103 protein-coding genes and 3 tRNA genes (1 of these 106 only partly in view) are annotated in these 112,897 nt (G+C 70.2%); 61 read left to right on the top strand and 45 right to left on the bottom strand.

The window, feature by feature from the left end; genetic code table 11:
• A protein-coding gene (locus tag DY262_RS06555; RefSeq protein ID WP_116958155.1) for an acetate--CoA ligase crosses the window boundary here: on the top strand, positions 1–1,422 show its 3' portion. 315 nt of this gene lie to the left of the window's left edge; only the last 1,422 of its 1,737 coding nucleotides appear in the window; its start codon lies beyond the left edge, outside the window; its stop codon occupies positions 1,420–1,422.
• Between the two features lie 65 nt (positions 1,423–1,487).
• Here DY262_RS06555 and DY262_RS06550 read toward each other — a convergent pair whose 3' ends face one another.
• Positions 1,488–2,171, bottom strand: coding sequence for a YiaD family glycine zipper/OmpA-like lipoprotein (locus DY262_RS06550; protein WP_181936433.1), 684 nt, complete (start codon positions 2,169–2,171; stop codon positions 1,488–1,490).
• 135 nt (positions 2,172–2,306) lie between these two features.
• On the opposite strand from DY262_RS06550, the gene DY262_RS06545 reads away from it, so the two are divergent.
• The 4 genes from DY262_RS06545 to DY262_RS06530 all read left to right on the top strand — a co-directional run bounded on the left by DY262_RS06545 (position 2,307) and on the right by DY262_RS06530 (position 4,984).
• On the top strand, positions 2,307–3,359 hold the full coding sequence (locus DY262_RS06545) for an aldo/keto reductase (protein ID WP_116958154.1): 1,053 nt from the start codon (positions 2,307–2,309) through the stop codon (positions 3,357–3,359).
• A gap of 100 nt (positions 3,360–3,459) precedes the next feature.
• Positions 3,460–3,951, top strand: coding sequence for an aminoacyl-tRNA deacylase (locus DY262_RS06540; RefSeq protein ID WP_116958153.1), 492 nt, complete (start codon positions 3,460–3,462; stop codon positions 3,949–3,951).
• A 47-nt stretch (positions 3,952–3,998) separates the two neighbouring features.
• A complete protein-coding gene (gene plsY / locus DY262_RS06535) occupies positions 3,999–4,628 on the top strand; it encodes a glycerol-3-phosphate 1-O-acyltransferase PlsY (RefSeq protein ID WP_116958516.1) in 630 nt (209 codons plus the stop codon).
• Entirely contained in the window at positions 4,625–4,984 is a 360-nt protein-coding gene (locus DY262_RS06530) for a RidA family protein (protein ID WP_116958152.1), read from the top strand. Before plsY ends, DY262_RS06530 begins: the two co-directional genes overlap by 4 nt.
• A gap of 1 nt (position 4,985) precedes the next feature.
• Here the strand turns inward: DY262_RS06530 and DY262_RS06525 are convergent, their stop codons facing one another.
• The gene (locus DY262_RS06525; RefSeq protein ID WP_245980846.1) at positions 4,986–5,567 is read right to left on the bottom strand and encodes a retropepsin-like aspartic protease family protein; all 582 of its coding nucleotides are present in this window, start codon (positions 5,565–5,567) and stop codon (positions 4,986–4,988) included.
• 155 nt (positions 5,568–5,722) lie between these two features.
• Positions 5,723–6,208, bottom strand: coding sequence for a YajQ family cyclic di-GMP-binding protein (locus DY262_RS06520; RefSeq protein ID WP_070398916.1), 486 nt, complete (start codon positions 6,206–6,208; stop codon positions 5,723–5,725).
• A gap of 33 nt (positions 6,209–6,241) precedes the next feature.
• Between DY262_RS06520 and murB the strand changes: the two genes are divergently transcribed.
• Genes murB through DY262_RS06505 form a run of 3 tightly spaced genes read left to right on the top strand, consistent with a single transcriptional unit; the run spans position 6,242 to position 8,264 of the window.
• Entirely contained in the window at positions 6,242–7,294 is a 1,053-nt protein-coding gene (gene murB, locus DY262_RS06515; protein ID WP_116958151.1) for a UDP-N-acetylmuramate dehydrogenase, read from the top strand.
• A gap of 16 nt (positions 7,295–7,310) precedes the next feature.
• Complete coding sequence (locus tag DY262_RS06510) at positions 7,311–7,661, top strand: DUF2200 domain-containing protein (protein ID WP_116958150.1); 351 nt, start codon at positions 7,311–7,313, stop codon at positions 7,659–7,661.
• A 57-nt stretch (positions 7,662–7,718) separates the two neighbouring features.
• Positions 7,719–8,264 (top strand): DUF4256 domain-containing protein, encoded by a 546-nt coding sequence (locus tag DY262_RS06505; protein WP_116958149.1) that lies wholly within the window; start codon positions 7,719–7,721, stop codon positions 8,262–8,264.
• Positions 8,265–8,343: 79 nt separating this feature from the next.
• Here DY262_RS06505 and argG read toward each other — a convergent pair whose 3' ends face one another.
• From argG to DY262_RS06490, 3 genes are all read right to left on the bottom strand, one after another.
• Positions 8,344–9,675: an argininosuccinate synthase gene (gene argG, locus DY262_RS06500; protein ID WP_116958148.1), complete on the bottom strand. Its 1,332-nt coding sequence runs from the start codon at positions 9,673–9,675 to the stop codon at positions 8,344–8,346.
• A 19-nt stretch (positions 9,676–9,694) separates the two neighbouring features.
• A complete protein-coding gene (ppnP, locus tag DY262_RS06495; protein ID WP_116958147.1) occupies positions 9,695–10,012 on the bottom strand; it encodes a pyrimidine/purine nucleoside phosphorylase in 318 nt (105 codons plus the stop codon).
• Between the two features lie 82 nt (positions 10,013–10,094).
• Positions 10,095–10,442, bottom strand: coding sequence for an arsenate reductase (locus DY262_RS06490; RefSeq protein ID WP_116958146.1), 348 nt, complete (start codon positions 10,440–10,442; stop codon positions 10,095–10,097).
• A gap of 56 nt (positions 10,443–10,498) precedes the next feature.
• On the opposite strand from DY262_RS06490, the gene folC reads away from it, so the two are divergent.
• From folC to DY262_RS21570, 10 genes are all read left to right on the top strand, one after another.
• Entirely contained in the window at positions 10,499–11,845 is a 1,347-nt protein-coding gene (gene folC / locus DY262_RS06485) for a bifunctional tetrahydrofolate synthase/dihydrofolate synthase (RefSeq protein ID WP_116958145.1), read from the top strand.
• A gap of 29 nt (positions 11,846–11,874) precedes the next feature.
• Positions 11,875–12,576 carry an SPOR domain-containing protein gene (locus DY262_RS06480; protein WP_116958144.1) on the top strand — a complete coding sequence of 234 codons (702 nt, stop codon included), beginning with the start codon at positions 11,875–11,877 and terminating at the stop codon, positions 12,574–12,576.
• Between the two features lie 13 nt (positions 12,577–12,589).
• Positions 12,590–13,075: a CvpA family protein gene (locus DY262_RS06475; protein WP_116958143.1), complete on the top strand. Its 486-nt coding sequence runs from the start codon at positions 12,590–12,592 to the stop codon at positions 13,073–13,075.
• A gap of 24 nt (positions 13,076–13,099) precedes the next feature.
• Entirely contained in the window at positions 13,100–14,602 is a 1,503-nt protein-coding gene (gene purF / locus DY262_RS06470; RefSeq protein ID WP_116958142.1) for an amidophosphoribosyltransferase, read from the top strand.
• A gap of 1 nt (position 14,603) precedes the next feature.
• On the top strand, positions 14,604–15,815 hold the full coding sequence (locus DY262_RS06465) for an O-succinylhomoserine sulfhydrylase (RefSeq protein ID WP_116958141.1): 1,212 nt from the start codon (positions 14,604–14,606) through the stop codon (positions 15,813–15,815).
• The gene (gene gltX, locus DY262_RS06460) at positions 15,812–17,197 is read left to right on the top strand and encodes a glutamate--tRNA ligase (protein WP_116958140.1); all 1,386 of its coding nucleotides are present in this window, start codon (positions 15,812–15,814) and stop codon (positions 17,195–17,197) included. Before DY262_RS06465 ends, gltX begins: the two co-directional genes overlap by 4 nt.
• Before the next feature lie 74 nt (positions 17,198–17,271).
• Positions 17,272–17,347, top strand: a tRNA-Ala gene (locus DY262_RS06455).
• Positions 17,348–17,430: 83 nt separating this feature from the next.
• Positions 17,431–17,506: transfer RNA gene (locus DY262_RS06450), tRNA-Glu, on the top strand.
• Between the two features lie 67 nt (positions 17,507–17,573).
• Positions 17,574–17,650: transfer RNA gene (locus tag DY262_RS06445), tRNA-Asp, on the top strand.
• A 1,862-nt stretch (positions 17,651–19,512) separates the two neighbouring features.
• A complete protein-coding gene (locus DY262_RS21570; protein ID WP_147326186.1) occupies positions 19,513–20,187 on the top strand; it encodes a hypothetical protein in 675 nt (224 codons plus the stop codon).
• Between the two features lie 290 nt (positions 20,188–20,477).
• On the opposite strand, the gene DY262_RS06440 is transcribed toward DY262_RS21570, so the two are convergent.
• Together DY262_RS06440 and DY262_RS06435 are read right to left on the bottom strand one after the other, a co-directional pair.
• Positions 20,478–20,948: a cyanophycin metabolism-associated DUF1854 family protein gene (locus tag DY262_RS06440; protein WP_116958139.1), complete on the bottom strand. Its 471-nt coding sequence runs from the start codon at positions 20,946–20,948 to the stop codon at positions 20,478–20,480.
• A gap of 14 nt (positions 20,949–20,962) precedes the next feature.
• Entirely contained in the window at positions 20,963–23,308 is a 2,346-nt protein-coding gene (locus DY262_RS06435) for a cyanophycin metabolism-associated ABC transporter (protein ID WP_116958138.1), read from the bottom strand.
• A 119-nt stretch (positions 23,309–23,427) separates the two neighbouring features.
• On the opposite strand from DY262_RS06435, the gene DY262_RS06430 reads away from it, so the two are divergent.
• From DY262_RS06430 to DY262_RS06405, 6 genes are all read left to right on the top strand, one after another.
• The gene (locus tag DY262_RS06430; RefSeq protein WP_116958137.1) at positions 23,428–25,665 is read left to right on the top strand and encodes a cyanophycin synthetase; all 2,238 of its coding nucleotides are present in this window, start codon (positions 23,428–23,430) and stop codon (positions 25,663–25,665) included.
• Entirely contained in the window at positions 25,665–28,241 is a 2,577-nt protein-coding gene (cphA, locus tag DY262_RS06425) for a cyanophycin synthetase (protein WP_116958136.1), read from the top strand. Before DY262_RS06430 ends, cphA begins: the two co-directional genes overlap by 1 nt.
• Before the next feature lie 211 nt (positions 28,242–28,452).
• Positions 28,453–28,731 (top strand): hypothetical protein, encoded by a 279-nt coding sequence (locus DY262_RS06420; RefSeq protein WP_116958135.1) that lies wholly within the window; start codon positions 28,453–28,455, stop codon positions 28,729–28,731.
• The gene (locus tag DY262_RS06415) at positions 28,728–29,252 is read left to right on the top strand and encodes a tetratricopeptide repeat protein (RefSeq protein ID WP_116958134.1); all 525 of its coding nucleotides are present in this window, start codon (positions 28,728–28,730) and stop codon (positions 29,250–29,252) included. The genes DY262_RS06420 and DY262_RS06415 overlap by 4 nt, the downstream gene beginning before the upstream one ends.
• Positions 29,253–29,354: 102 nt before the next feature.
• Entirely contained in the window at positions 29,355–29,867 is a 513-nt protein-coding gene (locus tag DY262_RS06410) for a hypothetical protein (RefSeq protein WP_147326185.1), read from the top strand.
• 55 nt (positions 29,868–29,922) lie between these two features.
• Entirely contained in the window at positions 29,923–30,390 is a 468-nt protein-coding gene (locus DY262_RS06405; protein WP_147326184.1) for a hypothetical protein, read from the top strand.
• 6 nt (positions 30,391–30,396) lie between these two features.
• On the opposite strand, the gene DY262_RS06400 is transcribed toward DY262_RS06405, so the two are convergent.
• Genes DY262_RS06400 through DY262_RS06390 form a run of 3 tightly spaced genes read right to left on the bottom strand, consistent with a single transcriptional unit; the run spans position 30,397 to position 33,364 of the window.
• Positions 30,397–31,311, bottom strand: coding sequence for a DMT family transporter (locus tag DY262_RS06400; RefSeq protein WP_116958131.1), 915 nt, complete (start codon positions 31,309–31,311; stop codon positions 30,397–30,399).
• Entirely contained in the window at positions 31,308–31,844 is a 537-nt protein-coding gene (locus tag DY262_RS06395; RefSeq protein WP_116958130.1) for a methylated-DNA--[protein]-cysteine S-methyltransferase, read from the bottom strand. The genes DY262_RS06400 and DY262_RS06395 overlap by 4 nt, the downstream gene beginning before the upstream one ends.
• Complete coding sequence (locus DY262_RS06390) at positions 31,841–33,364, bottom strand: Ada metal-binding domain-containing protein (RefSeq protein ID WP_116958514.1); 1,524 nt, start codon at positions 33,362–33,364, stop codon at positions 31,841–31,843. Before DY262_RS06390 ends, DY262_RS06395 begins: the two co-directional genes overlap by 4 nt.
• Before the next feature lie 124 nt (positions 33,365–33,488).
• Here DY262_RS06390 and DY262_RS06385 point away from each other — a divergent pair, with 124 nt between their 5' ends.
• Complete coding sequence (locus tag DY262_RS06385; RefSeq protein ID WP_116958129.1) at positions 33,489–34,871, top strand: phosphomannomutase/phosphoglucomutase; 1,383 nt, start codon at positions 33,489–33,491, stop codon at positions 34,869–34,871.
• 102 nt (positions 34,872–34,973) lie between these two features.
• Positions 34,974–35,831, top strand: coding sequence for a glycosyltransferase family 2 protein (locus tag DY262_RS06380; RefSeq protein WP_116958128.1), 858 nt, complete (start codon positions 34,974–34,976; stop codon positions 35,829–35,831).
• Between the two features lie 16 nt (positions 35,832–35,847).
• On the opposite strand, the gene DY262_RS06375 is transcribed toward DY262_RS06380, so the two are convergent.
• The 13 genes from DY262_RS06375 to DY262_RS06315 form a co-directional block, all read right to left on the bottom strand.
• Positions 35,848–36,786, bottom strand: coding sequence for a glycosyltransferase family 17 protein (locus DY262_RS06375; RefSeq protein WP_116958127.1), 939 nt, complete (start codon positions 36,784–36,786; stop codon positions 35,848–35,850).
• A gap of 22 nt (positions 36,787–36,808) precedes the next feature.
• Positions 36,809–37,888, bottom strand: a complete 1,080-nt coding sequence (locus tag DY262_RS06370) for a hypothetical protein (RefSeq protein ID WP_116958126.1) — start codon at positions 37,886–37,888, stop codon at positions 36,809–36,811.
• On the bottom strand, positions 37,885–39,132 hold the full coding sequence (locus DY262_RS06365) for an O-antigen ligase family protein (RefSeq protein WP_116958125.1): 1,248 nt from the start codon (positions 39,130–39,132) through the stop codon (positions 37,885–37,887). Before DY262_RS06365 ends, DY262_RS06370 begins: the two co-directional genes overlap by 4 nt.
• Positions 39,129–41,162 (bottom strand): 3-deoxy-D-manno-octulosonic acid kinase, encoded by a 2,034-nt coding sequence (locus DY262_RS06360; protein ID WP_116958124.1) that lies wholly within the window; start codon positions 41,160–41,162, stop codon positions 39,129–39,131. The genes DY262_RS06365 and DY262_RS06360 overlap by 4 nt, the downstream gene beginning before the upstream one ends.
• Positions 41,138–41,878, bottom strand: a complete 741-nt coding sequence (locus DY262_RS06355) for a glycosyltransferase (protein ID WP_116958123.1) — start codon at positions 41,876–41,878, stop codon at positions 41,138–41,140. The genes DY262_RS06360 and DY262_RS06355 overlap by 25 nt, the downstream gene beginning before the upstream one ends.
• A gap of 124 nt (positions 41,879–42,002) precedes the next feature.
• Positions 42,003–43,334, bottom strand: coding sequence for a TolC family outer membrane protein (locus DY262_RS06350; RefSeq protein WP_116958122.1), 1,332 nt, complete (start codon positions 43,332–43,334; stop codon positions 42,003–42,005).
• A 128-nt stretch (positions 43,335–43,462) separates the two neighbouring features.
• Positions 43,463–43,810, bottom strand: coding sequence for a rhodanese-like domain-containing protein (locus DY262_RS06345; protein WP_116958121.1), 348 nt, complete (start codon positions 43,808–43,810; stop codon positions 43,463–43,465).
• A gap of 14 nt (positions 43,811–43,824) precedes the next feature.
• Positions 43,825–44,514 carry a protein-L-isoaspartate O-methyltransferase family protein gene (locus tag DY262_RS06340; protein ID WP_070398886.1) on the bottom strand — a complete coding sequence of 230 codons (690 nt, stop codon included), beginning with the start codon at positions 44,512–44,514 and terminating at the stop codon, positions 43,825–43,827.
• A 49-nt stretch (positions 44,515–44,563) separates the two neighbouring features.
• Positions 44,564–47,740 (bottom strand): efflux RND transporter permease subunit, encoded by a 3,177-nt coding sequence (locus tag DY262_RS06335; protein WP_116958120.1) that lies wholly within the window; start codon positions 47,738–47,740, stop codon positions 44,564–44,566.
• Between the two features lie 21 nt (positions 47,741–47,761).
• Entirely contained in the window at positions 47,762–48,913 is a 1,152-nt protein-coding gene (locus DY262_RS06330) for an efflux RND transporter periplasmic adaptor subunit (protein ID WP_116958119.1), read from the bottom strand.
• A 58-nt stretch (positions 48,914–48,971) separates the two neighbouring features.
• Positions 48,972–49,631 (bottom strand): TetR/AcrR family transcriptional regulator, encoded by a 660-nt coding sequence (locus DY262_RS06325; protein ID WP_116958118.1) that lies wholly within the window; start codon positions 49,629–49,631, stop codon positions 48,972–48,974.
• A gap of 109 nt (positions 49,632–49,740) precedes the next feature.
• Positions 49,741–51,219, bottom strand: a complete 1,479-nt coding sequence (locus DY262_RS06320; RefSeq protein WP_116958117.1) for a potassium/proton antiporter — start codon at positions 51,217–51,219, stop codon at positions 49,741–49,743.
• 77 nt (positions 51,220–51,296) lie between these two features.
• Positions 51,297–52,490 (bottom strand): acyl-CoA dehydrogenase, encoded by a 1,194-nt coding sequence (locus DY262_RS06315; protein WP_116958116.1) that lies wholly within the window; start codon positions 52,488–52,490, stop codon positions 51,297–51,299.
• Positions 52,491–52,603: 113 nt separating this feature from the next.
• On the opposite strand from DY262_RS06315, the gene DY262_RS06310 reads away from it, so the two are divergent.
• Entirely contained in the window at positions 52,604–53,476 is an 873-nt protein-coding gene (locus DY262_RS06310; RefSeq protein WP_116958513.1) for a LysR family transcriptional regulator, read from the top strand.
• Between the two features lie 268 nt (positions 53,477–53,744).
• Complete coding sequence (gene msrA, locus DY262_RS06305) at positions 53,745–54,281, top strand: peptide-methionine (S)-S-oxide reductase MsrA (RefSeq protein WP_116958115.1); 537 nt, start codon at positions 53,745–53,747, stop codon at positions 54,279–54,281.
• 12 nt (positions 54,282–54,293) lie between these two features.
• On the opposite strand, the gene DY262_RS06300 is transcribed toward msrA, so the two are convergent.
• Together DY262_RS06300 and DY262_RS06295 are read right to left on the bottom strand one after the other, a co-directional pair.
• Positions 54,294–55,250 (bottom strand): diiron oxygenase, encoded by a 957-nt coding sequence (locus DY262_RS06300; RefSeq protein ID WP_116958114.1) that lies wholly within the window; start codon positions 55,248–55,250, stop codon positions 54,294–54,296.
• Between the two features lie 16 nt (positions 55,251–55,266).
• Positions 55,267–56,142 carry an EamA family transporter gene (locus DY262_RS06295; protein WP_116958113.1) on the bottom strand — a complete coding sequence of 292 codons (876 nt, stop codon included), beginning with the start codon at positions 56,140–56,142 and terminating at the stop codon, positions 55,267–55,269.
• A gap of 114 nt (positions 56,143–56,256) precedes the next feature.
• Here DY262_RS06295 and DY262_RS06290 point away from each other — a divergent pair, with 114 nt between their 5' ends.
• From DY262_RS06290 to DY262_RS06280, 3 genes are read left to right on the top strand one after another with little or no spacing between them, the layout of a single operon-like run.
• Entirely contained in the window at positions 56,257–56,781 is a 525-nt protein-coding gene (locus DY262_RS06290; protein WP_116958112.1) for a Fur family transcriptional regulator, read from the top strand.
• Positions 56,778–57,023: a hypothetical protein gene (locus tag DY262_RS06285; RefSeq protein WP_116958111.1), complete on the top strand. Its 246-nt coding sequence runs from the start codon at positions 56,778–56,780 to the stop codon at positions 57,021–57,023. Before DY262_RS06290 ends, DY262_RS06285 begins: the two co-directional genes overlap by 4 nt.
• A gap of 60 nt (positions 57,024–57,083) precedes the next feature.
• A complete protein-coding gene (locus DY262_RS06280; RefSeq protein ID WP_116958110.1) occupies positions 57,084–58,052 on the top strand; it encodes an AEC family transporter in 969 nt (322 codons plus the stop codon).
• A gap of 10 nt (positions 58,053–58,062) precedes the next feature.
• On the opposite strand, the gene DY262_RS06275 is transcribed toward DY262_RS06280, so the two are convergent.
• A complete protein-coding gene (locus tag DY262_RS06275) occupies positions 58,063–58,515 on the bottom strand; it encodes a TM2 domain-containing protein (protein ID WP_116958109.1) in 453 nt (150 codons plus the stop codon).
• Positions 58,516–58,517: 2 nt separating this feature from the next.
• Positions 58,518–59,045, bottom strand: coding sequence for a GNAT family N-acetyltransferase (locus DY262_RS06270; protein ID WP_116958108.1), 528 nt, complete (start codon positions 59,043–59,045; stop codon positions 58,518–58,520).
• Between the two features lie 194 nt (positions 59,046–59,239).
• On the opposite strand from DY262_RS06270, the gene rpsP reads away from it, so the two are divergent.
• From rpsP to DY262_RS06240, 6 genes are all read left to right on the top strand, one after another.
• Complete coding sequence (rpsP, locus tag DY262_RS06265; RefSeq protein ID WP_070398861.1) at positions 59,240–59,497, top strand: 30S ribosomal protein S16; 258 nt, start codon at positions 59,240–59,242, stop codon at positions 59,495–59,497.
• A gap of 7 nt (positions 59,498–59,504) precedes the next feature.
• A complete protein-coding gene (gene rimM / locus DY262_RS06260) occupies positions 59,505–60,092 on the top strand; it encodes a ribosome maturation factor RimM (protein ID WP_116958107.1) in 588 nt (195 codons plus the stop codon).
• A 15-nt stretch (positions 60,093–60,107) separates the two neighbouring features.
• Entirely contained in the window at positions 60,108–60,881 is a 774-nt protein-coding gene (gene trmD, locus DY262_RS06255; protein ID WP_116958106.1) for a tRNA (guanosine(37)-N1)-methyltransferase TrmD, read from the top strand.
• Between the two features lie 154 nt (positions 60,882–61,035).
• The gene (rplS, locus tag DY262_RS06250; protein ID WP_009518047.1) at positions 61,036–61,392 is read left to right on the top strand and encodes a 50S ribosomal protein L19; all 357 of its coding nucleotides are present in this window, start codon (positions 61,036–61,038) and stop codon (positions 61,390–61,392) included.
• Between the two features lie 47 nt (positions 61,393–61,439).
• The gene (locus DY262_RS06245; protein WP_116958105.1) at positions 61,440–62,132 is read left to right on the top strand and encodes a CoA pyrophosphatase; all 693 of its coding nucleotides are present in this window, start codon (positions 61,440–61,442) and stop codon (positions 62,130–62,132) included.
• Between the two features lie 71 nt (positions 62,133–62,203).
• Positions 62,204–63,133 carry a CobD/CbiB family protein gene (locus DY262_RS06240; protein ID WP_116958104.1) on the top strand — a complete coding sequence of 310 codons (930 nt, stop codon included), beginning with the start codon at positions 62,204–62,206 and terminating at the stop codon, positions 63,131–63,133.
• A 23-nt stretch (positions 63,134–63,156) separates the two neighbouring features.
• Here the strand turns inward: DY262_RS06240 and rsgA are convergent, their stop codons facing one another.
• From rsgA to DY262_RS06225, 3 genes are read right to left on the bottom strand one after another with little or no spacing between them, the layout of a single operon-like run.
• Positions 63,157–64,071 carry a ribosome small subunit-dependent GTPase A gene (gene rsgA, locus DY262_RS06235; RefSeq protein WP_116958103.1) on the bottom strand — a complete coding sequence of 305 codons (915 nt, stop codon included), beginning with the start codon at positions 64,069–64,071 and terminating at the stop codon, positions 63,157–63,159.
• Positions 64,071–64,391: a 4a-hydroxytetrahydrobiopterin dehydratase gene (locus tag DY262_RS06230; RefSeq protein WP_116958102.1), complete on the bottom strand. Its 321-nt coding sequence runs from the start codon at positions 64,389–64,391 to the stop codon at positions 64,071–64,073. The genes rsgA and DY262_RS06230 overlap by 1 nt, the downstream gene beginning before the upstream one ends.
• A gap of 12 nt (positions 64,392–64,403) precedes the next feature.
• Positions 64,404–65,666: a M48 family metallopeptidase gene (locus DY262_RS06225; RefSeq protein WP_116958101.1), complete on the bottom strand. Its 1,263-nt coding sequence runs from the start codon at positions 65,664–65,666 to the stop codon at positions 64,404–64,406.
• 66 nt (positions 65,667–65,732) lie between these two features.
• Here DY262_RS06225 and orn point away from each other — a divergent pair, with 66 nt between their 5' ends.
• From orn to DY262_RS06210, 3 genes are all read left to right on the top strand, one after another.
• The gene (gene orn / locus DY262_RS06220) at positions 65,733–66,320 is read left to right on the top strand and encodes an oligoribonuclease (protein ID WP_116958100.1); all 588 of its coding nucleotides are present in this window, start codon (positions 65,733–65,735) and stop codon (positions 66,318–66,320) included.
• 127 nt (positions 66,321–66,447) lie between these two features.
• Complete coding sequence (locus DY262_RS06215) at positions 66,448–68,028, top strand: inorganic phosphate transporter (protein ID WP_116958099.1); 1,581 nt, start codon at positions 66,448–66,450, stop codon at positions 68,026–68,028.
• A 275-nt stretch (positions 68,029–68,303) separates the two neighbouring features.
• The gene (locus DY262_RS06210; RefSeq protein WP_116958098.1) at positions 68,304–70,106 is read left to right on the top strand and encodes a DEAD/DEAH box helicase; all 1,803 of its coding nucleotides are present in this window, start codon (positions 68,304–68,306) and stop codon (positions 70,104–70,106) included.
• A 36-nt stretch (positions 70,107–70,142) separates the two neighbouring features.
• On the opposite strand, the gene DY262_RS06205 is transcribed toward DY262_RS06210, so the two are convergent.
• Positions 70,143–70,658 carry a MarR family winged helix-turn-helix transcriptional regulator gene (locus DY262_RS06205; RefSeq protein WP_116958097.1) on the bottom strand — a complete coding sequence of 172 codons (516 nt, stop codon included), beginning with the start codon at positions 70,656–70,658 and terminating at the stop codon, positions 70,143–70,145.
• 89 nt (positions 70,659–70,747) lie between these two features.
• Between DY262_RS06205 and DY262_RS06200 the strand changes: the two genes are divergently transcribed.
• Positions 70,748–71,716 carry a tripartite tricarboxylate transporter substrate binding protein gene (locus DY262_RS06200; protein ID WP_116958096.1) on the top strand — a complete coding sequence of 323 codons (969 nt, stop codon included), beginning with the start codon at positions 70,748–70,750 and terminating at the stop codon, positions 71,714–71,716.
• A 79-nt stretch (positions 71,717–71,795) separates the two neighbouring features.
• A complete protein-coding gene (locus DY262_RS06195; protein ID WP_116958095.1) occupies positions 71,796–73,004 on the top strand; it encodes a flavin-dependent oxidoreductase in 1,209 nt (402 codons plus the stop codon).
• 9 nt (positions 73,005–73,013) lie between these two features.
• Here the strand turns inward: DY262_RS06195 and DY262_RS06190 are convergent, their stop codons facing one another.
• Complete coding sequence (locus DY262_RS06190) at positions 73,014–73,751, bottom strand: response regulator (RefSeq protein WP_116958094.1); 738 nt, start codon at positions 73,749–73,751, stop codon at positions 73,014–73,016.
• A gap of 145 nt (positions 73,752–73,896) precedes the next feature.
• Positions 73,897–75,201 carry an NnrS family protein gene (locus DY262_RS06185; protein WP_245980845.1) on the bottom strand — a complete coding sequence of 435 codons (1,305 nt, stop codon included), beginning with the start codon at positions 75,199–75,201 and terminating at the stop codon, positions 73,897–73,899.
• Between the two features lie 216 nt (positions 75,202–75,417).
• Here DY262_RS06185 and DY262_RS06180 point away from each other — a divergent pair, with 216 nt between their 5' ends.
• Together DY262_RS06180 and DY262_RS06175 are read left to right on the top strand one after the other, a co-directional pair.
• Positions 75,418–77,325 carry a type IV pili methyl-accepting chemotaxis transducer N-terminal domain-containing protein gene (locus DY262_RS06180; RefSeq protein ID WP_116958511.1) on the top strand — a complete coding sequence of 636 codons (1,908 nt, stop codon included), beginning with the start codon at positions 75,418–75,420 and terminating at the stop codon, positions 77,323–77,325.
• On the top strand, positions 77,322–78,014 hold the full coding sequence (locus DY262_RS06175) for a response regulator (protein WP_116958093.1): 693 nt from the start codon (positions 77,322–77,324) through the stop codon (positions 78,012–78,014). The genes DY262_RS06180 and DY262_RS06175 overlap by 4 nt, the downstream gene beginning before the upstream one ends.
• Positions 78,015–78,020: 6 nt before the next feature.
• On the opposite strand, the gene DY262_RS06170 is transcribed toward DY262_RS06175, so the two are convergent.
• Complete coding sequence (locus tag DY262_RS06170) at positions 78,021–78,575, bottom strand: hemerythrin domain-containing protein (RefSeq protein ID WP_116958092.1); 555 nt, start codon at positions 78,573–78,575, stop codon at positions 78,021–78,023.
• 157 nt (positions 78,576–78,732) lie between these two features.
• Here DY262_RS06170 and DY262_RS06165 point away from each other — a divergent pair, with 157 nt between their 5' ends.
• From DY262_RS06165 to DY262_RS06120, 10 genes are all read left to right on the top strand, one after another.
• Positions 78,733–80,004, top strand: a complete 1,272-nt coding sequence (locus DY262_RS06165) for an MFS transporter (RefSeq protein WP_116958091.1) — start codon at positions 78,733–78,735, stop codon at positions 80,002–80,004.
• Between the two features lie 21 nt (positions 80,005–80,025).
• Complete coding sequence (locus DY262_RS06160; protein ID WP_116958090.1) at positions 80,026–81,438, top strand: NarK family nitrate/nitrite MFS transporter; 1,413 nt, start codon at positions 80,026–80,028, stop codon at positions 81,436–81,438.
• A 25-nt stretch (positions 81,439–81,463) separates the two neighbouring features.
• The gene (locus DY262_RS06155) at positions 81,464–85,279 is read left to right on the top strand and encodes a nitrate reductase subunit alpha (protein WP_116958089.1); all 3,816 of its coding nucleotides are present in this window, start codon (positions 81,464–81,466) and stop codon (positions 85,277–85,279) included.
• Between the two features lie 18 nt (positions 85,280–85,297).
• On the top strand, positions 85,298–85,660 hold the full coding sequence (locus DY262_RS06150; RefSeq protein ID WP_116958088.1) for a cupin domain-containing protein: 363 nt from the start codon (positions 85,298–85,300) through the stop codon (positions 85,658–85,660).
• The gene (narH, locus tag DY262_RS06145) at positions 85,657–87,189 is read left to right on the top strand and encodes a nitrate reductase subunit beta (RefSeq protein ID WP_116958087.1); all 1,533 of its coding nucleotides are present in this window, start codon (positions 85,657–85,659) and stop codon (positions 87,187–87,189) included. The genes DY262_RS06150 and narH overlap by 4 nt, the downstream gene beginning before the upstream one ends.
• Before the next feature lies 1 nt (position 87,190).
• Entirely contained in the window at positions 87,191–87,883 is a 693-nt protein-coding gene (narJ, locus tag DY262_RS06140; RefSeq protein ID WP_116958086.1) for a nitrate reductase molybdenum cofactor assembly chaperone, read from the top strand.
• Positions 87,880–88,587: a respiratory nitrate reductase subunit gamma gene (gene narI, locus DY262_RS06135; RefSeq protein ID WP_116958085.1), complete on the top strand. Its 708-nt coding sequence runs from the start codon at positions 87,880–87,882 to the stop codon at positions 88,585–88,587. Before narJ ends, narI begins: the two co-directional genes overlap by 4 nt.
• A gap of 3 nt (positions 88,588–88,590) precedes the next feature.
• Positions 88,591–89,442, top strand: a complete 852-nt coding sequence (locus DY262_RS06130; protein ID WP_116958084.1) for a peptidylprolyl isomerase — start codon at positions 88,591–88,593, stop codon at positions 89,440–89,442.
• Between the two features lie 145 nt (positions 89,443–89,587).
• Positions 89,588–92,026: an adenosylcobalamin-dependent ribonucleoside-diphosphate reductase gene (locus DY262_RS06125; RefSeq protein ID WP_116958510.1), complete on the top strand. Its 2,439-nt coding sequence runs from the start codon at positions 89,588–89,590 to the stop codon at positions 92,024–92,026.
• On the top strand, positions 92,019–93,314 hold the full coding sequence (locus tag DY262_RS06120) for an NAD(P)/FAD-dependent oxidoreductase (RefSeq protein WP_116958083.1): 1,296 nt from the start codon (positions 92,019–92,021) through the stop codon (positions 93,312–93,314). Before DY262_RS06125 ends, DY262_RS06120 begins: the two co-directional genes overlap by 8 nt.
• A gap of 7 nt (positions 93,315–93,321) precedes the next feature.
• Here the strand turns inward: DY262_RS06120 and DY262_RS06115 are convergent, their stop codons facing one another.
• The 4 genes from DY262_RS06115 to gcl all read right to left on the bottom strand — a co-directional run bounded on the left by DY262_RS06115 (position 93,322) and on the right by gcl (position 98,586).
• Positions 93,322–94,815: a nucleobase:cation symporter-2 family protein gene (locus DY262_RS06115; RefSeq protein WP_116958082.1), complete on the bottom strand. Its 1,494-nt coding sequence runs from the start codon at positions 94,813–94,815 to the stop codon at positions 93,322–93,324.
• A gap of 210 nt (positions 94,816–95,025) precedes the next feature.
• The gene (locus tag DY262_RS06110; protein WP_116958081.1) at positions 95,026–95,949 is read right to left on the bottom strand and encodes a 2-hydroxy-3-oxopropionate reductase; all 924 of its coding nucleotides are present in this window, start codon (positions 95,947–95,949) and stop codon (positions 95,026–95,028) included.
• A gap of 10 nt (positions 95,950–95,959) precedes the next feature.
• Positions 95,960–96,754 carry a hydroxypyruvate isomerase gene (gene hyi / locus DY262_RS06105; RefSeq protein WP_116958080.1) on the bottom strand — a complete coding sequence of 265 codons (795 nt, stop codon included), beginning with the start codon at positions 96,752–96,754 and terminating at the stop codon, positions 95,960–95,962.
• Positions 96,755–96,789: 35 nt separating this feature from the next.
• On the bottom strand, positions 96,790–98,586 hold the full coding sequence (gene gcl / locus DY262_RS06100) for a glyoxylate carboligase (protein WP_116958079.1): 1,797 nt from the start codon (positions 98,584–98,586) through the stop codon (positions 96,790–96,792).
• A 122-nt stretch (positions 98,587–98,708) separates the two neighbouring features.
• Here gcl and DY262_RS06095 point away from each other — a divergent pair, with 122 nt between their 5' ends.
• The 6 genes from DY262_RS06095 (at position 98,709) to DY262_RS06070 (ending at position 105,052) form a co-directional block, all read left to right on the top strand.
• Entirely contained in the window at positions 98,709–99,617 is a 909-nt protein-coding gene (locus DY262_RS06095) for a LysR family transcriptional regulator (RefSeq protein ID WP_116958078.1), read from the top strand.
• Between the two features lie 56 nt (positions 99,618–99,673).
• Entirely contained in the window at positions 99,674–100,399 is a 726-nt protein-coding gene (locus DY262_RS06090; protein WP_116958077.1) for a GntR family transcriptional regulator, read from the top strand.
• A 103-nt stretch (positions 100,400–100,502) separates the two neighbouring features.
• Complete coding sequence (locus DY262_RS06085) at positions 100,503–101,477, top strand: Bug family tripartite tricarboxylate transporter substrate binding protein (RefSeq protein ID WP_116958076.1); 975 nt, start codon at positions 100,503–100,505, stop codon at positions 101,475–101,477.
• A gap of 10 nt (positions 101,478–101,487) precedes the next feature.
• Positions 101,488–103,557, top strand: a complete 2,070-nt coding sequence (locus DY262_RS06080) for a metallophosphoesterase (protein WP_116958075.1) — start codon at positions 101,488–101,490, stop codon at positions 103,555–103,557.
• 44 nt (positions 103,558–103,601) lie between these two features.
• Entirely contained in the window at positions 103,602–104,546 is a 945-nt protein-coding gene (locus tag DY262_RS06075) for a LysR family transcriptional regulator (RefSeq protein WP_116958074.1), read from the top strand.
• A gap of 2 nt (positions 104,547–104,548) precedes the next feature.
• Positions 104,549–105,052, top strand: coding sequence for a TlpA disulfide reductase family protein (locus DY262_RS06070; protein ID WP_116958073.1), 504 nt, complete (start codon positions 104,549–104,551; stop codon positions 105,050–105,052).
• Here the strand turns inward: DY262_RS06070 and phnE are convergent, their stop codons facing one another.
• The 5 genes from phnE to DY262_RS06045 all read right to left on the bottom strand — a co-directional run bounded on the left by phnE (position 105,053) and on the right by DY262_RS06045 (position 111,145).
• On the bottom strand, positions 105,053–105,871 hold the full coding sequence (gene phnE / locus DY262_RS06065) for a phosphonate ABC transporter, permease protein PhnE (RefSeq protein ID WP_425459287.1): 819 nt from the start codon (positions 105,869–105,871) through the stop codon (positions 105,053–105,055).
• Positions 105,872–105,873: 2 nt separating this feature from the next.
• Complete coding sequence (gene phnD / locus DY262_RS06060) at positions 105,874–106,830, bottom strand: phosphonate ABC transporter substrate-binding protein (protein WP_116958072.1); 957 nt, start codon at positions 106,828–106,830, stop codon at positions 105,874–105,876.
• 48 nt (positions 106,831–106,878) lie between these two features.
• Positions 106,879–107,712: a phosphonate ABC transporter ATP-binding protein gene (phnC, locus tag DY262_RS06055; protein WP_116958071.1), complete on the bottom strand. Its 834-nt coding sequence runs from the start codon at positions 107,710–107,712 to the stop codon at positions 106,879–106,881.
• A gap of 146 nt (positions 107,713–107,858) precedes the next feature.
• A complete protein-coding gene (locus tag DY262_RS06050) occupies positions 107,859–109,151 on the bottom strand; it encodes an aspartate aminotransferase family protein (RefSeq protein ID WP_116958070.1) in 1,293 nt (430 codons plus the stop codon).
• Positions 109,148–111,145 (bottom strand): acetoacetate--CoA ligase, encoded by a 1,998-nt coding sequence (locus DY262_RS06045; protein ID WP_116958069.1) that lies wholly within the window; start codon positions 111,143–111,145, stop codon positions 109,148–109,150. Before DY262_RS06045 ends, DY262_RS06050 begins: the two co-directional genes overlap by 4 nt.
• Before the next feature lie 75 nt (positions 111,146–111,220).
• Here DY262_RS06045 and DY262_RS06040 point away from each other — a divergent pair, with 75 nt between their 5' ends.
• A complete protein-coding gene (locus DY262_RS06040; RefSeq protein WP_116958508.1) occupies positions 111,221–111,916 on the top strand; it encodes a Crp/Fnr family transcriptional regulator in 696 nt (231 codons plus the stop codon).
• 22 nt (positions 111,917–111,938) lie between these two features.
• Here DY262_RS06040 and DY262_RS06035 read toward each other — a convergent pair whose 3' ends face one another.
• Positions 111,939–112,856, bottom strand: coding sequence for a LysR family transcriptional regulator (locus tag DY262_RS06035; RefSeq protein ID WP_116958068.1), 918 nt, complete (start codon positions 112,854–112,856; stop codon positions 111,939–111,941).
• Positions 112,857–112,897 lie beyond the last annotated feature (41 nt).

The raw sequence follows: 112,897 nt of genomic DNA, 5'->3' as shown, positions 1-112,897 counted from the left end.
GCCTACATGGCCGTGCTGCAGATGGGCGCGGTGGCCATGCCGCTGTCGCAGCTCTTCGGTCCAGAGGCGCTGGAGTTTCGCCTGCGCGACAGCGAGGCCGTGCTCGCCATCTGCGACGCCAGCACCCTGGCCGCTGTGCAGGGCGTGGGCGCCGCCTGCCCGCTGTTGAACGAACTGATCGCCGTCGACGCGCCCGAAGGGCCCGCGCGTGGCGGCGCGCTCGACTGGGCGCAACTGCTGGCGCAGGAAGAGGAAGCCTTCGAACCCGCGCACACGCGCGCCGACGAAGCCGCGGTGCTGATCTACACCAGCGGCACCACCGGCAACCCCAAGGGCGCGCTCATTCCGCACCGCGCGCTCATCGGCAACCTCACGGGCTTCGTGTGCAGCCAGAACTGGTTCGGCTTCGACCCCTTCGACACCAGCCGCCCCAGCGAGGCGGTGTTCTGGTCCCCCGCCGACTGGGCCTGGACCGGCGGCCTGATGGATGCGCTGCTGCCCACGCTCTACTTCGGCCGGCCCATCGTGGCGCACAACGGCCGCTTCAGCCCGCAGACCGCCTTTGAACTCATCGAGCGCCACGGCGTGACGCACAGCTTCCTGTTTCCCACCGCGCTCAAAGCCATGATGAAGGCGTACCCGCGCCCCAAGCGGCAGTTTCGCTTCGTGCTGCAGGGGCTGATGAGCGCCGGCGAGGCCGTGGGCGACGCCGTGTTCAGCTGGTGCCGGGACGAGCTGGGCATCACGGTGAATGAAATGTTCGGCCAGACCGAGATCAACTACATCGTGGGCAACTGCGCGCGCCTGTGGCCGGCGCGGCCCGGCAGCATGGGCAAGGGCTACCCAGGCCACCGGGTGGCGGTGATCGACGACGACGGCAAGGAATGTCCCGTGGGTGTGCCCGGCGACGTGGCCGTGCACCGGCTGGACGTGCACGGCGAGCCCGACCCGATCTTCTTTTTGGGCTACTGGAAAAACGAGGCGGCCACGCGCGGCAAGTTCACCGGCGATCCCGCCAGCAGCTGGTGCCGCACGGGCGACCTGGCCGTGCGCGACACAGACGGCTACCTCTGGTACCAGGGCCGCGCCGACGACGTGTTCAAAGCCGCGGGTTACCGCATCGGGCCGAGCGAGATCGAAAACTGCCTGGTCAAGCACCCGGCGGTGGCGAACGCGGCGGTGGTGCCCAAGCCGGACCGGGAGCGGGGGGCGGTGGTGAAGGCCTACGTGGTGCTGTCGCCGGGACATGTCGGCAATGCCTCGCTGGTCGCCGAGCTGCAGTCGCACGTGAAAGGGCGGCTGGCGCCCTATGAGTACCCGAAGGAGATCGAGTTCATTGACGCGCTGCCCATGACCACCACGGGGAAGGTGCAGCGCCGCGTGCTGCGCGTGCAGGAAGAGGAGCGCGCGCGCCTCGCCTGACGCGCCGGGCGCAAAAAAAGCCCGGCGGTTGCCGGGCTTGAGAGAGCGGTGACAGCAGTGATGGGTCAGCGCTGCGCGGTACTGGCCGGCTCGGCCACATAGATTTCCACGCGGCGGTTCATGGCGCGGCCCTGGGCCGTGCCGTTGTCGGCGATGGGCTCGCGCGAGCCGCGGCCGTCGGTGCTGATGCGCGTCGCCGCGACGCCCCGGCCCACCAGGTAGTCGCGCGTGGCATTGGCGCGGTCGAAGGACAGCGGGTTGTTGATGGCGTCGCTGCCCGAGCTGTCGGTGTGGCCGATGATGGTCACATGCGTGGCCTGGTTCTGCTGCAGCGTGGTGGCGAACTGGCCCAGCACGCGCACCAGCGTCGGGCTCAGCGTGGAGCGGCCCGACGCGAAGCCCGCATCGGCCGGCACGTCCAGCTTCAGCCGGTTGTCGGCCGTCTGGCTCACGCCGATGCCGGTGCCCGCGGTGGCCGCTTCCATCTGTTTCTTCTGCTCTTGCATGCGCGTGGACCAGATGTAGCCCCCCAGCGCGCCCGCGCCGGCGCCCAGCACGGCGCCCTGGGCGGCGCCCTTGGAGCCACCGGTGAGGCCGCCCAACACAAGGCCCGCCGCCGCGCCGATGCCAGCGCCCTTGGCGCTGTCGCTCTGCGTCTCGCTCATGTTCGCGCAGCCGCTGATGGCCAGAGCCGCCGCCACGGTGAGAACGGTCAGGCCACGCGTGGTGTGGGAAACGGTGTGGGACATGGTGGAACTCCTCGTTGTTGATGGGGAAAACAGACCCCGCCTGGCGCAGCCGGCGGTGGACAACTCAGCGCCTAAACTTATACCCCTACGGGGATATTGACCCCGTAGGAATTCTCTGACGTTACAAATCCTTGCATGAACCCCGTCGCACTTGGCCAGAGCCCCCTTCAAGTCACCCCGATCTGCCTCGGCACCATGACCTTCGGCGAGCAGGTCGATGAGCCGACCGCGCACCGCATCCTGGACCGCGCCGTCGAGCGCGGCGTGGACTTCATCGACACGGCCGAGATGTACTCCGTGCCCGCGCGCGCCGAAACCTTCAGCGCCACCGAGACCATCATCGGCAACTGGTTCGCCCGCCACCCCGGCCAGCGCCAGAAGCTGGTGCTCGCTACCAAGGTGGCCGGGCCGTCGCGCGGCATGCCCTGGATCCGCGGCGACAACGCAGGCCTGAGCAAGGCCGAAATCGTGAAAGCCTGCGAAGGCAGTCTGCGCCGCCTCCAGACCGAGGTGATTGACCTCTATCAAATTCACTGGCCGGCGCGCAACCTGCCGGCCTTCGGCGCGCTCAGCTTCGACCCCGCCAAGGACAAACCCTGCGCCTCGATGCTCGAACAGCTCGAGGCCATGGCCGAGCTGGTGAAAGCGGGCAAGGTGCGCGCCATCGGCCTGTCCAACGAAACGCCCTATGGCGTGCACGAGTTCGTGCGCCTGGCCGAGCAGCACGGCCTGCCGCGCGTGGCCACGGTGCAGAACCCCTACTGCCTGATCAACCGCAGTTATGAGAACGGCCTGGACGAGACCAGCCACCGCCTGGGCGTGTCGCTGCTGGCCTACTCGCCGCTGGGCTTTGGCCTGCTCACCGGCAAGTACGACGGCACCGGCCTGGTGGGCGGGCACGGCCGCCTGGCCATCTTCGAGAGCATGCGCAAGCAGCGCTGGGGCCGGCCCGAGGCCCTGGCCACGGCCCAGCGCTACAACGCGCTGGCCCGCGAGCACGGCCTCACGCCCGCGCAGCTGGCGCTGGCCTTTTGCTACAACAACTGGCGCGTGGCTTCCACCATCATCGGCGTGACCACCGTGGCCCAGCTGGATGAGTGCCTGGACGCCTGGGGCACGCCGTTCACGCCCGAGCTGCAGGCGGCGGTGGACAAGATCCGCTGGGACAGCCGCGACCCCGCGCAGTAAAAAGCAACACCCCTGCCGCGCTTCGCGCGACCCCCTCATGGGGGCGATGCCTGCGGCCCGGCAGAGCCGGTTCCGCGGCATCTCTGGACAAAGCCCTGGTATGCCCAAGCCCCGACATGTTTCCGAGACACCCGCCACGGCCTGGCTCAAGGCGAACGGCGTGGCGTACACCGAGCATCCCTACGAATACCTGGAGCACGGCGGGGCGCAGCACAGCGCCCAGGTGCTGGGCCTGGACCCGTTCGCGGTGGTGAAGACGCTGATCATGCAGGACGAGGCCGCCAAGCCGCTGGCCGTGCTCATGCATGGCAACCGCACGGTGTCCACCAAGAACCTGGCGCGCCAGATCGGCGCGAAGTCGGTGGAGCCCTGCAAGCCCGAAGTGGCGAACCGCCACAGCGGCTACCTGGTGGGCGGTACCTCGCCCTTCGGGCTCAAGCGCGCCATGCCGGTGTTCGTGGAAGCTACCGTGCTGGAACTGCCGCGCCTCTGGATCAATGGCGGGCGGCGCGGCTTCCTGGTCGGCATCGAGCCGGCCGTGCTGAGCGGTCCGCTGGGCGCGCAGGCGGTGCGGTGCGCGCTGGCAGAATGACGCGCGCTCCATTCCGACCATAAGAACCCTTGACCGAGGAGATGCCCTTGCAAGCGCTCTATCCCGCGCTGGCCACCCTGGCCGCCTACCTGATCGGGTCCCTGTCCTTCGCGGTGATCGTCAGCCGCCTGATGGGTCTGTCCGACCCGCGCACCTACGGCAGCAAGAACCCCGGCGCCACCAACGTGCTGCGTTCGGGCAGCAAGGCGGCGGCCATCGTCACCCTGCTGCTCGACGCGGTGAAGGGCTGGCTGCCGGTGTTCGTGGTGGCGCACTGGGGCGAGCCTTTCGGCCTGGGCGCGGGCACGGTGGCGCTGGTGGGCCTGGCGGCCTTCCTGGGCCACCTGTTCCCCGTGTTCTTCAAGTTCCAGGGGGGCAAGGGCGTGGCCACGGCGGCCGGCGTCATCCTGGGCTTCAACCCCTGGCTGGGCCTGGCCTCGCTGCTCACCTGGCTGATCATCGCCATCTTCTTCCGCTATTCCTCGCTGGCGTCCATCGTCACGGCGGTGTTCGCGCCGGCCTACTACCTGCTGGGCGGCGGCGTGGCCTGGGAGGCGCCGGGCGTGATGGTGCTGAGCCTGGCGGTGATGGCGGTGCTGCTTGTGTGGCGCCACGCCGAGAACATCAACCGCTTGCTGGCCGGCAAGGAAAGCCAGCTCGGAGCCAAGAAAAAATGAACCAGCAAGGCATCCAGCGCGTGGGCATGGCCGCGCGCTACAGCGAAGCCGCCGTGTTCAACGGCATCGTGTTCCTGGCGGGCATGGTGCCCGAGCGCGGCGACACCGACATCCGCGGCCAGACCGCGGACGTGCTGCAACAGGTGGAGCAGCGCCTGAAGGAATGCGGCAGCGACAAGTCGCGCATCCTGCGCACCGAGATCTTCCTCACCGACATCCGCGACATCGCGGCCATGAACGAGGTCTGGGACGCCTGGGTGGTGCCCGGCGCCGCGCCGCCGCGCGCCACCGTGCAGGCCGCGCTGGCCAACCCGGCGTACCGCATCGAGATCGTGGTGACGGCCGCGCAGGCCTGAGTCAGTAGCGCCGCTCCAGCGTCAGCTGGTCGTTGTTGCGCTGCATCTGGAAGCGCGTGAGGAAGCTGTTGCCCAGCAGCACGAAGGGCATGGGCTGTGGCAGCACGATGGCGGCCACGGCATGCACCTGGGCGTCGCCCACGCGCACCGAGTCGAGCGTGACGCGGTAGCCCGGCGCGGTGCCGTTGGCCGTCTGCACCGTCACGCGCTGGCCGCGCTGGTAGTCCAGGTTGATGCGCTTGGCCTCGGACTCGCCCATGATGATTTGTGTGGCGCCGGTGTCCACCATGAACTGCACCGCGCGGCCGTTGATCTGGCCTTGGGGCATGAAGTGGCCGCTGCCGTCGGCCGTGAGCACCACGCGCTGGGCGCCGCCCGCCTCGGCCCCGCCGCCGCCCAGGCTCACCGGGGCTTCGCCCAGTCGCAGGGTCTGGCGCTGGCCGCCGATCTCGACGACGGCCGATTCGCCTTGCACCGACACCAGGCGAACGCCCTGGTGCGCCTGGCCAGCCGCCAGAAAACGCGGCGCGGCGCCGTCGATGACGACCAGGGCCTTGCTGCCGGAGATGCCCGACAGCGACACCGACTGGGCATAAGAAAAGCCGGTGGAGCCCGCCCAGAGGCCAACCAGCAGCGCTCGTGACCACCGCCACCCAGAGGCGCCGCGGAACCGGCTGTGCCGGGCCGCAGGCGCCGCCTCCTTGAGGGGGGCGCGCGAAGCGCGGCGGGGGTGGTCCACTAGTCTCTGAAGTTGTTGAACGAGAGCGGCAGGTCCTTCATCTCGTTCTTGATGATGGCCATGGTGGCCTGCAGGTCGTCGCGCTTGGCGCCGGTCACGCGCACGGCGTCGCCCTGGATGGCGGCCTGCACCTTGAGCTTGCTGGCCTTGATGGCCTGCTGGATCTTCTTGCCGTCTTCGGTGGCGATGCCGTTGCGCACCTTGGCCACCTGCTTGACCTTGTCGCCGCCCATTTTTTCGACCTTGCCCATGTCGAGGAAGCGCACGTCCACGTTGCGCTTGGCGAGCTTGTTGCGCAGCACGTCCTCGATCTGCTGGAGCTGGAAGTCGGCGTCACCGGTGAGGGTGATCTCCTTGTCCTTCAGCTCGATGGCGGCGCTCGTGCCCTTGAAGTCGAAGCGCGTGCCGATCTCGCGCGCGACCTGATCGACGGCATTCTTGACTTCAACGAGATCGGCTTCTAGGACGGTGTCGAACGAGGGCATGGCGAGGCGGCGGTGGGTGAGAAAATCGCGGCCATGATAGTCGAGAAGCAGGTGCCTCTACAGGCCTACAACAGCTTTGGCATCGTGGCCAAGGCGCACCGCCTCGCGCGCATCCGCGCCGAGGCCGACCTGGCCGCGCTGCGGGCCTCGGACGACTGGCCGGAACTCACCCGCGAGGCCCCGCCTTTCGTGCTGGGCGGGGGCAGCAACCTGGTGATCACGGGCGATGTGAGGCCTTTGGTGCTCAAGGTGGAGATCGCGGGCCGGCGCCTGGTGGAAGAAACGCCCAAGGGCTGGCTGGTGGAGGCCGGCGCGGGCGAGAACTGGCACGCCTTCGTGCAGTGGACGCTGGAGCGGGGCTGGCCCGGGCTGGAGAACCTGGCGCTCATCCCCGGCACCGTGGGCGCCTCGCCGGTGCAGAACATCGGCGCCTATGGCGTGGAACTGCAAGACCGCTTCCATTCGCTGGACGCCATCGACCTGCGTTCGGGTGAGGGGTTCACGCTGGACGCCGCGCAGTGCGGCTTCGGCTACCGCGACTCGGTGTTCAAGCACCCACCCACGGATGCGCGCGACTTCGGCCTGGCGGGCCGCGCGCTCATCGCTCGGGTGCGTTTCTGGCTGCCCAAGGCCTGGAAGCCGGTGCTGGGCTATGCCGACCTGGAGCGCAAGATCGCCGAAACCGGCAACACCACGCCTGACGCGCGGACGATCTTCGACTGGATCTGCGCCATCCGGCGCGCCAAGCTGCCGGACCCGGCGGTGATCGGCAACGCGGGCAGCTTCTTCAAGAACCCCACGGTCACGCTGGACCAGTGCGCCGACATCATCGCGCGCGAGCCCAAGGTGGTGCACTACCCCATGCCCGATGGCACGGTGAAGCTGGCCGCGGGCTGGCTGATCGACGCCTGCGGCTGGAAGGGGCGCGGCGTGGGCAACGCGGGCGTGTACGACAAGCAGGCCCTGGTGCTGGTGAACCGGGGCGGGGCCACCGGGGGCGAGGTGGTCACGCTGGCGAAGGCGATCCAGACCAGCGTCTATGAGCGCTTCGGCATCCGGCTGGAGCCGGAGCCGGTGGTGATCTGAACCCAGGAGGCATGCCATGGCTGGCCACCCCGTTTTCTCGATGAAGTTCGCCCAGCTGTACCCGCTGTACGTGCAGAAGGCCGAGCGCAAGCAGCGCACCCGCGAGGAGGTGGACCAGGTCATCGGCTGGCTGACGGGCTACGACGCGGCGGGACTGCGCCGCCAGATCGAGCAGGGCAGCGACGTCGAGACCTTCTTTGCCCAGGCGCCCGCGTTTCACCCGAACAGCGCACGGATCACGGGCCTGGTGTGCGGTGTGCGCGTCGAAGAGGTGGACGACCCGCTGATGCGCAAGATCCGCCAGCTGGACAAATTGGTCGACGAACTGGCCAAAGGCAAGGCGATGGACAAGATCCTGAGGCAGTGAGCGGGCCCGGGCCCCGAACACTTGGCCATTTCCCAACCCGGAGGTCCCACGGAAGCCATGAAACCCACCGAACGTGAACAGCTGCTGCAAACACTGAAGACCCGGTTCGAGAAGCACCCCAAGCGCCACAAGGGCATGGCCTGGGACGAGGTGCTGGCGCGGCTGGGGTCGAACCCCGGCGCCCTGTCGTCCCTGCACCGGATGGAGGCCTCGGGCGGCGAGCCCGACGTGATCGGGCGCGACAAGGCCTCGGGCGTGATCCTTTTCTGCGATTGCGCGGCCGAGACGCCCACGGGCCGGCGCAGCCTGTGCTTCGACCGCGAGGCGCTGGACGCGCGCAAGGAGAACAAGCCGCAAGGCAGCGCCATGGAGATGGCCGCCGAGATGGGCGTCGAGATGCTCGACGAGGCGATGTACCGCCGGCTGCAGGAGTTGGGCGAGTTCGACCTGAAGACCTCCAGCTGGATCGCCACCCCGAAAGCCGTGCGCGCGCTCGGCGGGGCCCTGTTCTGCGACCGCCGCTATGGCCAGGTGTTCTCGTACCACAACGGCGTGCAGTCCTACTACGCGTCGCGCGGCTTTCGGGGGCTGCTGCGGGTCTGATCGCGGCGAAGGCCGACGGTGATCAAAAAAAAGGGCCCGCCAGATGGCGAGCCCTTCGAGCGCAAGCGGTGGACCTGCTTCAGTCCTTGCCGAGCTTGAGCATGTCGGTGCCGTCGCCGCTCGTCAGCAGGCCGGTGCGGCTGTAGACGCCCAGTTTGCCGCGCGTGTCGGTGATGTCGAGGTTGCGCATGGTCAGCTGGCCAATGCGGTCCAGCGGCGTGAAGGGCGCGTCCTCCACCTTCTCCATCGACAGCCGCTCGGGCGCGTAGGTGAGGTTGGGGCTCTCGGTGTTGAGGATGGAGTAGTCGTTGCCGCGGCGCAGCTCGACCGTCACCTCGCCCGTGACCGCGCGCGCCACCCAGCGCTGGGCCGATTCGCGCAGCATGATGGCCTGCGGATCGAACCAGCGGCCCTGGTAGAGCAGGCGGCCCAGCTTGAGGCCGTTGATGCGGTACTGCTCGATGGTGTCTTCGTTGTGGATGCCGGTGACCAGGCGCTCGTAGGCGATGAACAGCAGCGCCAGGCCGGGGGCCTCGTAGATGCCGCGGCTCTTGGCCTCGATGATGCGGTTCTCGATCTGGTCGCTCATGCCCAGGCCGTGGCGTCCGCCGATCTCATTGGCCTTCATGATGAGATCGACCGGGCTGGCGAAGCTCTGGCCGTTGAGGGCGACCGGTTGGCCGTCCTCGAAACGCACCGTCACCTCTTCGGGCTTGACCACGGTGTCTTCGCGCCAGAAGGGCACGCCCATGATGGGGTTGACGATGCGGATGCCCGAGTTCAGGTGCTCCAGGTCCTTGGCCTCGTGCGTGGCACCGAGCATGTTGCTGTCGGTGCTGTAGGCCTTCTCCACGCTCATCTTGTAGTCGAAACCGTTGGCGATGAGGAACTCGCTCATCTCCTTGCGGCCGCCGAGCTCGTCGATGAAGCGCTGGTCCAGCCAGGGCTTGTAGATCTTGAGGCTGGGGTTGGTGAGCAGGCCGTAGCGGTAGAAGCGCTCGATGTCGTTGCCCTTGAAGGTGGAGCCGTCGCCCCAGATGTGGACGTCGTCTTCCTTCATGGCGGCCACCAGCATGGTGCCGGTGACGGCGCGGCCCAGCGGCGTGGTATTGAAGTAGGTGATGCCGGCGGTGCTGATGTGGAAGGCGCCGCACTGCAGCGCGGCGATGCCCTCGTGCGCCAGCTGCAGGCGGCAGTCGATCAGGCGGGCCTTCTCGGCGCCATAGGCCATGGCCTTGCGCGGGATGGCCTCGTAGTCGTCTTCGTCGGGCTGGCCCAGGTTGGCCGTGTAGGCGTAGGGCAGGGCGCCCTTCTTCTTCATCCACAGCAGGGCGGCGCTGGTGTCCAGGCCGCCGGAGAAGGCGATGCCGACTTTCTGTTGCGTGGGCAGGTGTTGCAGGATGGTGGCCATGTCGGTGTCCTGTGGTGGCTCAGCCGAAACGGCAGATGTAGTGGTAGGCCTCGCTCACGCGGATCTGGAAGCTGCTGTTGCCGGGCACGCTGAACTGGTCGCCCGGGCCGTTTTTCACCCAGGTGCTGCTGCCGGCCAGCAGGTATTCGCAGCCACCGGCCACGCATTCCATGACCTCGGGCGCGCCGGTGTTGAAGGTCAGCGTGGCGGGCAGGATCACGCCCACCGATTGTTTCGTGCCGTCGGCCAGGGTGAGGCTGTGGCTCACGCATTTGCCGTCGAAGTAGACGTTGGCCTGGGTGGCGACGGTGACGCCGCTGATCTGGGTGGTGGTCATGGTGCTGGAGGGCGTGGAGAAGGCAAAGCCGCGATTTTAGGTCGCGGCCCTGGGAGGGCGGTCGGGGGGGGCGGGCAGCGGCTCAGCGCCGGGCGGCCCAGTCGGCCGCATCGAAGCCCACGGTGATGGCGCCATCGCTCCACCGCACCACGGGCCGCTTGATCAGGCTGGGCCGCTCGAGCAGCAGGCGGCGCGCGCTGGCGCTGTCCACCACGGCGGCGCGGCTGGCCTCGTCGAGCTGGCGCCAGGTGGTGCCCTTGCGGTTCACCAGGGTCTGCCAGCCCGCGCTGGCCAGCCAGGCGTCCAGCCCGGCCTCGGGCACGCCGAGCTTCTTGAAATCGTGGAAATGGTGTTCGCGGCCGTTGGCGTCCAGCCAGGCGCGCGCCTTTTTCACCGTGTCGCAGTTCGGGATGCCATGCAGCGTGATCATGGGCGGGATTGTCCGCCAGCCGCGTCGGGCCAGGGGGCGGGTGGGACAATCGCGGGATGCTTGAGATCCCCGTTCCCGATCACCCCGTGACGCTGGCCGACTGGCTGGCCCACGCCGAGCGCCTGCACCCGCAGGCCATAGACATGGGCCTGGAGCGCGTGATGACCGTGGCGCGGCGCATGGGCCTGCAACTGAGCTGCCCGGTGATCACCGTGGCCGGCACCAACGGCAAGGGCAGCACCTGCGCCATGCTGGAGTCCATCTACACCCAGTCGGGCTACCGCACGGGCGTCTACAGCTCGCCGCATCTGGTGCATTTCGAGGAGCGCTGCCGCATCGCGGGCGAGGTGGTGTCGGCCGACACGCTGGTGCCCGCCATGGCCGAGGTGGACGTGGCGCGGCGCGGGCAGGGCGGCGAGCCCGAGGTGAGCCTGACCTATTTCGAGTTCACCACCCTGGCCATCCTGCGCACCATCGCGCGCGAGGCGGTGGACGTGGCCATCCTGGAGGTCGGCCTGGGCGGCCGGCTCGACGCGGTCAACATCCTCGACGCCGACTGCGCGGTCATCACCAGCATCGACCTGGACCACATGGCCCTGCTGGGCCCCGACCGCGAGAGCATCGGCCGCGAGAAGGCCGGCATCATGCGCACCGGCCGCCCCGTGGTGGTGAGCGACCCGGCGCCGCCGCAGAGCCTGATCGACCACGCGCGTGAGATCGACGCCGAGCTCTGGCGCGTGGGCGTCGACTTCCACGTCGCGGGCGACCAGCAGCAGTGGGGCTGGGCCATGCACCCCTCACACGGCGGGCGCCGCTACAGCGGCCTGGCCTACCCGGCGCTGCGCGGCGCCAACCAACTGCTCAACGCGGCCGGCGCGCTGGCCGCCATCGAGGCCCTTCGCGGGCGCCTGCCGGTCACGGCCCAGGCCGTGCGCACCGGCTTCGTGCTGGTCGAGCTGCCGGGGCGCTTCCAGATCGTGCCCGGCCGGCCCGCGCTGGTGCTGGACGTGGCGCACAACCCGCATTCGGTGGCCGCGCTGGCCGCCAACCTCGACGCCATGGGCTTCTACCCGCGCACGCACGCCGTGTTCGGCGCCATGGCCGACAAGGACCTCGGCACCATGCTGGCGCGCATCGCGCCGCTGATCGACCGCTGGTACCTGACCGACCTGCCGCTGCCGCGCGCCAGCCGGGCCGCCGACCTCAAGCCCCTGGTGGAGGGACTGAAGGGACCCGGGGGGCGCGACGCCAGCCTGCACCGCGACCCGCGCGAGGCTTTGACCGCAGCCCTGAGCGCGGCGGACCCCGCTGATAGAATCCTCGTCTTTGGCTCGTTCTACACCGTCGGTGGTGTGCTGCAGGACGGATTGCCGAAGCTCGCGGCACCGCATCTCGCCGCCTGAACCGTGCCGACCAAGGCCCTCGCGACCCCATGATCAGCTCACGCTCCGGCTCCCAGGGCGGCGCCAACGCATCGCCTCCCACCATCGAAGCGGTGCGTCGCCGGGCGCGCCACCGGCTCATCGGCGCCAGCATCCTGGTGGCCGCTGGCGTCATCGGTTTTCCGCTGCTGTTCGACAGCCAGCCGCGCCCGATCGCGGTGGATATCCCGATCGACATTCCGGGCCGCGACGCCGCGCCGCCCCTGGCCAGCACGGCCCGGCCCGCCCCGGCGCCCAGCCCTTCGCCGGCCCCGGCCCCCTCGCCCGCGCCTGCTCCCTCGCCAGCACCGGTGCCCACGCCGGCCCCCAGTCCGGCCCCCGCGCCGAGCCCGGCACCGGCGCCAGCGCCCGCTCCAGCACCCGCACCCGCGCCCGAGCCGCCCAAGCGCGACCCCGCCGAGGCCGCGCGCGCCCAGGCCATCTTGCGCGGCCAGGCGCCGCCCGCCGCCGCCTCCACCGCGAACGAGCGCGTGGTGGTGCAGGTGGGCGCCTTCGCCGACGAGGCCCGCGCCCGCGAGACGCGCCAGAAGCTCGAGCGCGCCGGCCTCAAGACCTACGTGAACGTGGCCCAGACGGCGGAGGGCAAGCGCGTGCGCGTGCGGGTGGGCCCCTTCGACAGCCGCGCCGAGGCCGAGAAGGCCGCCGCGCGCGTCAAGTCCCTGGGCCTGCCGGCCGCCATCCTGACCCTCTGAAAGGAGGGCCGCCATGCTGCTGACCGACTGGGTGCTGCTCACCTTGCTGCTGCTGTCGGTGCTGCTGGGCCTGTGGCGCGGGCTCATGTTCGAGGTGCTGTCGGTGCTGGGCTGGGTGGCCGCCTTCCTGTTCGCCCAGGCCTTCGCTGACGACGTCGTGCCCTGGCTGCCGATCGACAAGGTCGCGCCGCCGCTGCAACTGGCCATCGGCTTCGCGCTGGTCTTCATCGCCGTCGCTTTTCTCGGCGGCGTGCTGGCCTGGCTGGTGCAGAAATTCGTCAACACCGTGGGCCTGCGCCCGGTCGACCGCGTCCTGGGCGGCGCCTTCGGCCTGCTGCGGGGCCTGGTCATCCTGCTCGCCGTCGCGTTGGTCATTGCCATGACGCAGATGCAATCGGCCGCCTGGTGGCAGGACTCGCCCACCGCCAACGCACTGAGCGGCGCGCTGCGCCAGGCCAAACCCCTGCTGCCCGACCCGCTCGCGCGCTACATCCCCTGAACTTCTGAACCCAAGGACACCATCATGTGTGGAATCGTCGGCGTCGTCAGCCAGACCCCGGTGAACCAGCTCATCTACGACGCGCTGCTGCTCCTGCAGCACCGCGGTCAGGACGCCGCGGGCATCGTCACCCAGCAGGGCCGCAAGTTCTTCATGCACAAGGCCAAGGGCATGGTGCGCGACATCTTCCGCACCCGCAACATGCGTGCCCTGCCGGGCAATTGCGGCCTGGGTCAGGCGCGCTACCCCACGGCCGGCAACGCCTACAGCGAGGAAGAGGCCCAGCCCTTCTACGTGAACGCGCCCTTTGGCCTGGTGCTGGTGCACAACGGCAACCTAACGAACGCCCAGGCGCTCAAGCAGGAGCTGTTCCAGACCGACCACCGCCACATCAACACCGAGAGCGACTCCGAGGTGCTGCTCAACGTGCTGGCGCACGAGCTGGAGAAGTGCACGCGCGGTGAACCGCTCAAGCCGGCCGACGTGTTCGCCGCCGTGCGCGGCGTGCACGCGCGCGTGAAAGGCTCCTACGCGGTGGTGGCCCTGATCGCGGGTCACGGCCTGCTGGCCTTCCGCGACCCCTACGGCATCCGCCCGCTGTGCATCGGTCGCCAGGACGGCAGCGTGATGGTGGCCAGCGAATCGGTGACCCTCGAAGGCACGGGCTTCCACTTCGAGCGCGACGTGCTGCCGGGCGAGGCGGTCTACGTCAGCCTCGACGGTGAGATGCACGCCGAGCGCTGCGCGCCCGACGCCGTGCTCAAACCCTGCATCTTCGAGTACGTCTACCTGGCGCGGCCCGACTCCGTCATGAACGGCATCTCGGTCTACCAGGCGCGCCTGAACCTGGGGACCACGCTGGCCAAGCGCGTCATCTCCACCGTGCCGCCGAACGAGATCGACGTGGTGATCCCCATCCCCGAGTCCTCGCGCCCGAGCGCGATGGAGCTGGCGCGCCTGCTGGGCCTGCCTTACCGCGAAGGCTTCGTGAAGAACCGCTACGTGGGCCGCACCTTCATCATGCCGGGCCAGGCCGTGCGCAAGAAGTCGGTGCGCCAGAAACTCAATGTCATCGGCAGCGAGTTCAAGGGCCGCAACGTGCTGCTGGTGGACGACTCCATCGTGCGCGGCACCACCAGCCGCGAGATCGTGCAGATGGCGCGCGACGCCGGCGCGCGCAAGGTCTACCTGGCCAGCGCCGCGCCGCCGGTGCGCTTCCCCAACGTCTATGGCATCGACATGCCCACGCCCGGCGAACTCGTGGCGCACGGCCGGTCGGTGGAGGAGGTGCGCGAGATCATCGGCTGCGACGCGCTGATCTACCAGGACGTGGACGGCATGAAACAGGCCGTGGGCTCGCTCAACGCCCAGCTCGACGGCTTCGACGCCTCCTGCTTCGACGGCGTCTACGTCACCGGCGACATCACGCCGCAAGACATCGAACGGCTCAACCAGGGCCGCCCGCAAAGCGAGGAGGGCGAAGAAGACACCTCCCGCCTGGCACTGCCGAACGCCCAGGAGGCCTGAGTTGGACGACGCGCTGAGAAAAACCCTGCACCGCGACACCCTGGCGGTGCGCGAGGCCGTCGATCGAAGCCCCTATGGCGAGAACTCCGAGGCGCTGTACCTCACGAGCGGCTACGTGCAGTCCTCTGCCGAATCTTCGGCTCGCCGTTTCGCGGGCGATGAGGAGGGCTTCACCTACGGCCGCTACGGCAACCCCACGGTCACCAGCTTCGAGCGCCGCCTCGCCGCGCTGGAAGGCAGCGAGGCCGCCATGGGCACGGCCTCGGGCATGTCGGCCATCCTGCTCATGTGCCTGGGCCTGCTCAAGGCGGGCGACCACGTGGTGTGTTCGCAGTCCATGTTCGGCTCGACCATCAAGCTCATCGGCAGCGACCTGGCGAAGTTCGGCGTCGAGTCGAGCTTCGTCCCGCAGACCGACGTGGGCGCCTGGAAGGCCGCGCTGCGCCCGACCACCAGGCTGCTGTTCGCCGAGACGCCCACCAACCCGCTCACCGAGGTCTGCGACATCCAGGCCCTGGCCGATCTGGCGCACAACGCCGGCGCGTTGCTGTGCGTGGACAACTGCTTCGCCACGCCCGCGCTGCAGCGCCCCATGGATTTCGGCGCCGACATCGTCATGCACTCGGGCACCAAGTACCTCGACGGGCAGGGCCGCGTCATGGCCGGCGCGCTGTGCGCCAGCCAGGCCCTGGTCACCGAGAAGTTCCTGCCCATCATGAAGAGCGCGGGCATGACGCTCGCGCCCTTCAATGCCTGGGTCATGCTCAAGGGCCTGGAGACGCTGGACATTCGCCTGCGCGCGCAAAGCGCCAACGCGCTCGCGCTGGGCCGCTGGCTGGAGGCGCACCCCGCGGTGGCGCGCGTGCACAACCCCGGCCTGCCCAGCCACCCGCAGCACGCGCTGGCCATGAAGCAGCAGAGCGGCATCGGTGGCGCGGTGCTGTCCTTCGACGTGAAGGCCTCCAACCCCGAGCAGGCCCGCCAGCGCGCCTTCCACGTGCTCGATTCGCTGCGCGTGCTCTCGCTGTCCACCAACCTGGGCGACACCAAGACCCTGTGCGCGCACCCCGCGAGCACCTCGCACGGCCGCCTCACCGAAGCGCAGCGCCAGGCGGCCGGCATCGGCCAGGGCCTGATCCGCGTGGCCGTAGGCCTCGAACACATCAACGACATGCAGGCCGACCTCTCGCGCGGCCTCGACACCCTCCCGTGAAAGTCCGCACCCGTTTCGCGCCGTCGCCGACCGGCTTCATCCACCTCGGCAACATCCGCTCGGCCCTGTACCCCTGGGCTTTCGCGCGCTCGCAGCAGGGCGACTTCATCCTGCGAATCGAGGACACCGACCTGGAGCGCTCCTCGCAGGCCGCGGTCGACGTGATCCTGGAAGGCATGGCCTGGCTGGGCCTCGACCCCGACGAGGGGCCCTTCTACCAAATGCAGCGCATGGACCGCTACAAGCAGGTGCTGGCGCAGATGCAGGCCCAGGGGCTGGTCTACCCCTGCTACATGAGCGTGGCGGAGCTCGACGCCCTGCGCGAGCGCCAGATGGCCGCCAAGGAAAAGCCGCGCTACGACGGCACCTGGCGCCCCGAGCCTGGCAAGACCCTGCCGCCGGTGCCCGAGGGCGTGAAGCCCGTGCTGCGCTTCAAGAACCCGCAGGGCGGCGTGGTGGCCTGGGACGACAAGGTCAAGGGCCGCATCGAGATCCGCAACGACGAACTCGACGACCTCGTGATCGCACGCCCCGATGGCACGCCCACCTACAACTTCTGCGTCGTGGTGGACGACATCGACATGGCCATCACCCACGTGATCCGCGGCGACGACCACGTGAACAACACGCCGCGCCAGATCAACATCTTCCGCGCCCTCGGCCAGGAACCCCCGGTGTATGCGCACCTGCCCACCGTGCTCAACGAGCAGGGCGAGAAGATGAGCAAGCGCAACGGCGCCAAGCCCGTCACCCAGTACCGCGACGAGGGATACCTGCCCGACGCGATGGTGAACTACCTGGCGCGCCTGGGCTGGAGCCACGGCGACGACGAAATCTTCAGCCGCGCGCAGTTCCTCGAGTGGTTCGACCTCGACCACCTCGGCCGCAGCGCCGCGCAGTTCGACGAGGCCAAGCTGCGCTGGGTCAACGCCCAGCACCTCAAGGCCATGGCCGACGAAGCGCTCGCACCGCTGGTGGCCGAGCAGTTGAAGAAACGCGGCCTGGTGGCCGACGAGCGCCTGCCGCGCATCTGCGCGCTGTTCAAGGACCGCTGCGACACCACCGTGGCGCTGGCCGACTGGGCCGCGGCCTTCTATGCCGACGTGAACCCGAGCGCACAAGAAACCGCGCAGCACGTCACCGAGGCCGTGAAGCCTGCCGTGGCCGCGCTGGCTTCGGCCCTGGCCGCACTGCCCGCGTGGGACAAGCCCGCGATCTCGGGCGCGCTCAAGCAGGTGCTCGCTGCACACGGCTTGAAGATGCCGCAACTGGCCATGCCGGTGCGTGTGCTGGTGATGGGCACGGCCCAGACGCCGTCGCTCGATGCGGTGCTCGAACTGCAGTCGCGAGAACTTGTGATCGAGCGACTTCAGAAAGCCTGAATTTCTGGCATATAATGCGAGGCTCGCTAGGACGCAACGCTGAGTGATCAGCGAAACGGAACAGCGAACCCTGTGGGGGTATAGCTCAGCTGGGAGAGCGCTTGCATGGCATGCAAGAGGTCAGCGGTTCGATCCCGCTTACCTCCACCACAGTTTCGAAGTCGCGCATGGTAGCGACGGCAGGAAAAGCAGACACTGCCGCTGATACAATGCGAGGCTTCCGTCCAGGTTATGACCCTATCGTCTAGAGGCCTAGGACATCACCCTTTCACGGTGAGTACCGGGGTTCGAATCCCCGTAGGGTCGCCAAACAAGCCGCAAGGCAAGTAGGCACAAGTCGTGGCACTTGGTTCGAAAGAACGAAAGCCGCCTGCCAGGAGTGGTAGTTCAGTTGGTTAGAATACCGGCCTGTCACGCCGGGGGTCGCGGGTTCGAGCCCCGTCCACTCCGCCAGACACATCAACGGGTTACGTGAGAAATCGCGTAGCCCGTTTTCATTTTCATGGCCCATCAGCGCGCCTGGCGCCGGTCGATCGATCGGCTCGCCCCGGCGCACTCACGCATCAGAACGGCGGGCACGGCCTCGCGGCCACTCTCGGCGCAGCCTAGCCCCCACGGGGCTGGGCAAGATGGTGAATGCTGGGCCTGCACGCCGCTCGTGACATCCGGGAACCGGATTCTCGGGTGCGCAGCCTGCGTCGCAGTCTTCACCGCGTTGTCACCATTGATCCACCTGTGAGGGGTCAGATTCGACCGTTCAAGCGGAATCATCCCACTGGCCGAATTGAGTGTTTTACGTGTCTGGATTACTGTTTCTTCCAGACGAACTCTTTGGGCAGTCCGCTCAGTTGGTTGGCGGGGATCCCACGGTATCAGGGAGTAGCTGGGAACGTGTCGACCATTTTCAATGGGTGTTGCCATTGGATGGCCAGATGCACTCTTTCTTTTCTAAAGGTGCTGTTATGAATATCCGTCAATCAAGCTTTTTTAAGCTGCTGCTAAGTGGTGTTTTGACGCTCTTCGCGTTGTTCGGTGCGAGTTCGGCAATGGCGTACACCGGTATCTGGACGTCGGCCGCGATCGAGGGTGGGTCCTTTGTCGCTCAGCCGGGTGATTTCATCCGTTATGGCGTGACTGATATCCCGGATTGTTCAACTCAAGCGTGTACGGGTAATTGGTCCTTCAAGGGATTCACCAGTGCGACGACGGTGTACTGCAACAATACTTGGTGGGGGGGGATCCCTATCCCAATAGGGCAAAGAACTGTGAAAGACTGTCCCTGTTTGGCGTCTCGGGACAGACGGGGGTTAGTTATCAGCTGAAATATGTTGCTCCGGAAGGTAATACCAACCTTTCTTCCACGGTGTCCAACAGTAACTCGGGCTGTGCGGCGTTGGCCATGGCCGGCGTGCCATGTGATACTGCATACTTCATAGGATGGACGAGCAATTCGAGTGCATTTTCGAAGACTGCAACTCTTAATGGTTCGATGACCTGTTCAATTGCATCTTTTGGGGGTGACCCAGTGTGGGGTACCGCGAAAAATTGCTTCTTCCCGAAATAGAGAAATGGGCTAAACGAAGTCTCATGAATTCGGTTGGGGGAGGCTGAAAATTTGGGCCGGTCGTGCCTCAGGGCTATCGACCGGCCGACTCCATGTTTGCGCAAAAAATGCGCCTGCCGACCTATCGGAAAGGTCTGTCATTGTCCGCCGCTGAATTGCGGGGACGTCCTCTTCTTCCTCTCTGGAATAGAAAATAAGGGCAGGAATAGCTCACCTGCCCAGATTCTCAGCGGATCGAATTGCACGTCTCCCTGGCTGGCAGGCTATTTCTCATGGCGGTTCCCAAGGAAGCGCAGCTCGATAAGCGGAAACCTGCTGTGGCAGGGAGGGCCGCTGCGAACGTGTCGACGGGGCCCATGAGCGTCTCCCAAACTATGCAGAGAGCCGCGAGAGGCCGGCGACTATGGCTCATACGTGGGGTCGGCGTATTAGGTGCCTTGCGCTGGCCCCTACGGGGCGTTCATCATGCCGGGCTTCTCTGTAACAGAACGATTCGAAATCCGGGGATAGGGTCAGTTGCATCGACGTGGATGCGGTGGTTGGCGATGGCGACCAGCGTCGCAGTCTTCACCGCCTTGCCACCATTGGTCCACCTATGAGGGGGCGAAATTCGACCGTTCAGGCGGAATCAGCCAACTGGCCGAATGAATTGTCTGGACGGTTGTATTAACGTCTCTCCCAGGCTGGTACATGGGGATGCCTTCCGTAATAGGTCGGCAATCTGCCGCAGGAGGGAGGGGTTACTGGGAACGTGTCGACCATTTCAATCGGTCTTGCCGGTGGATGGCCAGATGCACTCTTTTATTCTCTGTTTAAAGGTGCTCACATGGATATCTGTCAATCAAGGTTGCTTAAGCTCATTTTCAGTTGCTTTCTGACGCTCTCTGCGTTGTGGGGGGCTGGTTCTGCCATGGCATACAGCGGAAGCTGGGCTTCGGTTGCGATCGAAGGCGGGTCGTTCAGCTATTCCCCAGGGGATTTTATTCGTTATGGGGTAACCGATATACCGGATTGTGGAGACACTTCCTGCGGCGGCAAGTGGACCTTCAAGGCATTCACCACGTCGGGATCGTCGGGTTGCAATAACACGGCGTTTGGGGGTGATCCTTACCCCAATCGCGCAAAAAACTGTGAGAAGTTGACATGGCTCTCTGGTTTTGGGCACGGGAGTGTGGGGGCGCCATTGAAGGTTGTGGCCGTGGAGAACAGTTCGACTCTGCTTAAAGACACGGTTGTGAATAGCAATTCTGGCTGCAGCACGGCTGGCTATCTTGCATGCAATACCGTGTTTTATATGGGCTGGTCGGACGGAGGTATTATGATTGGCGACACGTACCAGACTCTCAACAATACGCAAAAGTGCAACAACTCGACTTTTGGGGATCCAGCAGGTGGCTATCTCAAGTGGTGTTTCTTCCCTAAATGAAGGCATGCGCGCCAAGGGGTGGCTGGATGTTCGGCCGCCCCTTGGTCCCGTCTCAATCCTTGACCCAGTTCGGCTCATCAGTTCCCACGCGGCCGATGAGCCGATGTCGCCTTTTCTGATGCAGGAAGACGGCGATGCCTACCCGAGGCCATTCATTCGACGTCTTTTCATCTGGGCCTGTGGCGGGGCGCATTGGCCGCACCGATCGTCATTGACCCGTCTCGGCGTTGCCGGTCGTGGGGCGGCCGCCCAATTCCCCATCCCCGCTCCCTGGCGGAGCGGGTTGGTTGTCATAAAAAGCGATTGAGGATGCGTCGGGACAATCGGTCCAGCGCGAAGCGGTCGGCGACGAGGAACTGCAGGCCATTGCCGTCCTGGATCAACAGACGCTTCCCGTCGAGCCGGCGGATGTCGTCCTCGGCCTTGAGCACCAGTTGCGCGGGGCCGCGCTCGGTTTCCACCGTCCAGGTGCTGGGCGTGGCGTAGCCCGAGACGCCCAGGATGCGCTGGATGCGGGGCATGAACTCGCGCGGCGCCAGTTCTTCCTCGATCAGCGCGCGCGTCGCGGCGTCGAGTGCCGACAGGCGCTGAATCCACACCCGTTCGTGCCCGTCGCTGCCCACCAGCGACAGGCCCTCGTCGGGCGCGGCCAGGGGGAAGGCGCGCACGGGCATTACGCCGGTGTGCACCTGCCCATCGGCGGTGGTGAGCTGCAGCGGGCCTTGCGGGTCTCGGCGCAGTGTCCAGTCGATCGTCGTCATGCTGATCTCCGCGTTCAGTCGGTGCCTGCCGTGGCGCCATGCGCCGTGGGGTTGGCGTTGGGTGGCGCGAGGCTCGGCCCGTCTTCCGCGTCCACGTTGCGCAACTGCGCCATGTAGAGCCGCCAGTAGGCGCCCTCGCGCGCCATCAGCTCGTCGTGAGGGCCCACCTCCACCACCTCACCGCGGTCCATCACCACCAGCCGGTCGGCGCGGCGCAATGTGGACAGGCGGTGGGCGATGGCGATGGTGGTGCGCCCCGCCACGAGGTTGTCGAGCGCTTTCTGGATCTCCTTCTCGGTCTCGGTGTCCACGCTGGAGGTGGCCTCGTCGAGGATGAGGATGCGCGGGTCGATCAGCAGCGCGCGCGCGATGGAGATGCGCTGGCGCTCGCCGCCCGACAGGCCCTGGCCGCGCTCGCCCACCAGCGAGTCGTAGCCGTGCGGCAGGCGCAGGATGAACTCGTGCGCGTGCGCGGCGCGCGCGGCGGCCACGATCTCGGCGCGTGTGGCGTCCGGTTTGCCGTAGGCGATGTTCTCGGCGATGGTGCCGAAGAACAGAAAGGGTTCCTGGAGCACCAGGCCGATGTGGCGTCGGTAGTCGGCCACGGCGAACTGGCGCACGTCGGTGCCGTCGACGCGGATGCTGCCGCCGCTGACGTCGTAGAAGCGGCAGATGAGGTTGACCAGCGTGCTCTTGCCCGAGCCGCTGTGGCCCACCAGGCCGATCATCTCGCCGGGCCGGATGTCCAGGTTCATGCCGCGGATGACCGAGCGGTTGCCGTAGCGGAAGTGCACGTCGTTCAGTGAGATGCCGCCCTCGATGCGCGGGCGGCTCACGGGCTGCGCGGGCTCCGGCACGTTGGAGACGTGGTCGAGGATGTCGAAGATGCGCTTGGCGCCGGCGGCGGCCTTCTGCGTGACCGAGACGATGCGGCTCATGGAGTCGAGCCGGCTGTAGAAGCGGCCGATGTAGGCCAGGAAGGCGGTGAGCACGCCCACCGTGATGTCGCCGCGCGAGACCTGCCAGATGCCGAAGGCCCAGACCACCAGCAGGCCGAGTTCGGTGAGCAGCGTGACCGTGGGCGTGAACAGCGACCAGGTCTTGTTCAGCTTGTCGTTGACCTCCAGGTTGTGGCGGTTGGCCTCGCGAAAGCGGACGGCTTCGCGCTTTTCCTGCGCGAAGGCCTTCACCACGCGGATGCCGGGGATGGTGTCGGCCAAGACGTTGGTCACGTCCGACCAGACGCGGTCGATCTTCTCGAAGCCGGTGCGCAGGCGGTCGCGCACGAGGTGGATCATCCAGGCAATGAAAGGCAGGGGCAGCAGCGTCACCAGCGCCAGCCAGGGGTTGATGCTGAAGAGGATGACCGCGGTCATCAGGATCATCAGCACGTCGGTGGCGAAGTCCAGGGCGTGCAAGGAGAGGAACACGCAGATGCGGTCGGTTTCCGAGCCGATGCGGGCCATGAGGTCTCCGGTGCGTTTGCCGCCGAAGTACTCGAGCGAGAGCGCCAGCAGGTGTTCGAAGGTGGTGGTGCGCAGGTCGGCGCCGATGCGCTCGGACACCAGCGAGAGCACATAGGTGCGCGCCCAGCCGAGGCCCCAGGCCGTCAGCGCCGCCAGCAGCAGGCCGCCGAGCAGCATGGCCACCTGCCAGGGATCGATGCGCTGGCCGTTCTGAAAGGGGATCAGCACCTCGTCCATGAGCGGCATGGTCAGGTAGGGCGGCACCAGCGTGGCGGCCGTGGCGGCCAGCGTCAGGCCAAAACCCAGGGCCAATTGCGCGCGGTACGGTTTGGCGAATCGTCCGAGCCGCAATAGCACCCAGGTGGACGGCGGCCGGTGCAATTCCGGGGTGTCGATTAATTCGTCGCCAATCGGCGACAACTCGCTTTCGTGATTTGGCGACAGCGGTATTGCGTTGGTCGATGATGGGGCGGGTTTTTGCACCGCATCATTTAATCCAGCGCGGTTGCGAAGGGCTTGCAGGCGGTCGAATTCTGCAATGAACCGCAGCGCGCGTGTGTTGTGCGTCGCAGTAAAACGCCAAATAGCCAGCCGCTGTTGGGCGCCGTGCACACTGAGCTGCGCGAGGCCTGCATGGTCGTTGTGCTTCAAGCACAATACGCCACCCAGGGACCACTCACGCCAGCCGGCATCGGCCCCGCCGGGCTCCCAGCTCAACAGCCGTTGGGTGGTCAGCACCAGCAAGCCGGCAGAAAAATTCAATTGCGAATCGAGGTCAAGCTGCAGCCAACTTGAAACCTGCTCGTTGTCCAGCAAGCGCGCCTGCAGACCGTCTTGAAACGGTGGCGGCAAGGCACTGAACGGCGACGTAAGTTCGGGTAAAGGTGAATTCATTAGAAGTGGACCCATCCGGAAAATGACCGGCGCCCGCGGGCGTATCCGATATTGTCCTAGATGAAACGCCGAGTAAGTCCACGGAGCCGCCATCGCGTTATGCCGTTGAATCGACAACCATGAAACAACCCATTCGTTTTCTGCGCGTCAGCTACCTCGGCGGACCGAACATCTGGACCTACCGCCCGGTCCTCGAGAGCTGGATCGACATCGGTGAGCTGGAGGACTACCCCTCGCACCTGCTGCCCGGCCTGTACGAGCGCCTGACGGCCTGGCTGCCTGGCCTGGTCGAGCACCAGTGCGGCGTGGGCGAGCGCGGGGGCTTCCTGCAGCGCCTGCAGGAAGGCACCTGGGCCGGCCACATCCTCGAACACGTGGTGATCGAGCTGCAGAACCTGGCGGGCCTGCAGACCGGCTTCGGCCAGACACGCAGCACGCCGGTGCGCGCCGTCTACAAGATGGTGTTTCGCGCCCGCGACGAGCGGGTGGCGCGGCGCGCGCTCACGCTGGGGCACGAACTGCTGATGGCCGCCATCAACGACAGCCCCTTCGACGTGGCCGCCGCGGTGCACGAGCTGCGCGAGCTGGTCGACGACCACTGCCTGGGTCCCAGCACGGCGAGCATCGTCGACGCCGCGACCGGCCGCCGCATCCCGCACATCCGCCTGAACGACGGCAACCTGGTGCAGCTCGGCTACGGCGCGCGCCAGCGCCGCATCTGGACGGCCGAGACCGACCGCACCAGCGCCATCGCCGAGAGCATCGCCAGCGACAAAGACCTGTCCAAGCGCATGCTCGCCGCCTGCGGCGTGCCGGTGCCCGAGGGCCAGGTGGTCGAGAGCCCGCAGGCTGCCTGGGAGGCCGCGCGCGACATCGGTCTTCCGGTGGTGGTCAAGCCCACCGACGCGAACCACGGCCGGGGGGTGTCGCTGGAGCTGATGCGCCAGGAAGACGTGGAGGCGGCGTTCGCCGTGGCCGACGCCGAAGGCAGCGGCGTCATGGTCGAGCGCTTCGTGCGCGGCCTGGAGCACCGCCTGCTGGTGGTGGGTGGGCGCGTGGTGGCCGCCACGCGCGGCGACGAGGCCTGGGTGACGGGCGACGGCCGCAGCAGCGTGCGGCAGCTCATCGACAGCCAGATCAACAGCGACCCGCGCCGCGGCCTGAACGAGGAATTCCCGCTCAACGCCATCCACCTCGACGAGTACCCCGCCATGGCCGTCGAGCTGCAGCGCCAGGGCCACACCATCGACAGCGTGCCGGCCGCCGGCCAGCGCGTGCTGATCATGCGCAATGGCAACCTCTCGGTGGACTGCACCGACGAGGTCCATCCGGACGTTGCCCGCGTGGTGGCGCTGGCCGCGCGTGTCATCGGGCTGGACATCGCCGGCGTCGACCTGGTCGCGCAGGACATCTCGCGCCCGCTGGCCGATCAGGGCGGCGCCATCGTCGAGGTCAACGCCGGCCCCGGCCTGCTGATGCACCTCAAGCCCGCCGTGGGCCAGCCGCGGCCGGTGGGGCGCGCCATCGTCGACCACCTCTTCGTGCCCGGCGATTCGGGCCGCGTGCCGGTGGTGGGCGTGGCGGGCAGCCGCGGCACCACTGGCATCGCGCGCCTGGTGGCCTGGCTGGCCTCGCTGAGCGGTCCGCAGGTGGGCCTGGCGTGCAAGGCGGGCCTGTTCCTGGGCCGCCGGGCGCTGCAGCACGGCGATTTTTCCAAGGCCGGTGCGGCGCGCCGCCTGCTGATGAACCGCGGCGTGCAGACGGCGGTGTTCGAGAACGACCCGCTGACCATCGTCAACGAAGGCCTGGCCTACGACCGCTGCCAGGTGGGCGTGGTGACCGACGCCTCGGGCAGCCCCGCGCTGGCGGCCTGCCACATCCGTGAGGTCGAGCAGCTCTTCAAGGTCATGCGCACCCAGGTGGACGTGGTGCTGCCCGATGGCGCGGCCGTGCTCAACGCCGCCGACCCGGTGGTGGCCGAGATGGCGCCGCTGTGCGACGGCGATGTCATCTTCTACGCCGAGGACCCCGAGCTGCCGGTGCTGGTGGAGCACCTGGCGCAGTACCGCCGCGCGGTCTTCCTGCGCCAGGGCGACATCGTGCTCAGCGACGGCCAGCAGGAGCATGTGGTGGCGTCGCTGGCCCAGGTGTCGCTGGGCGAGGGCGTGGCCCCCGAAGACAAGACGGCGGTGCTGCTCGCCTCGCTGGCGGCGGCCTGGGCCCTGGACATTTCGCCCGCGCTCATGGCCGCCGGCCTGCGCACCTTCGCCCGCGAAGCCCCGATCGCCCACGCCCCCGTTCGGCGCGAACCCGCGGCGCAGCCGTCCCCCGAATCCCTTGCCGAGAAGAGCCTCTGATGGAACTCACCCGCATCCGGGCCCTGCGCGGCCCCAACCTCTGGACCCGCCACACCGCGATCGAAACCGTGGTGCACTGCGGCGACAACGAACGCGCCCTGGCCAGCCTGCCGGGCTTCGAGGCGCGCCTGCGCGAGCAGTTTCCGCACCCGGGCGCGCTGCACAGCGCCGGCGGCTCGCTCTCGCTGGCCCACGTGCTGGAAGTGGCCACGCTGTCGCTGCAGGCGCAGGCGGGCTGCCCGGTCACCTTCAGCCGCACCTCGGCCACCCTCGAATCGGGCGTCTACCAGGTGGTGGTGCAGTACAGCGAGGAGGCCGTGGGCCGACGCGCGCTGGCGCTGGCGCATGGGTTGATCGAGGCGGTGCTGCGCGGCGAATCCTTCGATCTGACCGCCGCCGTGGCCGAACTGCGTGAACTCGACGAGGACGAGCGCCTGGGGCCGAGCACGGGCTCCATCGTCCATGCGGCGGTGGCGCGCGGCATTCCCTACCGGCGCCTGACCACCGGCAGCCTGGTGCAGTTCGGCTGGGGCAGCCGCGCGCGGCGCATCCAGGCGGCCGAGGTGGACCGCACCAGCGCCGTGTCCGAATCCATCGCCCAGGACAAGGAGCTCACCAAGCGGCTGCTGCAAGCCGCTGGCGTGCCCGTGCCGCAGGGCCGGCCCGTGAGCGACGCCAACGACGCCTGGGCCGCCGCGCTCGAGATCGGTCTGCCGGTGGTGCTCAAGCCGCGCGACGGCAACCAGGGCAAGGGTGTCACCGTGAACGTGACGGCGCGCGAGCAGCTCGACGCCGCGTTCCAGACGGCGGCCGACTATGGCGAAGTGCTGGTCGAGCGCTACCTGCCGGGCAGCGACTACCGCCTGCTGGTGGTGGGTGATCGCCTGGTGGCGGCCGCGCGCCGCGATCCGCCGCAGGTGGCCGGCGACGGCGTGCACACGGTGCGCGAACTGGTGAACATCGTCAACGCCGACCCGCGCCGCGGCGAGGGCCACGCCACCGCGCTCACCAAGATCCGCTTCGACGACATCGCCCTGGGCTGCCTGGCCGTGCAGGGCCTGCAGGCCGACAGCGTGCCGGCCAAGGGCCGCCGCGTGGTGCTGCGCAACAACGCCAACCTGAGCACCGGCGGCACCGCCACCGACGTCACCGACGACGTGCACCCCGAGATCGCCGCGCGCGCCGTGGCGGCGGCGCAGATGATCGGCCTGGACATCTGCGGCGTGGACGTGGTCTGCGAGACCATGCTCAAGCCGCTGGAAGACCAGGCCGGCGGCATCGTCGAGGTGAACGCGGCGCCCGGCCTGCGCATGCACCTCTCGCCCTCCTACGGCCATGCGCGCGACGTCGGCAAGGCGGTGATCGAGGACATGTACCCCGATGGCGGCGACGGCCGCATCCCCGTCGTGGCCGTCACCGGCACCAACGGCAAGACCACCACCGTGCGCCTGATCGCCCACCTGTTCGCGTCCAGCGGCCTGCGCGTGGGCATGACCAACACCGACGGCGTCTACGTCAACGGCCACCAGACCGACAGCGGCGACTGCGCCGGCCCGCGCAGCGCGCGCAACGTGCTGGCCCACCCCGACGTCGACGCCGCCGTGTTCGAGACCGCGCGGGGCGGCGTGCTGCGCGAAGGCCTGGGCTTCGACCGCTGCCAGGTGGCCGTGGTCACCAACGTGGGCGCGGGCGACCACCTGGGCCTGAACTACATCACCACGGTCGAGGACCTGGCGGTGCTCAAGCGCGTCATCGTGCAGAACGTGGCCGAGACCGGCTACGCCGTGCTCAACGCGGCCGACCCCATCGTGGCCGACATGATCCACAACTGCCCCGGCGAGGTGATCTACTTCGCGCAGGACCGCCAGCAGCCCGTCATGGCCACGCACCGCGCCCAGGGCCGCCGCGTGGTCTACGTGGACAGCGGCGCGGTGGTGGTCGAGCAGGGCGGGTTCAGCGAGCGCTTCGAGCTCTCGGGCATTCCCATCACGCGCAACGGCCAGATCGGCTTTCAGGTCGAGAACGCCATGGCCGCCATCGCGGCCGCCTGGGGCGCGGGCCTGGCCTGGGACACGGTGCGCCGCGGCCTGGCCAGCTTCCACAACGACGCGCACAACGCGCCCGGCCGTTTCAACGTGATGGAGTACCGCGGCGCCACCGTGATCGCCGACTATGGCCACAACCCGGACGCCATGCGCGCGCTGGTGCAGGCGGTGGAGGCGCTGCCGGCGCAGCGCCGCTCGGTGGTCATCAGCGGTGCCGGCGACCGGCGCGACCAGGACATCCGCGAGCAGACGCAGATCCTGGGCAAGGCCTTCGACGAGGTCGTGCTGTACCAGGACGCCTGCCAGCGCGGCCGCGCCGACGGCGAGGTGATCGGCCTGCTGCGCGAAGGCCTGGCGGGCGCCCCGCGCGTGCGCGAGGTGCTGGAAATCCGGGGCGAGTTCAACGCCATCGATGCCGCGCTGGAGCGACTGCAGCCCGGCGACCTGTGCCTGGTGCTGGTGGACCAGGTGGAGGCGGCGCTGGCCCACCTGCAGATGCGCACGCGGCAGGAAGCGGTCGTGCCGGCCTGAAACCGAGGGTTCTGACCAGATCGCGCGCCCGAGCGGTGCCGCACGCAAGGCCTCCACACCGTGGAGGCCTTTTTTATGTTTGCCTGATGGGGGTGCCGTGCCCCGAACCTCGGTCGGCGCGGCGCCACTCAGACGCCGTTCGCCCGGCTGCCGGCGAGCGCGCCGTGGCACCGTGCTTCGGCGATGGCTGTCACACCTTCAGGAGGGTTTCATGCAGGCATTCACCCACGCGGTCAAGGGGGCCTTCGGGCATGGCCCGGTCTTCACCGATACACCGACCACGGCGCGGGCCGTGGCTGGCGCCGACAGCCACCCACCACCCCGCCATGCTCCGGGCACCGAACCCCAGGCGGGTGGAGTGCAGGCGGTGGACGCCGTGCTGCGGACCCAGTCCGGGTTGGGCGCCGTGCGCTTCGGGCGGGACGGGCTGAGCCTGGACATGGCCTACACGGCGTCCACGACCGACGGCTCGGTGGGGCAACAACCATGATCCATTCGCTTCCCGCCCACCCCGATCCCGTCATCGAAGGCGCGATCGCCGCTTCCTGCCAATCCCTGGCCGGCATGGGAACCCTGCTCGAACACTGCGCGGACGCGCTGCAGTCCGGCCACAGCCCGGGTGACCTGCGTGGCATGAACCATGAAGACTACGAGGCCCTGTACGCGGTGGCGATGCAGCTCTACGAGGCCGGCGACCACGAGCGCGCCCTGCCCGTGAGCCTGGCCCTGGTCGCGCACGAGGCGCACTCGGTCAAGTACAGCTACCTCGCGGGCCTGTGCCTGCAGAAGCGCCAGCGCTACCGCGAAGCGGCGGTGATGTACCTGCTGGCCCTCGGCCAGGACGCCACCCACGCGCCGTCGGCCTTCCGCATGGGCGAGTGCTGCGCCGCGCTGGGCGAGACCGAGTCGGCCCAACAGGCCTATGAGCACGCCGTGGCGCTGGGCCGCTGCGACGAGCGATACCACCATTTGCAGTCCGAGGCGATGGCGCGGTCGCGGCGCTTGAGCTAGTTGGGGGGGGCGTGCTTCGCGCCCGTGCAACGCGTTTCGCCGGCTTGTGCCGGCCCTTCTCGCCAGGGTGGTGCCCATGGCGTCGTTTCTTCATCAGCCCCCATGCAAGCCAAAACACAGTCCATTCCGACCAACACGGGCCGGTCCCGCTCGCCGGTCGCGGTCTCCGCAGGCCCGGCCCTGGAGGACGCGGCGTCAATGGATGTCGACCCCCCAGAGCCCTCGGCGCTCTGCCCCGCTGCCGCGCGAACCGACGTGCAACCGGAGGCCATCGCCGCCGCGGTGCAGAGCGTCGCGCGGTCACCGCGGGCCCTGGGGTCCGACGCCGAGGCCAGTTCCGATTCCAGCACCGACTCTGAAGCGGCGGCGGGCCATCGATCCTGGACAAACATCGCCAAGGCGATGCTGTTCGGCGGCCTTGTCGGCCCGGGCATGGCCGCACTGATCGCTTACCTGGGTTTCTACGACGACCACGATCTCTTTCTGGTCCAGCACCTGCCGGCGTCCCTGTGCACGGGCATCCCGCTGGGTGCGGCCGCCGTTGGCGCGGCCAGAGCGATGTACGAGTACCAGTTCAACGAGTGGACGCCCCAGGCCCCTCACAGCTTCTGCTGAAGGACCCTCCGCAAGGCGTGCACACCAGCAGCTTCATTTTTTTGGGAGTCATTTCATGCAATCAGCCAGCAAGGCTGCCGGCCGGCGCAAGGTGCCGTCGGACCTGAGCGCTTCATGGCCGGGCGGTTCCGTGCCAGGGGACGGCTTGGACGATCAGCGCCAAACCCGCTTGGAGACGGAGCCGCCGGGGACTGAGCCGCAAGACACGGGCGAGCCGGTGCCAGAGCTGGTGGTGCAGGTTCAGACCAAGTTGAATCGCCCTGCGCTGCCCGAGGCGCCGCTGGACGTGGGCGCCGAAGGGCCGGGCGGGTGGTGCGAGCGGCTGAGGGGGGGCGCAGGCGTGGCCGCGGGGGCCGTGGCAGGTACGGCGGCGTTCGTTTTCCTGGGGGTGCCTCTGATCCTGAACGGTGAACTGGATCCGGGCGCGATTGCCGGGCGGGTGGCCGGGAGCCTGGCCGGTGCCTTCGGCATCGGGGTGCTCACCAGGGTGGCGGAAAAAATCATAGGGCCGCATTGCCTCTAGCCGCCCTCAGGGTGCCTGGCGTTCGAGCGCTCGCACCTTCACCAAGCCCGTCGACAGCGCCGTGCCGCACACGATGACCAGGCCGCAACCCACCATCCAGGCGCTCACCATTTCGCCCAGGAACACCGCGCCGTAGACCAGGGCGAACACCGGGATCAGGAACGTCACGGTGAGGGCCTTGGCTGGCCCGGCGCGTTCGATGAGGTGGAAGTAAAGGATGTAAGCAATGGAGGTGCACAGCACGGCCAGCGCCACCACGGCCGTCCAGGCGCCTGCGCTCACCGGCTGCGAGGGCCAGAGCCAGGCCATGGGCAGGGCCAGCGCCAGCGCCGCGCCGATCTGGCTGCCGCTGGCCGAGGCCAGCGGGTCCACGCCCGACAGGTAACGCTTGGTGAAGCTGGCGGCAATACCGTAGCAGAGCGTGGCCAGCAGGCAGGCGCCCATGGCCACCAGCGACATGACCGAGCCTTGCGCGCTGGTCGCGCCGCGCGCGTCCACGCCCGACTTGCCCAGCACCAGCAGCGTGACGCCGACGAAACCGATCACCAGCCCCAGGATACGCGAGCCACCCGGTCGGTCCTTCAGCCAGAGCCAGGCCACCAGCGCGCCGGTGAGCGGCACCGTGGCATTCAGGATGGCCGAGACGCCCGTGGGGATGTGCAGCACCGCGAACGAAAACAGCAGGAAGGGCAGGCCGGAATTGAGAAGGCCCACCAGCAGGATGGGCCGCCAGCGCGCGCGGAAGTCGGCCCAGACGGCGGCCTTCAGGAACATGGGCAGCAGGCACAAGGCCGCGATGCCCACGCGAAGGCCCGCCGTGGGCACGGGCCCGAACTCGGCAGCGCCCAGGCGCATGAACAGGAAGGACGCGCCCCAGAGGGCGGCGAGCGCGACGAATTCGAGCAGCAGCAGGGGGGTCATGCGGGCATGGGGATGGGTAGGGGGGCAGGCCGCCCGGTGGCTTCGAGCCGCAGCAGGGCCTGTTTGCGCGGCAGTCCGCCAGCATAGCCGGTGAGCCCGCCGCGCGCGCCCAGCACCCGGTGGCAGGGCACCACGACGCTGAGCGGGTTGCGGCCCACGGCCGCGCCGACGGCGCGCACGGCGTTCGGTGCGTCCAGCCGGCGGGCGAGTTCGCCATAGCTCAGCGTGTGGCCGGCCGGGATGGCGCACAGCGCCCGCCAGACGGCGGTCTGGAAGGGCGTGCCGAAGGACAGGTCGAGCGGCAGGTCGAAGGCCAGTCGCCGCGCGGCGAAGTGGTCGGCGAGCTGGTGGGCCGCCTCGCGCAGCACAGGGTGGTGGGGGTCGGGCCGCCACGACGCGACCAGGGCCGGCTCGGGCGCGTAGCGCTGGTCGTGGAACCAGGCGCCGGCCAGGGCGTGTTCGGTGGCGGCCAGTCGCAGGGGGCCCAGGGGGGTGGCGATGGTGGTCTGGATGAGGGTGTGGGGCAGTTTCATGGCGAATCCGTGGCGGGGGTGGGGGGAGGGGCCGCGCGGTAGAGGCCGGCCCAGGCGCGCAGCACGGCGTAGCTGCGCCAGGGCTGCCAGGCCCGGGCCAGGGCCTCGCAGGCGCGTTCGCGCTCGCGCGGCGTCCCGCTCAGGCCCAGGGTGTTGTGCAGGGCGATGTCGGCCGCGGGCCAGGCGTCGGGCCAGCGCAGCGCGCGCATGGCGATGTATTGGGCCGTCCAGGCGCCGATGCCTGGCAGGGCGGTGAGCGCGCGCGTGGTGGCGGCCAGATCGGCGTGCGGGCCCAGGTCCAGTGCGCCGTCGGCCACGGCGCGCGCCAGCGCCTGGATGGCGACCTGGCGCTGGCGCACGATGCCCAGCGTGCCGAGGCCCTCGCCGCTGGCCTCGGCCAGCGCCTGGGGCGTGGGGAAGAGGCGGTTGAGCGCCGGGTCGGGGGTGTCCAGCGGCTCGCCGAAGCGCGCCACCAGCCGCCCTGCCAGGGTGCGCGCGGCGGCCACTGTGACCTGCTGGCCCAGCACGGCGCGCACCGCGAGCTCGAAGCCGTCGATGGCGCCGAGCACGCGCAGGCCGGCGCCACCGGGGAAGTGCGTGCCCAGCACGGCCTCGATGGCGTGCGGGTCGGCGTCCAGGTCGCACAGCGCGCGCACGCGCCAGATCAGCGTGGGCAGGGCGGGCAGCAGGCCGTCGCTGGCGTGCAGCCAGACGCGGTGGCGCTCGGGCTCGAAGCGCAGGCCGAACCAGCCGGTGTGCGCGCCCGAGGGCGTGTGCAGGCGCAGCGTGCGCCAGTAGCGCCCGGCGGCGAGGTCGGTCGCGTCCACCCCGGGCAGGCGGCGGGCGTCGAGGAACGCCAGCAGCGGCGCCACGTCCAGCGGCGGACGCCACCCCAAAGCGATGGCCTGGCTGCCCGCTTCGCCGCTGCTGCCGCGCCGGCGCATGGCCGTGGGGCTCAGGCCGTAGCGCTCCAGCAGTGCGGCGTTGAATCGGCGAAGGCTGGCGAAGCCGCTGGCGGCGGCCACGGCGGACACGCTCAGGCGCGTGTCGGTGAGCAGCTGCTTGGCCGCGAGCAGGCGGCGCGTGTGCAGCACCTGCAGGGGCGACACGCCCAGCCGGGCCTCGAACACGCGGCGCAGGTGGCGGTCGCTCACGCCCAGCCGGGCGGCCAGGCGCTGCATGGCGGGGCCGTCGTCGCCGGTCCACTGGGCGGGGTCGTCCAGCAGCCGGCTGGCGTGCTGCACCAGCAGCTCGCTGGCGTCCTGCGTCGACCAGGCACGCGACAGCGGGGCCAGCTCGGGGCGGCAGCGCAGGCAGGGGCGAAAGCCCGCGCGCTCGGCCTGGGCCGCGTGGTCGAAGAAGCGGCAGTTGGCGCGCCGCGGCGTGCGCACCGCGCAGACCGGGCGGCAGTAGATGCCGGTGGAGGTGACGCCGGTGAAGAAGCGGCCGTCGAAGCGGGCGTCGCGCGCGCACAGCGCGAGGTAGCGGGCGTCGTCGTCGGTGGCGGTTCGGGTGTCCATGGCGGCCATGGTAGGCCCGCGTGCGCCGGCCGACCCGCCGTTTCCGGACATGATCCTGTAACAGGGGGCCGGCACCCCGCTTCCTACAATGCCCGCTTTGCCATCACCTCACGGGAGCCCCTGCATGCAAGTGTCCGCCTCCATCTTCAAGGCCTACGACGTCCGAGGCGTGGTGCCAAGCACGCTGGACGAGCGCGTGGCCGAAGCGCTGGGCCTGGCGTTCGGCACCGTGGCGCGCCGCCAGGGTGAGCGCACCGTGGCCGTGGGCCGCGACGGGCGGTTGAGCGGACCGGCGCTGTCGGCCGCGCTGATCCGCGGCCTGGTGGCGGCCGGTATCGACGTCATCGACGTCGGCATGGTCACCACGCCCATGCTGTACTTCGCCGCCGCCACGCTGTGCCACAGCGGCATCCAGGTCACCGGCAGCCACAACCCCAAGGACTACAACGGCTTCAAGATGGTGCTGGGCGGCCGGGCCATCTACGGCGAGGACATCCAGGCCCTGCGCCAGCTCATCGAGCGCGACGGCGGCGAGCGCGCCGAGGGCGGTCGGGTGCGCCACGTCAACGTGGCCGGCCCCTACCGCGACCGCATCGTGGGCGACGTGAAGCTCGCGCGGCCGATGAAGATCGTGGTGGACTGCGGCAACGGCGTGGCCGGCGCCTCGGCGCCCGCGCTGTTCCGCGCCCTGGGCTGCGAGGTGATCGAGCTCTTCAGCGAGGTCGATGGCAACTTCCCCCACCACCACCCCGACCCGAGCAAGCCCGAGAACCTGCGCGACGTGATCCGCGCCCTGGCCGAGACCGACGCCGAGCTGGGCCTGGCCTTCGACGGCGACGGCGACCGCCTGGGCATCGTCACCAAGGACGGCCACAACATCTTCCCCGACCGCCAGATGGTGCTGTTCGCGCGGGACGTGCTGTCGCGCGTGCCGGGCGGCGCCATCGTCTACGACGTCAAGTGCTCGCAGCGCCTGGGCCCGGCCATCGAGGCCGCCGGCGGCGTGCCGCACATCTACAAGACCGGCCATTCGCTGATCAAGGCGCGCATGAAGGAGCTGGACAGCCCGCTCGGTGGCGAGATGAGCGGCCACATCTTCTTCAAGGAGCGCTGGTTCGGCTTCGACGACGGCAGCTACGCGGGCGCGCGCCTGCTGGAGATCCTGAGCCGTCACCCCGACGCCAACGCCGTGCTCAACGGCCTGCCCACCAGCCACAGCACGCCCGAGCTCAACGTGGCCTGCGCCGAGGGCGAGCCGCACGCGGTGGTCAAGGCGCTGGTGGACCTGGCGCGCTTCGAGGCGCCGGCGCGGGTCTCCACCATCGACGGGGTGCGTGTGGACTGGCCCGACGGCTTCGGGCTGATCCGCGCCTCCAACACCACGCCGGTGCTGGTGCTGCGCTTCGAAGGCCAAACGATCGAGGCGCTGCACCGCATCGAGGCGACGATGCTGGACCTGCTGAAGCAGGCCAAGCCCGACGCCGTCGTGGGCGCGAGCGCGCATTGACAAATATGAACACCCCCGCGGCGCTTCGCGCCACCCCCTCAAGGGGGCAATGCCAGCGGCCCGGCAAAGCCGGTTCCGCGGCATTTCCCGATGAGGGCACGCATGGCTGAGGATCTGCTCAATGACGTGACCGTGGTGCTGGTCACGTTCCACAGCGCCCATTGCCTGCCCGCGCTCGACGGCCTGCTCGCCCACTGCCCCCACGTGGTGATCTCCGACAACGGCAGTGGCGACGGCACGCCCGGGCAGGCGCGCGCGCGCTGGCCGCGCGCCACGGTGCTGGAGCATGGCCGCAACCTGGGCTTCGGCACGGCCAACAACCGCGCCATCGCGCGGGTGAAGACGCCCTTCGCCTTCCTGCTCAACCCCGATTGCGAGGTCACGCCGGACGGCCTGCGCGAGCTCGTGCGCGCCGCGCAGGCGATGCCCGAGGCCGCCGTCGTCGCGCCGCAGCTGGAAGGCGCGCCGGGCCGGCCCGACGTGAACTACCGCTGGCCCAGCACCCTGTGGCCCTCGCGCGGGCCCGGCGCCGAAGGGCCGGCCTGCGTCGGCTTCGTGGTCGGTGCGGCCATGCTGCTGCGCCTCGAGCGTTTCGAGGGCGTGGGCTTTTTCGACGAGCGTTTCTTTCTCTACTATGAGGACGACGACCTCTGCCTGCGCCTGTTCCAGCACCAGCGCCCGCTGGTGGTGTGGCCCGCCGTGGCGGCGGTGCACCGCGCGCGCGGCTCCGTCAAAGGCAAGGCACCGTGGAAAAGCGAGTACCTGCGCGGCTACCACCACGCGCAGTCCAAGCTGATCTACACGGCCAAGCACCGCTCGCCCGCGCAGGCGCGGCGGCAGCGCTGGAGCGTGCTGCTGGGCACCACGGTGGCGCTGCCGTTGCGCGCCATCGCCTGGTCGCCGCGCCTGCTGGCGCGCATGGCGGGCCGCTGGATGGGGTTGGCGCGCTGGCGGCCTTAGCGGCCGGCGTGGGGCCTCAGAAGGCGTTCCAGATCCGCAGGCGCAGCTTGTCCCAGGCGCGCCGCCAGCGCGGCCGCTCGCGCTGACGCCGCAGCACGGCGGCCAGGCTGCCGGCGCTGCGGATGTCCTCGGGCGCGCGCAGTTCGGGACGCTCCCGAAACCAGCGTTCCACGACCTCGGGGGCCCATTGCCCGGCGGTGAGCTGCACGCGACCCCATTGCTTGGGGCGGTGGTAGATGTCCTTGCCGGCGTACAGGCGCGCCAGGTTCTTCTGGCGATCGCGGTACTTCGGCTTGTTGAGGTTCTGGTGCGAGAAGCGCTCCAGCTTCTTTTCGATCATCTCCATGCCGCCCAGGTAGCTGAAGTGCCAGCCGGCGTCGGGGATCACCACCTCGCGCATCGATTGCCTCAGCGCCTTGTCGTTGCGCAGGTCCTCGGGCGTGTGGCGCAGGGCATCGGCGCCACTGACGGCGATGGCCTTGCGCCAGAAGGGCTCCGAGATCATGAGGTAGTCGCAGTAGAAATAGAGCATGAGCTGCTCAAAGACCTGAACCTCGCCCGCGGGCACGGGGCCGATCTTCTCCGGCCGCAGGATCTCGTCGACATCGGCGATGACCACCACGTCGCCGTCGGCCGCATCGGCATAGCCCTGGCGCAGGGCATCGCGCTGGCGGCGCTCGCGGTCCCAGGCCGTCTTGCAGCCCGCGAAGCTGTTCTCGCTCAGGGGGAGGTAGCGGATCTTGGACATGGCCCAGCCGAAGCGCGCCGGGTCGAAACTCAGGGCCTTGGCGTGCCCAGCGAAGGTCAGCGCGGCCTCGACGATGACGAAGACATCGACGCGGTCCCAATGCGCGCGCAGCCTCAGATCCAGGCAGTCTTCGCCGTCGTAGGTGAAGCAGTCGTAGACCCTGGGCGCGGCGCCAGGATCCCGGGGGTCAAAGAGCGGCAGGCTCATGGGAAGGGCCGTTTCATCGGTGTCACAGGCGAGCGCCGCGCCGCAGGCGCATGTCCAGCTTCAGCCGCCAATAGGCCAGGGTGTCGACCCAGGGCACGTGCAGCTGGGGCCGCTCGCGTGAGGGGTTGCGCAGCGCGGGCTGGATCAGGTGCTGGTCGAACAGGCCCATCACGCGCTCGGGGTTGTAGAGCGGCGTGTAGCGGTCCCAGGAACCCGCGCGGACGGCGGCGGGGTCCAGCGATTCGATGCGGCGCACCAGGTCGTCGGCGTCGCGGTAGGGCCAGCCGGCGTCGCCCAGCACGTCCAGGTGGTGGCGGTGCTTGCTGCGCGCGTAGGTCAGCACCGGCTTGTTGCGGACGGAGAACTCGCCGCAGGCCAGGCCGAAGGACTCGCCCTGCAGGCGCGCGTGCAGCATGGCGTCGCAGCTGTTGATGAAGCGCGTCTTGAACACCAGATCGCTGGTGCCGGGCAGGAAGCGGGCGCGCGGGTGGTCGACGAAGGGCTCGATGTTGAGGAACAGGAACCAGGTGTCGTCGCGCGTGGCCAGCACGCGCCGCACCGCCTCGATGGCCGCCGGCACGTCGAAGCTGTGCGCGCCGCCGTGGCAGCCCAGCACCTTGGCTTTCCTGGGAATGCCCAGTTCGGCGCGCAGGTCGCTGTCCTCGGCGGGCAGGCTCACGATGTGTGGCACGGCCGGGATGCGGCCGGCGCTGCAGCGCCGGCTCAGCCACTCCGAGATGAAGGCGTAGGACGCGCCATGCATCTGGCGCGGGTGCGTGGGGAAGACCGCGTGCACCATGGTGGGCACCGTGCGCGACACCAGGCCATCGTTCTTGCCCGATTTGATCGCGTACATCAGCTGCGCGCCGTGGCGCTGCAGCAGGCCGTCGAGTGCGCCGCGCTCGCGGTACGCGGCGACGTCGAAGCGCGCGCGGAACTTGGCGATTGCCTGCCCGTCGTTGCCCGGGTGGGTGGCGTCGTGCAGGATCACGGCGCGGTGGCCCAGCACCGCCTCGGCGCCGACCGCGTAGTCGTACAGCGCCACCTCGGTGCCACGCAGCGAGATCTGGTTGGAGTGGAAGGCGATGGTGAGGCGGGTCATGTGGACACCGGCGCGCGCCGCGCGCGCAGGCTGGCCATGGTGAGCGCGCTCATGAGGATGAGGCAATGGTTCTCGGTCGACAACCAGAACGAGCTGTGCGAGAGGCAGGCCGCCGCCAGCGTGGCCACGAAGGCCAGGGAGAAGGCGCGCCGCGGCGGGTCGTGCCGCCAGCCCTCGCGCGCGATGGCGGCGATGAACCACAGGAACAGCAGCAGGCCGATGGCGCCCTGTTCGACCAGGAAGAAGAGGAACTGGTTGTGCGGGTGCGGGCACACCACCGAGCACCATTCGGTGCTGGTGAAGTGCTGCTTGGCCAGTACGGGATAGGACGCGGTGCCGTGGCCGAACACCGGGGCCTGGAGCGAAGCGTCAAGGGCGAATCGGGCCATCTCGACGCGCGCGCCGGTGGAGGTGACCACGGCGCCGGGGGTGTTGTCCAGCTTGGCGGTGAGGGCTTCCGTCCAGGCCGCGCTCACGCGCTGCTGCAGCACCGGCGACGCCGTGAAGGCCAGCGCCACCACCGCCACCAGGCCCACCACGGCACCGAGCACGGCGCGCCGCGAATGCGCGACGGCGAGGGTGAGCGCAAACGCGCCGCTGGAGGCGATCCAGGCCAGATAGCCGGTGCGGCCCTGCGAGAGCGCCAGGATGGCGCCGGTGGCCAGCAGCCACAGCGCGGCGCAGGCCCATCGCCGGGGGGGGCGCCGCGCGGTGACAGCCAGCCAGGCGACGATGGCCGCGAACAGGGTCATCATGAGGCCCTGCGAGATGTGGTCCTTGAAAACGGTGTGGTCCGTCGCCATGCCCGCGCGGCTGGCCTTGGTCCAGGGAATCTCGATCCACACGCTGAGCCAGGTGACGGCCAGCGTGAACAGCAGGGCCAGCATGAAGGCATGCCAGCAGCGCCGGCGCGTGGCCGGGTCCTGCAGCAGCGCGATGAACATCGGCACCATCAGGAATTTCAGGTACTTCTGCAAGGCGCCCAGGATCCCCTGGGGGTCGGCCGGCGACCAGGCCACGGCGATCACGATCCAGGCGAACAGCGCGAGCGCGGGCGCGGCCAGCGGGTTGCGCAAGGCCTCGCGCAGTTCGGCGCGCGCTGGCGCACCGGCGAGCGAGAGCAACCACAGCAGCAAGGTCAGCAGCAGGGCCACGTTGGCCAGGGCCACGGACATGGGGAAGGCCAGGAAGCACAGCACCAGGGCGGCGCGGGCGCCAGTGGAACAGGCGTGGGTGAAGCTCATGGGGGGGTGGCGTCGGGCCGCTCGTAGGCCGTGGTGAGGTGGGTCCAGTCGGCTTCGTCCCAGTGGTACGGGTGCACGCGGGTCGCTTCCTTGCGCAACGAGCGTTGCAGCCGCGCGAGGTTGTCCGCTTTCCAGGCATCGCCCGGGCGCACGGCGCATTTGTCGAAGTCGACCACCCAGGCACGGCCCTGCGCGTCGAGCAGCAGGTTGTGGGCGTTGAGGTCGGCGTGGAAGACCTGTCGGTCGTGCAGGGCGCGGATGGCGCGGCCCAGGGCCGCCCAGTCCGCCGGCGTGGGGCGCGCGGACTGCAGTCGCTGCACGAGGTTGCGGCTGCCCGGGATCAGGCCGACCGCGATGTCCGCGCTGTAGACCAGCCCGTGGGCGCGGTGGCGCGCGAGCGCGGCCTCGGGCACGGGCAGCCGCCAGGACCGCAGCAGGCGCAGCAGCGCGAATTCGCGCATGGCGCGGCTGCGGTGCGCGGCCTCGCGCAGGAAGCGGTCCTCGCTCAGGCGCGCCATGAGACCGCCGCGCCGGTAGTGGCGCAGCACCAGGCCCTGGCCCTGGTGCTGCACGAGCCGCGCCTGGCCACGGCCGCTGCCGGTGGCCAGGTGTTCGGTGGGCGCCTGGGCCTCGAACAGGCGGGGCGCGTCGCTTGCGTCGACGCGGCGCGGGTCGTGCCAGAGCGTGTCGCCGTCCCGCGTGGCGACCTGCACCGGTCCGAGTGCCGAGCCGTCGACATCGCCCAGCAGCGCGCGCAGGTGGGCCTGCGTGCGCTGCGCCGCGCCGCGGTGGGCGTCGATGAGGGTGCGTGCCGCCGCGCCGCGCACGGCCCAGGCGGCGGGGTCGCGCAGGGCCTCGTCCACCGCGCGCTCCAGCGTGGCCGCGTCGTGCACCGCCAGCCCGGCGCCAGCGGCCTGGGCTTCGTCGAACAGGGTGGGCGCGTTGGTGGTGTGCGGGCCGAACAGGAAGGCCTGGCCCAGGGCCATGGGCTCCAGCGGGTTGTGGCCACCCACGGGCGCCAGCGTGCCGCCGACGAAGCACAGGCTGGCGTGGCGGTACCAGTGCATCAGCTCGCCCATGGTGTCGGCCAGCAGCACGGTGGTCTGCGGTTCCACGGCGTCGCCGATGCTGCGGCGCGCGAAGGCCAGGCCACGGCGCCGCAGCTCGGCCGCCACGGCGTCGAAGCGCTGGGGGTGGCGCGGCACGAGCACGAGCAGGGCGTCGGGGTGGCGCTCGCGCAGGCCGCGCCAGGCGTCGAGCCAGGCGGCCTCGTCGCCGTCGTGGGTGCTGCCGGCGACCACCAGGCGGCGCGACCGCAGCTCGGGCGGCAGGGCCTGCGCCTGCGCGGGCGGGGCGGCGTCGAACTTGAGGTTGCCCGTGAGCGTCACCCGCTGCGGCGGCACGCCCAGCGCGCGCAGGCGCTCGGCCGAGGCCCCGTCGGCGGCGGCCACGTCGAGCCGGGGCCAGGCGTGCCGCATCAGCCCCGGCCAGCGGCTGTAGGTGCGCGCGGACGCCTCGGACAGGCGCGCGTTGGCCAGCAGCACCGGCAGCGCCCGCTGCGCGCATTCGAACAACCACTGCGGCCACAGCTCGCGCTCCACCAGCACCAGGGCCTGCGGCTGCAGCCGGTCGAGAAAGCGGCGCACCGCGCCCGGCGTGTCCAGCGGCGCGAAGCGGTGCGCGATGCGATCGCCCCAGGCGGCGCGCAGCGCGGCCGCGCCCGTGGGCGTCTGCGTGGTGACGGTGAGGGCGTGCGCGGGCCAGTCGTGCAGCAGGGCCTCGATCAGGGGCCGCGCGGCCTGCACCTCGCCGACCGAGGCCGCGTGCAGCCACAGGCCGCCGAGGCGCCCGGGCTCGATGGCGAAGCGGCCCAGGCGTTCACCCAGGCGGTCGCGGTAGCCGGGTTCGCGCCGGCCGCGCCACCACAACCAGCCCAGCAACCAGGGCGTGAGCGCGCGGCTCAGGCCCCGGTAGGCCCTCAGCGTGGCGGTGGCGCGCGGCGGGTTCACCGCCAGTGTTCGGCCACCCATGGCGTGGGCAGCACGCGTCGGTACCACTTGCCGCTCACGCCGGCGATGGCGTCGGGCGGGTTGGGTTTGCCGTGGAAGGCGATGATGCGGGCGCCCGGCGGGATCTCGGGCGGCTTGAACCAGCCCATGAGGCCGCGCTGCATGCAGTGGCGCTTGAAGCTCACGCACCAGCCGTCGGGCCAGAAGCTCACCTTGCCCTGGCGGCCCAGGTAGCCGGTGATGTACTCCTGCTCGTTGCGCACGTCGGCGATGGACTGGGGGTAGCCCGTCTTCAGGTGCTCCAGCGCGTCGGTGTGGGCGCCGATGGTGTAGAGGTAGCACGAGGTGTTGCCCGTGCCGTCGGTCTTGTCCCATTCCTTGATCACGACGAATTCGCCGGGCTGGTCGAAGAAGGGGTCGAGGCTGTCGACGATGACGATGTCCAGGTCCAGGAACAGGGTGCGGCCGGTGAGGTCGTACAGCGGGTCGGCGAAGCTGGTGAGCTTGAGCCAGCCGTGGCCGAAGGTCCAGGGCTTGCGCTGGTCGAATTCGTCGAAGCCCACGGCAGGAATCGGCTTGACCTCGATGCCCGAGTGGATGCCGGTGGCGTCGTCGGTGAGACAGACGAAGCGGAAGGGCCGGCTCAGGTGGCGCGACACCATGCTGTGGAGCTTGTTGACGTATTCGGGGCCGTACTTGCGGCCCCATTTGATGCACAGCACGTTGACGGCTTGCACGTCATCTCCTGCAGGGTGAAAAACGGGCCCGCCCGGGTCGGGGCCGGGCGGGTGGGCAATCGGGGGAGTGTATCGGCTCCGGGTGGGCGGCTCGAACGCCGCCCCCCCCCGGTGGGACCGGCGCTCAGCGCGCCAGCAAGGCGTCGACGGCCTGCAGGTCGGCCGGTGTCAGCTCGCCGCTGGCCTGGCGCAGGCGCAGGCTGCCCAGCAGCACGTTGTAGCGGGCCTGGGCCAGGTCGCGCTTGGTCTGGTAGAGCTGGCTCTGGGCGTTGAGCACGTCGATGTTGATGCGCACGCCCACCTGATAGCCCAGCTGGTTGGCTTCCAGCGCGCTCTGGCTGGAGGTCTCGGCCGCTTCCAGCGCCTTCACCTGTCCCTGGCCCGAGACCAGGCCGAGGAAGGCGCTGCGCGTGCGCAGGTCCACCGTGCGGCGGGCGGCGTCGAGGTCGGCGCGGGCCTTTTCCTCCAGCGCCAGGGTCTGCTTCACGCGGTTCTGGATGGAATAGCCCGCGAACAGCGGCATGTTGAACTGCACGCCCACGCTGGCGTTGTTGTTGCGCACGTTGCCCGGTATGCCCTGCACGCCGGACGGCGCGCGCGCCACCTGGTACTGGCCCACCAGGTCCACCGTGGGCTTGTGGCCGGCCTCGGCGCGCTGCGTTTCGAGCCTGGCGATGTCGAGGTTGCGCTGCGCGCTCAGGATCGCCGGGTGCTGGTCGCCTGCGCGGTCCAGCCAGCCCTGCGGCGTCGCGGGCTCCAGCGGCGGCAGGTCCACCGGCGTGGCCAGGGGCAGGGGCGTCACGCCGCTGCGGCCCACCAGCTGGTCGAGCGCGAGTTTCTTCACCCGCAGGTCGTTCTCGGCCGCGATCTCCTGGGCAATCACCAGGTCGAAGCGGGCCTGGGCCTCGCGCGCGTCGGTCACGGTGGCGGTGCCGACCTCGAAATTGCGTCGCGCGGCGGCGAGCTGCTGTTCCACCGCGGTCTTTTGCGCGCGCACGAAGGTGAGCGTGTCCTGGGCGGCGAGCACGTCGAAATAGGCCTGCGCGGCGCGCACGATCAGGTCCTGCTCGGCCTGCACGAGCTGGGCCTGCGCGATGTCCTTGGACAGGATGGCCTGGTCGTTGGCGAGCTTGTTGGCGGGCCGGTACAGCGGTTGGCTGGCCGACAGCGTCACGTTCTGGCTGTTGCTGGTGCCGTCGAGCAGCTTGTTGCTGCTGTCGCGGTTCGCCCAGCTGGCGCCCGCGCCCAGGCCGACCTGGGGCAGCAGGCCGGCGCGCGCCTGGTCGGCCTGGGCCAGGTTGGCCTCGTACAACGAACGCGCGGCCAGGTAGGTGGCGTCAAAGCCGCGCGCGGCCTCGAACAGCTGGACCAGGCTCTGGGCCTGTGCGCCGGACGCCGCGCCCAGGGCCAGGAGCGCGGCGACCGCCATCGGACGAAAGGCAACGGCAAAGATCATGGATAGCTCCTCAGAGACGACGGCCGGGGGCACCGAGGAACCGGCTCTGCCGGGCCTGGGGTGCCGTCCCCCGCCCGTCGTGGGCGAGAGAGGGAGAAGCCGCGAAGCGGCGCAGGGGGTGCTTCATATCAGTAGCGCGGGATCGACGGGTCGCGTTCGCGCGACCACAGGTCGATGCCGCCGTGTACGTTGACCACGCGCGTGTAGCCCTGGTCTTGCAGGAAGCGGGCCACCTGGGCACTGCGCCCGCCGTGGTGGCACAGGCAGGCGATGGGGCGGTCGCGGTCCAGTTCGGCCAGGCGGGCGGGCACGCTGCGCATGGGCACGGCCAGCAGGTCGTAGCCCGGGCCGGGCGGCACGCTCGCGGTCTGCAGTTCCCAGGGCTCGCGCACGTCGAGCAGCACGGGCACGGTGGCGCCGTCCGCGGTTTCCTGGCGCAGCCAGTCGTCGAGCTGGGCGGGGGTGATGGCTTGCATGCGGTGGCGCCGGTTCAGAAGCGGAAGCGCGAAGGCTCGGGGAAGTGGCGAAGGCGCGGCGCGAGGGTGTCCCAGGGCTGGGCGCTGCGGTAGTCGGCTTCGCCCGCGCGGGTGATGAAGGTGGCGCGCATCACGGGTTCGTCGCCCACGATGGCGGCGAGGCGCCCGCCCGGCGCCAGCAGACCCAGCAGGGCGGGTGGCACCTCGGCCAGCGAGCCGCCGAGCAGGATGGCGTCGTACGGCCCGTCGGCGCGGCAGGCGGCGAAGCCGTTCGCCGCGGCATCGGCCTGGCGCACCTCGACGTTGGTGACGCCGGCCTGCATCAGGCGGGTGCGGGCCTGCGAGGCCAGCGCGGGCTCGATCTCCAGCGACAGCACGCGCTGAGCCAGGCTGGCCATGAGGGCGGCGGTGTAGCCGCTGCCGGTGCCGATCTCCAGCACCTTGTCGGTGGGCTTGAGGGCCAGGTCCTGCACCAGGCGGGCCTGCACGCGCGGCGCCAGCATGCACTGGCCATCGACCGCGGGCTGGGTCAGGGGCAGTTCCATGTCGGTGAATGCCAGGGCCCGGTGGGCGGCGGGCGCGAAGTCCTCGCGGCGCACCCGGCCCAGCAACTCGAGCACGCGGCCGTCGAGCACCTCCCAGGGGCGGATCTGCTGCTCGATCATGTTGAAGCGGGCCTGTTCGAGGCTGTTCGCGGTGGTCATCTCATATCTCCAATGGGGTCGGCACAACCGGTGGATTTTAGGAGGCGCCCTATGGCGCACTGTCCTGCGGGGGCGTGGCGGCGGGCGGCAGCCCGGCCTTGCGGCGCAGCCAGGCGGCCAGGTCGTCGAGGTAGCCGTAGACCACCGGCACCACCACCAGCGTGAGCAGCGAGGAGGTGATGACGCCGCCGATCACGGCCTGGCCCATGGGCGCGCGCTGCTCCGAGCCTTCGGTGAGCGCGAAGGCCAGCGGCACCATGCCGAAGACCATGGCCAGGGTGGTCATGAGGATGGGGCGCAGCCGCACCTTGGCCGCCAGCAGCAGGGCCTCGTCGCGCGGCAGCGGCGGGCCGCCGGCGCGGCCCTCGCGCGCGCGGATGGCGAAGTCCACCAGCAGGATGGCGTTCTTGGTCACCAGGCCCATGAGCAGCACGATGCCGATGATGGAGAACATGCTCATGGTGGAGCCGAACATGAGCAGCGCCAGCACCACGCCGATCAGCGTGAGCGGCAGCGAGGTCATGAGCGAGAGCGGCTGCAGGAAGCTCTGGAACTGGCTGGCCAGGATCATGTAGATGAAGATGATGGCCAGCGCCAGCGCCGACAGGGCGTAGCCGAAGGACTCCTTCATGTTCTTGGTGGAGCCGCTGAACTCGGTGCGGTAGCCCGGCGGCAGGGCGATGCCGTCGACCACGCGCTGGATCTCGGCCGACACCTCGCCGGCCGAGCGGCCGTAGACGTTGGCGCTGAAGGACACCTCGCGGTTGAGGTTGCGGCGGTTGATCTGGTTCGGGCCGGTGCCTTCCACGACGTCGGCCACCTGCGCCAGCGGCACGGTGCGCACGCTGCCGTCGACCGCGTTGCCCACGCTGAGCGGCAGCTGCAGCAGGTCCTGCGTGCGCTGGCGCTGCGGCGGGGGCAGGCGCACCATCACGTCGTAGGTCTCGCCGTTCTGGGCGCGCCAGTTGCCGACGGTGGTGCCGGCCACCAGGGTGCGCAGGCTGTTGCCGATGGCCTTGGTGGACAGGCCGAGGTCGGAGGCGAGGTCGCGCCTGAGCACCACGTCCACCGTCGGCTTGTCGGGCTTGAGGCTGGAGTCCAGGTCCACCAGGCCGACGATGGGGCGCAGCCGCTCGGTGATCAGCGCGCTCAGGCGTTCCAGCTCGTCGAGGTCGTCGCCCTGCAGCGAAAACTCGATCTGCTTGCCGCCGCCCACGGCGTCGAGCAGGCCGGCGTGCGTGACGGTGATGCCGGGCACCGCGCGCAGCCGGTCGCGCAGCAGGGCCGACATGGCGTCGGCGCTGAGCGTGCGGTCCTTGCGGTCCACCAGGCGCACGTAGGTGCTGGCGTACATCGAGCCCTGCGCGTTGCCGGTGTTGATGGTGGTGAGCGTGTACCGCACCTCGGGGAAGGTGCGCAGGACGGCCTCGACCTCGCGCGCCTTGGCCTCGGTGGCGGGAAGTGAACTGCCCACCGGCGTGTGGTAGCTGACCGAGGTCTCGGAGAAGTCCGCCTTGGGCACGAACTCGGTGCCCAGCAGCGGCAGCAGGGCCAGGCTGGCGACGAAGGTGGCCAAGGCCAGGGCCAGCGTGGCCAGCTTGTGCCGCAGCGACCAGCGCAGCGCGGCCTGGTAGCCGTCGGCGAGGTCGTCCTGGAAGCGGTCGAACCAGTGCGTCACGCGGCCCAGGGTGCGGTCGTACAGCGAGCGGCCCGGCGGCTGGCCGTGCGTGTCGATGGCCGGGTCGTGCCACACCGAGGACAGCATCGGGTCCAGTGTGAAGCTCACGAACATGGAGATCAGCACCGCCGCGACCATGGTGATGCCGAACTCGTGGAAGAACTTGCCGATGATGCCGCCCATGAAGCCGATGGGCAGGAACACCGCCACGATGGACAGCGTGGTGGCCAGCACCGCCAGGCCGATTTCCTGCGTGCCTTCCATGGCGGCCTGGTAGGGCGCCTTGCCCATCTGCACGTGGCGCACGATGTTCTCGCGCACCACGATGGCGTCGTCGATCAGCAGGCCCACGGAGAGCGTGAGCGCCATCAGCGTGATCATGTTGATGGTGAAGCCCAGCGCGTTCATCACGAAGAAGGTGCCGATGATGGCGATGGGCAGCGTGAGCCCGGTGATGACGGTGGAGCGCCAGGAGTTGAGGAACAGGAAGACGATGAGCACGGTGAGGATGGCGCCCTCGATCAGCGTCTGGCGCACGTTCTGCACCGACACACGGATCGGCCGCGAGCCATCGGCGATGGGCTCCAGCCGAACGCCGGGCGGCAGCTCGGGCTTGACCGCGGCCAGCGCCGCGTTCAGGCCGTCGACCACCGCGATGGTGTTCTCGTCCTGCGCCTTCTGCACCTGCAGCAACAAGGTGCGCTGGCCGTTGTAGAGCGACAGGCTCTCGACTTCCTGGGTGCCGTCGCTCACGCGCGCCACCTGGCCCAGCTTGATGGGCAGGCCGCCGCGGCGGGCGACGATGATGTCGTCGAAGTCGCGCGGGTTGGCCAGGCGCGAGAGCACCTGCACCACGCGCTCGGACTCGCCGGTCTTGAGCGTGCCCACGGGCAGGTCCTGGTTTTCGCTGAGGACGGCGGCGTTGATCTGCTCGGTGGTCACGCCCATCGCCCGCATGGCGGCGGGGTCGAGTTCGATGTTGATGGCGCGCCGCGTGGCGCCCACCAGCGTGACCGAGCCCACGCCGCGCACGTTCTCCAGCCGCTTCTTGAACACCTGGTCGGCCCAGGTGGACAGCTCCACGGCCGACATCGCGCGGCCGTCCACCGCCTCGGGCACCACGGCCACCGACCAGATGGAGCGGCTGGCGGGGTCGAAGCGCAGCACGCGCGGCTCGTCCACCTCGTCGCGCAGCAGCGGGCGCAGGATGCCGATTTTCTCGCGCACGTCGTCGGCGGCCTTGCGGCCGTCCACGGTGAGCTGGAACTCGATGATCACCACCGAGTTGCCTTCGTAGCTGCGCGAGGTGAGGCTGTTGACGCCCGCGATGGCGTTGACGGCTTCCTCGACCTTCTTGGTCACCTCGGACTCGACGATCTCGGGCGAGGCGCCGGGGTAGGTGGTGGTGACCACCACGACCGGAAAGTCGATGTTGGGGAACTGGTCCACCTGCAGGCGCTGCAGGGAGAACGCGCCCAGCACCACGAAGGCCAGCATGACCATGGTGGCGAAGACCGGGTTGCGCAGCGAGACCTGGGTGAACCACATGGCGTGTCGCGCTCCCGGGGCTCAGGGCTTGGCCGCGGCGGCCAGCTTCACGCGCGTGCCGTCGCGGATGGCGCCGGCCGTGGCCGCCAGCACGGTGTCGCCCTCGGCCAGGGCGGGTACCGCCTGGTGGGGCACGCCGTCCACGCTGCCCGTGGGCGCGGGCGCCAGGCCCACGTGCTTGACCACGCCGTCGCGCAGCACCTGCACGTAGGGCTCGGGCCGGTCGTTGCGGATGGCCGACACCGGCACGGCCGGGGCCTCGACGGTGCCGGCCACGATCCCGCCGCGCGCGAACAGGCCCTGGCGCATGCCCGGCTGGGCGGTCAGCCGCAGGTAGACCAGCACACTGCGGCTGCCGGCCTGCACGCTGGGGTTGATGCGCGCCACCGTGGCGTTCACCGGTTCGGGCAGGCCTTCCACCACCAGGCGCGCGCCCTGGCCCGGCGCGATGCGTGCCGCGTCGGCCGGGCTCAGCGCGGCCTCCACCTCAAAGGCCGAGAGGTCGACCACCTCGAGCACGCGTGTGTCCACGCCCACGCGCTCGCCGTTGCGCACCGGCCGGGCGGCGATCTGGCCGGCGATGGGCGAGCGCAGCACCGTGTCGGCGAGCGATTTGCGCGCGATGTCCAACGCGGCCATGGCCGCGCGGTGGTTGGCCTCGGCCGCGGCCAGGTTGGCCTGCGAGGTGTCCAGCGCGGTGGCCGAGATGAAGCCCTGCTGCACCAGGGCCTGGTTGTTGTTCTGGTTGCGCTGCGCGATGCGCACCTGCGCCAGCGCCGACTCGGCCTGCTGCTCGGCCTGTCGCACGCGCGCCTGCGGCTCGGTCGGGTCGATGCGCGCGACCACCTCGTTGGCGGCCACGCTGTCGCCCTCGCGCTTGGTCAGGCCTTGCAGTTCGCCGGCCACCCGCGCCTTGATGGCCACGGTCTGCACCGCCACCAGCGAGCCCGAGACCTCGGCCGTCTGCTGCAGTGCGAGGCGGCGCACCGTGAACACGTCGCGCGCGGCGACCTCATAGACCGGCGCGGTCTGCAGGGCCTGGGCAGCGGCGCTCGCCTGCGCGGCCTGGGCGCTGCGCTTGTGCAGCGCGCGCACCACGCCCAGGGCCAGCGCGGCCACGGCCAGCCCGGCCAGGGCCCAGTAGAGGGTCTTTCGCAGACGGGAGGTGGTCATGGGGAAACCTTCGCGCGGCGCGCTGTGGTGCGGGCCCTTTGGGGCGGTCGTGCGGGGCTCATCGCGGGCGTTTGAGCATGCCGCTCAGGATCAGGTCGACCTGGGTGTCGATGAAGGTCAGGGGATCGATCTGCTGCGAGGGCGGGGCGCAGGGCGTCATGGCGTGTTTCCACATGAGCAGGAAGATCATGGGCGCGATCAGGCTGTAGACCGCGTAGTCGAGCGGCATCTCGCGGAACTCGCCGCGGTCGATGCCGCGCTGCAGGATGCGCTTGATCAGCTCGTGGCCCGGGGCGACCACCTCGTTCTGGTAGAAGCTGGCGATCTCGGGGAAGGTGCCCGCCTCGGCCATGACGAGCTTGGTGATGCCGGAGGCGGGCGTCATGCCCACGCGCTCCCACCAGGTGTGCATGGCGTAGCGCACCAGCTCCACGCTGTCGCCCTGGAACTCGGCCAACTCGTTCGACCATTCCGGAAAGCGGCCGGCGACGGTTTCGCGCACCACGGCCTTGAACAGATCTTCCTTGCTGGGGAAATACAGGAACAGCGTGCCCTTGGACACCCCGGCGCGCGCGGCCACCTCCTCGACGCGCGTCGCGGCGAAGCCCTTTTCGACGAACAGGGCCAGGGCCGCCTCGATCAACTCACCCGGGCGCGCCTCCTTGCGGCGGGCGCGGCGCGGGGCCTCGGCGGGCGGTGGCGGGGGGGTGGCAGGCATGGGCGCTAGTTACTGACCGATGGGTTATTAATATACCCCAGCCGCCCCAGGCGGCGTGCCGCCAGGGGCAAGTCGGGCCCGGTGCCAGCGCATGCCCGCCGGCGCCGGCTCAACCCAGCTTGATCCCTACCCGTGTGATCCGGCTCGCGTCCATCTCGCGCACGCTGATTTCGGCCTTGCCCAGTTCCGCCACGTCCCCCACCACCGGTGGGCGGTGCAGTTCGTTGCGCAGCCACTGGCCCACCGTCTGGTCCGATTCGCCGGGCACCGGCAGGCCGTAGAAGCCGCACAGCCCTTCCAGCGGCGTGTTGGCGTCGAGCACGAAGTCGCCGAACACCAGGCGGGCTTCCTCGGTGTCGTCCAGGTCCGGCAGGGCCACATGGGCGCGGCGCGCCGCCAGCCCGATGGTGGAGCCCTGCAGCAGCAAGGACGTGAGCACCACCACGAAGGCGACGTCGAGGAACCCGTGCGCGCCGGGTACGCCGGCCATCATGGGGAACACCGCCAGCACGATGGGCACCGCGCCGCGCAGGCCCACCCAGGCGATGAAGCCGATTTCGTGCGGCGAGAAGTGGAAAGGCCTGAGGCACAGCCACACCGCCACCGGCCGCGCCACCAGCATCAGCACCAGCGACACGCCCAGGGCCGGCAGCAGGGTGTCCATCATCTCGCTGGGCGACACCAGCAGGCCCAGCAGCAGGAACATGCCGGCCTGCGCGAGCCAGGCGTAGCCGTCCATGGCCGAGAGCGAGGAGCGCACCAGCCGGCGCGCGCGGTTGCCCGCCACCACGCCCATGGCGTAGACCGCCAGGAAGCCCGAGCCGCCCAGCCAGGTGGTGAGCGCGAACACCGCCAGCCCACCCGAGACGATGAGCAGGGCGCGGATGCCGCCGCCGCCGTCGGCGCCGCGCCCCAGGCGCTTGAGCAGTTCGGCCAGGCCCCAGCCGCTGCCCAGGCCCATGGCCGCGCCCCAGCCGAACTGCAGCAGCAGCGACCAGGCGATGCCGCCCAGCGTGACCTCGTCCGCCACCGCGTTGCCCAGGGCCAGCGCCACGCCGATGAAGGCCAGGGTGAGGTAGACCGCCATCGGGTCGTTCATGCCGGACTCGATCTCCAGCGTGGCGGCCACGCGCTCGTTGAGCCGAACGCCGGACGACTTCAGCAGCGCGAACACGGCCGCCGCGTCGGTGGAGCCCACGATGGCGCCCACCAGCAGGGCCATGGGCCAGGACAGGGTCAGCAGCCAGTGCGCCGCCGCGCCGGTGATGGCCGCGGACACCAGCACGCCCACCGTGGCGAGCAGCATGGAGGGCCTCAGGCCGGTGCGGAAAGTGGCCAGTTCGGTGCGCAGCCCGCCGTCCAGCAGGATCACCGCGAGCGCGACGTTGCCGACCCAGAAGGCCAGCCGGAAGTCGTTGAAGCTGAAGCCGCCGGGCCCGTCCTTGCCGGCCAGCATGCCGGCGACCAGGAAGACCAGCAGCAACGAGAAGCCGGCGCGCGTGGACACCACGCCGGCCAGCACGCTGACGAAGACCAGCGCGGCGGCGGCGAACAGCGGCAGTGAGAGGGCGTCGAGCAGGTGGTGCACGCCCGCACGCTAGCAGAAAGCGTGCACGCGGCGCAGCGGGTTGCACCGAGGCCGGGCGGCCCAGGCCGCCGGTGCGGTCAGTTGAAGGCCGCGATGCCCGTGATCGCGCGACCCAGGATCAGGGCGTGGATGTCGTGCGTGCCTTCGTAGGTGTTGACCACCTCGAGGTTGACCAGGTGGCGCGCCACGCCGAACTCGTCGCTGATGCCGTTGCCGCCCATCATGTCGCGCGCCAGGCGGGCGATGTCCAGGGCCTTGCCGCAGCTGTTGCGCTTGAGGATGGAGGTGAGCTCCACGGGCGCCACCCCCTCGTCCTTGAGGCGGCCCAGGCGCAGGCAGCCCTGCAGGCCCAGGCTGATCTCGGTCAGCATGTCGGCCAGCTTTTTCTGGATCAGCTGGTTGGCGGCGAGCGGGCGGCCGAACTGCTGGCGGTCCAGCACGTACTGGCGGGCGCGGAAATAGCAGTCCTCCGCGGCGCCCAGCGCCCCCCAGGCGATGCCGTAGCGCGCGCTGTTCAGGCAGGTGAAGGGGCCCTTCAAGCCGCGCACCTCGGGGAAGGCGTTTTCCTCGGGGCAGAACACGTTGTCCAGCACGATCTCGCCGGTGATGGAGGCGCGCAGGCCCACCTTGCTGTGGATGGCGGGCGCGGACAGGCCCTTCCAGCCCTTTTCCAGGATGAAGCCGCGGATCGCGCCTTCGTCGTCCTTGGCCCAGACCACGAAGACATCGGCGATCGGGCTGTTGGTGATCCACATCTTGGCGCCCGACAGGCTGTAGCCGCCGTCCACCTTCTTGGCGCGCGTGACCATGCTGCCGGGGTCGGAGCCATGGTTGGGCTCGGTCAGGCCGAAGCAGCCGATCCATTCGCCCGTGGCCAGCTTGGGCAGGTACTTCTGTTTCTGCGCCTCGGTGCCGAACTCGTTGATCGGCACCATCACCAGCGAGCTTTGCACGCTCATCATGGAGCGGTAGCCCGAGTCGATGCGCTCGACCTCGCGCGCCACCAGGCCGTAGCAGACGTAGTTGAGCCCGGCGCCGCCGTAGGCCTCGGGGATGGTCACGCCCAGCAGGCCCAGGTCGCCCATCTCGCGGAAGATGGCCGGGTCGGTGACTTCCTTGCGGAAGGCCTCGGTCACGCGCGGCAGCAGGCGTTCCTGGCAGTAGGTGTGGGCGGCGTCGCGCACCGCGCGCTCGTCCTCGGTGAGCTGGCCGTCGAGCTGGAAGGGGTCTTCCCAGCTGAAGCTGGCTTTGGCTTTCTTTGGCGAGAGCATGGCGTGTCTCCGTATTCGATGGGGCAATCGAAGGATTGTCCGCCGTGGCGCCATAGCTGTCTAATATCGATCCTGTATCCAAGAATACAAACGGCAAATCGATGGAGAAGGCCATGGAGTTCCGCCACCTGCGCTGTTTCCTCGCCCTGGCCGAGGAGCTGCACTTCGGCCGCGCCGCCGCCCGCCTGGCCATGACGCAGCCGCCGCTGTCGCTGAACATCCAGCAACTGGAGGCCTCGGTGGGCGCCCCGCTGTTCGTGCGCAACAGCCGGGGCGTGGCCCTCACGCCCGCCGGCCAGGCCTTCGTGCCGCGCGCGCGGGCCCTGTTGGAGGCGGCTGGCGCGGCCGCGCGCGAGGCGCGCGAGGTGGCCCAGGGCGTGAGCGGCCAGTTGCGCGTGGGCTTCGCGGGCACCGTGCTGTACCGGGGCCTGCCGCAGATCCTGCGCGGCTTCGCCCAACGCCACCCGCGCCTGAAGCTGGTGCTGCGCGAGATGAGCTCCAGCGACCAGCTCATCGACCTGCAGCACCAGCGGCTGGAGGCCGGCTTCGTGCACACCACCCGCGTGCCGCCGGGCTGTTCGCAGGTGCTGGTCTCGCGCCAGGCCTTCGTGGCCTGCGTGCCGGCGGGCCACGCGCTGGCGCGCAAGCGGCGGCTGGCGCCTGCCGCGCTGGCCGGCGAGCCCTTCGTGGCGATCTCGCGCGCCGTCTCGCCCGACTACCACGACCGCCTGCTCGCCCTGTGCGCCGACCACGGCTTCGAGCCCGACGTGCGCTTCGAGCTGCGCCACTGGCTCAGCGTGGTGTCGGTGGTGGCGCAGGGCCTGGGCGTCTCGCTGGTGCCGGCCGCCCTGCAGCAGGCCGGGCTGCCGGGGGCCGCCTTCGTGCCGCTGCAGGGCGATTCGCCGACGTACGAGACGCACTGCCTCTGGCGGGACGGCGGTGAAAGCGCCGCGCTGGCGGCCTTTCTCGACGTCGTTCGGGGTTAGTGTCCTGTTGCGCCAGGACACGGGGCGTGAGGGGCCGCGTCCTGGGTCTGATCGCCCGCAAGCTGGGCGATGCCTTGCGGGTGGTCTGCGCAGCGGGACTGCGTGGCGCGCCACGGCCCAGCCGCCCTCCGTCGAGGCGCTCGAAGCGCTCCGGCCCGTGCTCACCGGCTAGGTAGGCGCCCTGGTGGCGGCCCAAGGCCCCGCTTCGGTGTCGTGAAAGCCTCGGGTGGTCTACTCGAGGCCTGGCAAGGACCACTGGAGATTCACGATGAGCGACAAACAGGTGCTGGTGCTGGGGGGCGGCTGCTTCTGGTGCACCGAATCGGTCTACAAGGAAGTGCGCGGCGTCAGCGACGTGGAGTCGGGCTACAGCAATGGGCACCTGAAGCAGCCCAGCTACGAGCAGGTGTGCACCGGCGGCACCGGCCACAACGAGGTGGTGCGCCTGGAGTACGACCCCGACGAGGTGAGCACGCGCGAGCTGCTGGAGATCTTCTTCGTGGTGCACGACCCGACCACGCCCAACCGCCAGGGCAACGACGTGGGTACGCAGTACCGCAGCGGCATCTACTTCACCACGCCCGAGCAGCAGGCCGAGGCGCGCGCCATCATCGACGAGCTCACCCGGGAGGGGGCCTTTGGCCGTCCCATCGTGACCGAGGTGCAAGCGCTGGAGAACTACTGGCCGGCCGAGGACTACCACCAGGACTTCTTCGAGCGCAACCCGCACCAGGGCTATTGCATGGCGGTGGCCGCGCCCAAGGTGGCCAAGTTCCGCAAGACCTTCGCGCGGCTGGCGAAGTAGGCGCGCCGCGCCTCAGCGGCGGTGGTCGGGGTCGATCAGGCCGGCCTCGACGAAGCGCTCGCGCACGGCCTTGTGCTTGAACGCGCCGCAGCGTTCGAGGATCTGCAGGGTGTTGGCGCACAGGCGGCGCGTGCGGGTGGTCAGGCCTTCGCCGCCGCACAGCCGGTCGAGCACGCGTTCGCGCGCGGCGGCGTCCAGCCCGGCCTGTTCCAGCCATTCCCCGTGAAGGCGGGGATCGCGCGCGTGGAAGGCCGCCATGACCCGCGGCAGCTGGCCGCCCCAGTGCGCGCGCGCCGAGGCGTCCAGGCCCTTCCACACCAGCGCGAAGGCCTGCGCGAAATAGCGCGCGTGCACCCACTCGTCTTCCAGGTGGGCCAGCAGCAGGCGCTGCAGGCCCGAGTGCGCGGTGCCGCGCATGGCGTCGACGATGGCCTTGGTGATCATGGTCTCGCCGATGAAGCCGACCATGAACCAGGCCAGGTCGCGCTGCGCCGGCGGGGCCTCGGCCACCCAGGCTTCCAGCGCCGCGATCTTCAGGCTTGGTTCGTCGCGCGCCGCCAGCGAGAAGCACTGGCGCACCGCGCGGCTCGCGTGCGCGGTGAAGAAGGCGTGGTAGCCCTCGTCGGTGTAGAGCTTGAGCGCGTCCAGCGCCATGGGCTCGGGCAGGAAGTCCTTCAGGCGGTTCTGCGCGATGGCCTGCGCGGCGGTGTTGACGATGCGGTGCTCGGTGAGCGTCATGTCGTCCAGGAACTGCACCAGCCGCGCGGCGGCGAGGCGGTTGCGCTCGGCCAGGCCGAGCGGGCGCAGGGCCGGGTGGGACAGCAGTTCGTCCTGGGCGCCGAAGACGAACCAGCGAACGCTGGCCAGGTCATCGCCCCGGCCGAGCGCGAAGTCGGTCAGCGGCGGCTTGGCGCGCACGGCCGAGGTGGCGATCCAGTCCTTGAACGGGGCGTCGTCGGCCGGGCGCATGACGCGGGCCCCGGGGTCAGGCGGCCAGCCGGCGCTGCAGCACCGGCCAGCAGACGATCACCGCCAGGCCCAGCAGCACCAGGGCGGCCGCGCCGAGCTTCCAACCGGGCAGCGACTCCCCCAGCGACAGGGCCGAGGCGCTCATGCCGAACACCGGCACCAGCAGCGCCAGCGGCGTGACGGTGGCGGCCGGGTGGCGCCCCAGCAGCCAGTTCCAGACGCCGTAGCCGAACAGGGTGTTGCCCAGCGCCTGCCACAGCACGCTGGCCCACACCACCGCGCCGGCCGAGCGCAGCGACTGCGCGATCAGCGCCGGTCCTTCCACCACCAGCGATATCGCGAGCAGTGGCGGCACCGCGAACACACTGCTCCAGACCATGAAGTGCAGCATGTTCACCCCACCCAGCGACTTGACCACCAGGTTGGACGCCGCCCAGAAGAACGCGGCGGCGAGGATGATGCCCAGCCCGAGCAGGGTGACGCTGGCGTCCAGGTGAGCGGCGATCACGCCCAGGCCGGCGATCGCCAGCAGCAGGCCCGCGACCTGGTAGCCCCGCACGCGCTCGCGCATGAGCCACAGCGACAGGCCAATGGTGAAGAACACCTGCACCTGCACCACCAGGGAAGCCAGGCCGGGCGAGATGTGGCCCTTGATGGCGAAAAACAGCAGCCCGAACTGCCCCGGACCCAGCAGCACGCCGACGGCGGCCATGGAGCGCCAGGAGGCCTTGGGACGCGGCACGAACAACAACCAGGGCAGGGCAGAGAAGGTGAAGCGCAGGGTGGCGAACAGGAAGGGTGGCAGCCCGTCCAGCCCCCAGCGGATGACGACGAAGTTCGTGCCCCAGACCGCCACGACGGCCAGGGCAAGCAGCAGGTGCGGGGTGGGCAAGGTCGGTGCGGGTGGGGGAGGGAGCGGGCAGTGTAGTCAGGCGCCGCGCGGCGGACCGGCCGGGGTCGTGCATGGGGTTATTATTTGCAACTTTGTTGCGATAATTTCGACGCCATGGCCCGCTTCCCCGCCGACACCGATGCCGTGCCTGCCGCCTTGCAGGCGCGCCTGGACGCCGCCGGCCTGCGCCGCACCCTGGCCACGCGCGCGGCCCTGGGCGTGTTCCTGGTGCGCCCCGGCCAGGGGCTCACGCACGCGCAGGTGCTGCAGGCCCTGCGCCAGCGCGGCCATGAGCCCAACCGCGTGACGCTCTACCGCCTGCTCGACCGCCTGGCCGCCTGCGCCGTGCTGGCGCGCCACAGCGACGACCGGGGCACCTGGCGCTACCGCCTGCAGGACCCGGCCGCGCCAGTCACCCCGCGCGGCGCGCCGGCGCTGCGGCCGCGCTTCGAATGCCGGCGCTGCGGCCAGGACCGCACGCTGAACGACACACCCGCCGCCCAGGCCTGGCTGCGCGGCTTGCAGCGCGCGCTGGCGCGCCAGGGCGAGGTGGTCGAGCGCGCGGAGCTGGCCCTGCTGGGCCTGTGCGCGCGCTGCGCCAACCCCGACACCCTTTCCCAACCCGGAGCCGAACCATGAAAGCCCTTGCCATCCCCGCCGCATTCGCTGCCTTGCTGTCCGCCGGCGCGGCCCTCGCGCAGCACTCGCAAAAGGAAATCCAGGAGGACATCCAGCGCCACCGCGCCATGGCGGCCGCGCACGAAGGCGCGGCCAAATGCCTGGAGGCGGGCAAGGGCGAGAAGGCCTGCCAGGCGGCGCTTGCCGAGGCCTGCAAGGGCTTGGCCCTGGGCAAGTACTGCGGCCTGCGCCACGCGCATTGACGCACCGCGCCCGGTCCGCCCGCACCCGGTGTCGGCGGGGGCGGGCGATACCATCGCCGGGTGAACCTGGCCCAGCACCCTCTCTTCGTCTCTCTCACGCCCGTCTTCCTGCTCATCGCGCTGGGTTACCTGGCGGGTCGGCGCGGCTGGATCCGCGACACGGCGGTCAAGGACCTGTCCAACCTCGTGTTCCTGATCCTCATTCCCGCGCTGCTGTTTCGCACCATGGCCTCGGTGCACCTGGAGGAGCTGGACCTGCGGCCCGTGCTGGCCTACTTCCCGGTGGTGCTGCTGGTCTTCTTCACCGTCGTCGCCTGGCGCGGCTTCAGCCGCGAAAGCGTCGTGGTGGCCATGGCGGGGGTGTTCTCCAACATGGTGATGATCGGCATCACCCTGGCCGAGCTGGCCTACGGCAAGCCGGCGCTGGTGACCATGCTGACCCTGGTGTCGGTGCACGCCTTCATCCTGCTCAGCGTGGGCTCGGTGGTGCTGGAGCTGGTGGTCGCGCGCGAGGCGCGCGAGCGCGGCGAGACCACGCCGCCGCTGTGGGCCACGCTGGGCTCGGTCATCAAGGGCACGGTGATCCACCCGATCCCGCTGCCCATCCTGTGCGGCCTGCTGTACGCGCAGACCGGCTGGGCCCTGCCCGTGGTGGTGGACAAGCCGCTGCAGTTGCTGGGCAGCGCCTTCGGCCCGATCGCGCTGGTGCTGGTGGGCGTGAGCCTGGCGCGCACGCCGCTGGCCGGGCACTGGCGGCCCGCGCTGGGCGTGTCGCTGGTGAAGAACCTGTTGCTGCCGCTGCTGGTCGGTTTGTCGGCCTGGGGGCTGGGCATCACCGGCCTGCCGCTGACGGTGATGGTGGTGGCCGCCGCCCTGCCGGTGGGCGCCAACGTCTTTCTGTTCGCGCAGCGCTACGACACCGCACAGGCGCTCACCACCGCGAGCATGGGCCTGTCCACCGTGCTCGCGCTGTTCACCCTGAGCGTGGTGATGACGGCGATGGCCTGGCTCAATCCGCTCGCGGGCTGAGCCACCGGCCTCACTGGCTGATCTTGCGCGCTTCTTCCACCTGGTATTCGAAGTAGCGCTGGATGCCGAAGGCCAGGCTGCCCATGAAGGCGATGGTGCCCATGAGCAGCGCGAGCACCAGGGCGATGACGGTGAGCCAGTTGGTCTGGCTGGCCGTGCCGCCGGGCGCGGCGGGGTTGAACCAGCGGTCCCACTTCTCGGCGTCGGCCAGGGCGTAGACGATGCCCGTGAGGCAGGCGGCGGCGATGCTCAGGCCCAGCAGGGGGATCAGCACCCAGGAGAGCTTGTCGTCCTGACCGAAGGCCAGCACGCGCTGCACGCCGTACCAGCCCAGGGCCGTGGGCAGGGGGTGCAGCCAGCCCACCCAGTCGCCCAGGCCGCGCAGGTAGAACCGGTGCAGGCCCAAGGCGCCGCCGATGAGCGCCAGCCAGACGGCCAGTGTCTTGTTCTTGCGTGCCGTCACGTTCAGCCCTCCAGCGGCGGGGTGTGGTGCGCCTCGCCCAGCGGCTTTTCCATGATCACGATGTCCAGCCAGCGGCCGAACTTCCAGCCGCAGGCCTGCACCGTGCCCACGGGCGTGAAGCCGAGCGTGCGGTGAACGCCGACGGAGCCGGCGTTGCCCGAATCGCCGATCACGGCCATCACCTTGCGGATGCCGGCGCGCTGCAGCACGGCCAGCAGTTCGGCCAGCAGCAGGCGGCCCAGGCCCCGGCCGGCGGCCTCGGGGGCGAGGTAGATCGAGTCCTCGACCGAGAAGCGGTAGGCCGGGCGCGGCTTGAACCAGTTGCCATAGGCGTAGCCCAGCACCTGGCCCTGCTCTTCGATCACCAGCCAGGGCAGGCCCTTGCCCAGCACGTCGGCGCGGCGCTGGGCCATCTCGGCCACGGTGGGAGGCGTGGTTTCGAAGGTGCCCGTGCCATGCAGCACGTGGTGTTCGTAGATGCGGGTGATGGCGGCGAGGTCGTCGTCGGTGCTGGGGCGGATCAGGGGCATGGCGGGTGGCCGGAAGAAGAGGGGCGTGGCGGGATCGGCGGCGGGCTATAATCGCCGGCTTTGCGGTGTTTCGCTGGCCGGGTGGTCAGTCGTGTGTCTCAGGCACCGCGGAAATTGCTGTGAAGCAGCGGATCGAAAGATCCGGCGGCACCCCGGAAGGCCCGGTCGGTGCCCAACCACCCGAAGGATAAATCATGGTCGTCATTCGACTCTCCCGCGGCGGTGCCAAGGCCCGTCCGTTCTACACCATCGTCGCCGCCGACAAGCGCGCGCGCCGCGACGGCAACTTCATCGAGCGCCTGGGTTTCTACAACCCCAACGCCAAGGGCGGCGAAGAAAAGCTGCGCATCGCCACGGACCGCCTGAATTACTGGCTCGGCGTCGGCGCCACCCCGTCCGACACCGTCGCGCGCCTGGTCAAGGAAGCCAAGGCCGCTGCGCCGGCCGCCTGACCGCGCCATGTCCGCGGCCCTGGTCGCGTCGGTCCTGCCGGCCGATGCCGTTGAACTGGGCCGCGTCCAGGATGCCTGGGGCATCAAGGGCTGGGTCCGCATCCAGCCCCACAGCGCCGACACCGACGCGCTGTTCGCCAGCCAGGACTGGTACCTCCAGCCGCCCGAAGCCCGCTTCGCGCGCGGCTTTTCTGCTTTCAAGGGCTGCGTGGCCGTGCGGGTGACCGAACTCAAGGTCCACGCCGACGGCCTGGTGGCCCGCTTCGAGGGCGTCGACGACCGCACTCTGGCGGAGTCGCTCAAGGGCTGCCGCATCAGTCTGCCGCGCAGCGCCTTTCCCGAGCCTGAAGAGGGCGAGTACTACTGGGTCGACCTGATCGGCCTCCGGGTGGTCAACCGCGAGGGCGAGGACCTGGGCGTGGTACGTGACCTCATGAGCACGGGACCGACCTCGGTGCTGGTGCTCGAGTACCTCGAGACGGTGGACGGCGAGGAGCGCGCCGCCGAGCGGATGATCCCCTTCGTGGCCGCGTACATCGACGACGTGGACCGCGCCACCCGGCGCATCACCGCCGACTGGCAAAAAGACTACTGAGCGGGGCAGGCGCCCATGCGCTTCGACGTCATCACCCTGTTCCCCGAGCTGTTCGGGCCTTTTCTCGCGCACGGCATCAACCGCCGGGCTTTCGAGAGTGGGCAGGTGGATGTGCACCTGTGGAACCCGCGCGATTTCGCCGAGGGCAACTACCGGCGGGTGGACGATCGCCCCTTCGGTGGCGGTCCTGGCATGGTCATGATGGCCGAGCCGCTGTGGCGCTGCCTGCAGGCCATCCGCGCCGAGCGCGCCGAAGCCGAGGGCCAGCGCGCGCCCGTGGTGCTGTTCTCGCCGGTGGGCGAGCGGCTGGACCACGCGGGCGTCGAGGCCTGGGCCGCCGGACCGGGGGGCGCGGTGCTGGTCTGCGGCCGCTACGAAGGCATCGACCAGCGCTTCATCGACGCCTGTGTCGACCGGCAGCTCAGCCTGGGTGACTTCGTGCTCTCGGGCGGCGAAATCCCCGCCATGGCGCTGCTGGACGCCGTGGCGCGCCTGCAGCCCGGCGTGCTGGGCGACGAGGGCAGCCACCAGCAGGACAGCTTCAATCCCGCGCTGGACGGCCTGCTCGACAGCCCGCACCACACCCGTCCCGAGGTCTGGCAGGGCCCGCACGGACCCCTGGGCGTGCCCCCGGTGCTGCTGGGCGGGCACCACGGGCAGATCGAGCGCTACCGCCGCGAGCAGCGGCTGGCGCTGACCGCGCGCCAGCGGCCGGACCTGATCGCCCGGGCCCGGGCCGAGGGCCGACTGGGGCCGGACGACGAGCGCTTTCTGCGCGGCCTGGGCTGAGCCGGTGGGCCGGATCCCCCGCTCCGGCGGGTCTGGCTATAATGGTGGGCTTTTCGATCCTCTGGCCGGCCGTCGCGACCGTTTCCTCAGTCAATCCTGACCCACGGATTCGCGGCCTTCAGTGCAGCGCGGCCACGATCGTGGAACAGGAAACATGAACCTCATCCAGACCCTCGAGCAGGAAGAGATTGCCCGCCTCGGCAAGACCATCCCGCCCTTCGCCCCCGGCGACACCGTGATCGTCAGCGTCAACGTCATCGAAGGTACCCGCAAGCGCGTGCAGGCCTACGAAGGCGTCGTGATCGCCCGCCGCAACCGGGGCCTCAACTCCAGCTTCATCGTGCGCAAGATCTCCAGCGGCGAAGGCGTGGAGCGGACCTTCCCGCTGTACAGCCCGCTGATCGCCAAGATCGAGGTCAAGCGCCGCGGCGACGTGCGCCGCGCCAAGCTGTACTACCTGCGCGAGCGCAGCGGCAAGTCGGCCCGCATCAAGGAAAAGCTGGGCGCCTGATCCGGCCCCGCGCAAAAGCCGCTCCCTGGAGCGGCTTTTTTGTGTCCATGACCGAACCCGTCGTCCGCATCCCGCCCTTCGATCCCCGCACCGTGCCCGTGGTGGCCACGGGGGCGAGCGAAGGTCTGCCGCCGCCGTCCCCGTACCGCCTGACGCCCGACGGCCTGCGCGCGCTGTTCCAGGCGCCGCCGGTCTGGACGCCCGAGCTGCGGCGCGAGCGCCGCTTCGCCGAGCGCGAGCCGGCCGACGCGGCCGTGCTGCTGCCCCTGGTGGTGCGCGACGAACTCAGCCTGCTGCTCACGCAGCGCACCGCCACCCTGTCCACGCACTCGGGCCAGATCGCTTTCCCGGGTGGCAAGGTCGATCCGCAGGACGCCGACGCCATCGCTGCCGCCCTGCGAGAGGCCGACGAGGAGGTCGGCCTGCCGCCGCAGAACGTGGAGGTGCTGGGCACGTTGCCGGTCTACATCACCGGCACCGCCTTCCACGTGACGCCGGTGGTGGCGCTGGTGCGGCCCGACTTCACGCTCAGGCCCAACCCGCACGAGGTGGACGACGTCTTCGAGGTGCCGCTGCGCTTCCTGATGGACCCGCGCCACCACCGCCGCCACCTCATGAACTTCGACGGCAACGCGCGCGAGTGGTACTCCATGCCCTGGCACGATGGCCAGCGCGAGCGCTTCATCTGGGGCGCCACGGCGGGCATGCTGCGCAACCTCTACCGCCTGCTCACGGCCTGACCGGGGCCTGGCGCGCGGCCCGGTCGCGTCCGTTGAGCGAAGGGGCGCGTGCGCCCACTATCATCGGCCCCATGGGTTTTCTGGCCATTCTGCTGGCGCTGCTCATCGAGCAGGCCCGTCCCCTGTCGTTCGACAACCCCGTGCACGCCGGTCTGCGCGCCTGGGGCCGTGGCGTGCGCCGCAACCTCGATGCGGGCCAGTCGTCGCATGGGTGGCTGGCCTGGCTGCTGGCCGTGGGCGTGCCGGCGGCGCTGGCGGCGCTGATCTACCACGCCCTGTGGGAACTGAGCGGCGTGCTGGCCCTGGTCTGGACGGTGGCAGTGCTCTACGTGACCCTGGGCTTTCGCCAGTTCAGCCACCACTTCAGCGAAATCCGCCGCAGCCTGGAGGACGGCGATGAGCGCGGCGCGCGCGAGCAGCTGGCGCGCTGGCTGCGCGTGGACGCCAGCGCCCTGCCGCGCACCGAGCTGCTGCGCCAGGTGATCGAGCACTCCGTGCTGGCCGCGCACCGCCACGTGTTCGGCGTGTTCGTGTGCTTTCTGGTGTTCTGGGTGATCGGCCTGGGGCCGGCGGGGGCGGTGTTCTACCGGCTGGCCGAGTACCTGTCGCGCAACTGGCGCGAGCGCCCCGACGGCACGCCCAGCGAGTCGCTGCGCCGCGCCGCGGCCACGGCCTGGCGCTGGATCGACCACGTGCCGGCGCGCGTCACAGCCCTGGGCTTCGCGGTGGTGGGCAATTTCGAGGAGGCCGTGGCCAGCTGGCGCGCCGATGCCGAGCGCTTCGCGCCGGGCAGCGACGGCGTGGTGCTGGCGGCCACCTCGGGCGCCATCAACGTGCGCCTGACGCCGCAGGACCCGGCGGCCCCGCCCCCGGACGAGACCGACCCCGGCGCGCGTCCCGAGCCCCAGCTCGCCCACCTGGGCAGCGTGGTGGGCCTGGTGTGGCGCGCGGTGGTGCTGTGGATGCTGCTGCTGGCGCTGCTCACGCTGGCGCGGGTGTAGGCCGCGCGGCAGGGGCGGACCGGTCAATACGTCCGCTTGTTGCTCAGTTCATCGAACAGTTCGTCGTAGAGCCGGTAGCGGTTCTGGTCGATGGCCAGCGGGTCCACCGATGGATCGGCGCCCACGTGGGCGCGCACGCCACAGCCCGGCTCGTGCCGGTGCGTGCAGTTGTAGAAGCGGCAATCGCCCAGCGCGGCGCGCAGGTCGGGCATGAGCTGCGCGAGCCGTTCGGCCTCGAGGTGGTGCAGGCCAAACTCCTGGAAGCCGGGCGAGTCGATGAGCGCGCTTTCGCGCGCCGGCTCCAGCCAGTACCAGGTGGTGGCGGTCGTGGTGTGGCGCCCGGTGTTGAGGGCGCGCGAGATCTCGCCGGTCTGCGCGCCGGCCTCGGGCACCAGCCGGTTGACCAGCGTGCTCTTGCCCACGCCGGAAGGGCCCAGCACCAGTGTGTGGCGGCCGGTCAGGCGCTGGCGCAGGGCGTCCAGCCCGTGGCCGTCGTGAAGGCCCAGCGGCAGCACGGGCGTGCCCATGCGCCGGTAGGGTTCGAGCCGCGCCCAGGCCTGATCGAAGGGCCCGCCCAGGTCTTGTTTGTTGAGCACGATGCAGGCGCTGATGCCCTCGGCCTCGGCCGCGAGCAGGGCGCGCGTGAGCTGGGCCTCGGAGAACACGGGCTCCGCGGCGAGCAGGATCAGCACCTGGTCGAGGTTGGCTGCGAAGGCTTTGGTGCGCATCTCGTCCTGGCGGTAGAAGAGGTTGCGCCGGGTCTCGATGCGTTCGATGCTGCCCTCGTCGCCACTGGGTTGCCAGGCCACGATGTCGCCCACGACCACGGCGCTTTTCTTGCCGCGCGGGTGGCACAGGGTGCGCTGGCCGCTCTCGTCCTCGACCAGGCAATGGCGGCCATGGGCCGCCACCACACGGGCCAGGCGCGTGCCGCCCATCAGGACGCGAGCAAGGCGTTGACCGCCGCCGCGCAGTGGAAGTCGCTGACCGAGATGCCGTTCACGTCGTGCGTGTTGAAGCGCAGGGTGCAGCGGTTGTAGCCGAAGGCCGCGTCGGGGTGGTGGTCCTCGCGGTGGGCGATCCAGGCCATGGCGTTCACGAAGGCCATGGTCTCGTGGTAGTTGGCGAAGCGGAAGGTGCGCTCGATGGCGCCGTCGATCAGCTTCCAGCCGTCGGCCTCGCTGCCGTTGAGCTGGCTGAGCTGGGTGACGATCTCGGTGGCGTTGAGCGCGCGGCGGTTCTGGTGGATGGGGTGCATGGTCGGGCGCTCTCAGGCGGCGGTCAGGCGGGCCAGGCGTTCGCTGGCGGGGGGGTGGGAATAGTAGAAGCGCGCGTACAGCGGGTCGGGCGTGAGCGTGCTGGCGTTGTCCTGGTACAGCTTGAGCAGGGCGCTGGCGAGGTCGGCGCCGCGCGTCTTGTCCTTGGCGAAGGCATCGGCCTCGAACTCGTGCCGGCGCGACAGCTGCGCGGCCAGCGGCGACAGGAAGTAGGTGAACAGCGGCACCACCAGCAGGAAGAGGATGAGCGCGAGCGCATCGTTGGGCGCGCGCAGGTCGGGTTCCACGCCCAGGCCGGTGAAGAACCAGGCCTGCGAGGCCGCCCAGCCCAGGGCCGCGAAGCCGACGAAGCTGAGCGCGAACAGCAGCAGCACGCGCTGGGTGATGTGGCGCAGGCGGTAGTGGCCCAGCTCGTGCGCGAGCACGGCGTCGATCTCGTCGGCGCTGAGCTGCTTGAGCAGGGTGTCGAAGAAGACCACGCGCTTGGCCGCGCCGAAGCCGGTGAAGTAGGCGTTGGCGTGCGCGCTGCGCTTGCTGCCGTCCATGACGAACAGGCCCTGTGCCGAAAAGCCGCAGCGCGCCATGAGGTCGTTGACGCGGGCCTTGACGGCTTCGTCGGCCAGCGGCTCGAAGCGGTTGAACAGCGGCGCGATGAGCGTGGGGTAGAGCACCAGGGCCAGCAGGTTGAAGACCATCCACACGCCCCAGGCCCAGAGCCACCAGGTGCTGCCGGCGGCGCCCATGAGCCAGAGCACCAGCGCGGCCAGCGGCAGGCCGACGGCCGCACCGATCAACGCGCCCTTGAGCCCGTCGGCGATCCACAGGCCCAGGCCCATCTTGTTGAAGCCGAAGCGCTCTTCCAGCCGGAAGGTGGCGTACCAGGAGAAGGGCAGGCCCAGCAGGCCGCCGATGAGCGCGAAGGCGGTGAGCAGGGCGAGCTGCTGCCACAAGCCAGGACCCAGCCAGTCGAGCAGGCCGAGGTTGAGCGCGTTCAGGCCGCCGAGCAGGGTCCAGCCGATCAGCAGCGCGGTCTCGAAGGCGGTGCTGAGCAGGCCGAAGCGCGTCTTGGCGATGGTGTAGTCGGCGGCTTTGCGGTGGGCGTCGAGCGCAATGGTGGCGTCGAAGGGCGCGGGCACCTGGTCGCGGTGGCGGGCCACGTGGCGGATCTGGCGGCTGGCAAGGGCAAAGCGGGTCAGCAGGCCCAGCCCCAGCAGGGCGCAGAAGAGGGCGGTGAAGGCGAGGGAAGCGGTGTCCATGAAGGCGCCAGTCTACCGGTGCCCCCGCCGGCCCGCCGGGGCGGGCGGATGACGGAAAATCGCGGGATGACCTCGAATCCCGCCGACATCGCCGCCCCCGAAGTGCCCACGCTCGCCAAGAACGACCTGAACCTGGTCTGGATCGACTGCGAAATGAGCGGTCTTGATCCCGAGAAGGAGCGCCTGCTGGAGATCGCGGTGGTCGTGACCGGCCCGCAGCTCACGCCGCGCATCGAAGGCCCCGTCATCGTGGTCCACCAAAGCGATGAGCTGCTCAACGCCATGGACGCCTGGAACAAGGGCACGCACGGCCGCAGCGGTCTCATCGACAAGGTGCGCGCCAGCACGGTGAGCGAGGCGGAGGCCGAGCAGCAGCTCATCAACTTCATCTCGCGCTACGTGCCCAAGCAGGCCTCGCCCCTGTGCGGCAACACCATTGGCCAGGACCGCCGCTTCCTGGTGAAGTACATGCCCCGGCTCGAGGCCTACCTGCACTACCGCAACGTCGATGTGAGCACTTTGAAGGAACTGGCCAAGCGCTGGCGCCCCGAAGTGGTCGACGCCTTCAAGAAGCGCCAGCTGCACACCGCCTTGGCCGACGTGCACGAATCCATCGACGAGCTGGAGCACTACCGCGCGCGGTTTCTGCGCTGATCCGGCCGGGTCCGCGGCTTGCCGGCCCTTGCCGGCGGCGGGGTGGTCCGACGCCACCGCCGCTCCCCTCGCGGGCCTGTCACCGGGGCCTTGCGTGACAATAGGGTGACTTTCACGCCGATTTCACATGAAAAAGAAATCCCGCCCCTTCATTGAGCGCCACTTCGAGGCGCTGCAACTGGCCACCGCGGTGGCCTTTCTCTTGCTTGTGGGGCTGTATGCCTCGCTCACCGGCGCGTCCGACGCCGGCTTGAGCCGCACGGCGGTCTGGCTGCTGATCGTCTCGGCGGCCGTCGGCGCCTACATGGCCATGAACATCGGCGCCAACGACGTGGCCAACAACATGGGCCCGGCGGTGGGCTCGGGCGCCATGACCATGGGCTGGGCGATCGTCGTCGCGGCGGTGTTCGAGGCGCTGGGCGCCATCGTCGCGGGCGGCGACGTGGTGGGCACCATCAAGGGCGGCATCATCGATCCGGCCGACATTGCCGACCCCACCCTGTTCGCCTGGGTGATGTTCGCGGCGCTGCTGGCCGGCGCGCTCTGGCTCAACCTGGCCACGGCGCTGGGCGCGCCGGTGTCCACCACCCACTCCATCATCGGCGCCGTCATGGGCGCGGGCATCGCGGCGGGCGGCTGGGGGCTGGTGAATTGGTCCACCATCGGCGCCATCGTCGCGAGCTGGGTGATCTCGCCGCTGTCGGGCGCGCTGATCGCGGCCGTGTTCCTGTACGTCATCAAACGCAGCGTGACCTACCGCACCGAAAAGACCGAAGCGGCCGCGCGCGTGGTGCCTATCCTCATCGCGCTGATGGTCTGGACCTACACCACCTACATGCTGCTCAAAGGGGTGAACCAGGTGGTCAAGGTGGGATTCGTGGTGGCGCTGCTGGCCGGCGCGGCCACCGCCGCGGTGGTCTGGACGCTGATCCGCAAGCCCCTGGAACGCATCGCGCTGCGCCAGGAGAACTCCAAGGATGGCGTCAATCACCTCTTCACCTGGCCGCTGATTTGCTCGGCCGCGCTGCTGAGCTTCGCGCACGGCGCCAACGACGTGGCCAACGCCATCGGTCCCCTGGCCGCGATCTTCGAGGCGGTGAAGGCCGGAGCCATCGCCACCAAGGCCGGCACGCCGCTGTGGATCATGGTGCTGGGCGCGCTGGGCCTGGCGGTGGGCCTGGCGCTGTATGGGGCCAAGCTCATCCGCACCGTCGGCAAGGAAATCACCGAACTCGACCAGATGCGCGCCTACGCCATCGCGATGGCCGCCACGCTCACGGTGATCGTCGCCTCGCAGCTGGGCATGCCGGTGTCGACCACGCACATTTCCATTGGCGCGGTGTTCGGCGTGGGCTTCCTGCGCGAGCTGCTCAAGGTGAACTACGCCAAGATGGAGGCCGTGGTGCGCGCCGGCCACCAGGGCGCCGACCGTGAGGAGGTCGAGGCCTACATGCAGCGCTTCGAAGCCGCCGAGGTGCAGGAAAAGAAGCAGATGCTGGCCGAGATGAAGCAGCGCGCCAAGGTGCGCGGCCTGGACGGCGCGGTGTTCGCCAAGGGCGAGCGCAAGGCCTTCAAGAAGGCCTACAAGAAGGAAATCGTCAAGCGATCGGTGGTCATGCGCATCGTGGCGGCCTGGATCGTGACCGTGCCCGCCACGGCGGTTCTGGCCGCCCTGCTGTTCCACCTGGTGGCCGCGATCATGTCTTGATGGGTGAAGGGCTTCGGGTTTTCCCGAATCTGTGAGAGAATCACGGGCTTCGCTGGCAACGGCGAAGCCCTTTGTGCATTGGCCTCACACACCCGGCCCCCGAACACCGCCCGCCATCCGACGCGAGCGAGCAGGGGCCACCGCTTCCGGGCGGACCGTTTGTGGTTGATGTTGTGTAACCACGAACGGATCCGACGCCCCGGGGCTTGAAACTCCCCTTCGCGCGGCATTCGGTCATTGGCGCCCCATTCCTTTTGCGGGGCGCAGGAACTGACATGAGCGACGCTTTCGAAGCGCGCGGCGAGACCTCGCCCGCGATCTCTACCGAACAACAACCCACGGCCCCGGTGGAAACCACGGCCCCCGTGGACGCCAGCGCCTTCGCCGCGCTGGGCCTGGCCCCCGAACTGGTGGCCGCCGTGGCCGACCTGGGCTTCACCCAGCCCACGGCGGTGCAGGCGCGTGTGATGCCCCTGGCCATCAAGGCCGAGGGCGCCGAGCGCTACGCCGACCTGATGGTCTCCAGCCAGACCGGCAGCGGCAAGACGGCGGCCTTTCTGCTGCCTGTGCTGCACACCCTGATCCAGCAGCAGGCCGCGCGTGAAACGGCCGAGCGCGCCGAGCGCGAGCGACTGGCGGTCGAGGCCGCCTTGCGCGGCGAGGTGCCGCCCAAGGCGCCCAAGCGCAAGAACCCGCTGCTGCCGCGCCACTTCAAGGCCGCCACGCCGGGCGCGCTGGTGCTGTGCCCCACGCGCGAGCTGGCGCAGCAGGTGGCGCACGACGCCATCGACCTGGTGCGCCACTGCCGCGGCCTGCGCATCGCCAGCGTGGTGGGCGGCATGCCCTACCAGCTGCAGATCGCCAAGCTGCAGAACGCCGACCTCGTGGTCGCCACGCCGGGCCGCCTGCTCGACCTGCAGCGCTCCATGCAGCTCAAGCTCGACCAGGTGCAGTTCCTCGTCGTCGACGAGGCCGACCGCATGCTCGACCTGGGCTTCTCAGACGACCTGGCCGAGATCAATGCCCTGACCGCCCAGCGCCGCCAGACCATGATGTTCAGCGCCACCTTCGCGCCGCGCATCCAGCAGCTGGCCATGCGCGTGATGCACGACAACGGCAAGCACGTGCAGAAGGTGCAGATCGACAGCCCGCAGGAGCAGCACGCCAACATCAAGCAGGTGCTGTTCTGGGCCGACCACGCCGATCACAAGCGCAAGCTGCTCGACCACTGGCTGCGCGACGCCTCCATCGACCAGGCCATCGTTTTCGCCAGCACGCAGATCGAGTGCGACGGCCTGGCCGGCGAACTGCAGCAGGCCGGCTTCGCGGCCGTGGCCTTGCACGGCGCGCTCAGCCAGGGGCTGCGCAACCGCCGCCTGATGGCGCTGCGCAACGGCCAGGTGCAGATCCTGGTGGCCACCGATGTGGCCGCGCGCGGCATCGACGTGCCCACCATCACGCACGTCTTCAACTTCGGCCTGCCCATGAAGGCCGAGGACTACACGCACCGCATTGGCCGCACCGGCCGCGCTGGCCGCGACGGCCTGGCCGTGACCTTCGCCGAGTTCCGCGACCGCCGCCGCATTGCCGACATCGAGGCCTACACCCAGCAGCGCTTCAAGGCCGAGGTGGTGCCGGGCCTGGAGCCGCGCGAGCGCCCGCCCGCGCCGCGCCGCGACGGCTGGTCGTCCGAGCGCCGCGGCGGTGGCGGCCGCCCGGGCGGCCGTCCCGCTGGCCGGGGCGAGGGCTGGGGCCCGTCGCGCGGCGAAGGCCGTGCGCCCTACGCTGAGGCGCGCCCCTTCCGTGGCGAGGGCCGTCCTTTCCAGGGCGATGCCCGCCCCGCGCGCGCCGATTCGCGCGCACCGTACCAGCAGGAGCCGCGCGCGCCCTACAACAACGACACGCGCGCCCCGCGTGGCGACGTGCGCTTCTCGCGCGATGACCGCCCGGCCCAGGCGCGCGGCTGGGGCCAGCGCCCCAACGCCGGTGGCGGTGGGCGCGAGGGCGGCTTCGGCGGCCCGCGCGGTGGTGGTTTCGGCGAGCGCGCGGGTGGCCCGCGCGGCCGCCGCGACCGCTGAGCTTCCCGGGTCCCAGGCCCCTGGGCCGCGGACCCCTCAGGTGGGGGTGTTGCGTGTGCGCGCCCGGGGTTCGCCGGCCGCGGGGGCGCTGGCCTCCAGCGGCACGAAGGGTGCGCGCGCCTCGTCCGCCAGGCCTTCGGTCAGGGTTTGCAGCAGTTCGATCAACTGGCGGCGCTGCGCCGGCGTGAGCGGTGACAGCAGGCGCTGGTAGGCGCGCTCGGCCGGCTCGCGCGCGGCGGCCAGCAGCGCCTCGCCGTCGGCGGTCAGGCTCACCGTCATCTGGCGCCGGCTCACGGACGAGCGCTCGCGCCTCACCAGACCGCGCTCCTCGAGGCCCTTGAGCACGCGCATGACGGTCACCTTGTCGAAGGCCAAGGCGCGCGACAGCCGCGTCTGGTCCAGCCCGGGTTCGGCCGCCACCACGGTGAGCACGCCGTACTGCGCCGGCGTCAGCCCCACGCTGGCACAGGCGTTCTCGAACACCGCCGCCGATATCTGGTGGGTGCGGCGCAGCAGGAAACCTGGGCGCTGGTAGAGATCGGTCAGGGTCATGATGTTCGTCGGGCGAGCGGGATTCTACGGATGTGCGGGGGACGAACTTCCGCCAACATCAATAGCATGCTAACGATAGGAGGCCTGCCATGGTTGTCGATGTCTCGTTCCTGCGCCGCGGCCTCGTCGCCGCCGCGCTGCTGGCCACGGTGGGCCTGAGCGCCGCGCAGGAAGGCCCGCTGCGCCTGATCGTGCCCTTCACCCCTGGCACCGGCATCGACCTCATCGCCCGCACCGTGGGTCCGAAGCTGTCCGAGCGCCTCAAGCGGCCGGTGGTGGTGGAGAACCGCGCGGGCGCCTCCGGCAACATCGGCACCGAGGCCGTGGTGCGCGCCGCGCCCGACGGCAGCACCCTGCTGGTCAGCGTGAACACGCTCGTGATGAACCGCAGCCTGTACCCGCAGATGCCTTTCGACCCCGTGCGCGACCTGCAGCCGGTGAGCCTGACGAGCTGGGGCCAGCTCATCCTGGTGACGCACCCGCGCTCGGGCTTCAAGACGGCGGCCGATCTGATCGCCGCCGCGAAGAAGGCGCCGGGCAAGCTGAACTACGCCTCGCCGGGCGTGGGCACGCCGCACCACCTGTCGATGGAGCTGTTCAAGAACACCGCCAAGGTCTTCCTCACGCACATCCCCTACCGCGGCACGGGCCCGGCGGTCACCGACATGATCGGCGGACAGGTGGACGCCATGTTCCTGCCCATCCACGTGGCGCTGCCGCAGGTGCGCAGCGGCCGCCTGGTGGCCCTGGGCATCGGCAGCGACAAGCGCCACCCGCTGCTGCCCGACCTGCCCACGCTGAGCGAGGCCAGGGCCGGCGAGGTGAACGTGGACATGTGGTACGGCATCTTTGCGCCCAAGGGCATGCCCGCCGCGCAGGTGGCCGCGCTCAACCGCGAGATCAACGACATCCTGCGCGCCGAGGACGTGAAGAAGGCCTTCGAAGGGCAGGGCATGGACCCGGCGAGCGACACGCCCGACGGCTTCGCGAAGCTGGTGGCCCGGGACGCGGACCGCTGGGCCGCGCTGATCAAGGCGCAGGGCATCAAGGCCGAATGAGCGCCACGAGGCCGTTCCCCAGGCGCGCAGCGACGCGGTGCGCCGCGCGGAGGCTTGTTCAATGAATGCAGGCGACACGATGAAGATCGCGGTGGTGGGCGGCGGCATCGCCGGCCTGGCGTTCGCGCTGGGCCTGAAGCAGCGCGGGCTGGCCTGCGAGGTGTACGAGGGCGTGGCCGAGGTGAAGGAGTTGGGCGTGGGCATCACGCTGCTGCCGCACGCCATGCGCGAACTCGACGCCCTGGGCCTGACCGCCGAGCTGCAAGCCATGGCGATCGAGAACCGCGAGAGCGTGTTCTTCAACCGCTGGGGCCAGTATGTGTACAGCGAACCGCGCGGCCGCCACGCGGGCTACCCGCTGCCCGAACTGGGCATTCACCGGGGCAAGCTGCATGGCGCGCTCTGGCGCGCCGCGGTTCAGCGGCTGGGCGCGCAGCGCCTGCACACCGGCCACCGCTGCGTGGCGATCGAGCCCGACGCGGGGGGCGCCACGCTGCGCTTCGAGAACGGCGCGGTCGAGCGTGCCGACGTGGTGGTCGCCTGCGACGGCGTGAACTCGGTGGTCCGCCGCCACTTCCATCCTCAGGACCAGGTCTGCTACGCCGGCATCAACACCTGGCGCGGCGTCACGGTGCACAAGCCCATCCTGGATGGCAAGAGCTACCTGCGCATCGGCAGCATCGACACCGGCAAGATGGTGATCTACCCTATCGTCGACAACGTGGACGGCCAGGGAAACCAGCTCATCAACTGGGTGGCCGAGATCCGCGACCCGCGCGCGCCCATGAACGACTGGAACAAGCCCGGTCGGATGCAGGACTTCCTGCCGATCTTCGAGGCCTGGCGCTACGACTGGCTCGACGTGCCCGCGCTCATCCAGGGCGCGCAACAGGTGTTCGAGTACCCCATGGTCGACAAGGACGCCCTGCCGCATTGGGGCGAGGGCCGCGTGACGCTGATGGGCGACGCCGCCCACCCCATGTACCCGCGCGGCTCCAACGGCTCGGCCCAGGCGCTGATCGACGCGCGCACCCTGGCCGACGAGCTCGCCGCCACACCGGCGGACCCCGAGGCCGCGCTGCGCCGCTACGAGGCGGCGCGCCGGCCGGCGACGGCCCAGGTGGTGGAGACCAACCGCACGCTGCCGCCGGACTTCATCATCATGAAGGCCGACGAGCTCAGCGGCGGCCAGCCCTTCACACGCATCGACGACCTGATCAGCCAGGACGCGTTGCGCGAGATCTCCGAAAACTACAAGCGGATCGCGGGGTTTTCGCTGAAGGCCTGAGCGCGGGGCTCAGTCCTCGCCGCTGATGGTGACCAGCAGCTGGATCACCTCGGCGCACTCTTCCTGGATGCGTTGCACGGGGTAGAGCTCGGCCGCGCTCGCGCCGGCGGGCACGCGCTCGCGCAGCGTCTCGGCCTGCAGCAGGATGGCCGAGATGCGCTCGAACAGCTCGGAGGTGATGGCGTTCACGTCGACCGCGGCCGCGGCGGCCACAGGAGTGGCCGTGGGGGCGGGGGCGGGAGCGGGTGCGGGCGCCGGGGCCCGGGCCGGCGCGGCCGCGGGTGCCGGGGCGCTCGCGGCGGCCTTGCGCATCGGCAGCGGGCGCTCGTCGAGCTCGATGTACTCCATGGCCTCGCCGTTGAGGATCTGCTCCAGCCGCAGGCGGATCAGGTCGCGGTCGATGGGCTTGGTGAAGAAGTCGAGCACCCCGGCCTCGAACGCGCGCTGGCGGTACGAGGAGGTGTTGTGCGAGGTCACCATCACCACCTTGGTGTGGGCCAGCGCCGGCTTCTCGCGCATGCGGGCTATCACCTCGTAGCCATTGAGGTCGGGCAGTTCGGCGTCGATGACCAGCAGGTCGGGCTGGTGCTGGGCCAGCTTGGTCAGGGCGTCGTCGCCGCGCACCGCGAAATGCAGCTGCGCGATGTCGAGCAGGGTGCGCGCCAGCAGGTGCACCATGCCCGGGTCGTCGTCGACGATGAGGATCTTGTGGCGCCGGGGCACCGGGTTCAGCGAGGATGGCGTCATGGCGCGCTCCAGGGGCGATCGGAAAGGTCCGGGCCTGCGCCAGGCGCGTGCCCTGTCGGGTTTTCGGCGGCTGGCCGGCGTTCTTGAGCGATCGGGCCATGCCGTCCGTCAATGTTGCCACGGCGGGGGCCCCGTGCGGGCGGGCTCAGCCCGGGCGCCCGTCCGGTCGGGGCTGCCCGTACCAGCGCAGCAGCCGCAGTCCCCAGGGCCCGATCGCCAGCAGCCACAGCCCGGCGGTGGCGGCGGTCAGGCCGCCCACCCAGGCCGGAGGCGCCAGCGCCGCGGCGATGCGCAGCAGTGTCGCCAGCTGCAGCAGCAGGAAAGCCGACCACGACAGGCGATCGGCCACCAGCGCGCGGCCGCCGTGGCCACAGGCCACCCGCGTGACCATGGCCAGCATGAGCGAGCCCAGGAACCCCATGGTGGTGGCGTGCAGCGCCGCCAGCGGCGTCACGGGCGCGCCGCCGATCCACGCCCAGATTTGTCCGAGGCCGTCGATCGACAGTCCCAGGCCCAGCCAGACGAAGCCCAGGTGGAGCATCGCCAGCAGCCGGATCGCCAGGCTTTGCGCCAGGCCCCACACGAAGGCCAGCCACAGCAGCACGAAGCCGGCCACCAGCAGCGCGAAGCCCTCGAAGGCGCCCCAGCCGCTGGCGTCCAGGCCCGCCCAGGTGAGCCAGGGCCCCAGGGTCTTGAGCGCCACGGTGGCCACCAGGACATACAGCACCCACATCGGCCGCCACAGCCGCACCAGCGGCAGGGCGCTGGAGGTGAAGAAGGGCACCATGCGGTGCACGACCGTCACGTAAACCAGCGCCACGAAGCCCCACAGCCCGGTGTGCAGCCAACGCCGCGCGGACTCGGGATCGTCGCGCCCCACACCCCAGGCCAGGCCCAGCAGAGAGAGCGCCCCCACGGCCCAGCCCAGTCCGACCAGCCGGGCGTGCACGGTGTCGTCGGCGTCGCTGGCGCGCAGCAGCCCGAGGAAACGCGCGCCAGCCAGCGCCTGCCCGGCGGCGGCCAGCAGCAAGGCCAGCACCGCCAGCCGGGCCGACAGGTGGACGCCGGACAGCCACAATGGCCAGGCCAGGGCCTGCAACGCCACCGCAGGCAGCACGGCGCGCGCTTCGGGTCCGTCCACGCCCAGCCACTTGGGGCCAGCCGTGAACAGGAAGCCGGTGAAGAACAGCGGCATGAAGCCGTGCACCATGAGCACGCCATGCCCCAGGCTGGGCGACACCGCCAGCGGCCCCGCCGGCAGCCAGCCGAGCCGGGCGCACTGCACCCACAGCCACCACAGCGAGCCCAGCACCAGCACCGTGGTGGCGCCGGCGAAGGCCAGCCGGTGCGGCGCCCGCATCAGGTGGGCGGGGCGCCAGCGCAGGGCGGCCGGTTCGAGCGGTGCCGGCCGGGCGGCGGCCAGGGGGATGGGGCGGGGAGCGTGTGCCATGGCGGGGCGCGGTCAAGACAGGGAAAGGGCCGGCCGCGCGGGCCGGCCGACCAGGACACTGTGCCGCCGACGGGTGCGTCCCACCATCCTCCCGTGGAAGGTGCCCGGCGCCCGCCATCCTCCGGAAGAACGATGGCCCATTCACGCCCCCTGCGGCGGCGCGTGGACAGCGCGCGGGGCCGGGCCGACAATGCCGACGCACCCTTTGCTGTCACCATGCCTTCCGTCGCCCGAGCCTGGCCGCGCCAGCTCTCCACCAAGTTCGTGCTCATCGGCCTGGCGCTGCTGCTGCTGGCGCTGTTGTCCATCGGCCTGACGATGTGGGTCACGCGCCAGATCGAAGGCGGCGCGGCCGCGGTCAACGAGGCCGGTCGCCTGCGCATGCAGGCCTGGCGCCTGGCCAGCGCCTGGCAGGGCGGACGCGACCCCGCCCAGGTGCCCTTGCTCGTGGCCGAGGTCGACCGCACGCTGGCCCTGCTCGACCGGGGCGACCCGCAGCGCCCCCTGGCCGTGCCCTGGAGCGAAGCCAGCCGCGGGCACTTCGCCGATATCCAGGGACGATGGGAGGCCATGCGGCCGCTGTGGATGACCCCCGGCGACGCCGGGCGCGAGGCCGCGGCGCTCACGGCGCGCATCGACGGCCTGGTCGAACGCATCGACGCCCTGGTGCGCGCCATGGAGTCCACCATGGCGCGCTACACGGCCGTGCTCAACCTGTTCCAGTTCGTCATGATGGCCATGGCGGTGGCCGCGGCCGTGGTCTCGCTCTATGTGGGCCAGCTGTTCGTGATCCACCCCCTCAAGCGGCTGCGGGCCGGCCTGCGCCAGATCGAGGCGGGCGACTTCACCGCGCGCGTGGAGGTGGAGTCGCACCAGGAGTTCGCCGAGCTGGCGGCCGGCTTCAACCACATGGCGCAGACCCTGCAGGGGCTGTACCACGGCCTGGAGCGGCAGGTGCAGGCCAAGACGCGCGACCTGGAGGCCAAGCGCGCGCGCCTGGCGGCGCTGTACGAAGTGAGTTCGCTCATCGTCAACGCGCGCACGCTCGATGAACTGGCGCGTGGCTTCGCGCGCAAGCTGCGCGCCGTGAGCGGCGCCGACGCGGTGGCCATCCGCTGGAGCGACGAGGGCTCGCGGCGCTACTTCATGCTCGCCAGCGACTGCCTGCCCCAGCAGCTGGTGGAAGACGAGCGCTGCCTGGAGGCCGGCGAGTGCGCCTGCGGCCAGCCCGCCGCCACGGCGCGCACGCGCGTCATCCCCATCGCCACCGCCGCGGACCGGCGCCTGGGCGGTTGCGCGCAGGAGGGCTACGTCTGCCTGATCGGCGTGCCCATCCGCCACCAGGAATACCTGCTGGGCGAGGTGAACCTGTTCTACCGCCATGAAGCCCTGCTGGGCGAGGACGACCGCGGCCTGTACGACGCGCTGGCGGGCCACCTGGCCAATGCGGCCGAGAACCTGCGCGTGCAGGCCCTGCTGCGCGAATCGGCGGTGAGCGAGGAGCGCGGCCTGCTCGCGCGCGAACTGCACGACTCCATCGCGCAGGCGCTGTCCTTCCTGAAGATCCAGGTCGCGCTGCTCAAGGCGGCCGTGCAACGGGGCGACGCGGCCGCGGTGCCGGCCATCATCGAGGAGATCGAGGCCGGTGTGCGCGAGAGCACCAACGACGTGCGCGAACTGCTGGTGCACTTCAGGACCCGCACGCCCGACGGCGACATCGAGGACGCGCTGCGCACCACGCTGCGCAAGTTCGAGCTGCAAAGCGGCCTGAACGCGCGCCTGGACCTGCAGGGCCATGGCGTGGCCCTGCCGCCGGACACCCAGCTCCAGGTGCTGCATGTGGTGCAGGAAGCGCTGTCCAACGTGCGCAAGCACGCTGGCGCGAGCGAGGTGTCGGTGGGCGTGCAGCGCGGGCCGCGCTGGCGCTTCACCGTGCGCGACAACGGACAGGGCTTCGCGACCGATGGCGCGCGCGACGCCGACACCCACGTGGGCCTGCACATCATGCGCGAGCGCGCCCAGCGCATCGGCGCGCGGGTCGAGGTCCAATCCCGCCCCGGCAGCGGAACCGAGGTGTCGCTCGACGTGCCCGCTCCCGCCGCCGATCTGCCCGCCACGCCATGAACGAGCCGGTCATTCGCCTTCTCGTGGTCGATGACCACCAGCTGTTCCGCCGCGGCCTCATGGCCCTGCTGGCGCAGGAACCCGGTTTTTCGGTGGTCGGCGAGGCCGGCGACGCCACCGCGGCGATGGGCCTGGCGGCCCGGTTGCGGCCCGACCTGGTGCTGCTCGACAACCACATGCCCGGCGTCACCGGCATCGACGCGGTCGCCGCGCTCAAGGCCGCCGCGCCGCAGGCGCGCGTGCTCATGCTCACCGTGAGCGAGAACGAAAGCGACCTTGCGCGCGGCCTGCGCGCGGGCGCCGACGGCTACCTGCTCAAGACCATCGACACGGCCGACCTCGCGGCCTCCATCCGGCGGGTGTTCGAGGGCGACTCGGTCATCAGTCCCGAGATGATGGGCAAGCTGGTGGGCCTGCTGCGGCGCGGGCCGGCGGCGGACGAGGCGGGCGCGCCAGCGCCCGCGCCGCCAGAGCCGCCGCCGTCCGACCCCATCCACTCCCTTTCACCGCGCGAGCGCGAGATCCTGCGCCTGATCGCGCGCGGCGACAGCAACAAGCACATCGCGCGCGCCCTCGACATCGCCGAGACCACGGTGAAGATCCATGTGCAGCACATCCTGCGCAAGCTCGAACTGAGCAACCGCGTGCACGCGGCGGTGTACGCCACCGAGCGCGGACTGCTGGCCTGAACCGCTTCAGGGCGCGGCGATGCCGCGCCGCGCGCGCATGGCGGCGCCGATGTGCGCGAGCGCGGCGCCATCGAGCAGCCGCTCGGCCAGCGGCAGCAGCTCGGCCTCCTCGCGCTCGATGTGCCGCTCGTACGCGGCGATGAACGCGTCGGCCACGGCCGGCGACAGCGCCGCGCCGTCGCCGCCGCGCACGCCCTCCAGCCCGGCCTCCAGGCGCCGCCACAGGTCCTCGAGCGCGCGGTGCTCCAGCGCCAGCGCCTGCGTGAGCCGGAGCACGGCCTCGCGCTCGGATCCGTGCGCCGCGTCGCGCAGCGCCGGAAACAGGTCGGCCTCCTCGTCCGCGTGGTGGTGCGGCGCGGCCTGGCGGAAGTAGCGCAGAACGGCCTCGGCCGCTTGCGCGGCGCTGCGGTCCGCACCGTGGCGCGGCAGGTGCCCGCACAGGCGCCGCAGCGTTTCGCACTGCGCCTGCACGCGGCCATGGCAGGCCGAGAGCATTTCCAGCGGCACTTCGGTGGTGGCGGTGTCCCGGGCCTGACCGGGCAGGGCGATGCGCATGACCATGGCGCATCCTAGGCCCGCGGGGCCGCTGTGGACAGAACATAGCTCTTTGGGAGGATGCCGGAGTCCTTCCACCGGGAGGCTCCCATCGCTCGTGCGCAGGATGTTGCGGGCGCCGCCGCGACGGCACAGTGTCCGGCATGGTCAAGGGAGCGATCTCATGAACGGCGACACCGCAAGAACCCGCCAAGCCTGGTCCGTGCTGATCGTGAGCACATGGGCTTTCACCGTGTGCTTCATGGTGTGGATGATGTTCGGCGTGATCGGCATCCCGATCCGGCAGATGCTGAATCTCAACGCCACGCAGTTCGGCCTGCTCACGGCCACGCCCGTGCTGACGGGCTCGCTGGTGCGCGTGCCGCTGGGCATCTGGACCGACCGCTACGGCGGCCGCACCGTGATGACGCTGCTGATGGCGGCCACCGTGCCCGCCATCTGGCTCATGGCCTACGCCACGCAGTTCTGGCACTTCCTGGCCATCGGCTTGTTCGTCGGCCTGGCCGGCGGCTCCTTCTCGGTGGGCACGCCCTACGTGGCGCGCTGGTTTCCCAAGCACCGGCAGGGCATGGCCATGGGGGTGTACGGCGCCGGCAACAGCGGCTCGGCGGTCAACAAGTTCGTGGCGCCGGTCATCCTGGTGGCCTTCGGCTGGCAGATGGTGCCGCAGGTGTACGCGGCCATCATGGCCGGCACCGTGCTGCTGTTCTGGCTGTTCAGCCACAGCGACCCGGCGCACCTCGTGCCCAGCCAGGCGGGCTTTGCGCAGCAGCTCAAGGCGCTCAAGGACCGCCGGGTCCTCAAGTACTGCCAGTACTACAGCATCGTCTTCGGCGGCTACGTGGCGCTGGCGCTGTGGATGGTGCAGTACTACATCGGCGAGTACGGCCTGGACATCCGCCTGGCCGCGCTGCTGGCGGCCTGCTTCTCGCTGCCTGGCGGTGTGCTGCGTGCGGTCGGCGGCGTGCTCAGCGACCGGTACGGCGCCCACAAGGTCACCTGGTGGGTGCTGTGGGTGAGCTGGGTCTGCCTGTTCCTGCTGAGCTACCCGAAAACGCAGTTCACCGTCAGCGCCGTCGACGGCCCGCGCACCTTCACCATCGGCCTCAACGTCTATGCCTTCACCGCGCTGATGGCCGTTCTGGGCGTCGCCTTCGCCTTCGGCAAGGCCAGCGTCTTCAAGTACATCGCCGACGACTACCCCACCAACATCGGCGCCATCAGCGGCATCGTCGGCCTGGCCGGCGGCCTGGGCGGCTTCGTGCTGCCCATCCTGTTCGGCCTGCTGCTCGACCTCACCGGCATCCGCTCCAGCGCCTTCATGCTGCTCTATGGGGTGGTGTGGGTGTCGCTGATCTGGATGTACTGGACCGAGGTGCGCCGCACCGACGTCCTGCGCGGCGCGGGGTCCGCCGAGCCTTCGCCCGCGCACTGAGCGCCCCTCCAGGAGAAGCCCATGAGCACCAGCACCCGGGCGACGGCCCCCACCGGCCGCGTCCTCACCATCTGGACACCCGAAGACAAGGCCTTCTGGGAACGCGAAGGCGAAGCCATCGCCAAGATCAACCTGTGGATCAGCGTGCCCGCGCTGTTCCTGGCCTTCGCCATCTGGCAGGTCTGGAGCGTGGTCGCCGTCAGCCTGCCGGCGCTGGGCTTCAACTACTCGACCGACCAGCTGTTCTGGCTGGCGGCGGCGCCGGCCCTGTCGGGCGCCACGCTGCGCATCTTCTATTCCTTCATGGTGCCCATCTTCGGCGGGCGCCGCTGGACGGCCATCTCCACCGCCCTGCTGCTGATCCCCGCGATCGGCATCGGCGTCGCGGTGCAGGACAACACCACACCCTACGCCACCATGCTGGTGCTGGCCCTGCTGTGTGGCTTCGGCGGCGGCAACTTCAGTTCCAGCATGGCCAACATCAGCTTCTTCTTTCCCAAGGAGCGCAAGGGCTCGGCGCTGGGCGTGAACGCCGGCCTGGGCAACCTGGGCGTGTCGGTGGTGCAGTTCCTCAGCCCGCTGGTGGTGACGGCGGGCATCTTCGGCATCTTCGGCGGCGAGGCCCAGACCATCGTGAAGAACAGCGCCACGGTGCAGGTCTGGACGCAGAACGCCGCCTTCATCTGGGTGCCCTGGATCGCGCTGGCCTCGCTGGCGGCCTGGTTCGGCATGAACGACATCGCCGACGCCAAGGCTTCCTTCGCCGCGCAGGCCGCGATCTTCCGGCGCAAGCACAACTGGCTGATGTGCGTGCTCTACCTGGGCACCTTCGGCTCATTCATCGGCTATGCCGCCGGCTTTCCGCTGCTGATCAAGAGCCAGTTCCCGGGCGTCAACCCGCTGGCCTACGCCTGGCTCGGCCCGCTGGTGGGCGCCCTGGTGCGGCCGTTCGGCGGCTGGCTGGCCGACAAGCTGGGTGGCGCGCGCGTGAGCTTTTGGAACTTCGTGGTGATGGCCCTGGCCGTGGGCGGGGTGCTGCTGTTCCTGCCCAGGCAGGGCGCCGGCGGCCACTTCACGGGTTTCTTCCTGATGTTCCTGGTGCTCTTCCTCACCACCGGCATCGGCAACGGGTCCACCTTCCGCATGATCCCGGTGATCTTCCTGAACCAGGCGCTCAAGGGCGTCGACCCGCGCGATGCCGAGGCCGTGGCGCGCGCCACGCGCGAAGGCAACACCGAGGGCGCGGCCGCGCTGGGCTTCACCGCCGCCATGGCCGCCTACGGCGGCTTCTTCATCCCCAAGAGCTACGGCACCTCGATCACCCTTACCGGCGGACCCGAGGCCGCGCTCTACCTCTTCATCGTGTTCTATCTGCTGTGCATCGCGATCACCTGGTGGCAGTACAGCCGCCGCAACGCGCCCATGCCCTGCTGATGCCCCGGGAACCAAGGAGTCCGACATGAGCCATTTCCTCGACCGCCTGATGCATTTCAAGCTGCCGCGCGAGTCCTTCGCCGACGGGCATGGGCAGGTCACCAACGAAGACCGCACCTGGGAGGACGCCTACCGCAACCGCTGGGCGCACGACAAGATCGTGCGCAGCACGCACGGCGTGAACTGCACCGGCAGCTGCTCCTGGAAGATCTACGTCAAGGGCGGCATCGTCACCTGGGAGACGCAGCAGACCGACTACCCGCGCACGCGCTGGGACATGCCCAATCACGAGCCGCGCGGCTGCGCGCGCGGGGCCTCCTACTCCTGGTACCTCTACAGCGCCAACCGCGTGAAGTACCCCATGGTGCGCGGGCGGCTGCTGCAGCGCTGGCGCGCCGCGCTGGCGGTGGCGAAGGACCCGGTGGCCGCCTGGGCCTCCATCGTCGAGAACCCCGAGGCGCGGCGCGACTACCAGCAGGTGCGCGGCATGGGCGGCTTCGTGCGCAGCAGTTGGGACGAGGTCAACCAGCTCGTGGCCGCGGCCAACGTTTACACCATCCAGCGGCACGGGCCCGACCGCATCATCGGCTTCTCGCCCATCCCGGCCATGAGCATGGTCAGCTACGCCGCGGGCTCACGCTACCTCTCCCTCATCGGTGGCGTGTGCATGAGCTTCTACGACTGGTACTGCGACCTGCCGCCGGCGAGCCCGCAGGTCTGGGGCGAACAGACCGACGTGCCCGAATCGGCCGACTGGTACAACAGTTCGTACATCATCGCCTGGGGCTCCAACGTGCCGCAGACGCGCACGCCCGACGCGCACTTCTTCACCGAGGTGCGCTACAAGGGCGCCAAGACGGTGGCCGTCACGCCCGACTACTCCGAGGTCGCCAAGCTCGCCGACCTGTGGCTGCACCCCAAGCAGGGCACGGACGCGGCGCTGGCCATGGCCATGGGCCATGTGGTGCTCAAGCGCTTCTACTTCCCCGAGAACGGCCCCCGCTCGAGCTACTTCGACCACTACGCGCGCCGCTACACCGACCTGCCCATGCTGGTGGTGCTCAAGGACAAGACCCTGCCCGACGGCCGCGTGGTGCAGGTGCCCGACCGCTACCTGCGCGCCAGCGACTTCAACGGCCGCCTGGGCCAGAAGAACCACCCGGAATGGAAGACCGTGGCCTTCGATGCCGATGGCCGCGCCGTGCTGCCGCAGGGCAGCATCGGCTTTCGCTGGGGCCCCGAGGGCCGGGACGACGCCGGCCGCTGGAACCTGGAGAACAAGGAGGCGCGCCATGGCGCCGAGGTTCGCCTGAAGCTCTCGGTTCTGGAGGACGGCGAGCAGGCGCACGAGGTGGTCGACGTGGGCTTTCCCTACTTCGGCGGCCAGGCCTCGCCGCATTTCGCGGGCAATGACTCGGCCGGGGCGGTGAACCTGGCGCGCGTGCCCGCGGTGCGCCTGCGCCTGGGCAAGGCCGGTGAAGAGCGCCACGCGCTCGTGGCCACCGTGTTCGATCTGCAGGTCGCGCAGTACGGCATCGACCGCGGCCTGGGCAGCGGCGCGGCGTCGTTCGACGAGGACGCACCCTACACGCCGGCCTGGCAGGAGCGCATCACCGGCGTGCCGCGCGAGCAGGTGATCACCGTGGCCACGCAGTTTGCCGACAACGCCGACAAGACCCAGGGCAAGTCCATGGTCATCATCGGCGCGGCCATGAATCACTGGTACCACGCCGACATGAACTACCGCGGCGTGATCAACCTGCTCATGATGTGCGGCTGCATCGGCCAGAGCGGGGGCGGCTGGGCGCACTACGTGGGCCAGGAGAAGCTGCGCCCGCAGACCGGCTGGACCGCGCTGGCCTTCGCGCTCGACTGGATCCGACCGCCGCGCCAGCAGAACAGCACCAGCTTCTTCTACGCCCACACCGACCAGTGGCGTTACGAAAAACTCGACCTCGGGGAGATCGTGAGCCCCCTGGCCGACAAGGCCGCCTGGGGCGGCAGCATGATCGACTACAACGTGCGCGCCGAGCGCATGGGCTGGCTGCCCAGCGCGCCGCAGCTCAAGACCAACCCGCTGCAGGTGGTGGCAGACGCCACGGCCGCGGGCATGGACCCCAAGGACTACGTCGTCAAGGCGCTCCAGGACGGCACGCTGGAGATGAGCTGCGAGGACCCGGACGCCCCGCAGAACTGGCCACGCAATCTCTTTGTGTGGCGCTCCAACCTGCTGGGCTCCAGCGGCAAGGGCCACGAGTACTTCTGCCGCCACCTGCTGGGCACGCAGCACGGCGTGCAGGGCGCCGACCTGGGCCCGGACGCCGCGAAACCCGCCGAGGTGCGCTGGCACGACACAGCCCCCGAGGGCAAGCTCGACCTGCTGGTCACACTCGACTTCCGCATGAGCACCACCTGCCTGTACAGCGACGTGGTGCTGCCGACCGCGAGCTGGTACGAGAAGAACGACCTCAACACCAGCGACATGCACCCCTTCATCCACCCCCTGTCGGCCGCCGTGGACCCGGTGTGGCAAAGCCGCAGCGACTGGGATATCTACAAGGGTTTCGCCAAGGCCTTCAGCGAGGTCTGCGTGGGCCACCTCGGTGTGGAGAAGGACGTGGTGCTCACGCCGCTGATGCACGACAGCCCGGCCGAGCTGGCCCAGCCCTTCGAGGTGAAGGAGTGGAAGAAGGGCGAGTGCGATCTCATCGCGGGCAAGACCGCGCCGCAGATCGCCGTGGTCGAGCGCGACTACCCCAACGTGTTCAAGCGCTTCACCGCGCTGGGGCCACTCATGAACCAGCTGGGCAATGGCGGCAAGGGGATCGGCTGGAAAACCGAACAGGAGGTCACGCAGCTCGGCCAGCTCAATGGCGCCACCGAAGAGCCGGGGGCCACGCACGGCCTGCCGCGCATCGTCAGCGACATCGACGCCTGCGAGGTGATCCTGCAGCTCGCGCCCGAGACCAACGGCCACGTGGCCGTGAAGGCCTGGGAGGCGCTGGGCAAGGCCACCGGGCGGGACCACCGGCACCTGGCGCTGTACCGCGAGGACGAGAAGATCCGCTTCCGCGACATCCAGGCGCAGCCGCGCAAGATCATCAGCTCACCGACCTGGAGCGGCATCGAGAGCGAAACCGTGTCCTACAACGCGGGCTACACCAACGTGCACGAGCTGATCCCCTGGCGCACGCTCACCGGGCGCCAGCAGTTCTACCAGGACCACCCCTGGATGATCGCCTTTGGCGAGGGCTTCAGCAGCTACCGCCCGCCGGTGGACCTCAAGACCACCGACGCGGTGCAGGGCCGCCAGCCCAATGGCCACACCGAAATCGTGCTGAACTTCATCACGCCGCACCAGAAGTGGGGCATCCACAGCACCTACAGCGACAACCTGATCATGCTCACGCTCAACCGCGGGGGCACGGTGATCTGGCTCAGCGAGACCGACGCGCAACGCGCCGGCATCGTGGACAACGACTGGGTCGAGCTGTTCAACGTGAATGGCGCGGTGGCCGCGCGCGCGGTGGTCAGCCAGCGCGTCAACCCCGGCATGGTGATGATGTACCACTCGCAGGAGAAGATCATCAACACGCCCGGCTCGGAGATCACCGGCGTGCGCGGCGGCATCCACAACTCGGTCACGCGCATCGTGCTCAAGCCCACCCACATGATCGGTGGCTACGCGCAGCTCAGCTACGGCTTCAACTACTACGGCACCATCGGCACCAACCGCGACGAGTTCGTGGTGGTGCGCAAGATGCGCCGGGTGGACTGGCTCGACACGCCGCGCGACGATCACCTGGCCCGCGCCTATCAGGCCCAGGGCGAAAACCCCTGAACGCGGCGGGAGCACCCCATGGCTTTGCCCCACGCCGCCGCCGCCGAGGTGATTGCCGCCGGCCCTCTGGGCCCGGCGCTGGCCGCTTCCTCGTCGCGCACCCTGGTGCGCGACCGTGGCCTGCAGATCTTCCGGCTGGTGCTCACGGCCGGTCAGGTGCTCGCGCCGCATCGCGTGCGCGACCGCATGGTCATCCAGTGCCTGGAAGGCCGCTTCGAGTTCGAGGCCATGGGCCGCCGGCTCGTGCTGGGCGCGGGCGACCTGTGCCACCTACCTCCCGATGAAGAGCATGCCGTGCGCGCCTTCGAGGCCTGCTCGGCCCTGGTGACGCTGTTCGGCGTCGACACCCACGAACCCCCCGCCCCAGGAGAACAAGCATGAAAGTGCGCGCACAGATCGGCATGGTGCTGAACCTGGACAAGTGCATCGGTTGCCACACCTGCTCCGTCACTTGCAAGAACGTATGGACCACGCGGCCCGGCGTCGAGTACGCCTGGTTCAACAACGTGGAGAGCAAGCCCGGCATCGGCTACCCCAAGGAATGGGAGAACCAGGACCGCTGGAAGGGCGGCTGGGTGCGCCGCGCCGACGGCGGCATCGAGCCGCGCCAGGGCGGCCGGTGGTCGCTGCTGATGAAGATCTTCGCCAACCCGAACCTGCCGCAGATCGACGACTACTACGAGCCCTACACCTTCGACTACGACCACCTGCAATCCGCGCCCGAGATGCGGCACGCGCCGACGGCACGGCCGCGCTCGCTCATCACCGGCCAGCGCATGGAGAAGATCGAGTGGGGCCCCAACTGGGAGGAGATCCTGGGTGGCGAGTTCGCCAAACGCAGCAAGGACCCCAACCTCGACGGCTTCCTCGACGCGCAGAAGGCCATGGTGGGCGAGTTCGAGAACACCTTCATGATGTACCTGCCGCGCCTGTGCGAGCACTGCCTGAACCCCGCCTGCGTGGCCTCCTGCCCCTCGGGCTCGATCTACAAGCGCGAGGAAGACGGCATCGTGCTGATCGACCAGGACAAGTGCCGCGGCTGGCGCATGTGCGTGAGCGGCTGCCCGTACAAGAAGATCTACTACAACTGGAAAAGCGGCAAGGCCGAGAAGTGCACCTTCTGCTATCCGCGCATCGAGGCCGGCCAGCCCACGGTGTGCAGCGAAACCTGCGTGGGCCGCATCCGCTACCTCGGCGTTCTGCTCTACGACGCCGACCGCATCGCCGAAGCGGCCAGCGCCGAGCAGGAGATCGACCTCTACCGCTCGCAGCTCGACATCTTTCTCGACCCGAACGACCCGGCCGTGATCGAGCAGGCCCGCGCCGACGGCATTCCCGAGGCCTGGCTGGAGGCGGCGCGCCACAGCCCGGTGTACCAGATGGCGGTGCGGTGGCAGGTGGCCCTGCCGCTGCACCCCGAGTACCGCACCCTGCCCATGGTCTGGTACGTGCCGCCGCTGTCGCCCATCACGGCCGCCGCCAACGCCGGCCAGCTGGGCATCAACGGGGAGATCCCCGACGTCTCGCAGCTGCGCATCCCGCTCAAGTACCTGGCCAACCTGCTCACGGCTGGCGACACGCAGCCCGTGGCGCGCGCGCTCGAGCGGCTGCTGGCCCTGCGCGCCTACCAGCGCAGCAAGCACGTCGATGGCGTGCTCAACCAGAGCGTGCTTGACCAGGTGGGACTCACGGTGGCGCAGGTGGAGGCCATGTACCGCGTGATGGCCATCGCCAACTACGAGGACCGTTTCGTCATTCCCGGCACCCACCGCGAGTACGCGGAGAACGCGTTCAACGTCAAGGGCGGCTGCGGCTTCAGCTTTGGCAATGGCTGCAGCGAGGGCGTGACCGAGACCAGCCTGTTCGGCAGCGAGAAGCGCCGCACGATTCCCATCCAGGCGGAGATCTGACATGAAGAACCCTTTTGCGCCCGCACCCGCGGCCCCGCGCACCTTGCGCGTGCTGGCCCGCCTGCTGAGTTACCCCGACGAGGCCTTGCGCGGCCACGCCGCCGACATGGCCCAGGCGCTGGCCGGCGAGGGCGCGCTCGCCGCGGCCCGCCGCGGCGAGCTCGAGCTCCTGCTGGCGCGCCTGGCGCGCCGGCCCGCGCTGGCGGTGGAGGCCGAATTCGTGGAGCTGTTCGACCGTGGCCGAAGCACCTCGCTGCACCTGTTCGAACACGTGCACGGCGATTCGCGCGACCGCGGACCGGCCATGATCGATCTCATCCGCACCTACGAGCAGGCCGGCCTGCTGTTGCGCGAGGACGAACTGCCCGACCACCTGAGCGTATTGCTCGAGTACGCGTCCACGCAGCCGCCGGCGCAGGCGCGCGAGCTGCTGGCCGAGACGGCCCATATCCTGCGGGCGCTCTTCAGCGCCCTGCTCAAGAAAGGCAGCCCCTACGCCAGCGTGCTGGCCGCCGCGCTCGAACTCGCGGGCGAGCGCGCCGAGCCGGTGGCCGTGCCCGAGGACGAGCCGCTCGACCAGACCTGGGAAGAGCCGCCGGTCTTCGACGGCTGCTCCACCGCCGGCCAGGCCCGCCCTGGCGCCGAGCAAGCCGTTCGTTTCGTGCGATCCGCCAGCCAAGGAGTGCAGCCGTGAACACCTTGCACAACATCCTGTTCAGCGTCTATCCCTACATCTGCCTGTCGGTTTTCCTCATGGGCAGCCTGGCGCGCTTCGACCGCGACCAGTACACCTGGAAGAGCGATTCCTCGCAACTGCTGCGCGCCGGACAGCTGCGCTGGGGCAGCAACCTCTTCCACGCCGGCATCCTGTTCCTGTTCTTCGGCCACGCCGTGGGCCTGCTCACGCCGCACTGGGTCTACGAGCCCTTCATCTCACCGGCCCACAAGCAGATGCTGGCGGTGGTGGCCGGCGGCGTGGCCGGCGCGGTCTGCTTCGTGGGCCTCACGCTGCTGCTGCACCGGCGCATCTTCGATCCGCGCATCCGGCTCACCAGCCACCGCACCGACCTGTTCATCCTGGTCATCCTGTGGGTTCAGCTGGTGCTGGGCTTGATCACGCTGCCGTTCTCCCTCGGCCACAGCGACGGCAGCGTGATGCTGGTGCTGTCCGACTGGGCGCAGCGCATCGTCACCTTGCGCCCCGACGCGAGCGGCCTGCTGAACCTGGCCTGGCCCTACAAGGTGCACCTGGTGCTCGGCATGACCATCTTCCTGCTGTTCCCGTTCTCGCGCCTGGTGCATGTGTGGAGCGGCTTCGCCACCGTGGCCTACCTGCTGCGCCCCTACCAGGTGGTGCGCAGCCGGCGTGTCGGGCTGCCCACCCGACAGGAGCGCTGAACCATGACCGGACACGAACCCAGCGGCTGCGGCAGCGGACACTGCGGCTGCGCCGCGAGCGCCAGCGCCCCGGCGGCGGCCGGCGCCGAAACCCCCAGCGTCAACGGCGTTCGGCTGGTCGGTCCGGGCGAACGCCTGGGAACCGACGAGCTGCGCGAGCGCGCCCACACCGAGCTGCTGCGCCAGGCCGCGGTGCGGCGAGGCCGCCTGCCCGCGCAGGACGTGCAGACCGCGCCGCCGCTCAACGCGGACCAGCGCGCCGCCATCGAAGCCATGCTCGACGATGAGGTGACGGTGCCCGTGCCGGACGCCGAGTCCTGCCGGCGCCACTACGAGGCGCACCGCCAGCGCTACCTGGTGGGCCAGGCCCGCCATGTGCGCCACATCCTGTTCGCGGTCACGCCGGGGGTGGACGTGCACCGCCTGGCCCAGCGCGCCGAGGCCGCGCTGCTGGAGCTCACGCGCAAGGACGCCGAGCCCGGCCGGTTCGAGGCGCTCGCGCGCGAGCTGTCCAACTGCCCGAGCGGCGCGCAGGGCGGCGACCTGGGCTGGATCGCCCCCGAGGACTGCGCGCCCGAGCTGGCCAACGAGCTCTTCCACCTGCGCGACAGCGCCTGGGGCATGGGCGTGCACCCGCGCCTGGTGCACTCGCGCCACGGCCTGCACATCGTCGAGGTGCTGGGCCGGCGCAACGGCACGCTGCCGCCCTTCGAGGCCATCGCCGAGCGCATCGCCGACGAGTTGGCGCTGCAGGCGCGCGCCGTGGCCTGGCGCCAATACATGCAGATCCTGGTGGGCGAGGCGACGCTGTGCGGCATCGCGCTCGACGGCGCGGGCTCGCCGCTGGTGCAATGAGCGCCGGTGCCGGCGCGCCCGGCGGCACGGCGCGTGGGCCCGGACGGCTGCCGATCGGCCCGATGTGCGCCGCGCCGTGGAAGCGGGTACCCTGTGGCTTCACGCAGCCATGGGGCGTGTGCCCACGCCCGAGGACACCCACACCATGAACAGAGAACCCGCCGCGCGCGAGCTGTTGCCCCAGTTGGACCCCCAGCCCATCAGCGAAGAGGTGCTGCGCGAGAAGTACCTCAAGGACGGCGAAACCACGCGCGAGCAGCTGTTCGCCCGCGTGGCGCGCGCCCTGGCCAGCGTGGAAGCGCCCGAGCTGCGCGCCGGGTTCGAGGCGCGCTTCCTGGCGCACCTGCGGCAGGGCGGCATCGGTGCCGGGCGCATCATGAGCGCGGCCGGCACCGAGCTGCAGGCCACCCTCATCAACTGCTTCGTGCAGCCGGTGGGCGATTCCATTCAGGGCCGCGACGAGTCCGGCTACCCGGGCATCTACGAGGCGCTGCGCGAGTCCGCCGAGACCATGCGCCGCGGTGGCGGCGTGGGCTACGACTTCTCGCGCATCCGTCCGCGCGGCGCGCGCGTGAAGGTCACGGCCTCGGTCGCCTCCGGGCCGTGCAGCTACATCAACGTCTTCGACCAGTCCTGCGCCACGGTGGAAAGCGCGGGCGCGCGGCGCGGCGCGCAGATGGGTGTGCTGCGCATCGACCACCCCGACGTGCGCGAATTCATCACCGCCAAGCGGACGCCCGGGCGCTGGAACAACTTCAACGTCTCGGTGGCCGTGCCCGACGCCTTCATGGACGCGGTGCTGGCCGACGCACCCTGGGACCTGGTACACCGCGCGCAGCCCGGCCCCGACCAGCTCGCCCGCGGTGCGCGCCAGCGCGACGATGGCCTGTGGGTCTACGAGACCGTGCGCGCCCGCGAGCTGTGGGACATGATCATGCGCTCCGCCTACGACTTCGCCGAGCCCGGCATCCTGTTCATCGACGCCATCGGGCGCGACAACAACCTGCGCGCGATCGAGAGCATCGAGGCGACCAACCCCTGTGGCGAGCAACCCCTGCCGCCCTACGGCTGCTGCGACCTCGGCCCCGTCATCCTCACCGGCTTCGTGCGCCACCCCTTCGGCGTGGGGGGCGAACCGGCCTTCGACTTCGATGCCTTCGAGCGCACCGTGGCCCTGCAGGTGCGCGCGCTGGACAACGTGCTCGACCTCACCTATTGGCCACTGCCCGAACAACGCGCCGAGGCGCAGGCCAAGCGGCGCATCGGCGTGGGCTTCACCGGGCTGGGCGACGCGCTCATCCTGCTCAAGCTGCGCTACGACAGCGAGGCCGGCGTGGCCATGGCCGCGCGCATCGCCGAGCGCATGCGCGACGCGGCCTACCGCGCCTCGGTGGAACTGGCGAAGGAGAAGGGCGCCTTTCCCAAGCTGGACGTGAACAGCTACCTGGCCAGCGGCACCTTCGCCAGCCGCCTGCCAGCCGACATCCAGCAAGGCATCCGCGCGCACGGCATCCGCAACAGCCACCTGCTGTCCATCGCGCCCACCGGCACGGTGAGCCTGGCCTTCGCCGACAACGCCTCCAATGGCATCGAACCCGCCTTCTCCTGGACCTACACGCGCAAGAAGCGCGAGGCCGACGGCGGCACGCGCGAGCATGAGGTGAGCGACCACGCCTGGCGCCTGTGGCGCGCGCTGGGCGGCGAGGCGCAGGCCTTGCCGCCGTACTTCGTGTCGGCGCTGGAGATGGGCGTGGACGGCCACCTGGGCATGATGGCCGCGGTGCAGCCTTTTATCGACACCTCGATATCGAAGACCGTCAACGTCCCCGCGGCCTACCCCTTCGATGACTTCAAGGACCTGTACCTCAAGGCCTGGAGCGGCGGCTTGAAGGGCCTGGCCACCTACCGGCCCAACGACATCCTGGGCGCCGTGCTGTCGGTGCAGGGCGCGGCCGAGGCCGAGGCGTCCGTTGCGCCGCCGCCCGGCGACCCCATGCGCAGCGTCATCGAGCAGCGCCCGCTGGGCGCGCTCGACGCCGTGGCCGAGAAGATCGAGTACTGGACGCAGGAGGGCCACCACACCACCTACATCGTGGTGTCCTTCCTGCCCGTGCCGGCGGCCGAGGGGCCTGGCACGCAGTCGCGCGCCATCGAGTTCTTCATGCCGGTGGGCCAGCGCGCCGAGTCGCAGCAGTGGATCACCGCCAGCATGCGGCTGTTGTCGCTGGCCGCGCGCGGCGGCTTCCTGGAGCGCGCGCTGCGCGACATGCGCAAGGTGGCCTGGGACCGCGGCCCTGTGCGCCTGGGCACACGCACACGCGAGGACGGCGCGGTGATCCCCATGTGGCACGACTCCGAGGTGGCGGCGCTGGCCTTCGCGGTGCAGAACATCCTGGAGCGCCGCCGGGGCGTGGTGGGCGCGGCATCCGTCGCCACGCCCGCCGCCGCGCCCTCGGCGGTGGCGCTGTCGGTGCCGGGCCAGATGGCCGGCCGCAAGTGCCCCGAGTGCGGCGCCCACGCCATGATCCGCAAGGACGGCTGCGACCACTGCACGGCCTGCGGCTACGTGGGCTCCTGTGGCTGAGCGCGACCCGCGTGCGCATGGCCTGTGGGCGGCCTCGGCACCGCCCGCGCCCGAGGCACCGCCCCTGCAGGGGCACCACTCGGTGGACGTGGCCATCGTCGGCGCTGGCTACACCGGCCTGTCGGCCGCGCTGCACCTGGCCGAGGGCGGCGCCTCGGCGCTGGTGCTGGAGGCCATGGACATCGGCCACGGCGGATCGGGCCGCAACGTGGGCCTGGTCAACGCGGGCCTGTGGCTCATGCCCGAGGCGCTGCCCGAGCGCCTGGGCCCCGTGCACGGCCCGCGCCTGCTGCAACGCCTGGGCGAGGGCCCTTCGGTGGTGTTCGATCTGATCGCGCGCCACGGCATCGCTTGCGAGGCGGTGCGCCAGGGCACGCTGCACTGCGCGGTGGGCGAGTCGGGCTGGCGCGAACTGGGCGAGCGCGCGCGCCAGTGGCGCGCGCTCGGGGCTCCGGTGGAGCTGCTGGACGCGCCCGCCGCCGCGCGGCTGATCGGCACCCCTGCCTACCGCGGCGCCTTGCTCGACCAGCGCGCCGGCACCCTGCAGCCCCTGGCCTATGCGCGCGGCCTGGCGCGCGCCGCGCTCGCGGCCGGCGCCTCGCTGCACGCGCGCTCGCCGCTGGCCGCCTTGCGGGACGAGGGCACGCACTGGCGCTTGAGCACCGCGCAGGGCGCCACGGTGCACGCGCGCTGGGTGCTGGTGGCCAGCAACGCCTACAGCGCGCCCGACGGCCCCTGGCCCGCGCTGCACGAGGAGCTGGTGCGCTTCCCGTACTTCAACCTCGCGACGCGCCCGCTGGATGAGCGCGAACGCGCGGCCATCCTGCCGCAGCGCCAGGGCGCCTGGGACACGGCCACGGTGCTGTCCTCGTTCCGGCTGGACGCCGCGGGACGTTTGGTGTTCGGCAGCGTGGGTGCCCTGCGCGGCGCGGGGCGCGCCATCCACACCGGCTGGGGCCGGCGCGCGCTCGCGCGCCTCTTTCCCGCCCTGCGCGGCGTGGCGTTCGAGCACCAGTGGTACGGCCAGATCGGCATGACGGGCGACGCGCTGCCGCGCCTGCACCGCCTCGCGCGCGGCGTCTGGTCCTTCAGTGGCTACAACGGCCGGGGCATCGCGCCGGGCACGGTGTTCGGCCGCGAGTTCGCGCGCCTGGTGCTGGGCCAGCAGGGCGAGGCCGACATGGCCCTGCCCGTGACGCCGCCGCGCGCCGCGCCGCTGCGCGCGGCGCGCGAGGCCTTCTACGAATTCGGCGCGCGCGCCGCGCACCTGGCGCGGGCGCGCTGGTGAATCGGGCTCAGTGCGCCTCCGCCGTTTTCGCGGCGTTGATGGCGGCACGGACGTCGCCGTTCGTGCCGTTGAAGAACAGGTTGAGCACCACCGCGGCCACCGCCGTCAGCAGGATGCCGGACTCGAGCAGGGGGTGCAGGCCATGGGCCATCTGCTGCGACCAGCGCGGCGCCACCAGGGGGATCAGGCCGAAGCCGATGGACAGCGCGACGATGTAGAGGTTGTTGCGGTTGCCCTGGTAGTCCACCGTCGACAGGATGCGGATGCCCGAGGCCGCCACCATGCCGAACATCACCAGGCCCGCGCCGCCCAGCACGAAGGTCGGGATGGACTCGACGAAGGCCGCCATCTTGGGCAGCAGGCCCAGCACCACCATGATGGCGCCGCCGGCCACGCAGACCCAGCGGCTGCGGATGCCGGTCACGCCCACCAGGCCGACGTTCTGGCTGAAGCTGGTGTAGGGGAAGGTGTTGAAGAGACCGCCGATCAGCGTGCCCAGGCCGTCGGTGCGCAGGCCGGCCGCCAGGTCCTTCTGCTCGATCTTCTTGCCCGTCATGTCCGACAGGGCCAGGAACATGCCCGTCGATTCGATCATCACGACGATCATGACCAGGGCCATGGTCAGGATCATCACGATGTCGAAGGTCGGCATGCCGAAGGCGAAGGGCGTGACCACCGCGAACCAGTCGGCCTTGGCCACCTTGTCGAAGTTCATCGCGCCCATGGACACCGCGATCGCGCAGCCCGCGACGATGCCCAGCAGCACCGAGATGTTGGCGATGAAGCCCCGGGTGTACTTCACCAGCAGGAGGATCACCAGCAGCACGGCCGCGGCGACGGCCATGTGGCTCAGCGAGCCGTAGTTCGGGTTGTTCACCATCGGGATCGGTCCCTGCAGAACGAGGGCGGGCGCGCTCGCGCCGCTGGCCACCGCCGCGGCCTGGGCCGCCTTGGCGCCATCGACCATGGCCACCAGCCGGGGCACGTCCACGCTTTGCGCCAGGGGCGCCGGGCCGCCCATGGCCCAGCCCACGCCCACGCGCATCAGGCTGATGCCGATGATGGCGATGATGGTGCCGGTCACGACGGGCGGAAAGAAGCGCAGCAGCTTGCTCACCATCGGCGCGATGAGCATGGAGACGACGCCGGCGCCGATGATGGCGCCGAAGATCGCGCGGGCACCGTCCACGCCGGGCATGGCGTTGGCGAAGGCCACCATGGGGCCGACCGCCGCGAAGGTCACGCCCATCATCACGGGCAGCCGGATGCCGAACCAGCGCGTCACGCCCAGGCTCTGGATCAGCGTGACAAGGCCGCAGACGAAAAGGTCGGCGGAAATCAGCATGGCGACCTGCTCGGGCGAGAGCTTGAGCGCCCGGCCCACGATCAGGGGGACCGCCACCGCGCCGGCGTACATCACCAGCACGTGCTGCAGGCCAAGCGCGGCCGTCTGGCCGAGGGGGAGTTTTTCGTCCACGGGGTGGACAGCGGGGGTGGACATGGGGTCGTCTCCTCAAGCCTCAGCGGTGGCGAGCGTCCTGGCGGAACGGATCCAAGGGGGAAGGCGGCCAGGGCTGACCGGTTCTTCCCCCCACCACAGCGGGCTCTGTGAGGAGCAAGGGTCGCGATCCCCGTCAAGGGAACCCGCGGCGACCGAATGGCAAAAAGTGTATACAGTTCTGTGTGCCATTCGCCTTCGGATAAACCCGCGTCAGTTCGACGGGACGGGGTCGCCGGCCGTCCGACCGATTTCCACGCCCGACAGCCGCTCGAGTGCGCGGACCAGGCCGGAATGGTCCCAGGCCGCGCCGCCCTGCGCCACGCAGGCGCTGAAGAGCTGTTGGGCGGTGGCCGTGCCCGGCAGCGCCAGGCCGAGCGAGCGGGCGGCGCCCAGCGCCAGGTTCAGGTCCTTCTGGTGCAGGGCGATGCGAAAACCGGGCTCGACGTTGCGCTTGACCATGCGATCGCCCAGCACCTCCAGGATGCGCGAGGTGGCCAGGCCGCCCAGCAGCGCCTCCCGCACCTTCGCCGGGTCCGCGCCGGCGCGCGCCGCGAACAGCAGGCCCTCGGCCACGGCCTGGATGGTGAGCGCCACGACGATCTGGTTGGCCACCTTGCAGGTCTGCCCGTCGCCGCTGCCGCCCACGCGCGTGATGTTCTGGCCCATGGCCTGGAGCACGGGCTTCAGGCGGTCGAAGACCTCGGGTTTGCCGCCGCACATGATGGACAGGGTGGCGTGGCGGGCGCCCAGCTCGCCGCCGGACACCGGAGCGTCCAGGTAGTCGCAGCCCAGCGCCTCGATGCGCCGGGCGAAGGCCTGGGTGTCCACGGGCGAGATGGAGGACATGTCGACCACCACCTTGCCCGGCGTCAGGCCTTCGGCCACGCCGTCCGGGCCGAACAGCACCGAGGCCACGTCCGGCGTGTCGGGCAGCATGGTGATGACGATGTCGGCCCGCTCGGCCACGCCGCGCGCGTGGGTGCATTGCGTGGCCCGGCTGTTGGCGATCTCGTCCGGCACCTTGCCGCGCGCGAACACGTAGAGGGCGTGGCCGGCGCTCAGCAGGTGGCCGGCCATGGGGCGGCCCATGACGCCGAGGCCGATGAAGCCGATCTTCAAGGTGGGGGTGCGCATTCGTGGTCTTTCAGTGGGTGGGTGCGGATGCGGTCAGGCGATCGAGCCAGCCCAGGCCCGCTTCGGTGCGGCCGGCGGGCTTGTACTCGCAGCCGATCCATCCGGCGTAGCCGAGGCGGTCGAGGTGTGCGAACAGGAAGGGGTAGTTGATCTCGCCGGTGCCCGGTTCGTGGCGACCCGGGTTGTCGGCGAGCTGGATGTGGGCGATGCGCGGCAGCCGCTTGTGCAGCGTGGCCGCGAGTTCGCCTTCCATGCGCTGCATGTGGTAGATGTCGTATTGGAGAAAGGCGTTGTCGGCGCCCAGCTCGTCGAGCAGGTCCAGCGTCTGGTCGCTGCGGGTCAGGTAGAAGCCCGGTATGTCGTGGCTGTTGATCGGTTCGAGCAGCAGCTTGAGGCCCGCCCGGCGCAGCCGCTCGGCGGCGAAGCCCAGGTTCTCGAGCAGGTTGCCGCGCAGCCTCGCCGGGTCCGCGCCCGGCGGAACCTGGCCGACCAGGCAGTTCAGCTGCTGCGCGCCCAGGGCCTGGGCATAGTCGATCGCCAGGTCCACGCCGGCGCGGAACTCGTCGCTGCGACCGGGCAGGCAGGCGATGCCGCGTTCGCCGGCCGCCCAGTGACCGGCGGGCAGGTTGTGCAGCACGAGCCGCAGCCCGTTGTCGTCCAGGCGGCGACGGATCTCCTGCGGCGCATGGTCGTAGGGAAAGAGGAACTCCACGGCCTCGAAGCCCGCGTCGCGCGCGAGCGCAAAGCGGTCGAGGAAGGGCGCCTCGTTGAAGAGCATGGTCAGGTTGGCCGCGAACTGGGGCATGTCGGGTCTTTCCTTGGGGTGGTGGGGAAGGCGGCTCAGTCGGGCCAGGTGGTGGCGATCGCCGTCGGCGAGTCGCAGCGGTCTTGCGCGAGCGCTTCGAACTCGGTCACGTTGTCGATCTCGGTGCCCATCGCGATGTTGGTCACGCGCTCGAGGATCAGCTCGACGACCACGGGCACCTCGAACTCCACCATCCAGGCCTCGGCCTGGGCGATGGCGGGCGCGATCTCTTCGGGCCGGTGCACGCGGATCGCCTTGCAGCCCAGGCCTTCCACCACCTTCACGTGGTCGACGCCGTAGCCGCGGGCCACCTCGTCGGCGGGCATGTTCACGTTGTCGAAGGCCAGCTGCACGCAGTAGTCCATGTCGAAGCCGCGCTGCGCCTGGCGGATCAGGCCGAGGTAGCTGTTGTTGACGACGATGTGCAGGTAGGGCAGCTTGAACTGCGCGCCCACGGCCAGCTCTTCGATCATGAACTGGAAGTCGTAGTCGCCCGAGAGCGCGACGAGCTTGCGCTGCGGGTCGGCCGCGCGCACGCCGAGCGCGGCCGGCACGGTCCAGCCCAGCGGTCCGGCCTGGCCGCAGTTGATCCAGCGGCGCGGACCGTAGACGTGCAGGAACTGCGCGGCGGCGATCTGCGACAGGCCGATGGTGGAGACGTAGGTGACGTCCTCGCCAAACGCCCGGTTCATGCATTGGTAGACGCGCTGCGGCTTCATGGGCACGTCGTCGAAGTGGGTCTTGCGCAGGTACCGGGGATCGGCCTTGCGGCCGTGGCATTGCGCCGCCCAGGCGCCGCGCTCGCGCAGCCGGCCGCTGGCGCGCCGCTCCTGGGCCACCTGGACCAGCAGTTCCAACGCGGCGCGGGCGTCGGAGACGATGCCGTAGTCGGGCGTGAACACGCGCCCGATCTGCGTGGGCTCGATGTCGATGTGAATGAACCGGCGGCCCTTGCAGTACACCTCCGGGCTGCCGGTGTGGCGGTTGGCCCAGCGGTTGCCAATGCCGATGACGAAGTCACTGGCCAGCAGGTTGGCGTTGCCGTAGCGGTGGCTGGTCTGCAGGCCGCACATGCCGGCCATCAACGGGTGGTCGTCGGGGATCGCGCCCCAGGCCATCAGCGTGGGGATCACCGGAATGCCGGTGAGCTCGGCGAAGCGCACCAGCAGGTCCGAGGCCTCGGCGTTGATGACGCCGCCGCCGGCCACGATCAGCGGCCGCTCGGCTGCGTCCAGCATGTCGAGCGCCTTCTCGATCTGCCGGCGCGTGGCGGCGGGCTTGTACACGGGCAGGGGCTCGTAGGTGTCGATGTCGAACTCGATCTCGGCCATCTGCACGTCCAGGGGCAGGTCGATCAACACCGGGCCGGGGCGGCCCGAGCGCATCAGGTGGAAGGCCTGCTGGAAGGCGCGCGGCACCTGGGCGGGCTCCATCACGGTGGTGGCCCATTTGGTGAGTGGCCTGGCGATGGCGGCGATGTCCACCGCCTGGAAGTCCTCCTTGTGCAGCCGGGCGCGCGGCGCTTGCCCGGTGATGCAGAGGATGGGGATCGAGTCGGCCTGGGCCGAGTACAAGCCGGTGAGCATGTCGGTGCCGGCCGGCCCCGAAGTGCCGATGCACACGCCGATGTTGCCGGCCTTGGCGCGGGTGTAGCCCTCGGCCATGTGCGAGGCGCCCTCGACGTGGCGCGCCAGCACGTGGGCGATGGTCTGTCGCTCGTGCAGCTGCGCGTACAGCGGGTTGATGGCGGCCCCCGGCACGCCGAAGGCCTGGGTCACGCCTTCCTTCTCCAGCACCAGCACCGCGGCCATCGCGGCCTTCATCTTCGCCATATCCGGCTCCTTGGTTGGGACGGACTCGATGGTGGTTCGGCGCGGGCCGGCTGGGAATTCCAGCCCGGGGATATGTCTTATTCCGGGTTGGAATGTGCCCCTTGGCGTGTATACATTCCGGTATGGACAAAGTCGCAGGCATGCAGATCTTCGTGCGCGTCGTCGAGACCGGCAGCTTCAGCAAGGCGGCGGCGGCGCTGGGCACCACGCAGCCCACCGCCACCAAGGCCGTGGCCGAGGCCGAGGGGCGCCTGGGCGTTCGGCTGCTGCACCGAAGCACGCGCGGCGTCACCCCCACCGAGGCGGGCAGCCTCTACTACGAGCGCTGCAAGCTGATCACGCGCGACGTGGAAGAGGCAGAGAACATCGCCGCGTTGCTTCAGAAGGCGGCGACGGGCACGCTGCGCATCAGCGCCTCGGTGGCCTTCGGGCGGCGCGTGATGGCGCCGCTGGTGCTGCGCTACATGCGCGAGCAGCCGATGCTGCAGATCGACCTCAGCTTCGACGACCGCTACGTCAACCTCGTGGAGCAGGGGGTGGACCTGGCGGTCCGCATGGGCCGCCTCGCGGATTCCACGCTCGGGGCGAGCTACCTGGGCACCAATCCGTGGATGCTGGGCGCCGCCCCGGCCTACCTGTCGCGGCGCGGCCGGCCGCGCTCGCCGGTCGAGGTTGCCGCGCACGACTGCCTCATCTACAGCAGCGTGCAGGGCGATGCGCGCTGGCTGTTCCACGGCGCCTCGGGAGAGGATGAGTCCGTGCCCGTCAAGGGGCCGCTGCGCTCGAACAACCTGAGCGCGGTGCTGGCCGCGTGCGAGGCGGGCTTTGGGCTCGCGGTCCTGCCGTGGTACGTGGCGCGCGATTCGGTGGCGGCGGGCCGTGTGGTGCCGCTGCTGGAGGGCCACGCCCTGCCGTCGCAGGAGATGCACGCCGTGTTTCCTTCGCCCAAGCTCGTGCCGCAGAAGGTCAAGTCCTTCATCGCCTGGCTTCAGTCTCAGCTCCAGGACGGCTGGTGGCAGCGCGCGCCCTGAGGCCCGCCCGATCCTTCGCCCGTCCGCCCCACCGCCCATTTCAAGGGACCGAACCCATGGCCAAGAAGCCCGCCGCGAACCCCAGGCCCACCGAGGCGAAACGCGCCCCGCGCACCGAGGCCAGCGCCACCGACCAGATCACGGAGTCCATCACCGGCGCCATCGTCGAACGCCGGCTGATGCCCGGCACGCGCCTGGTCGAGCAGCAGATCGCCGATGTGTTCTCGGTGTCGCGAACCATCGTGCGGCAGGCGCTCAACCAGCTCAGCCGCGACCGGCTGGTGACGCTGGAGCCGGCGCGCGGGGCCTTCGTGGCCATGCCGAGCATCGACGAGGCCCGCCAGGTGTTCCAGGTGCGCCGCCTGGTCGAAGGCGGCATGGTCCGCCAGCTGGCCGCCCAGGTCAGCGACGCGCAGATCGCCGAGTTGCGCATGCACCTGAAAGAAGAGCGCCAGGCCGTGGTGCGATCGGACGTGCCGGGGCGCACACGCCTGCTGGCGGACTTTCACGTGGTGCTGGCGCGCCTGCTGGGCAACGAGGTGCTGGCGGAGATGATCGCGGACCTGCTGTCGCGTTCGCAGCTGATCGCGCTGATGTACCAGTCGGGCCATTCGGCGGAGCACTCGCAGGCCGAGCACGTGGACATCGTCGAGGCCCTCGCCCGGCGCGACGGGCGCGCGGCCTCGCGCCTGATGGAGCAGCACATCACCAGCGTGGAGCGCAACCTGCAGCTCGACCCGCGCACGCCCGACCTGGCGGCGGTGCTGCGCCGTCGGGCCTGAGCGGCGGGCGGCAGAAGTTCTGCTTATCCGCGCATTAGAAATTTGCGCTTCAGTCGCGCGGCCTCGTTGCCCACAATGGGCCGGACATCAACGAGACCGCCCCATGCAAAGACGACAACTGATCCACGCCATCGGCGCCGCTGCCCTCATGGGCGGGCGGCCCTCCTGGGCCCAGGAGGCCTATCCCGCGCGCGCCATCCAGGTGCTGGTGGGCTTTCCCGGCGGGGGCGCCATGGACGTCGCCACGCGCGTCGTCACCAACGCCCTGGCCGACGAGGGCCTCAAGCCACTGGCCATCATCAACAAGCCCGGCGCCTCCGCCACCATCGCCACCGGCCAGGTGGCGCGCGCGTCCGCCGACGGCTACACGGTGCTGCTGTCCACCTCGGCCAACCTCGGCATCGCGCCCTACCTGTACGCCCGGCTGCCTTACGACGCCGACAAGGAACTGGTGCCGGTGGCGCAGTTCGGCGTGGCGCAAAGCGTCATCTACGGCTCGCCCGCCCTGGGCACACGCGACCTGAACGCGCTGATGCGCCGCATCGCGGCCACGCCGGGCCGCTTGAACTACGCCTCGCCCGGCAGCGGCACCACCGCGCACCTGGCCTTCGAGAGCCTCAAGGCCCAGCGCAAGCTCTTCATCGTTCACGTGCCTTTCCGGGGCAGCCCGGCGGCCATCACGTCGGTGCTCAGCGGCGAGCTGGACATCGGCATCGATGCCATCGGCCCCACGCTGAGCCACATCAAGGCGGGCAAGATCGTGCCGCTGGCGCAGACCGGCTCGAAGCGTTCCGCCTCCCTGCCCGATGTGCCGACGCTGGACGAGCTCGGCGTGCGCGGCATCCCCAGCGGCACCAACCTGGGCTTCATGATGCCCAGCGGCACGCCGGCGGCGGTGCTGTCGCAATGGAGCGCCGCGATGAAGCGCGTGCTGGCCACGCCCGCCGTGGCCGGGCAGCTCGGCGCGGTGGGCGTGGACGTGGCCTACCGCGACGCGCGCGACTACGCCGCCACCATGGCCAGCGAACAGAAGCTGTGGCAGGCCGCCGTCAAGTACTCGGGCGCGGCCGCCAGTTGAGAAGGTCCGCATGTCCGAACGCCTCTTCCGTTTCGCGGTCATCGCCGACAGCCACGTCAACCCCTCCGACGAAGACCTGATCTCGCCCTACGAGTCCCACCGGCTCACCAACGCACGCCTCGCGCACACCGTCGAGGTGCTCAATGCCCTGGCGCCGGACTTCACGGTGCACGTGGGTGACATGATCCACCCCGTGCCCGAGGCCGTGTCCTACCCCGACGCGGTGGCGCGCTTCAAGGCGGCGGTGGGCCGCCTCAAGGCGCCCCTGCACCTGGTGCCCGGCAACCACGACGTGGGCGACAAGCGCGCGGACTACGTGCCCGCCGGCGAGATCTGCGAGCCCTACGTCGATCTGTACCAGCGCCACTTCGGCGAACACCACTACGCCTTCGACCGGGACGACTGCCACTTCGTGGTGATCAACACCTCGCTCATCAACTCGGGCCTGGCCGCCGAGGCGCGGCAGGCCCGCTGGCTGGAGCAGGACCTGCAGGCCAACGCCAGCCGGCGCACGCTGCTCTTCGTGCACTACCCGCCCTTCATCGCCAGTGCCGACGAGCACGGCCACTACGACAACATCGACGAGCCCGGCCGCTCCTGGCTGCTGTCGCTGGTGGCGCGGCACCGGCTCGCGGCCGTGTTCACCGGCCACGTGCACAACTTCTTCTTCAACGAGCACGCGGGCACGCCGATCTTCTCCCTGCCGTCCACGGCCTTCGTGCGCGGCGACTACTCGGAGCTGTTTGCCGTGGGACAGCCCAGCGAGCACGAGAACGGCCGCAACGACGTGTCCAAGCTCGGTGTGCTGGTGGTCGACGTGTACCCGGACCGGCTGGTGCCGCAGTTCATCCGCACCCAGGACCGGCCCGAGGGCGCCGCGCCCCAGGTGCAGCGCGACTGGCCGCAACTGCCGCCCGCCGCTGGCGCGCGCGAACCCGGCCTGGGCCTGGACCTGCGCTACCACTGGGGCGAGCTGCACCAGATCCCCTACAGCAGCATGCTCGACGAGTTCCGCCGCAAACAGGCGCGCAACGACTACCCCATCCTCGCGCTCTGGGAGATGGGCATTCGCGCGCTGCGCGTGCCTCTGGACGACCTGAGCGACCCGGCCTCGCGCGCGCGCATGCGGGCCCTGGCCGCTCTGGGCAGCCGCTTCACGGTCTTCCTGTTCGGCTGGCCCACGGACGGGCAGATCGAGCTGCTGCGCCAACACCAGGGCCTGCTGCGGGCGCTGGAGCTCATCGTGAAATGGCCGCTGGCGCCGGACCTCGGTGGGCGGCTCGGCGCGCTGCGCGCGCGGGTCGGTGTGCCGCTGCACCTGTCGCGCTTCTGGAGCGCCTCGGGCCAGTCGCGCGACGGCAAGCAGATCAAGCTGCTGGTGGACCACGGCTTCGCCGGCCCGGCCGACCCGGCCGCGAAGGAGCTGCTCGAGCACACGCGGGGCCAGGGCTTCGACGGCCTGGTGTTCCGCGTCGCGGCCGACACCGACGTCGACGAAGGCATCACCGGTGCCGCCGCCTTCGCGGCGCGCCACGGCCTGCGCGCGCAGGTGCACGTTCGGCTGGCCTCCGACAGCCCGGCCCAGGCGCGGACCGATGCGCAGGCCAATGGCGTGCGCGCGCTCGGCGCGGCCTTCACCAGCCGCGGCTGTCCGCAGGCAGACGTGTTCCTCGACACGCTCAGCGACGTCGACCGCGGCTACTTCCCGCGCGCCGGCCTGGTGGACCGCCGCTTCAACCCCAAGCGCGAAGGCCAGGCGCTGCGCAACCTGCATGGCGCGCTGAGCGAGCTGCCCGCGATGGACGCGCCGCGCTGGGTGCGCGACCCGCAGTTCCTGGTCGGCGCCGCGCGGATGGACCGGTCGCAGCTGCTGCTGGTGCTGCCCCTGGGTGGCGCCGCGCTCATGCAGCTGCCCGACTGGCTGGACACGCAGGACCTTCGGGTGCGGCGCTGGCTGGACCTGGCGAGCGGCGAGGAGCGGGCCTGGCCTGCGTCGGACCCGGATACCGCGAAGGTGCTCGACGGCCCCTGCCTGATCGAGCTGGCGACCTGCCGCGTGGAAGAGCGCGCCTTGGCCTGAGGCGGCGCGCCCGCCGCGGGCGGGCGCGGCCACCATAATCGGCCATGCCCACCCTTCGCCAGCTCAAGGCCCTGGCCCTCATCGGCCAGACCGGCAGCTTCACGCGCGCGGCCGAGAAGCTCTTCATCACGCAGTCGGCCGTGAGTTCGCTCATCCGCGAACTGGAGGAAGAGGTCGGCATGCCCCTGGTGCAGCGCGGGCGGGTCATCAGCCTGACCGAGGCCGGCGAGCAGCTGCAGCGCGCCGGCCAGCGCGCGGACCTGGAGATCGATCGCGCGCTGAAAGACCTGCGCCAGGGCGGCGCGGCGCAGCGCGTCGTGCTGCGCGTGGCGGCCGGCTCGCTCTCCTCGGCGGCGCTGCTGCCGCCGGCCATCGCCCGCCTGCAGGCCAGCGACCCGCAGCTGAAGATCGCGCTCTTCGACCGCCCCGTGGGCATGCTGGGCGACATGCTCCTGCAGGGCGAGGCCGACGTCGCCGTCGGCTCCATCGATTCGCCGCTGCGTCTGTCGGGCGAGCTGCGCTCCACGCTGCTGTTCGAGGACCGCATCGCCGTGGTGTGCGCGCGCGGCGGCGCGCTGGACGAGCAGGCCGAACGGGCCGGCGGGCTGGGCTGGAGCGACCTGCACCACACCGACCTGGTGCTGGTGGGCCGCACCGGTGGCCAATGGAACCTGCTGCTGCAGGACCAGCTCGCCGCGCACGAAGGCCTGGCCATCGGCCACGAGGTGCAACTGCTCTCCACCGCCCTGGAGCTGGTGCGCGCCCGGCTCGGCGTGGCCGTGCTGCCGCTGTACGCCACGCGCCATCTGCCCGAGCGGGACTTCTGCGTGGCCCCGCTGCTCAGGACCAGCGCGGGCTGGAGCACCTACTTCGTGACCCGCCACGGACCACCGGACACGGCCAAGGCGGCCTCCATCGAACGCCTGCGGGAGGCGCTGCGCGCGCAGGCGCCCGCCAGGCCACAGCGCGCGCCACGCGGCAAGGAGTGACCATGGACAGACGAACCCTTCTCCAGGCGCTGGGCGCCGCCTCGCTGGCCAGCGCGCCCTTGGCGCGGGCGGCCGACGAGGTACCGCCGCCCCAGGTCGGCACTGCGCTGACGCTGCCCGACGCCCCGCTCTTCGATGGCAGCACCTTCAAGGCCTCGGCGGCGCAAGGGCAGGTGGTGCTCGTCTACTGGTGGGCCAGCTGGTGCCCCTTCTGTGGCGCCACCAATCCCTTCATCCAGAAGCTGTGGGACGCGCAGCGCCCGCGCGGCCTCTTGATGCTGGGCCTGGCGGTCGACAAGCGCATCGAGGACGCGCGCCAGTACATGGCGCGGCGGGGCTATACCTTCCCCACCGCGCACCACACACCCGCCATCGAGCGCGTGATGCCCCGCCCGGGCAAGGCCATACCCGTCACCTGCGTGCGCGGCCGGGACGGGCGGGTGGTGATGTCGGAGGTCGGGCAGCTGTTCGAGGAAGACGTGCAGCAGATCGCCCGTTTCCTCTAGCTAGATGAAGCGCTGGCGCAGGCGCGCCGAGGCCAGGTCGATGAGGGATACCGTCACCACCAGGATCAGCAGCACCGCGCCGGTCTGCGCGTACTGGAAGCTGCGGATCACCTCGTACAGCACCACGCCGATGCCGCCGGCGCCGACCATGCCGACCACCGAGGCCGAGCGCACGTTCGATTCGAAGCGGTAGAGCGTGAAGCTCATCCACAGCGGCAGCACCTGGGGGACCACGCCGTGCACGACCTCCACCAGCTTGTGCGCGCCGGTGGCGCGGATGCCTTCCACCGGGCGCGGGTCGATGGCCTCCACCGCCTCCGAGAACAGCTTGGCCAGCGTGCCCGTGGTGTGCACCGCCAGCGCCAGCACGCCGGCGAAGGGACCCAGGCCCACGGCGACGATGAACAGCATGGCGAACACCATCTCGTTGATCGCGCGGCAGGCGTCCATCAGGCGGCGCATGGGCTGGTGCACCCAGGCCGGCGCGATGTTCGAGGCGCAGAGCAGACCGGCCGGCACCGCGGCCAGCACCGCCAGCACGGTGCCCCAGACGGCGATGTGCAGCGTGACCAGCATCTCGCGGGCGTAGATGCGCCAGTCGTGGAAGTCCGGCGGGAAGAACTCGCGCGCGTAGGTGGCGATGTTGCCGGCGTTGTCGACCAGGGCGAAGGGCTGTATCTCGGCGCCCCGCCACGACCAGCCGAGCAGCACCGCCACCGCCGCCCAGGTGGCCCAGGTGCCCGGGCCGGGCCGCTCGGCGGCGGCCCGCTCGCGCAGCTGCGCCAGCGAAGCGGCGCTGGCCTTGATGGGGTGCGCCACGCTCACGGCTGCAGCTGCGCGAGCTTGGCGTCGATCTCGGCCAGGGCCTTGGCCTTGGCGCCGGCGTCCAGCGCGGCGTCGTTCGCGACCTTGTTGCGGTCCTTGTACAGCTCCAGCTGGCGGGTGGGGATCAGCTGCGCGTTGGTCGAGGCGCGGAAGCCGCCGTAGTTGTAGATGTTCTTGAGGATCGCCTTCTCCTGCGCGTCGGACTTGGCGTAGTTGACGACGAAGTTCGCCAGCTTGGCCTTGACGGCCGGGTCGAGGTCCTTGCGCCAGACGAACGGGTCGCTGGCGATCAGCGGGCTTTCCCAGATCACGCGCAGCTGCGCGAGCAGCTCGGGCTTGTTGGCGCGCAGCTTCTCGATCTCTTCGGTGTTGTTGGTGGCCACGTCCACCTGTTTGGCCAGCACGGCCTGGATGTTGGCGCCGTGGCTGGCGTTGCGGATGGTCTTGAAGCGGGTGCGGTAGTCCACCTTGTTCTGGGCGAACACATAGAAGGTGGGCACCAGGAAGCCCGAGGTGGAGTTCGGGTCGCCGATGCCGAAGTTGATGGACTTCGAGTGCTTGAAGACGTCGTCGAGCGACTGGTAGGGGCTGTCCTTGTGCGTGATGAGCAGCGCCTTGTAGCCGAAGCTGCCGTCAGCGAACATGACCTGCGCGAACACCTCGCCGTTGGCGCGGTCCACCGCTTCCATGGCCGACTTGTTGCCGAACCAGGCCACCTGCACCTTGTTGAAGCGCATGGCCTCGATGACGCCGGCGTAGTCGGGCGCGTAGAAGGATTTGACCGTCAGGCCGGTCTTCTTCTCCATGTCGCGGAAGAAGGGCTCCCAGCGCTCGCGCTGGGTGGAGGCGGTGTCGGTGGCGATGATGCCGAAGTTGATCTCCTGCGCGTGCAGCGTGGCGCTGCTGGCGATCAGGGTGGCGGCGAGGGCGAAGAGGGCTTTGTGTTTGAACATGGTGGTGGCTTTGGCGAAGGGAAACGGAAGGGCCGCGCGAGAACCGGTTCAGGCGGCCAACGCGAGCGGCGGCGCTTCGGCGGCAGGGGCCGCGAAGTCGTGGTCGTCGTGCAGCAGCTCCTCGGCCGCGGTGCCGTACAGCTGCTGCAGGAAGCTGGGGGTGAGCGCGGCGCTGGGACCGTCGTAGACCAGTTCGCCGTCGCGCAGCGCCAGCACGCGGTGGCAGTAGCGGCGGGCCAGGCTGACCTGGTGCAGGCTGACGATCAGCGTGAGCCCGGCGTCGCGGTTGAGGGCGGCGAGCTGGTCCATCACACGCCGGGTGGATTGCGGGTCCAGCGAGGCCACCGGTTCGTCGGCCAGCACCAGTTCGGCGCCCTGCACCAGCACGCGGGCGATGGCGGCGCGCTGCTGCTGGCCGCCGGACAGCGTGGACGCGCGCTGAAAGGCCTGGGGCGCCAGGCCGATGGTGTCCAGCGCGTCGAGCGCGAGTGCCCGCTGCGCCAGCGTGTAGCGGCCGAGCAGGCCGCGCCACAGCGGCGTGTCGGCGGCCAGGCCGGTCAGCACGTTGCTCATCACGCCCAGGCGGCCCACCAGGTTGAACTGCTGGAAGATGACGCCGATGCGCCGGCGCAGGGCGCGGATGCGCGGGCTGTGGCGGCCGCCCTCCTGCAGCGCCTGGCCGAAGACCTCGATGCGGCCGGCGCCGGGGTCGGTGGTCTCCAGGCCGCTCAGGCAGCGGATCAGCGTGGACTTGCCGGAGCCCGAGGCGCCGAGCAGGGCCACGCGCTCACCGCGTCGGACGTCGAAGGACACGCCGCGCAGGGCCACGCGGGTGCCGTAGGTGCGGCGCAGGTCTTGCGCCCGAAGGACGGGATGGGTCATGGCGCGAGTTTTTCGAGCCCGCGTGACCGTTCCGTGACGCGCAGGGCCTCAGGGGGCCATCCACGCCATTCAAATTTCTCCAGCCAGGTATTGAAGAAAGCTATGCATCACGCGCGACGGGGTCCGGGCCCCGTCGCGGCGCGCGTTCAGCGCGGCAGCACCGGCCCGTAGCGCTGAAGGAAGGCCTCGACCGCCGCGTGAAAGCGCTCCAGGTCCGCGTCGGTGAGCGGCAGCGACAGCACGGTGAAGCCGCGCCGCGCCAGGTAGAAGCCCTGTTCGAGCATGTGGAAGAAGAACAGGTCCTTGACGAAGCGCTCGCTGGCGGGGACGTCGTCCACGCTGCGGATCGCGGCGCCCGTGCCGTGCAGGTTCATGAGCGAGCCCAGGCCCGTGAACTGCAGCGCCAGGCCGTGCGCCCGGCAGCTGGCGTTGAGGCGCTCGCGCAGCGCGTCGCCGCGCGCGTTGAGGGTCAGGGCCGCCTCGGGCGTGTAGACGCGGCTCAGGCCCGCGATGCCGGCCGACATGCTCAGCACGTTGTTGTTGAAGGTGCCCGCGTGGCCCAGGTGGCCCGGCGCGCGCGGGTCGAACATCGCCATCACGTCCGCGCGGCCGCCGAAGGCACCGAAGGACATGCCGCCGCCGATGTACTTGCCCAGGGTGGTCAGGTCGGGCCGGATGCCCAGCTGGGCCTGGCGGCCCCCGGGCGCCAGGCGCGAGGTCATGACCTCGTCGAAGACGAGCAATGCGCCGGCTTCGCTGGCCAGGCGGCGCAGTTCGCGCAGGAAGCCGGGCTCGCCGACGATGCAGCCGCCCGCACCCTGCAGGGGCTCGACCACGATGGCGGCGAGATCGGCCGCGTGCTCCTTCACCAGGGCGGCGGCGCCGGCGCTGTCGTTGTAGGTGCCGATCACGAAGGGGAAGGGCACGTTCACCGGCGAAGGCCCACCCGCGAAGGTGAGCACGCCGCCGTGGTAAGCGCCCTTGAACACCATCACCTGGCGCCGGCCGGTGAAGTGCCGGGCGGCGGTGATGGCCAGCAGGTTGGCCTCGGTGCCCGAGTTGGTGAAACGCAGGCGCTCCAGCGAAGGGAAGCGCTGCGTGACCAGGCGCGCGAGTTCGGCTTCGAGCAGGTTGTGGCCGGTGAGGTTGATGCCGCCGTCCAGCGCGGCGTCGATGGCGGCGCGGATCACGGGATGGCTGTGGCCGTACAGGCCGGCGGTGAACTCGCCGAGGAAGTCGGTGTATTCGTGGCCGTCGGCGTCCCACAGGCGCGCCCCCTCGCCGCGCGCGATGGCCAGGGGGAAGGGGTCGTAGAACAGCACCGAACGGGTATTGCCGCCGGGCATGACCTCGGTGGCGGCCTGGTGGCGGGCCAGGCTCTCGGGGTGGCGCGCCGCGTAGGCCTCGCGCAGCCGGTGCAGTTCGGTGTCCAGGTTCATCGGGCGTGCTCCAGTCGGTCGGCGTAGGCCACGAAGAAGTCGAGGCTGGCCGGGTTCTGCATCGCGTCGGGGCTGGCCACCTTGTCGGCCGCGGCGCCCAGCAGCAGCTTGCGCACCGGCACCTCCATCTTCTTGCCGCTCAGGGTGCGCGGAATGTCGGCCACCTGGACCACCTCGTTCGGCACGTGGCGCGACGAGGCCTTGCGGCGGATCTGGTCGGTGATGCGCTGGCGCAGCGCTTCGTCCAGCGTGAGGCCGGGCTGCAGCACCACGAACAGGGGCATGAAGGACGGGCGGCCCAGGTACTCCAGGTCGACCACCAGGCTGTCGCGCACCTCGGGCAGTTCCTCCACCACGCGGTAGATCTCGGCCGTGCCCATGCGGATGCCGAAGCGGTTGATGGTGCTGTCCGAGCGCCCGTAGATGACCGAGGTGTGGCGCGGCGTGAAGCGAATCCAGTCGCCGTGCCGCCAGACGCCGGGGAAGGTCTCGAAGTAGCTTTCGCGGTAGCGGCGGTCGCCCTCGTCGTTCCAGAAGCGCACCGGCATCGAGGGCATGGGCTGGGTGATCACCAGCTCGCCCACCTCGTCCACCACGGGCTGGCCGGCCTCGTTGAAGGCGTAGGCCGCCACGCCCAGTTCGGCGCACTGGATCTCGCCCGCGTGCACCGGCAGCGTGGGCGCGCAGGCCACGAAGCCCGAGGCGATGTCGGTGCCGCCGCTGATCGAGGCCAGCCACAGGTCGGGCTTGATCGCCTCGTAGGCCCAGTGGTACGCGTCCACCGGCAGCGGCGAACCGGTGACGTTGATGGCGCGCAGTTGCTTGAGCGGGCCGATGTCGCGCGGGCGCAGGCCGTCCTTCTTGGCGGCGATCAGGTAGGCCGCGCCGCAGCCGAGCAGGGACACCTGGCGCTCGTCGATGAAGCGCCACAGCGCGCCCGGGTCCGGCCAATTGGGGTTGCCGTCGTAGAGCACGATGCTCGCGCCGGTGAACAGGGCGCCGAGCTGGAGGTTCCAGACGATCCAGCCGGTGCTGCCCAGGAACAGCAGGCGGTCGCCGGGCCGCAGGTCGTGCTGCAGCGCGCAGGTCTTCAGGTGCGTGAGCACGATGCCACCGTGGCTGTGCACCATGGCCTTGGGCAGGCCCGTGGTGCCCGAGGAGTAGACGATCCACAGCGGGTGGTCGAAGGGCAGGCGCTCGTAGCGCGGCGGCGCCGGCGTGGCGATGCAGTCGGCCCAGGCCAGGCGGTCGCGCCAGGCCGGCGCGCCGCGCTGCGCCTGCAGCGGGCCGGACACTTGCACGACGTGGCGCACGCTGGGCAGGGCGGCGAGCAGTTCGTCCACCTGCGGCGCGCGGTCGTGCCGTTTGCCGTTGTAGCTGTAGCTGTCGGTGGCGAAGAGCAGTGTCGGTTCGATCTGGCGCAGGCGGTCCAGCACCACGGTGGGGCCCATGTCCGGGGCGCAGCTGGACCAGATGGCGCCGATGCTCGCGCAGGCCAGGAAAGCCACCACGGTCTCGGCGCGGTTGGGCATGTAGCTGGCCACGCGGTCGCCGGGGCCGATGCCCAGTTCGCGCAGGCGCGCGGCCAGCGCCGCGGTGTCGCGCTCCAGTTCGGCCCAGGACACCTCGCTCCAGGGCGCGTCCTCGCTGCGCGCGAGCAGGGCGGGGCGCTCGGCGCTGGCCTGGCGGAAGATGTTCTCGGCGTAGTTCAGGCGGGTGTTCGGGAACCAGGTCGCGCCGGGCATCTCGCGCTGGCCGAGCACCGGCGCGAGCGGGCCTTCGCCCACCACGTCGAAGTAGCGCCAGATGGAGGCCCAGAAGTCCTCGATGTGATCGACCGACCAGCGCCAGAGCCCGTGGTAATCGGTGGTGCGCACGCCCTCGTGCTCGGCCAGCCAGGCCTGGTAGTGCGCCAGCCGGCTGGAGGCGACCTGCTCGGCCGAAGGGGTCCACAGGAGTTGGCCGTAGCCGTCGGGGTGGGGGTCTGCTTGCATGGGGCCATTCCGGGCAGCCGCGGGTATCCTCACAGTTCACCCGATGACAGTTCAGCCAAGGGTTTTCCCTTGAACTTGCGCCGACCCAAAGCCCCCCCACCCACGCTCGACGGCCTGCTGGCCCAGTCGCCGTGGTTTCGCGCGCTGCCGCAGGCCGTGCAGGCCAGGGTGCGTGGGGACCTGATCGAGGTGGTGGTGCCCCTGGGCGAGTCGCTCGGTCGCCGCGGCGACCTGCCCGGCCACTGGTATGGCGTGATCGACGGGCTGTTCAAATGGTCGGTGTCGAGCGCCGATGGCCGCAGCGTCTCGCTGGGCGGGCAGCTCGGCGGCAGCTGGTTCGGCGAAGGCACGCTGATCCGACAGAAGCCCCGCAACGCGGACGTGGTGGCCCTGCGCGACAGCCGCGTCGCGCTGATGCCGCTGGACACCTTCCTGGCGCTGCGCGACACGCAGCCCGCGTTCAACGAGTTCCTGCTGCGCCAGATCAACGAACGCCTGCACTGGTTCATGGGCAAGCACGCCGACCACAGCCTGCTCGACGCCGACGCCCAGGTGGCGCGCGCCCTGTGCGGCCTGCTGCACCCGCTGCACAACCCCAGCGAATCGCCGCAGCTGCGCCTGTCGCAGGAAGAGTTGGCCAGCATGGCCTCGCTGTCGCGGCCGCGCTGCAACCAGGCGCTGAGCCGGATGCGCGCGCAGGGCTGGATCCGCACCGGCTACGGTGGCATCACCCTGCTGAACGTGGACGCGCTGCTCGACATGGGCAGCTGAGTGGCCGGCGCCCGGCCCGGGCTCAGGCCGGATCGAAGCCTTCCACGCCCGCCATCACCTCGCACAGCACGTCAATGAAGGCGTTGATGCGGGCCGGCCGGAAGCGGCCGGCGACGGACACGGCCTCGATGGCGATGGGCTCGAGCTCCCACTTGGGCAGGATGCGCTTGACCCGGCCGCTGGCGATGTCCGGGCCGCACAGCCAGCGCGCGCTCGCCGCGATGCCCAGCCCTTCGAGCATGGCGCGGTAGCTGGCCAGCAGGCCGTCGGTGGTGAAGGGGGTGCGGATCGGCACGGTGCGGCGCTCGGTCTGGTCCTGCGTGTGCATGGGCAGGCGGTCCATCACGTAGGGGATCAGTCCAACGAAGGGCAGGGACGACAGGTCTTCCGGCGCGCGGACGCGGTGCCGCGCCGCGAATGCCGTCGAGGCCACGAGCACGCGCCGCATGCGGCCGATGGGCCGCACGTGCAGCGACTGGTCGGCGCTGCTGCCGACGCGGATCCAGCAGTCGCAGGCCTGGCCCACGATGTCCACCGGCCGGTCGGTGAGCCGCAGCTCCACCTCCACCTGCGGGTAGCGTTCGCGGAACAGGCGGACGGCGTCCATCAGGAAGGCGTGCCCGTAGGCGTGTGGTCCGATCAGCGACAGCTTGCCCTTGGGCAGACCGGCGCTGACCTTCAGCGCGTCTTCCCACTCGTTCCAGGCGTCGGCCCAGGCCACGGCGCGGCGCTGCAGCTCCTCGCCCTCGGCCGTGAGGTCGAAACGGTGCGTGGAGCGCGTGGCCAGGCGCGCGTTGAGCAACTGCTCCAGGTCGCGCAGGCGCCGGCTCACGGTGGGCTGCGTGGTGCCCAGCGCGCGCGCGGCGGCCGACAGGCTGCGCCGCTCGGCCACGGCCAGGAAGGTGGTGATGAGCTGCAGGCGATCGAGTTTGGCCGTCATACGTGTGGCGTATCAAGCTTATCGGGGTCGGCATACTACTC

The sequence above is a fragment of the Hydrogenophaga borbori genome (assembly GCF_003417535.1).
Classification (GTDB): domain Bacteria; phylum Pseudomonadota; class Gammaproteobacteria; order Burkholderiales; family Burkholderiaceae_C; genus Hydrogenophaga; species Hydrogenophaga borbori.
The sequence above is the reverse complement of the archived record's forward strand: the minus strand, read 5'-3'. Positions and strand labels throughout refer to the sequence as shown.

Coding starts and splice junctions, on each gene's coding strand:
- orn (WP_116958100.1), top strand. CDS start 65,733: ATGACCTCGAATCCCGCCGACATCGCCGCCCCCGAAGTGCCCACGCTC.
- DY262_RS06435 (WP_116958138.1), bottom strand. CDS start 23,308: ATGAATTCACCTTTACCCGAACTTACGTCGCCGTTCAGTGCCTTGCCG.
- DY262_RS06360 (WP_116958124.1), bottom strand. CDS start 41,162: ATGGGTGGCCGAACACTGGCGGTGAACCCGCCGCGCGCCACCGCCACG.
- DY262_RS06180 (WP_116958511.1), top strand. CDS start 75,418: ATGCCTTCCGTCGCCCGAGCCTGGCCGCGCCAGCTCTCCACCAAGTTC.
- DY262_RS06415 (WP_116958134.1), top strand. CDS start 28,728: ATGATCCATTCGCTTCCCGCCCACCCCGATCCCGTCATCGAAGGCGCG.
- DY262_RS06395 (WP_116958130.1), bottom strand. CDS start 31,844: ATGAAACTGCCCCACACCCTCATCCAGACCACCATCGCCACCCCCCTG.
- DY262_RS06330 (WP_116958119.1), bottom strand. CDS start 48,913: ATGACCACCTCCCGTCTGCGAAAGACCCTCTACTGGGCCCTGGCCGGG.
- DY262_RS06310 (WP_116958513.1), top strand. CDS start 52,604: ATGGAGTTCCGCCACCTGCGCTGTTTCCTCGCCCTGGCCGAGGAGCTG.
- rpsP (WP_070398861.1), top strand. CDS start 59,240: ATGGTCGTCATTCGACTCTCCCGCGGCGGTGCCAAGGCCCGTCCGTTC.
- DY262_RS06420 (WP_116958135.1), top strand. CDS start 28,453: ATGCAGGCATTCACCCACGCGGTCAAGGGGGCCTTCGGGCATGGCCCG.
- DY262_RS06405 (WP_147326184.1), top strand. CDS start 29,923: ATGCAATCAGCCAGCAAGGCTGCCGGCCGGCGCAAGGTGCCGTCGGAC.
- murB (WP_116958151.1), top strand. CDS start 6,242: ATGATAGTCGAGAAGCAGGTGCCTCTACAGGCCTACAACAGCTTTGGC.
- DY262_RS06130 (WP_116958084.1), top strand. CDS start 88,591: ATGACCGGACACGAACCCAGCGGCTGCGGCAGCGGACACTGCGGCTGC.
- DY262_RS06070 (WP_116958073.1), top strand. CDS start 104,549: ATGGACAGACGAACCCTTCTCCAGGCGCTGGGCGCCGCCTCGCTGGCC.
- DY262_RS06400 (WP_116958131.1), bottom strand. CDS start 31,311: ATGACCCCCCTGCTGCTGCTCGAATTCGTCGCGCTCGCCGCCCTCTGG.
- DY262_RS06115 (WP_116958082.1), bottom strand. CDS start 94,815: ATGTCCACCCCCGCTGTCCACCCCGTGGACGAAAAACTCCCCCTCGGC.
- msrA (WP_116958115.1), top strand. CDS start 53,745: ATGAGCGACAAACAGGTGCTGGTGCTGGGGGGCGGCTGCTTCTGGTGC.
- DY262_RS06540 (WP_116958153.1), top strand. CDS start 3,460: ATGCCCAAGCCCCGACATGTTTCCGAGACACCCGCCACGGCCTGGCTC.
- DY262_RS06210 (WP_116958098.1), top strand. CDS start 68,304: ATGAGCGACGCTTTCGAAGCGCGCGGCGAGACCTCGCCCGCGATCTCT.
- cphA (WP_116958136.1), top strand. CDS start 25,665: ATGGAACTCACCCGCATCCGGGCCCTGCGCGGCCCCAACCTCTGGACC.
- DY262_RS06390 (WP_116958514.1), bottom strand. CDS start 33,364: ATGGACACCCGAACCGCCACCGACGACGACGCCCGCTACCTCGCGCTG.
- DY262_RS06240 (WP_116958104.1), top strand. CDS start 62,204: ATGGGTTTTCTGGCCATTCTGCTGGCGCTGCTCATCGAGCAGGCCCGT.
- DY262_RS06225 (WP_116958101.1), bottom strand. CDS start 65,666: ATGGACACCGCTTCCCTCGCCTTCACCGCCCTCTTCTGCGCCCTGCTG.
- DY262_RS06325 (WP_116958118.1), bottom strand. CDS start 49,631: ATGCCTGCCACCCCCCCGCCACCGCCCGCCGAGGCCCCGCGCCGCGCC.
- DY262_RS06440 (WP_116958139.1), bottom strand. CDS start 20,948: ATGACGACGATCGACTGGACACTGCGCCGAGACCCGCAAGGCCCGCTG.
- DY262_RS06075 (WP_116958074.1), top strand. CDS start 103,602: ATGCCCACCCTTCGCCAGCTCAAGGCCCTGGCCCTCATCGGCCAGACC.
- DY262_RS06350 (WP_116958122.1), bottom strand. CDS start 43,334: ATGATCTTTGCCGTTGCCTTTCGTCCGATGGCGGTCGCCGCGCTCCTG.
- DY262_RS06185 (WP_245980845.1), bottom strand. CDS start 75,201: ATGGCACACGCTCCCCGCCCCATCCCCCTGGCCGCCGCCCGGCCGGCA.
- DY262_RS06230 (WP_116958102.1), bottom strand. CDS start 64,391: ATGCACCCCATCCACCAGAACCGCCGCGCGCTCAACGCCACCGAGATC.
- DY262_RS06545 (WP_116958154.1), top strand. CDS start 2,307: ATGAACCCCGTCGCACTTGGCCAGAGCCCCCTTCAAGTCACCCCGATC.
- rsgA (WP_116958103.1), bottom strand. CDS start 64,071: ATGGGCGGCACGCGCCTGGCCCGTGTGGTGGCGGCCCATGGCCGCCAT.
- DY262_RS06165 (WP_116958091.1), top strand. CDS start 78,733: ATGAACGGCGACACCGCAAGAACCCGCCAAGCCTGGTCCGTGCTGATC.
- DY262_RS06035 (WP_116958068.1), bottom strand. CDS start 112,856: ATGACGGCCAAACTCGATCGCCTGCAGCTCATCACCACCTTCCTGGCC.
- purF (WP_116958142.1), top strand. CDS start 13,100: ATGTGTGGAATCGTCGGCGTCGTCAGCCAGACCCCGGTGAACCAGCTC.
- DY262_RS06085 (WP_116958076.1), top strand. CDS start 100,503: ATGCAAAGACGACAACTGATCCACGCCATCGGCGCCGCTGCCCTCATG.
- phnD (WP_116958072.1), bottom strand. CDS start 106,830: ATGTTCAAACACAAAGCCCTCTTCGCCCTCGCCGCCACCCTGATCGCC.
- DY262_RS06170 (WP_116958092.1), bottom strand. CDS start 78,575: ATGGTCATGCGCATCGCCCTGCCCGGTCAGGCCCGGGACACCGCCACC.
- DY262_RS06050 (WP_116958070.1), bottom strand. CDS start 109,151: ATGAACCTGGACACCGAACTGCACCGGCTGCGCGAGGCCTACGCGGCG.
- DY262_RS06190 (WP_116958094.1), bottom strand. CDS start 73,751: ATGACGCCATCCTCGCTGAACCCGGTGCCCCGGCGCCACAAGATCCTC.
- DY262_RS06080 (WP_116958075.1), top strand. CDS start 101,488: ATGTCCGAACGCCTCTTCCGTTTCGCGGTCATCGCCGACAGCCACGTC.
- DY262_RS06270 (WP_116958108.1), bottom strand. CDS start 59,045: ATGCCCCTGATCCGCCCCAGCACCGACGACGACCTCGCCGCCATCACC.
- DY262_RS06380 (WP_116958128.1), top strand. CDS start 34,974: ATGGCTGAGGATCTGCTCAATGACGTGACCGTGGTGCTGGTCACGTTC.
- DY262_RS06550 (WP_181936433.1), bottom strand. CDS start 2,171: ATGTCCCACACCGTTTCCCACACCACGCGTGGCCTGACCGTTCTCACC.
- DY262_RS06095 (WP_116958078.1), top strand. CDS start 98,709: ATGGACAAAGTCGCAGGCATGCAGATCTTCGTGCGCGTCGTCGAGACC.
- DY262_RS06430 (WP_116958137.1), top strand. CDS start 23,428: ATGAAACAACCCATTCGTTTTCTGCGCGTCAGCTACCTCGGCGGACCG.
- DY262_RS06335 (WP_116958120.1), bottom strand. CDS start 47,740: ATGTGGTTCACCCAGGTCTCGCTGCGCAACCCGGTCTTCGCCACCATG.
- hyi (WP_116958080.1), bottom strand. CDS start 96,754: ATGCCCCAGTTCGCGGCCAACCTGACCATGCTCTTCAACGAGGCGCCC.
- DY262_RS06410 (WP_147326185.1), top strand. CDS start 29,355: ATGCAAGCCAAAACACAGTCCATTCCGACCAACACGGGCCGGTCCCGC.
- DY262_RS06365 (WP_116958125.1), bottom strand. CDS start 39,132: ATGAGCTTCACCCACGCCTGTTCCACTGGCGCCCGCGCCGCCCTGGTG.
- DY262_RS06480 (WP_116958144.1), top strand. CDS start 11,875: ATGATCAGCTCACGCTCCGGCTCCCAGGGCGGCGCCAACGCATCGCCT.
- DY262_RS06290 (WP_116958112.1), top strand. CDS start 56,257: ATGGCCCGCTTCCCCGCCGACACCGATGCCGTGCCTGCCGCCTTGCAG.
- DY262_RS06475 (WP_116958143.1), top strand. CDS start 12,590: ATGCTGCTGACCGACTGGGTGCTGCTCACCTTGCTGCTGCTGTCGGTG.
- narH (WP_116958087.1), top strand. CDS start 85,657: ATGAAAGTGCGCGCACAGATCGGCATGGTGCTGAACCTGGACAAGTGC.
- DY262_RS06530 (WP_116958152.1), top strand. CDS start 4,625: ATGAACCAGCAAGGCATCCAGCGCGTGGGCATGGCCGCGCGCTACAGC.
- gcl (WP_116958079.1), bottom strand. CDS start 98,586: ATGGCGAAGATGAAGGCCGCGATGGCCGCGGTGCTGGTGCTGGAGAAG.
- DY262_RS06375 (WP_116958127.1), bottom strand. CDS start 36,786: ATGAGCCTGCCGCTCTTTGACCCCCGGGATCCTGGCGCCGCGCCCAGG.
- DY262_RS06045 (WP_116958069.1), bottom strand. CDS start 111,145: ATGCAAGCAGACCCCCACCCCGACGGCTACGGCCAACTCCTGTGGACC.
- trmD (WP_116958106.1), top strand. CDS start 60,108: ATGCGCTTCGACGTCATCACCCTGTTCCCCGAGCTGTTCGGGCCTTTT.
- DY262_RS06315 (WP_116958116.1), bottom strand. CDS start 52,490: ATGCTCTCGCCAAAGAAAGCCAAAGCCAGCTTCAGCTGGGAAGACCCC.
- DY262_RS06215 (WP_116958099.1), top strand. CDS start 66,448: ATGAAAAAGAAATCCCGCCCCTTCATTGAGCGCCACTTCGAGGCGCTG.
- DY262_RS06490 (WP_116958146.1), bottom strand. CDS start 10,442: ATGATCACGCTGCATGGCATCCCGAACTGCGACACGGTGAAAAAGGCG.
- argG (WP_116958148.1), bottom strand. CDS start 9,675: ATGGCCACCATCCTGCAACACCTGCCCACGCAACAGAAAGTCGGCATC.
- narJ (WP_116958086.1), top strand. CDS start 87,191: ATGAAGAACCCTTTTGCGCCCGCACCCGCGGCCCCGCGCACCTTGCGC.
- DY262_RS06200 (WP_116958096.1), top strand. CDS start 70,748: ATGGTTGTCGATGTCTCGTTCCTGCGCCGCGGCCTCGTCGCCGCCGCG.
- rimM (WP_116958107.1), top strand. CDS start 59,505: ATGTCCGCGGCCCTGGTCGCGTCGGTCCTGCCGGCCGATGCCGTTGAA.
- rplS (WP_009518047.1), top strand. CDS start 61,036: ATGAACCTCATCCAGACCCTCGAGCAGGAAGAGATTGCCCGCCTCGGC.
- DY262_RS06205 (WP_116958097.1), bottom strand. CDS start 70,658: ATGACCCTGACCGATCTCTACCAGCGCCCAGGTTTCCTGCTGCGCCGC.
- DY262_RS06245 (WP_116958105.1), top strand. CDS start 61,440: ATGACCGAACCCGTCGTCCGCATCCCGCCCTTCGATCCCCGCACCGTG.
- DY262_RS06195 (WP_116958095.1), top strand. CDS start 71,796: ATGAAGATCGCGGTGGTGGGCGGCGGCATCGCCGGCCTGGCGTTCGCG.
- DY262_RS06370 (WP_116958126.1), bottom strand. CDS start 37,888: ATGACCCGCCTCACCATCGCCTTCCACTCCAACCAGATCTCGCTGCGT.
- DY262_RS06110 (WP_116958081.1), bottom strand. CDS start 95,949: ATGCGCACCCCCACCTTGAAGATCGGCTTCATCGGCCTCGGCGTCATG.
- ppnP (WP_116958147.1), bottom strand. CDS start 10,012: ATGACCACCACCCAGATCAGCGGCGTCACCGTCGCCACCCAGGCCAAC.
- DY262_RS06520 (WP_070398916.1), bottom strand. CDS start 6,208: ATGCCCTCGTTCGACACCGTCCTAGAAGCCGATCTCGTTGAAGTCAAG.
- DY262_RS06385 (WP_116958129.1), top strand. CDS start 33,489: ATGCAAGTGTCCGCCTCCATCTTCAAGGCCTACGACGTCCGAGGCGTG.
- DY262_RS06150 (WP_116958088.1), top strand. CDS start 85,298: ATGGCTTTGCCCCACGCCGCCGCCGCCGAGGTGATTGCCGCCGGCCCT.
- DY262_RS06090 (WP_116958077.1), top strand. CDS start 99,674: ATGGCCAAGAAGCCCGCCGCGAACCCCAGGCCCACCGAGGCGAAACGC.
- DY262_RS06175 (WP_116958093.1), top strand. CDS start 77,322: ATGAACGAGCCGGTCATTCGCCTTCTCGTGGTCGATGACCACCAGCTG.
- DY262_RS06300 (WP_116958114.1), bottom strand. CDS start 55,250: ATGCGCCCGGCCGACGACGCCCCGTTCAAGGACTGGATCGCCACCTCG.
- DY262_RS06510 (WP_116958150.1), top strand. CDS start 7,311: ATGGCTGGCCACCCCGTTTTCTCGATGAAGTTCGCCCAGCTGTACCCG.
- DY262_RS06125 (WP_116958510.1), top strand. CDS start 89,588: ATGAACAGAGAACCCGCCGCGCGCGAGCTGTTGCCCCAGTTGGACCCC.
- DY262_RS06340 (WP_070398886.1), bottom strand. CDS start 44,514: ATGACCACCGCGAACAGCCTCGAACAGGCCCGCTTCAACATGATCGAG.
- DY262_RS06155 (WP_116958089.1), top strand. CDS start 81,464: ATGAGCCATTTCCTCGACCGCCTGATGCATTTCAAGCTGCCGCGCGAG.
- DY262_RS06160 (WP_116958090.1), top strand. CDS start 80,026: ATGAGCACCAGCACCCGGGCGACGGCCCCCACCGGCCGCGTCCTCACC.
- phnC (WP_116958071.1), bottom strand. CDS start 107,712: ATGACCCATCCCGTCCTTCGGGCGCAAGACCTGCGCCGCACCTACGGC.
- DY262_RS06285 (WP_116958111.1), top strand. CDS start 56,778: ATGAAAGCCCTTGCCATCCCCGCCGCATTCGCTGCCTTGCTGTCCGCC.
- DY262_RS06345 (WP_116958121.1), bottom strand. CDS start 43,810: ATGCAAGCCATCACCCCCGCCCAGCTCGACGACTGGCTGCGCCAGGAA.
- folC (WP_116958145.1), top strand. CDS start 10,499: ATGCTTGAGATCCCCGTTCCCGATCACCCCGTGACGCTGGCCGACTGG.
- DY262_RS06505 (WP_116958149.1), top strand. CDS start 7,719: ATGAAACCCACCGAACGTGAACAGCTGCTGCAAACACTGAAGACCCGG.